This is a genomic window from Aquisphaera insulae, assembly GCF_011064615.1.
Lineage (GTDB): Bacteria > Planctomycetota > Planctomycetia > Isosphaerales > Isosphaeraceae > Aquisphaera > Aquisphaera insulae.
The window spans coordinates 1-115,343 of sequence record NZ_JAALJH010000008.1; the positions used below are offsets into that span (position 1 = coordinate 1).

The 115,343-nt window shown below is 67.7% G+C and carries 85 protein-coding genes (1 of these 85 running past the window's edge); 32 read left to right on the forward strand and 53 right to left on the reverse strand.

The features are described from left to right. Positions 1–145 precede the first annotated feature (145 nt). Together G6O54_RS06895 and G6O54_RS06900 are read left to right on the forward strand one after the other, a co-directional pair. On the forward strand, positions 146–754 hold the full coding sequence (locus G6O54_RS06895; RefSeq protein ID WP_165222156.1) for a DUF3568 family protein: 609 nt from the start codon (positions 146–148) through the stop codon (positions 752–754). A gap of 928 nt (positions 755–1,682) precedes the next feature. Further along, positions 1,683–2,774, forward strand: coding sequence for a hypothetical protein (locus tag G6O54_RS06900; RefSeq protein ID WP_165222159.1), 1,092 nt, complete (start codon positions 1,683–1,685; stop codon positions 2,772–2,774). Between the two features lie 43 nt (positions 2,775–2,817). Here G6O54_RS06900 and G6O54_RS06905 read toward each other — a convergent pair whose 3' ends face one another. From G6O54_RS06905 to G6O54_RS06930, 6 genes are all read right to left on the reverse strand, one after another. Continuing rightward, entirely contained in the window at positions 2,818–3,651 is an 834-nt protein-coding gene (locus tag G6O54_RS06905) for an energy-coupling factor ABC transporter ATP-binding protein (protein ID WP_165222162.1), read from the reverse strand. Continuing rightward, a complete protein-coding gene (cbiQ, locus tag G6O54_RS06910) occupies positions 3,648–4,373 on the reverse strand; it encodes a cobalt ECF transporter T component CbiQ (protein ID WP_165222165.1) in 726 nt (241 codons plus the stop codon). Before cbiQ ends, G6O54_RS06905 begins: the two co-directional genes overlap by 4 nt. Beyond that, the gene (locus G6O54_RS06915; RefSeq protein ID WP_165222168.1) at positions 4,363–5,388 is read right to left on the reverse strand and encodes an energy-coupling factor ABC transporter permease; all 1,026 of its coding nucleotides are present in this window, start codon (positions 5,386–5,388) and stop codon (positions 4,363–4,365) included. Before G6O54_RS06915 ends, cbiQ begins: the two co-directional genes overlap by 11 nt. 182 nt (positions 5,389–5,570) lie before the next feature. Further along, on the reverse strand, positions 5,571–6,836 hold the full coding sequence (locus tag G6O54_RS06920) for a paraquat-inducible protein A (RefSeq protein WP_165222170.1): 1,266 nt from the start codon (positions 6,834–6,836) through the stop codon (positions 5,571–5,573). Between the two features lie 120 nt (positions 6,837–6,956). Then, the gene (locus G6O54_RS06925; protein ID WP_165222173.1) at positions 6,957–7,742 is read right to left on the reverse strand and encodes an alpha/beta hydrolase; all 786 of its coding nucleotides are present in this window, start codon (positions 7,740–7,742) and stop codon (positions 6,957–6,959) included. Positions 7,743–8,124: 382 nt separating this feature from the next. Continuing rightward, positions 8,125–9,690 (reverse strand): CARDB domain-containing protein, encoded by a 1,566-nt coding sequence (locus tag G6O54_RS06930; protein WP_165222176.1) that lies wholly within the window; start codon positions 9,688–9,690, stop codon positions 8,125–8,127. Positions 9,691–10,054: 364 nt separating this feature from the next. Here G6O54_RS06930 and G6O54_RS06935 point away from each other — a divergent pair, with 364 nt between their 5' ends. Next, positions 10,055–11,137 carry an ABC transporter ATP-binding protein gene (locus G6O54_RS06935; protein WP_165222179.1) on the forward strand — a complete coding sequence of 361 codons (1,083 nt, stop codon included), beginning with the start codon at positions 10,055–10,057 and terminating at the stop codon, positions 11,135–11,137. A 21-nt stretch (positions 11,138–11,158) separates the two neighbouring features. On the opposite strand, the gene G6O54_RS06940 is transcribed toward G6O54_RS06935, so the two are convergent. From G6O54_RS06940 to G6O54_RS06950, 3 genes are all read right to left on the reverse strand, one after another. Then, entirely contained in the window at positions 11,159–12,034 is an 876-nt protein-coding gene (locus G6O54_RS06940; protein WP_165222182.1) for a hypothetical protein, read from the reverse strand. Positions 12,035–12,208: 174 nt separating this feature from the next. Beyond that, on the reverse strand, positions 12,209–12,739 hold the full coding sequence (gene rimI, locus G6O54_RS06945; protein ID WP_165222184.1) for a ribosomal protein S18-alanine N-acetyltransferase: 531 nt from the start codon (positions 12,737–12,739) through the stop codon (positions 12,209–12,211). Positions 12,740–13,122: 383 nt separating this feature from the next. Next, on the reverse strand, positions 13,123–14,154 hold the full coding sequence (locus tag G6O54_RS06950) for a DUF1571 domain-containing protein (protein WP_165222186.1): 1,032 nt from the start codon (positions 14,152–14,154) through the stop codon (positions 13,123–13,125). Between the two features lie 318 nt (positions 14,155–14,472). Between G6O54_RS06950 and G6O54_RS06955 the strand changes: the two genes are divergently transcribed. From G6O54_RS06955 to csrA, 3 genes are all read left to right on the forward strand, one after another. Further along, the gene (locus tag G6O54_RS06955; protein ID WP_165222189.1) at positions 14,473–15,144 is read left to right on the forward strand and encodes an MBL fold metallo-hydrolase; all 672 of its coding nucleotides are present in this window, start codon (positions 14,473–14,475) and stop codon (positions 15,142–15,144) included. A 22-nt stretch (positions 15,145–15,166) separates the two neighbouring features. Continuing rightward, the gene (locus G6O54_RS06960; RefSeq protein ID WP_165222192.1) at positions 15,167–15,907 is read left to right on the forward strand and encodes a metallophosphoesterase; all 741 of its coding nucleotides are present in this window, start codon (positions 15,167–15,169) and stop codon (positions 15,905–15,907) included. Between the two features lie 369 nt (positions 15,908–16,276). Beyond that, positions 16,277–16,468 (forward strand): carbon storage regulator CsrA, encoded by a 192-nt coding sequence (gene csrA / locus G6O54_RS06965; protein ID WP_165222195.1) that lies wholly within the window; start codon positions 16,277–16,279, stop codon positions 16,466–16,468. A 16-nt stretch (positions 16,469–16,484) separates the two neighbouring features. Here csrA and G6O54_RS06970 read toward each other — a convergent pair whose 3' ends face one another. Then, a complete protein-coding gene (locus G6O54_RS06970; protein WP_165222198.1) occupies positions 16,485–17,381 on the reverse strand; it encodes a sugar phosphate isomerase/epimerase family protein in 897 nt (298 codons plus the stop codon). Between the two features lie 249 nt (positions 17,382–17,630). On the opposite strand from G6O54_RS06970, the gene G6O54_RS06975 reads away from it, so the two are divergent. Further along, positions 17,631–20,381, forward strand: coding sequence for a glycoside hydrolase family 15 protein (locus G6O54_RS06975; protein WP_165222201.1), 2,751 nt, complete (start codon positions 17,631–17,633; stop codon positions 20,379–20,381). Between the two features lie 12 nt (positions 20,382–20,393). Here the strand turns inward: G6O54_RS06975 and G6O54_RS06980 are convergent, their stop codons facing one another. The 14 genes from G6O54_RS06980 to G6O54_RS07045 form a co-directional block, all read right to left on the reverse strand. Next, a complete protein-coding gene (locus G6O54_RS06980) occupies positions 20,394–21,221 on the reverse strand; it encodes a hypothetical protein (protein ID WP_165222204.1) in 828 nt (275 codons plus the stop codon). 343 nt (positions 21,222–21,564) lie between these two features. Beyond that, entirely contained in the window at positions 21,565–23,058 is a 1,494-nt protein-coding gene (locus G6O54_RS06985) for a DUF1501 domain-containing protein (protein ID WP_165222207.1), read from the reverse strand. An 8-nt stretch (positions 23,059–23,066) separates the two neighbouring features. After that, positions 23,067–26,039, reverse strand: a complete 2,973-nt coding sequence (locus G6O54_RS06990; protein WP_205678689.1) for a DUF1553 domain-containing protein — start codon at positions 26,037–26,039, stop codon at positions 23,067–23,069. A 43-nt stretch (positions 26,040–26,082) separates the two neighbouring features. Then, positions 26,083–27,150, reverse strand: coding sequence for a hypothetical protein (locus tag G6O54_RS06995; RefSeq protein WP_165222210.1), 1,068 nt, complete (start codon positions 27,148–27,150; stop codon positions 26,083–26,085). A gap of 142 nt (positions 27,151–27,292) precedes the next feature. After that, complete coding sequence (locus tag G6O54_RS07000; RefSeq protein ID WP_165222228.1) at positions 27,293–30,079, reverse strand: heparinase II/III family protein; 2,787 nt, start codon at positions 30,077–30,079, stop codon at positions 27,293–27,295. 30 nt (positions 30,080–30,109) lie between these two features. Next, positions 30,110–30,385 carry a hypothetical protein gene (locus G6O54_RS07005; RefSeq protein WP_165222231.1) on the reverse strand — a complete coding sequence of 92 codons (276 nt, stop codon included), beginning with the start codon at positions 30,383–30,385 and terminating at the stop codon, positions 30,110–30,112. A gap of 77 nt (positions 30,386–30,462) precedes the next feature. Further along, positions 30,463–31,488 (reverse strand): stage II sporulation protein M, encoded by a 1,026-nt coding sequence (locus G6O54_RS07010; RefSeq protein WP_165222234.1) that lies wholly within the window; start codon positions 31,486–31,488, stop codon positions 30,463–30,465. A 7-nt stretch (positions 31,489–31,495) separates the two neighbouring features. Further along, complete coding sequence (locus tag G6O54_RS07015) at positions 31,496–32,284, reverse strand: RDD family protein (protein ID WP_165222237.1); 789 nt, start codon at positions 32,282–32,284, stop codon at positions 31,496–31,498. A 90-nt stretch (positions 32,285–32,374) separates the two neighbouring features. Then, the gene (locus G6O54_RS07020) at positions 32,375–34,099 is read right to left on the reverse strand and encodes a peptidylprolyl isomerase (protein WP_165222240.1); all 1,725 of its coding nucleotides are present in this window, start codon (positions 34,097–34,099) and stop codon (positions 32,375–32,377) included. A gap of 325 nt (positions 34,100–34,424) precedes the next feature. Then, positions 34,425–35,858: a glycosyltransferase family protein gene (locus G6O54_RS07025; RefSeq protein WP_165222243.1), complete on the reverse strand. Its 1,434-nt coding sequence runs from the start codon at positions 35,856–35,858 to the stop codon at positions 34,425–34,427. 84 nt (positions 35,859–35,942) lie between these two features. Beyond that, entirely contained in the window at positions 35,943–36,524 is a 582-nt protein-coding gene (locus tag G6O54_RS07030; RefSeq protein WP_165222246.1) for a hypothetical protein, read from the reverse strand. A 325-nt stretch (positions 36,525–36,849) separates the two neighbouring features. After that, positions 36,850–41,649 (reverse strand): protein kinase domain-containing protein, encoded by a 4,800-nt coding sequence (locus G6O54_RS07035; RefSeq protein ID WP_165222265.1) that lies wholly within the window; start codon positions 41,647–41,649, stop codon positions 36,850–36,852. 170 nt (positions 41,650–41,819) lie between these two features. Further along, positions 41,820–45,131 carry a transcription-repair coupling factor gene (gene mfd, locus G6O54_RS07040; protein WP_165222268.1) on the reverse strand — a complete coding sequence of 1,104 codons (3,312 nt, stop codon included), beginning with the start codon at positions 45,129–45,131 and terminating at the stop codon, positions 41,820–41,822. 24 nt (positions 45,132–45,155) lie between these two features. Next, complete coding sequence (locus G6O54_RS07045) at positions 45,156–46,067, reverse strand: ANTAR domain-containing protein (RefSeq protein ID WP_165222271.1); 912 nt, start codon at positions 46,065–46,067, stop codon at positions 45,156–45,158. Between the two features lie 196 nt (positions 46,068–46,263). On the opposite strand from G6O54_RS07045, the gene G6O54_RS07050 reads away from it, so the two are divergent. The 3 genes from G6O54_RS07050 to G6O54_RS07060 all read left to right on the forward strand — a co-directional run bounded on the left by G6O54_RS07050 (position 46,264) and on the right by G6O54_RS07060 (position 50,978). Then, positions 46,264–46,788: an RNA polymerase sigma factor gene (locus tag G6O54_RS07050; protein ID WP_165222274.1), complete on the forward strand. Its 525-nt coding sequence runs from the start codon at positions 46,264–46,266 to the stop codon at positions 46,786–46,788. Positions 46,789–47,667: 879 nt separating this feature from the next. Next, on the forward strand, positions 47,668–48,834 hold the full coding sequence (locus G6O54_RS07055) for a hypothetical protein (protein ID WP_165222277.1): 1,167 nt from the start codon (positions 47,668–47,670) through the stop codon (positions 48,832–48,834). 140 nt (positions 48,835–48,974) lie between these two features. Continuing rightward, complete coding sequence (locus tag G6O54_RS07060; RefSeq protein ID WP_165222279.1) at positions 48,975–50,978, forward strand: RNA polymerase sigma factor; 2,004 nt, start codon at positions 48,975–48,977, stop codon at positions 50,976–50,978. A gap of 19 nt (positions 50,979–50,997) precedes the next feature. Here the strand turns inward: G6O54_RS07060 and G6O54_RS07065 are convergent, their stop codons facing one another. After that, the gene (locus tag G6O54_RS07065) at positions 50,998–51,939 is read right to left on the reverse strand and encodes a 1-phosphofructokinase family hexose kinase (RefSeq protein ID WP_165222281.1); all 942 of its coding nucleotides are present in this window, start codon (positions 51,937–51,939) and stop codon (positions 50,998–51,000) included. Positions 51,940–52,188: 249 nt separating this feature from the next. After that, complete coding sequence (locus G6O54_RS07070; RefSeq protein WP_250846750.1) at positions 52,189–52,641, reverse strand: acyl-CoA thioesterase; 453 nt, start codon at positions 52,639–52,641, stop codon at positions 52,189–52,191. A gap of 165 nt (positions 52,642–52,806) precedes the next feature. Here G6O54_RS07070 and G6O54_RS07075 point away from each other — a divergent pair, with 165 nt between their 5' ends. The 3 genes from G6O54_RS07075 to G6O54_RS07085 all read left to right on the forward strand — a co-directional run bounded on the left by G6O54_RS07075 (position 52,807) and on the right by G6O54_RS07085 (position 57,428). After that, the gene (locus G6O54_RS07075; RefSeq protein ID WP_165222283.1) at positions 52,807–54,828 is read left to right on the forward strand and encodes a coiled-coil domain-containing protein; all 2,022 of its coding nucleotides are present in this window, start codon (positions 52,807–52,809) and stop codon (positions 54,826–54,828) included. Between the two features lie 84 nt (positions 54,829–54,912). After that, the gene (locus G6O54_RS07080) at positions 54,913–55,839 is read left to right on the forward strand and encodes an ABC transporter ATP-binding protein (protein ID WP_165222285.1); all 927 of its coding nucleotides are present in this window, start codon (positions 54,913–54,915) and stop codon (positions 55,837–55,839) included. Then, entirely contained in the window at positions 55,839–57,428 is a 1,590-nt protein-coding gene (locus tag G6O54_RS07085) for an ABC transporter permease (protein WP_165222287.1), read from the forward strand. The genes G6O54_RS07080 and G6O54_RS07085 overlap by 1 nt, the downstream gene beginning before the upstream one ends. Here G6O54_RS07085 and G6O54_RS07090 read toward each other — a convergent pair. The 4 genes from G6O54_RS07090 to G6O54_RS07105 all read right to left on the reverse strand — a co-directional run bounded on the left by G6O54_RS07090 (position 57,409) and on the right by G6O54_RS07105 (position 61,964). Further along, positions 57,409–58,392 (reverse strand): TlpA disulfide reductase family protein, encoded by a 984-nt coding sequence (locus G6O54_RS07090; protein ID WP_165222289.1) that lies wholly within the window; start codon positions 58,390–58,392, stop codon positions 57,409–57,411. The two genes, G6O54_RS07085 and G6O54_RS07090, sit on opposite strands and share 20 nt — an antisense overlap. A gap of 40 nt (positions 58,393–58,432) precedes the next feature. Continuing rightward, the gene (locus G6O54_RS07095) at positions 58,433–59,875 is read right to left on the reverse strand and encodes a glycosyltransferase family 4 protein (protein ID WP_250846751.1); all 1,443 of its coding nucleotides are present in this window, start codon (positions 59,873–59,875) and stop codon (positions 58,433–58,435) included. Next, complete coding sequence (locus tag G6O54_RS07100) at positions 59,869–60,831, reverse strand: NAD-dependent epimerase/dehydratase family protein (protein WP_165222291.1); 963 nt, start codon at positions 60,829–60,831, stop codon at positions 59,869–59,871. Before G6O54_RS07100 ends, G6O54_RS07095 begins: the two co-directional genes overlap by 7 nt. 203 nt (positions 60,832–61,034) lie before the next feature. Then, positions 61,035–61,964 (reverse strand): NAD-dependent epimerase/dehydratase family protein, encoded by a 930-nt coding sequence (locus G6O54_RS07105; RefSeq protein ID WP_165222293.1) that lies wholly within the window; start codon positions 61,962–61,964, stop codon positions 61,035–61,037. 370 nt (positions 61,965–62,334) lie between these two features. On the opposite strand from G6O54_RS07105, the gene G6O54_RS07110 reads away from it, so the two are divergent. After that, positions 62,335–63,594 carry a hypothetical protein gene (locus G6O54_RS07110; protein WP_165222295.1) on the forward strand — a complete coding sequence of 420 codons (1,260 nt, stop codon included), beginning with the start codon at positions 62,335–62,337 and terminating at the stop codon, positions 63,592–63,594. Between the two features lie 1,140 nt (positions 63,595–64,734). Here G6O54_RS07110 and G6O54_RS07115 read toward each other — a convergent pair. Next, positions 64,735–65,136, reverse strand: a complete 402-nt coding sequence (locus G6O54_RS07115) for a DNA polymerase ligase N-terminal domain-containing protein (protein WP_165222298.1) — start codon at positions 65,134–65,136, stop codon at positions 64,735–64,737. 104 nt (positions 65,137–65,240) lie between these two features. On the opposite strand from G6O54_RS07115, the gene glnA reads away from it, so the two are divergent. Beyond that, the gene (gene glnA / locus G6O54_RS07120) at positions 65,241–66,653 is read left to right on the forward strand and encodes a type I glutamate--ammonia ligase (protein ID WP_165222301.1); all 1,413 of its coding nucleotides are present in this window, start codon (positions 65,241–65,243) and stop codon (positions 66,651–66,653) included. Between the two features lie 53 nt (positions 66,654–66,706). Beyond that, complete coding sequence (locus G6O54_RS07125) at positions 66,707–69,028, forward strand: transglutaminase domain-containing protein (protein WP_165222304.1); 2,322 nt, start codon at positions 66,707–66,709, stop codon at positions 69,026–69,028. An 18-nt stretch (positions 69,029–69,046) separates the two neighbouring features. Here the strand turns inward: G6O54_RS07125 and G6O54_RS07130 are convergent, their stop codons facing one another. The 4 genes from G6O54_RS07130 to G6O54_RS07145 all read right to left on the reverse strand — a co-directional run bounded on the left by G6O54_RS07130 (position 69,047) and on the right by G6O54_RS07145 (position 73,427). Then, positions 69,047–70,417, reverse strand: a complete 1,371-nt coding sequence (locus tag G6O54_RS07130; protein WP_165222307.1) for a TolC family protein — start codon at positions 70,415–70,417, stop codon at positions 69,047–69,049. Positions 70,418–70,809: 392 nt separating this feature from the next. Further along, positions 70,810–71,298, reverse strand: coding sequence for a TIGR03067 domain-containing protein (locus tag G6O54_RS07135; protein WP_165222310.1), 489 nt, complete (start codon positions 71,296–71,298; stop codon positions 70,810–70,812). A 111-nt stretch (positions 71,299–71,409) separates the two neighbouring features. Beyond that, entirely contained in the window at positions 71,410–72,756 is a 1,347-nt protein-coding gene (locus G6O54_RS07140) for a sulfatase-like hydrolase/transferase (RefSeq protein WP_165222313.1), read from the reverse strand. A gap of 215 nt (positions 72,757–72,971) precedes the next feature. Continuing rightward, on the reverse strand, positions 72,972–73,427 hold the full coding sequence (locus G6O54_RS07145; RefSeq protein WP_165222316.1) for a DUF1569 domain-containing protein: 456 nt from the start codon (positions 73,425–73,427) through the stop codon (positions 72,972–72,974). 283 nt (positions 73,428–73,710) lie between these two features. Between G6O54_RS07145 and G6O54_RS07150 the strand changes: the two genes are divergently transcribed. Beyond that, entirely contained in the window at positions 73,711–75,546 is a 1,836-nt protein-coding gene (locus tag G6O54_RS07150; RefSeq protein ID WP_165222319.1) for a leucine-rich repeat domain-containing protein, read from the forward strand. A 5-nt stretch (positions 75,547–75,551) separates the two neighbouring features. On the opposite strand, the gene G6O54_RS07155 is transcribed toward G6O54_RS07150, so the two are convergent. From G6O54_RS07155 to G6O54_RS07170, 4 genes are read right to left on the reverse strand one after another with little or no spacing between them, the layout of a single operon-like run. Further along, entirely contained in the window at positions 75,552–76,562 is a 1,011-nt protein-coding gene (locus G6O54_RS07155) for an ABC transporter permease (protein WP_165222322.1), read from the reverse strand. Further along, positions 76,549–78,123 carry a sugar ABC transporter ATP-binding protein gene (locus G6O54_RS07160; RefSeq protein WP_165222325.1) on the reverse strand — a complete coding sequence of 525 codons (1,575 nt, stop codon included), beginning with the start codon at positions 78,121–78,123 and terminating at the stop codon, positions 76,549–76,551. The genes G6O54_RS07155 and G6O54_RS07160 overlap by 14 nt, the downstream gene beginning before the upstream one ends. Positions 78,124–78,131: 8 nt before the next feature. Then, positions 78,132–79,148 carry a sugar ABC transporter substrate-binding protein gene (locus G6O54_RS07165; protein ID WP_205678690.1) on the reverse strand — a complete coding sequence of 339 codons (1,017 nt, stop codon included), beginning with the start codon at positions 79,146–79,148 and terminating at the stop codon, positions 78,132–78,134. Next, positions 79,145–80,191 (reverse strand): nucleoside hydrolase, encoded by a 1,047-nt coding sequence (locus G6O54_RS07170; RefSeq protein ID WP_165222328.1) that lies wholly within the window; start codon positions 80,189–80,191, stop codon positions 79,145–79,147. Before G6O54_RS07170 ends, G6O54_RS07165 begins: the two co-directional genes overlap by 4 nt. Positions 80,192–80,426: 235 nt before the next feature. Between G6O54_RS07170 and G6O54_RS07175 the strand changes: the two genes are divergently transcribed. After that, complete coding sequence (locus G6O54_RS07175; RefSeq protein ID WP_165222331.1) at positions 80,427–81,365, forward strand: hydroxypyruvate isomerase family protein; 939 nt, start codon at positions 80,427–80,429, stop codon at positions 81,363–81,365. 145 nt (positions 81,366–81,510) lie between these two features. Next, positions 81,511–83,202, forward strand: coding sequence for a DEAD/DEAH box helicase (locus G6O54_RS07180; RefSeq protein ID WP_165222334.1), 1,692 nt, complete (start codon positions 81,511–81,513; stop codon positions 83,200–83,202). A 17-nt stretch (positions 83,203–83,219) separates the two neighbouring features. Here the strand turns inward: G6O54_RS07180 and G6O54_RS07185 are convergent, their stop codons facing one another. The 4 genes from G6O54_RS07185 to G6O54_RS07200 all read right to left on the reverse strand — a co-directional run bounded on the left by G6O54_RS07185 (position 83,220) and on the right by G6O54_RS07200 (position 87,969). Beyond that, entirely contained in the window at positions 83,220–84,695 is a 1,476-nt protein-coding gene (locus G6O54_RS07185) for a DUF1501 domain-containing protein (protein ID WP_165222337.1), read from the reverse strand. Between the two features lie 14 nt (positions 84,696–84,709). Continuing rightward, positions 84,710–86,944, reverse strand: a complete 2,235-nt coding sequence (locus G6O54_RS07190) for a PSD1 and planctomycete cytochrome C domain-containing protein (RefSeq protein ID WP_165222340.1) — start codon at positions 86,942–86,944, stop codon at positions 84,710–84,712. 119 nt (positions 86,945–87,063) lie between these two features. After that, complete coding sequence (locus G6O54_RS07195; protein ID WP_165222343.1) at positions 87,064–87,504, reverse strand: hypothetical protein; 441 nt, start codon at positions 87,502–87,504, stop codon at positions 87,064–87,066. A gap of 66 nt (positions 87,505–87,570) precedes the next feature. Continuing rightward, positions 87,571–87,969: a GatB/YqeY domain-containing protein gene (locus G6O54_RS07200; protein WP_165222345.1), complete on the reverse strand. Its 399-nt coding sequence runs from the start codon at positions 87,967–87,969 to the stop codon at positions 87,571–87,573. 185 nt (positions 87,970–88,154) lie between these two features. Here G6O54_RS07200 and G6O54_RS07205 point away from each other — a divergent pair, with 185 nt between their 5' ends. The 3 genes from G6O54_RS07205 to G6O54_RS07215 all read left to right on the forward strand — a co-directional run bounded on the left by G6O54_RS07205 (position 88,155) and on the right by G6O54_RS07215 (position 90,284). Next, positions 88,155–88,457 (forward strand): hypothetical protein, encoded by a 303-nt coding sequence (locus G6O54_RS07205; protein ID WP_165222347.1) that lies wholly within the window; start codon positions 88,155–88,157, stop codon positions 88,455–88,457. Positions 88,458–88,728: 271 nt separating this feature from the next. Then, entirely contained in the window at positions 88,729–89,271 is a 543-nt protein-coding gene (locus tag G6O54_RS07210; protein WP_165222351.1) for a hypothetical protein, read from the forward strand. Continuing rightward, positions 89,268–90,284 (forward strand): HTTM domain-containing protein, encoded by a 1,017-nt coding sequence (locus G6O54_RS07215; RefSeq protein ID WP_165222369.1) that lies wholly within the window; start codon positions 89,268–89,270, stop codon positions 90,282–90,284. The genes G6O54_RS07210 and G6O54_RS07215 overlap by 4 nt, the downstream gene beginning before the upstream one ends. Before the next feature lie 9 nt (positions 90,285–90,293). Here the strand turns inward: G6O54_RS07215 and G6O54_RS07220 are convergent, their stop codons facing one another. After that, a complete protein-coding gene (locus G6O54_RS07220; protein WP_165222374.1) occupies positions 90,294–90,806 on the reverse strand; it encodes a cupin domain-containing protein in 513 nt (170 codons plus the stop codon). A 209-nt stretch (positions 90,807–91,015) separates the two neighbouring features. Here G6O54_RS07220 and G6O54_RS07225 point away from each other — a divergent pair, with 209 nt between their 5' ends. Together G6O54_RS07225 and G6O54_RS07230 are read left to right on the forward strand one after the other, a co-directional pair. After that, positions 91,016–91,813, forward strand: a complete 798-nt coding sequence (locus G6O54_RS07225) for a flagellar biosynthesis protein FlhF (RefSeq protein ID WP_165222378.1) — start codon at positions 91,016–91,018, stop codon at positions 91,811–91,813. Between the two features lie 132 nt (positions 91,814–91,945). After that, positions 91,946–92,914: an AAA family ATPase gene (locus G6O54_RS07230; RefSeq protein WP_165222382.1), complete on the forward strand. Its 969-nt coding sequence runs from the start codon at positions 91,946–91,948 to the stop codon at positions 92,912–92,914. 13 nt (positions 92,915–92,927) lie between these two features. On the opposite strand, the gene G6O54_RS07235 is transcribed toward G6O54_RS07230, so the two are convergent. Then, entirely contained in the window at positions 92,928–94,484 is a 1,557-nt protein-coding gene (locus G6O54_RS07235) for an STAS domain-containing protein (protein ID WP_165222397.1), read from the reverse strand. A gap of 509 nt (positions 94,485–94,993) precedes the next feature. On the opposite strand from G6O54_RS07235, the gene G6O54_RS07240 reads away from it, so the two are divergent. Beyond that, on the forward strand, positions 94,994–96,877 hold the full coding sequence (locus G6O54_RS07240) for a hypothetical protein (RefSeq protein ID WP_165222399.1): 1,884 nt from the start codon (positions 94,994–94,996) through the stop codon (positions 96,875–96,877). Here G6O54_RS07240 and G6O54_RS07245 read toward each other — a convergent pair. Beyond that, positions 96,859–98,067, reverse strand: a complete 1,209-nt coding sequence (locus tag G6O54_RS07245) for a Gfo/Idh/MocA family oxidoreductase (protein ID WP_165222402.1) — start codon at positions 98,065–98,067, stop codon at positions 96,859–96,861. The genes G6O54_RS07240 and G6O54_RS07245 overlap by 19 nt on opposite strands. Positions 98,068–98,191: 124 nt before the next feature. Here G6O54_RS07245 and ribF point away from each other — a divergent pair, with 124 nt between their 5' ends. Further along, the gene (gene ribF, locus G6O54_RS07250; RefSeq protein ID WP_250846752.1) at positions 98,192–99,190 is read left to right on the forward strand and encodes a riboflavin biosynthesis protein RibF; all 999 of its coding nucleotides are present in this window, start codon (positions 98,192–98,194) and stop codon (positions 99,188–99,190) included. Positions 99,191–99,192: 2 nt separating this feature from the next. Here the strand turns inward: ribF and G6O54_RS07255 are convergent, their stop codons facing one another. Together G6O54_RS07255 and G6O54_RS07260 are read right to left on the reverse strand one after the other, a co-directional pair. Next, positions 99,193–101,019, reverse strand: coding sequence for a serine/threonine-protein kinase (locus G6O54_RS07255; RefSeq protein WP_165222405.1), 1,827 nt, complete (start codon positions 101,017–101,019; stop codon positions 99,193–99,195). Further along, a complete protein-coding gene (locus tag G6O54_RS07260) occupies positions 101,016–101,657 on the reverse strand; it encodes an ECF-type sigma factor (protein WP_165222408.1) in 642 nt (213 codons plus the stop codon). The genes G6O54_RS07255 and G6O54_RS07260 overlap by 4 nt, the downstream gene beginning before the upstream one ends. Positions 101,658–101,852: 195 nt before the next feature. Here G6O54_RS07260 and G6O54_RS07265 point away from each other — a divergent pair, with 195 nt between their 5' ends. Then, on the forward strand, positions 101,853–102,890 hold the full coding sequence (locus G6O54_RS07265) for a DUF1570 domain-containing protein (RefSeq protein WP_165222411.1): 1,038 nt from the start codon (positions 101,853–101,855) through the stop codon (positions 102,888–102,890). 86 nt (positions 102,891–102,976) lie between these two features. On the opposite strand, the gene G6O54_RS07270 is transcribed toward G6O54_RS07265, so the two are convergent. After that, positions 102,977–104,173 carry a HEAT repeat domain-containing protein gene (locus G6O54_RS07270; protein ID WP_165222414.1) on the reverse strand — a complete coding sequence of 399 codons (1,197 nt, stop codon included), beginning with the start codon at positions 104,171–104,173 and terminating at the stop codon, positions 102,977–102,979. A 521-nt stretch (positions 104,174–104,694) separates the two neighbouring features. On the opposite strand from G6O54_RS07270, the gene G6O54_RS07275 reads away from it, so the two are divergent. Then, positions 104,695–105,558, forward strand: coding sequence for a hypothetical protein (locus G6O54_RS07275; RefSeq protein ID WP_165222417.1), 864 nt, complete (start codon positions 104,695–104,697; stop codon positions 105,556–105,558). Positions 105,559–105,664: 106 nt separating this feature from the next. On the opposite strand, the gene G6O54_RS07280 is transcribed toward G6O54_RS07275, so the two are convergent. From G6O54_RS07280 to G6O54_RS07290, 3 genes are read right to left on the reverse strand one after another with little or no spacing between them, the layout of a single operon-like run. After that, positions 105,665–108,829: an efflux RND transporter permease subunit gene (locus G6O54_RS07280; protein WP_165222420.1), complete on the reverse strand. Its 3,165-nt coding sequence runs from the start codon at positions 108,827–108,829 to the stop codon at positions 105,665–105,667. Between the two features lie 38 nt (positions 108,830–108,867). Beyond that, the gene (locus tag G6O54_RS07285) at positions 108,868–110,280 is read right to left on the reverse strand and encodes an efflux RND transporter periplasmic adaptor subunit (RefSeq protein WP_165222423.1); all 1,413 of its coding nucleotides are present in this window, start codon (positions 110,278–110,280) and stop codon (positions 108,868–108,870) included. A gap of 4 nt (positions 110,281–110,284) precedes the next feature. Beyond that, on the reverse strand, positions 110,285–110,932 hold the full coding sequence (locus G6O54_RS07290; RefSeq protein WP_250846753.1) for a TetR/AcrR family transcriptional regulator: 648 nt from the start codon (positions 110,930–110,932) through the stop codon (positions 110,285–110,287). A 147-nt stretch (positions 110,933–111,079) separates the two neighbouring features. Between G6O54_RS07290 and G6O54_RS07295 the strand changes: the two genes are divergently transcribed. The 3 genes from G6O54_RS07295 to G6O54_RS07305 all read left to right on the forward strand — a co-directional run bounded on the left by G6O54_RS07295 (position 111,080) and on the right by G6O54_RS07305 (position 112,838). Further along, positions 111,080–111,532, forward strand: a complete 453-nt coding sequence (locus G6O54_RS07295) for a protein tyrosine phosphatase family protein (RefSeq protein WP_165222426.1) — start codon at positions 111,080–111,082, stop codon at positions 111,530–111,532. 377 nt (positions 111,533–111,909) lie between these two features. Further along, positions 111,910–112,239, forward strand: coding sequence for a hypothetical protein (locus G6O54_RS07300; protein ID WP_165222429.1), 330 nt, complete (start codon positions 111,910–111,912; stop codon positions 112,237–112,239). A gap of 86 nt (positions 112,240–112,325) precedes the next feature. Next, a complete protein-coding gene (locus tag G6O54_RS07305; protein ID WP_165222432.1) occupies positions 112,326–112,838 on the forward strand; it encodes a hypothetical protein in 513 nt (170 codons plus the stop codon). A gap of 309 nt (positions 112,839–113,147) precedes the next feature. On the opposite strand, the gene G6O54_RS07310 is transcribed toward G6O54_RS07305, so the two are convergent. Next, positions 113,148–114,572, reverse strand: coding sequence for an oxidoreductase (locus tag G6O54_RS07310; RefSeq protein ID WP_165222435.1), 1,425 nt, complete (start codon positions 114,570–114,572; stop codon positions 113,148–113,150). 211 nt (positions 114,573–114,783) lie between these two features. Between G6O54_RS07310 and G6O54_RS07315 the strand changes: the two genes are divergently transcribed. Then, positions 114,784–115,343 carry the 5' portion of a tetratricopeptide repeat protein gene (locus G6O54_RS07315; protein WP_165222438.1) on the forward strand. Its footprint extends 2,221 nt past the window's final position, so the window shows 560 of its 2,781 coding nt (coding positions 1–560); its start codon is at positions 114,784–114,786; its stop codon lies beyond the right edge, outside the window.

Genomic DNA, 115,343 nt, shown 5'->3' on the forward strand with positions numbered 1-115,343 from the left:
CTCGAGGGCGGAGGAAACGGACGGCCTTGACCCCGCAATCCGACCCGGTTAGCTTCGCCACGCGACCCGATGGGTGAGCGTCCGCGAGCGCTCCGACGTCGAATGTCGCCCCGCGGGAGGAGCGAAGTTGCGACCAGAGGCACGGATGCGAGAGCGCCCCGAAGGCCCTGGGACCGGCGAGGAGTGCCGGCGGATAGGTCGAACCCTCGGCCTCCGACTCGATCGCTCCCCGGACCGGGGCAAGGCGCCGGCGGTCCTTTGCCTGTTGTTGCTGGTATCGGGCTGTGCGACCATCCCCAACGGGGCCGAGCTCGCGGCGACGACATCCTCGTTCGCCTACTCGACGGGCCGGGGAACCCAATCGTTCGCGTCCACCCCCTCGATGGTCATCTCCGCGCTCAACTCCGCGATGACGGACCTGGACATGTCCGAGGTCCGGGTGATCCGGGAGATCGGGATTTCCAGGGTCCAGGCTCGCACGAGCGACCGTCGCTCGATCAGCGCCACGGTCCGCTTCTTCCAGGGGGCGACGACGGTCGCCGTCCGGATCGGCTGGTTCGGCGACGAGCCCCTCTCTCGCGCGCTCCTGGATCGAGTCGGGGTCCGGCTCGGCACCAAGGAGCCGGAGGCCATCCCCGAGGTCGCCCCGAGCGAGCCGTCGGGGAACCCCTTCTTCTCCCGCAGGGCCGTATCCGACGAGGAAATGCTCCGCGACTTCGTCGAGGCGCCGTATCGGGATCGCGTCGTACCCTGACCGGCGAGCATCTCGAAACGGTCGGTCTCGATGACCTGCCCGCTGATGCACGCTCCCTCGTCGCCAAGCGCAAAGAAAAAGGGGCCGAAGCCCCTGGATCGTGACGCTTAACAAGGCTACATTCGATCCGGCTCGTCCCGACATCCATGCGGAAACGAATCACGGAACGAATGGCCGTGTCGGGGCGGCGCGACCTGAGTCACGTGCACCCATACACAGAAAGGTTGAACCGCGCGGGATCATCCATGCCGCCCGGAATCAAACCTGGTTTTTTTGGGAAGATAGAGAGAATGCCGGCCGGCACACGGCAGGCAGGGCAACACACAGAATAGTGGTCGCTGTTGGATACTTCGATACCGAGGGGACGCGTCTCGAGAAGTTGCTCCGTCGTCCGTCGTCCCACTGCCGAGGGCCAAAATACGACGAAAAGTACCCTGCGTCAACCCGTCCCCGGCCTATTTTTCTCGAATTCGATAGGACCGTCACGACCCGCCGGACTTGCCCCCACGGCCGCCGCGGGCGGTCTACCGGCTCGCGGTCGGCCCCGGCTCCCTCTCTCCGGGAGCCGGATGCCCTGGGGCCATGGCTCCTTCGACCCTCGATTGATCAGCGATGGTGCATAATCCGTTGCATCCCCGACCCCCGGCCCGAGGCGCCTTCGCGCCGGTCCGATCGCTCGAGGCGTGGCGGGCGTTCCCTCCAGTCCTTGCCATACTATACACCTAAGGCAGGGCTCGGACCGGCTCGTCCCGGTCGAGCGTCTCGGCCTTCGAGAGGGGAGGCCATCCGCTAGATCAGGATTTGATGGTGTAATGGCGCGAGGCCCTCTCCTCGCGAGCCGATCGGCCTCGATGAGGTCGCTGGCCGGGACCGCCGGGGGCAAGTAAGATCGTCGCGGCCAGCCACGAAACCCGAGCGGAGCGCCGTCGTGTCCAGCGAAGTCTCAGCCGACGTCCCTTCGAGGATACACTCCCTCGATCAATTCCGCGGGTACACGGTCGTGGGGATGCTACTCGTCAATTACATCGGGGGATTCCAGGAAGTCGGGGCCGTCTGGAAGCATCACAACACGTATTGCAGCTACGCCGACACGATCATGCCCCAGTTCTTCTTCGCCGTGGGCTTCGCCTACCGGCTGACGTTCCTGCGTCGCCTGAGGAAGTCCGGCGCCATGCCGGCGGTCCGGGCGGCGATCGCGAGATGCCTGGGCCTGATCCTGGTCGGTTTCGTGCTCTACCACCTGGATGGCCGGGTGAATTCGTGGAGCGAGCTGACCGATCTCGGGTGGCGAGGCGTCCTCGCGGGGGCCTTCCGGCGCGAGCTCTTCCAGACGCTCGTGCACATCGCCCTGACGTCGCTCTGGATCTTGCCGGTCATCGCCGCGGGGCCCGGCTGGAGGCTGGGCTTCGTGATCGCCTCGGCCGTGCTCCACCTGGTGCTCTCGCAACGCTTCTACTTCGATTACGCCTGGAAGACGCCCGTCATCGACGGCGGGCCGCTCGGATTCCTGTCCTGGTCGATCCCGACGATCGCCGGCTCCTTCGCCTACGACATCGTGAGTCGCGACGTTCGAATCCCGACCGATCCGCTGAGAGGGCTCCTCCTGGGAGCGGCGACCCTGATGACCGTCGGGTACGGCCTCTCCTGCCTCTCCGCCACGTTCCCTTCGCCGCCCTTCGTCCAGCCTCCGAAAGATACACCCGTGGACATGTGGACGATGAGCCAGCGGACCGGGAGCATTTCCTATCTCACGTTCGCCGCCGGACTTTCGATGCTCGTTTACGCCGGATTCGTCCTGGCCTGCGACCGCGGCGGGATCCGGGTCGCGCTCTTCCGGACCTTCGGTCTCAACCCCCTGGCCGCGTACATCCTGCATCCGATGGTCCAGGGCGCCGTGAATCCCTATGTCCCTCGCGACGCGCCGCTCTGGTACGTCCTGGCGGCGTTCCTCCTGTATCTCGCCATCAACTCGATCCTGATCCGTTACCTGGAGAAGCGGGGGATATTCCTCCGGCTTTGACGGGCCGGGATCGCCGCGGCCGGGACTCGCGATCGCGGCGGCTTCAGTCCGGCCGACGGCCCTCGACGAGCGACAGGCTGAGCGGGACCTCCAGTCCGTGGCGATCCACCAACGCCCGATCTCCCAGGATCGACCGGCAGTCGCCATCGGCCGCGATCAGCCCGCCGTCGAGCACGATGGACCTCGGACAGATCTCGAGGACCATCTCGAGGTCGTGGGTGGCGACGAGCCGGGTGACTTCCAGGCTCCGGATCAGCTCGATGAAACGCCGGCGGCCGCGAGGATCGAGATTCGCGGTCGGCTCGTCGAGGACGAGGATGGAGGGCCGGCAGGCGAGGATTCCGGCGAGGCAGGCCCGCTTCCGTTCCCCGAAGCTGAGGTGATGAGGCGGCCGTTCGGCCTTGTCACGGAGTCCGACGCGTTCGAGGGACTCGATCGCGAGCGTCCTGGCCTCATCCCGCGGGAGTCCCTGGTTGAGCGGGCCGAACGCGACATCCTCGATCACGGTCGGGCAGAAGAGCTGATCATCGGGGTCCTGGAACAGGAATCCGACCTTGCGTCGGATGTTCGCGGCGGTCTTCGGACTGACCTCCAGTCCCTCGATCCAGACGCGCGGCGACGTGGCCTCATCGACCGGATGCTGACCGGGTCCATGATGACCCGCGTGCGGCGAACGCCTGCGGTCGGGGAGCAGCCCATTCAGATGGAGGAGCAGGGTGCTTTTCCCCGCGCCGTTGGGACCGACCAGGGCGACGCATTCGCCGGCGAAGATATCGAAGCTGAGCCCTCGCAGGGCCTCATTCCCATCCGGGTAGCGATACGTCAGATCACGCACTCGAATGGCCGGCGGCGTGGCGTGAGGGGGATGGTCACTCATGGCAGGCCGGCTGCCTCCGGGTCCGACGGGGAATGAACCCCCCGTCGCCTTCCCGCGACGTCCGCCCGGGGGTCGTCGAGCCGGCGTAGGTTACCGTCCCAGCCCCGCGCGAGCATCGCGGAGTGGACGCGTTCGGCCCGATCGAGGGATCGAATCAGGAGGACGCCGATGAGGCCGGACAGGGTCGTCCAGGGGAGCCATCGCCGGTTCCGGAACGAGCGGGCCCGTCGAGCCGTGGCCATCCGCTCGAGCTCTTCCAACAGGACGTGGATGTAGCGCTCCATGAACTCGAGCGTCTCGATGAGAACGCGGGGAACTCCGAGGCGGCCCAGTGCCCGCAAGAGGACCGGAAACGGCGTGACCTCGGCCAGCGTGAGCATCATGAGGAGCGCAAGCCCATTTCGGGCGACGATCGAGAGCACGACCTCGCCGACGGTCTCGCCCCTTCGGGCCGCGATTCCGGGGGCGATGGTCACGGCCAGGAATCCCGAAAGGAGGAGGAGGCCCGCCCAGCGGCGCAGCAACACCTGCAAGGAGGCGCCGCTTACCCCGATGACGAAGGCCAGCACGAGCGCGAGGACCGCCAGGACCTTCCATCGGCCCGGGGGCACCGCGACCACCGCGACCACGTAGCACACGGCGAGAATGAGCTTCAGCCGGGCATCGACGCGATCGATGGGCCCACGCCCGGTGGTGCGGGCGGCTGTCGACTCAGGCCACATCCGCCCCCAGCCTTTCCGGGGGCCCGTCTCCGGACGCGAAGACGCGGGCCAGCGACCAACTCAGGGCAAAAACCGCCAGGGTCCCGATCAGGCCGGCGAGGGCCGTGGCGAACTTCAGATGATCGGGGCCGGGAAATGAGAGCGAGTAGTCGGGCATGGGGACGAGTCCGGAGAGCCAGGAAGGCTCGGCCGATGTCGAGACGAGTCCCAGCTTCTCGCCGACGTACTCCAGTCCATCCGGGAATTCCGAGGCGAGCGGCGAGAGGAAGACCGCCACGGCGAGCGCGACGGCGAGGCCGCCCAGCGCGGTCGATCCCCACGACGGCCTTTTCCCGCCGGACGGGAACCCCGTGGCGACCTCGCCTGGGGATAGGCCCGACGCGTCCGCATCCCAGATCAATTCCGGGCGGGCCTGGAGGACGAGCCGGATCACCATGCCGGTGACGACGGCCTCGCCGAGTCCGATGACGGAGTGGACCAGCGCCATCCAGCTCAGGATGCGGAGGAACTCCCTCGGGGGATGGCCGGCGGAAAGCTCGACCGCGCAGGCCCCGGCGGCCAGCAGCACGGAGAACCAGGCGGCCACCATCGAACCCATGAGGATGCCACGCCGGCCGCCGATGGCGCGGCGAATCGGCGCATAGATGGCATACCCGCACACGGAGCCGAGGACGCCCATGTTGAGGAAGTTCGCGCCCAGGGCCTCGAGCGCACCGTCGCCGAAAAGGAAGCACTGGACCAGGAGCACCGCGCCGATGGCCACCGCGCCCGCCCAGGGTCCCAGGATCACCGCGGCGAGGACTCCGCCGAGCAGATGGCCGGAAACGCCCGCCCCGACGGGGAAATTCACCATCTGGGCCGCGAAGATGAAAGCCGACGTCATCCCCATCGCGGGCGTGGTTCGCTCCCCCAGCTCCCTGCGAACGGATCGCAGGCCGTAACCCAGGGCCGCGGCTCCCAGAACGGTGGTCGCCAGGGCGATCTCCGGCTCCAGCACAGCATAAGGAATGTGCATGCGCCCCCCCCCCATCGGCAGACTTGCCGCCGTTGCGTCCCGGCCCGGCTCACGTACAGCCCATGATACTGCCGGTATGACGTCGGGTCAAAAAGTTCATACGACGATCGATCTCGCCGGCCGCCTCGACACGAAAGCCAATCCGCCCTTGCCGAATCCCTCCCCGAGGAGGAGCCCGAGGATCAGGTGCCGGAGGCCGGGGAGGCCGCGGAGGCGGACTTCTCGCACTCCGGCATCGACTGGATCGCGAAGAGGAGCCGGCCACCGATCATCCCCCGCGCATCCTCGTAGAGGAGCGACTCGAATTCGTCGATCCGATCGGGGCTGAGGGCGATCCGCGACGAGTAATAGGCCGGGAGGTTGGGCAGGGGGACCGTGGTCCGGGACGTGGGCGACGTGTGCCATGTCTCGCGACCCCGGAAGTAGAGGCGGACCTGGGCATTGATCCGGGTAAGCCGGTTCTTCGAGGAGAGGTAGTTCCCCTCGCGAGACTCCCTCAGCTCGATGTCCAGATGATACGGCGCCTCGGCCCACGGCAGGGTCCAGTGGGGAGAGCCATGTTGCGGCAGGTAACCGCGCGAACGCAGGGCCTTGTTGATCTCCGGCAGGGTCTCGGCCTGGTACTTGGCCAGCGATCCGGCCAGCAATTCTCCCCGGAGCGGTCCGACGCGTATGCCATGAAGGCGAATGAGTCCTCCGAGCAGACGCTCCGCGCGGGCCTGGTACTGCGCCTTCACGTCGGGGGGGAGATGGGACAACCATGCCCCGGTGGATTCGCCGGTGTCGAAGGCGAGGACCGGATTGCCGGACCCGGCCGCCCGCTGGGCCGCCTCGAGCTCGCCATCGATCCGCTTTCGAAGCGTCGCCTGAAAGGCATCCTCGAAGGGAGCCCGGAGCGAGCTGAGATCGCGATCGCTGGCGATCCTCGCCCTCAGGTTGAGCCATTCTCCGACCTGCAACGCCGCGGCCGGCGCCGTGCGAAGGCGATCGAGAAGGCCCGTCGCGTCGCGTCGGGCCAGTACGGAGCGACGTTCCCTGAGAGCGGCTAACTCGCCGCGCTCCTTTGCTGGCTGCTCGCCCGAGATCGAGATCGCGGAATCGAGGGCCAGGAGGGCGGCCCCCAGCTCTCCGCTTGCCTCATGAGAGGCGGATTCCTCGATCAGCCTTGAGATGGTGCGGGCGGTCCCCGCTCGTTCCTGGGACAGGACCAACCGCCAGATCCCCGCCGAAAGGACGACCACGCCCGCGAGCCCCATCGACGACCACGCCCAGGGAACCCATTTCGGCCGTCCCGACCGCCTGCGGACCCAGGACGGCTCGGACACTCTCGGTATGTAGGGGACTTCCAGGAGTTGCCGGCAGAACGGACAGCGCACCTGCCGCCCGGGTGCCAGCCCCCGCGCTTCGACGAATTGTCCGCATTCCGGGCAAGCGAACGATTCTTCCATCCCGATCCCCCACGCACCCGGATGGTTGCCTCCCTCCGCACATTGTACGAGGCGGGAGGCTCGATCTGGAAGTCGGGTGTCGTTTCCGGTTCGGGGAAGGGGGCCTTCGGAAGGCGACGTTCAGATTCCGCCCTGGCTCGTGCAGCGGTTCATCAGCCATGTATCCACGTCGCTGAGCATCTGGTTGTTCAGTCGATGCGTGCACGGGTAGGACTGGAATGCAACGCTCAATCCGCCGGAGCGAAGCGTCGAGACATCCTTGCGGACGCCCGAGAGGGGATGCCTCATGTTCCATGCACCGTGGACGACCAGGATGGGCAGCTCGCGACACGCCTTGATCCGCCCGAGAGGTCGGAATCCCGAGGGAAGCCAGCCATTGATGGCCACGATTCCGGCGAATCGCTCCGGGAAGCTCAGGCCGAGCCGGTACGCAACCGCGGCCCCCTCGCCGCAGCCGACCAGGAAGATCCGCTCCGAATGGACATGGAGGAGGCTTCGGGTGGTGCGGATGCCGTTGAAGATCCCTTCCTCGAGCCGGCCGAGCTCGTCGTGCTCCGGCTCGAACAGGGCGCGACGGACAACCTCGGCCTCGGGGCGCCGCGGCCGGGCCCGCAGGCCGGTCCGATCCTCAACCTCGAAGTCCCGGCCCCATCCGTATCCCGCGGGCCGATCGCGCCGGGTCACCGTTTCGGGCCCCCTGAGCCCGAGCCCGACATAGTTTCGCCAGCTCAGGGCCGGCATCGCCCGCACGAGCTGGTCCTCATCTCCGCCCCGGCCGTGGAGCAGGACCAGCAGCGGATAGGCGTAGTTGGGCTCGTACTGTCGCGGAATGAAGCGCGTTTCGACGAGGAGGCTGGACGCTGAGGTCGACGTGGACGGTGGAGCATTGAGCCGATCGTTGGTCATCCTGAGAAACCTCCCGTGTCGACGTCAGGTCGGGTTGGACGATTCTGAACGGCTGTGACGATCACGCGGCCTTCCCAAACCTGTCCAGCTTGCCCAGCCTACCATGCTGAGGCCAGCGAACTCGGGAAAGCATAGCCGCGATCTTGCCACCCTTCAATAAACCGCCCAGTTATTTCCAATTTTGTCTCAAGTTTCGGGGAAGGCGATCCGGGACCCGGTCAAATCCTTGAAATCTGCCATGGTTGTGTCGATTGAACGCGATCCGGGACCTGGGAATCTTGCAGAAACTCTAGGTCCCATTTCCCGATGACGGTCGAAGCGGGGAGAGGCTCTGACGTCCGCCGGCTGAGCTCGGCCGGACGACAGAGCCCGGTCGCCTCGTTCAGACGTACTTCTTGATGAAGTTGTTGACGGACTTCGGGAAGACGCTGAGAGAGTGCAGGACGCTATTGGTCTTCACGGGCTTCCGATAGAGCTTCCGATGCTGGGCGGTCGAGGCCGCCTTGGCGGCGGCGGCGGCGGCGCGGGCGTCCGCGCGGGCGGCCAGTTTCGAGTTGTTGACGGCGAGCAACTGCTTGGGGGCGGGGTAGTTGGGGACGTAGGTGCTGCCGTCCGACCCGAGCAGCTTGAGGTTCACGGGGCCGGACATCGCCGTGTTGTTATTGCTGAACGATTCGTTGATGACATGCTCCGGATCGACGATGACCGCGATCCGGCCGACCTCGCTGCTGGATAGCGTCACGCCCGCCGGGAGACGATTGGGGAGGGTGAGCGACTGGGTGAGCGTCTGGGTCGTGCCCGGGGCCAATCCCTGGATGACCGTATCCCCTAGGAACAGGCCCGCTGTGGTATCCCCATTCCCATTCACGAGGACGAATCGGACACGGAATGCACCCGGATCCGCGCTGCCCAGATTCTGGAGGACGGTCGAGACTTGGAAGGAGTTCCCCCAGCTCAGGGTGCCGGAGGAGACGGTGACGCCGCCGGGGGCCAGGTTGGGGAGAGCCGTCTCGGCCGTGGTCGTGGGTGTGGTGTCCGTCGTGTTGACGGTCACCGGGGTCTGATCCACGCCCACGCCGCCGACCGGATTCCGAGGATAGGTGGTGTTGGTCTCGTAGTCGCCGTCCGGCACGATCGTCAGCGTGTAGGAGCTCGAGCCCTCGACGATCCGGGGGACCATGGAGGGGAGCGTGACGCTGGTCTCCACATTCACGGAGGACCAGGCCGGTATGGTCGGGACAGAGATGCTCCCGATGGTCAGGTCGGAGAGGCTGCCGAACGCGGACCCGGCCGGCGTCAGGACGACCAGGGCCCGGGTCGCGGGCGCAACCCCGTAGGACTCGTTCTTGATCTGGGCGGTCACCTGCATGGTTCCGCCCCAGTCCACGGCCGTCGGGTAGACGCCGATCCCGCTGGCGGTGAGCGCCGCTTGCTGATGAGGGGCCACCTGGAGGGCGACCGAGTCGAACCCCGCGCCCACTCCCGTGTTGTTGCGACGGTTCGATTCCTTCACGACCCCTTCCGGGTCGACCTTGGTGTCGATGTAGACCACCCCGTTGGAGGAGACCCCCGGGACCTGTGTGGTGGGGAGCTTCACGGTGGTGGTGAAGGGGACGGACTGGCCGGGCTCGAGCCCCGCGGGGATGGTGACCTCGCCCAGGAGCACGGAGTACTTGCCCACCGTGCTCTTGCTGGAGGCATAGATCCCGACATTGAAGGCGGTCGTGACCGTGGACCTGCCCTGATTGGTGACCTGGCCGGTCGCCGTCACCGGGTCGCCCCAATCCGCCGACGTATCGGTCACGAGCGAGGAGGTCACCAGGTCGGGGAGGGTCGAGCCGAGGGCCGACATCACCTCGCGACGCTCGAGTGCATCGAACTTCAGGATGATGGGCCCGCGCCCCCAGGCGCGGCGGCGTCCGGCGGACCGACGGTCTTGGGACGGCATGGCGAAACTCCTCCATGAGAACGGATCACGACCCGGTGCGGCTTGGCGGCACGCCGAGGTGGTGCCAGCGGCAGAGATTCTTACCGCATCCATCACGCCCCGAGCGACTCGGAGCGGTCAGCCCCTTCCTTGGGCTCTCGCACACGCTAATGAGGATCACCGCGAGCGTCAAGGTCGACCGCTGACCGCACGAGCCGGGGATCCGCCGCGGCGACCCCGCACTCGGGAGCCGGATCTTGCCGATTGTGCGCATTCCGGACGCGGCGGTATCGTCGTATCCGCGGGCGACCTCGGAGGATCGTGACGCATCGAACCCGGGCCCGGCGGTGCGAGGATGCCCCCACACGCGATTGAATTCACCGGCGTGACGCGAAGTCATTCTCCGGGGACGCGTGCGCTCGAACGGCTGTCGTTGGCCATCAAGCCGGGCGAGCGACTGGTCGTCCTGGGGCCGTCCGGCTCCGGCAAGACGACGCTCCTGCGCCTGATCGCCGGGTTGGACGTTCCGCAGGAGGGGACGATCCGGATCGGCGACCGCGACGCGTCCGGTGTCCCACCGCATCAGCGCGACGTGGCGATGGTCTTCCAGTCGCAGCCCCTCTATCCGCATCTCAGCGTCGCCGCGAACCTCGAGTTCTCGATGAAGGCTCGCGGCATCCGGGCCCGAGAACGGCGCGAGCGGGTCCGGTCGACCGCGGAGTTGATGGGGATCGGCAGTTTGCTCGAGCGGTGGCCGAGTGAGCTCTCCGGAGGAGAACGCCAACGGGTGGCCCTGGGCCGAGCCGTGACGCGACGTCCGGGGATCCTCCTGCTCGACGAGCCGTTTTCCAGCCTCGATGAACCCCTCCGCGCCGGGCTCCTCTCTCAGTTGTTGACGCTGCATCGGCAAATCGGGTCTACCCTCGTGCTGGTCACCCACGACCAGTCCGAGGCCCTCATGGTCGGCGAACGGCTCGCGATCCTCGACCAGGGCCGCCTCCTCCAGTGCGACACCCCGGAGGCGGTCTACGACCGCCCGGTCCACCGCGGAGTCGCCGCGCTCGTCGGAAGCCCTGGGATGAACTTGCTTCCTTGCCAGATATTCGAGGATGGTTCATCGCGGCGAATCGTCCTGGCCGGTCGCGACCTGATCCGCCCTGCCGAACGATCGCGCGCCATGTTCCCCCCGCCCGGAGACTACGAACTCGGCTTTCGACCGGAGGCCGTGCGGATGATCGGGGATCTCGAGCCGGGGATCGCGGACGGGCGGATTCAATTGGAGGCCCGCGTCGTCGGCTCCCGGTATCGGGGGGCGACGCGCCTGGTCGAGCTCGAACGAGAAGGCCACAAGCTCGCGGTCCGAATCGAGTCGGCCGACCCTTGCGCCGTCGGCCGCGTCGTGACCCTCGAGGTCGGAATTGGGGAAGTCTCCTGGTTCGATCGGGCGACCGGCCATCGGCTCTCCTGAGCCGGTGTCCGCGTCGGGGAATCAGGTCGACTCTTCCTCATCGGCGAGCCGCACGGGCTGGAACGACGGGGCCAGGCACTCCGGACACGCAGCGGCCAGTCCGAGGTAAGGTTTCGCGCATCTCGGGCACAGCCCTGCACTTCGGCGGAGGGTGGGGAGCGAGGCGCGGAGGCTGGCTCCGTCGTGGGTATGGGCAAAGGCGTCGGCGATCCGGCCGGCAAGCTGAACGAGGTCCGGCTGGATCTTTCCGGATCGCAGGCGATGGTGGATCAGGCGCAGGAACCACTGAGAGAGGTCGGCATCGAGCTCGCGACGGCTCTCCTTGCCGAGGCCCGGGGACAGGGCCGCGTGCAGCTCGAGGACCCGCTCCGGATCGTTGACGTCCCGGGCGGCTGAAAGCTGCGCAAGCTGGTTCTCGATCGCCGCGCCGTCGTCCAGCTCGTGCTCGTCGTGGGCCCCATCCAGGCGAGGTTCGTCCGGCGTGTCGGGCCCGGCTTCGTCCGCCTCCGCGGCGTCGATGGACGGGGGGACGCTCGGTCTGGCCGGCTCGGTCTGGGCAGGCGTGATGACTGACGCCTGGGGGAGGGGGGCCTCCGTGACCTCTCGGGCGAGAATGTCACGTCCCGTCAACCAGATCCCCAGGGCCTTCAGAATCCGGGCCCCGACGAATCCGGTCAGTACATAGGCGACCAGCCAGTAGCAGCCCTCGGCGATCCCGAGGAGGAGGGGCAGTCCCGAACCGCCGGTGGTGGCCATCCCCCTGAGGACGCAGTGAACGGCCGTGAACAGGCCCAGGAGGATGGAGCCGCGCTCGATCGCGACGGCCGCCGGATCGAGTACCTGGGCGATCGTGAGGTTCCTGGTGCGGGGAATTCCGCCTCTTTCGGTCTCTGCCATGGGTTGCCTGACTCGGAGGAGCTCGGGGGTTTCCACGATTATCCCGGATCGATCAAGCCGGGCAATGCACCTCCCGGAGCGGAGCGATGCAAAAAGAAAAACCACCCGTGCCGGCGCCATCAAGCGGCCTCGGCGTGGGTGGTTCGATGGCAACCGTGTCGGGGACTTTGCTCGTCAGGATCCGAGCTGGCGGGCGATCCGATTCGCCGAGGCCGGCATTTCGAGCACGGATTCGTCCAGGTGGTAGAGCATGGCGTAGGCGTCTTCGCCGGTGTCCTGGTAGTGCTCTCGGAGGACCTCCACGGCGCGGAAGCCGACGACCCGGAAGAAGTACTGGGACGTCAGGTTCGTCTCGCGGACGCAGAGCGCGATCCGATTTCGCCGCTGCGAGGACAGCTTGCCGGCGAGCTTGGAGACCATCTGACGTCCGATTCCCGTGCGGCGGAATTCGGGATGGGTGGCGAAGTCGAGCACCTGGATCCGATTGCGATGCAGCTCGTAGATCATGAATCCGACGATCCGCTCGGAAAGCTCGGCCACCATGCCGATGCAATTCCGCTGGCGGAGCACGCGGAGGAACTCCTCCTCGCACCAGGGATATTCGAAGCTGGCGTGCTCGATGGCCATGACCTCGGGCATGTCGCGCCGGATCATCCAGCGGATGTGCACGCGGGTCTGAGCCTGGGAGATGGGGACCGTGCTCATCGAGCCTCCTTCCGTGGAACTCTGAAACGACCGCTCGGCGTCCATCCTGGATCGCCTGGGTCGAGCGAACGTGCGAGCCGAATCGGGCATCGAAGACCGAAGGATGTGCAGAGACGTCGCGGCCAACCTGACGCACCGAAGGGAAGACGACCCTGAAGTGAGCGTGCCAGCCGAGCGAGCGGGATTCTAGCGAAGCCCCTACCGACTGCCAAGGTCGCTTCCGAGCTGCGTGTTGGGCGACTCTCCGTCGACTCTCTATCGGCCAGGCGGGGAATCGGACGTGAGGATTCCGCGGGCGGAGCGGCGTGTGCGGGCCGGTCCGGATTGGTGCGAACCGATCCACCATTCTCGCGACGAAGTCGAGCCCGGCGGGCGGGCTCGCATCAGAACCGACCGAAGGCGTATTCCTTGTTGGCGACGTCGAAATCGAGGTCGTTCAGGCCGACGTTCAGTTTCAGGTTTCCGTAGGCGTATTCCTCGGCGAGGATCGCCGGACCTCCCGCTTCCGCCGGCCAGTCATAGCCCTCGAATCGGATCGGCAGGTTGTGCAGCGTATCGATGAAGAGGCGGATCTTGTAAAACTGGAAGTGGGGTTGCTTCTGGGGATGCAGGGCCTCGACCATGAGGCAACGGCGTCCCCCCTCGATCACGCTCGGGTCGAAGACGAGGACGGTTTCACGGGGGCTCAGCTCCAGTTCCCATCTCCGGATGACCGTGTCGATGAGGTTGCCGATGCCCGCGTCGGTGATCGGGTGCCGGTTCTCTTGCAGGGCGCGGGCGGACGTCGGCGCCACCTCCATCGTCCCGGCCAGCAATTTCACGAGCCCGGCCTCGTGGACGAGGACGTTGCCGCGATTGCGGCCGTGGACGTAGATCGCCTCGCGACCTCGATTCGGCTCCTCGAACTTGAAGTAGATGCTCCGGGGCTCTGTCCGGGCCTTCATGTTCATCACGTTGAGGGGGCTGAGTCGGCCCCTGAGGAGCTCGCGCTTGTAAAAAGTACAGGTGTAGTCTCGGACTTTCGCGAAACTATCCCGGCAGCTCCGCACGATCGCGAGGGCGCGAATCATCGGCTCGTCGTCGCGAACGATGGTGGCGATGCTCCCCTCGGGGAGGTCCGACGCAGCCTTCACCCTTCCGGCCAAGTCGTGGCTCGGTGAGCTCGTGGCCGATGCGGACGCTCGGATCGTGGCGCCGGCAGGCGTCTCGACGGCCGTGCCGGGGACCGAGGGACAGACGATGCCAGGCTCCGTCGTTGCGCCCTCGCGGCCTCCCGCGGGGACGACGGCGGGGAGGTCGGCGCGAATCCAGACGGCGGAGCAGGCCCCCGCGAAGAGCAGGAGGGAGATCCTGGCACGACGGAGGATCCCCCGGGGAGAATGCTCCGGGAAGTCACTTCGATCCTTGAATACCATGACCCCGGAACTCCCACCTGGACGGACCAACGAATCGGAACGTTCCCATATTGGCGACGAGGCGAAAGCGGGTGCTGCGGACCAACGGTCGGGTCGATCCGTGGGTGGGCTCGACGCGGGGAATCAGGTAGAGCACCACATACTCATTATTCTATCACGCAATTCATACGCCAAGTCGGAGTCTCGCGTTTTCTCGATGGCCGGGTTATCCTCGGAAGCAGACGCGCGTGAACTTGATGCCGTCGCGGGAACGGCAGCGTCCTCGAGTCCGGCTGCGAGGGTCGCGCCAGGTTCGACGTCAGCACGGAGAATGACATCGTGCCCGAGGCATCCCTCAGGATCGAGATCGTTGAATCGGAGCCTTTCAGTCAGAATGCGTATGTCGTCTGGCGAGCCGGCCGCGACGAGGCCCTCGTCTTCGACCCCGGCTTCGACTCGACGTCCATCCTGACGCTGCTCCGACGCCACGGGTTGCGTCCCGCGATGATCCTGGACACGCACGGTCACGTGGACCACATCGCCGGCAACGCGGCGCTGAAGGACGCCTTCCCGGCCGCGCCGCTGGTGATCGGGAGGAATGACGCGGCCGCGCTCCAGGATCCCGATCGGAACCTCAGCGCCACCTTCGGCATCCCGGTGATCAGCCCCCCGGCCGACCGCCTCGTCGAGGACGGCGAGTCCTTCGAATCGGCGGGCTTCGCCATCGAGGTGCGGGAGATCCCCGGCCACAGCCCGGGGTCGGTAGCCTACGTCTTCGCCGGCGAGTCGCCGCCGTTCGTGATCGGGGGGGACGTCCTGTTCGCCGGCTCGATCGGGCGGACCGACCTGGGCGGCAGCCTGGAACAGCTCATGAGCGGGATCGAGGAGAAGCTCCTGGACCTGACCGACGAGACGACGATCTACCCGGGGCACGGGCCGGCGACGACCATCGGGCGGGAGCGTCAATCCAATCCGTTCATCCGCCAGCACCTACCGTCCCGGCGACGCTGAACGACCAGGGGACGGGGCCTCCATGGACATCTGGGCGATCGCCGACCTGCACCTCTCCTTCGCGCGACCCGAGCGCCGGGAGCGGTATGCCGCGCGGTGGCGCAACCACGTCGCCCGGGTCGAGTCGAGCTGGCGAGAGAACGTCGGCCCGCGGGACATCGTCCTGCTGCCGGGCGATCTCTCGATGGCCCGCAACCATCGCGAGGTCCAGGCCGATCTCGCCTGGCTCGCTCAGCTCCCCGGCCGGAAGGTCCTCTCGGCGGGGAATCACGATACCTGGTGGAACGGGGCGGAGCAGGTCAGGCCGATCCTGAGGACGTCGATCAGGGCCGTCGGCGGAGACGCCATCGAGATCGACGGCGTGATCATCTGCGGATCCCGGGGCGCACCGGCTCCGTGGCCCGACGATCCGCCCGAGCAACGAGTCCTCGCGGACCACGAGCTCGGCGAGCTCGAGCGGGCCCTGGGTCAGGCCAGGGCACTTCGGCGCGACCCCGATCAGCCGATCTACGTCCTCTGGCATTACCCGCCGTTCGATAGCTACGGCCGCCCCGGCCCCTGGGTCGATCGCATCGAGGAGGCCGGCGTCTCGGCCTGCGTCTACGGCCACCTGCACACGCTCGGGCAATGGTCGAGGGCCATCCAGGGGAAACATCGAGGGAGCCGCTACTACTGCGTCGCCGCGGACGCGATCGGCTTTTCACCCCTCCGAATCGACCAGCATCCCGACCGTCATCGTCCCCCGGCGTCCCCTAGCCGCTAACTTCGCGACAACTCTGCACAAACCGGAAAACGCATCGATCGCTTAAGGACGCCCTCGTCCGCCAGGGATCCCAAGTCGTCATCACGGAGCGTTGTGATCCGTATTGCCGGTATTCAGAACTGTCATCTCGACTTCCCATTCTTACAAGTCAACCGAAAAAGGAGTGGTCTTGTTGACAGATTACTGTACAGGAGGGAACCGTCGCCGCGCGAATCCTGATCCTCAAGTTCCAATCAGCAAAAGGTTTAGATCATCGGATCGGGATTCTTGACATGGGTGGCACGGGAGATGCAATTTACTCCTGGCGTTCTTAGGCTAGGCCAATCGCCAACGATCCATTTCATTCACCACGACAACCGGGAGAGTTCCATGTTGGTCCTGAGCAGGAAGCTGGGTGAGAAGATCGTGATTGGAGACAATATCGTCATCACGGTCGTCAAGATTGATCGCAATCAGATCCGCATCGGAATCGAAGCCCCGCACGACGTGCCCGTCTATCGGGAAGAGATCGCACCCGCCCGCGCCGCCTCGAATCCGAGCCTCGAGCACGTTGGCGTCTGAACGGATTGCTTCGATGTCAGCTCTCGGGCCCTGGCCGAGCATGCGGCCAGACCGACGAGAGGCTGGCGGAGACGCGCGCTGCCATCTGCCGGGCGTCTAGGTCCCGTATGGCATCGCATCTCGAGAGCGGCTCGACGGTGACCGGGCCGTTGAAGCCCAGCCGATCGAGCAGGAGCAGCAGGTCCCGGCATTTTGCCGGATCGGCAGCGTTAGGTAGCGTCCTCTGCTCATCGAGCAGGCGGTGGCGATCCGGATGCAACGGCTCCGAGATATGGACCCACACCACGCGGTCAATCCCCCACGATAATCCCGCCTCGATGCCCTCCCCGGCCGCATAGAGATGGAACGCGTCGACGAGTAGGCCCACGTTCTCGTGACGCTCACGCAGTCCGGCCAGCCGGTCGCAGAGTTGCTGATAGGAGCAGACGAACTCCGGCAGGGTCCCGCTGCGCGCCGAGATCGGCCCCAAGACCTCCAGACCAAGGCGGCTGCCGTGATCCTCGAGGATCCTGGCCACCCGGCCGAGCCTGTCCAGGTGGAACTCGGTTGTTCGGCGACGCTGGTCCACGGCCGACGAGCCGCCCTCGCCGTCCGTTAGCACTTCGGGTAGGACCCAGGTGCCCGTGCAGGTCAGGCCCAGGACGGCGGCGATTCGGGCATAGCGGGGGAGCATCCTCAGATCATCGAGGAAACGCGACTCGTCCCCCTTCCACATGACGGGGAGTGGCCAGGCCCCTCCGCGCAGTCCCAGGTCGTCCATGCGTGCTCGGAGCTCGACCGGATCTTCACCACCCTGGTCGAGATCCCGGACCAGGAGATCCACCCCATCAAAGCCGCATGAAGCCGCGAGGTCGATCGCGGATCTCGCGGATTGACTCAGTCCGACGGCGCGGGCATTCCAGGAAGCGAACATCGGCGAGCTGCTCTCCTCGTCATGGATCGAGATACCGCGGGATGTCTTCTCTCCCAGACTACAGAATCCTCGAGGGTTGGGGAGACCGCCGATCGATTGCCGCTCGGGCACTACTTGGCGCGAGGATATTCAGGGAAGAGAATCAAGGCAAGGATCCGCTGCGGCGGACGGCGGCTGATTCCGAGAAGCAACCGCCCTGTAGAAACACTCGGTCGCCACGACGGGCGAGCTCGCGAGGCAGCCAGTAAGATGCTTGCAACCTGGATCGACACGGCGGCGAAGGGTCGCGGGGGTGGCCCGATCCGGGCAGGCATGTGGTCCGCGGCCGTCATCGGCACTCATCCCATCCAGGATGACCAGCGGGTCTGGCTCGAGATCCTCGCCGACGACCTGGACCTGGGTCGAATTCCGGCCTACTGGATCGAGAACAAGGGCGGGAACAGCCATTGGCAGGTGCCGATCCCCCCCCAGGCCGTCGGCGTCCGCCTCCACTATCGTTCGGTCGTGGAGCACGAGTCGGAGACGGCGTTCGGGGCGTACCAGGATTCGATCGTGCGGCCGAACCTTCCGGATCGGACCGAGTCCGCGGACCTGCTCGGCGGCACGGCGGAAGGGCTGGTCGGCAACCGGATGATGTCGGTCCGAATCGACGCCCGCGGCTCGACCTACGACATCTACTACCCCACCGTGGGGTTGCATGCCCAGGTGCGTCCCCGGGAAGGGGACCTGCCCCAGAGCCGTTCGCACTTCCGGGCGATCGTCGGCGGCCTCGCGATCGGTCGCAGGCTCGACTGGTTCACCGAGCACGCCACGTGGGAGTCCTACCAGAAGTACTCGGGGGATACGAACCTGCTCACGACGGATCTGGCCTGGAGACACGGCCCGATCCAGGTCCAGATCACCGACTTCGTCGCGGCCGGGGAGGGACTCCCTCGAAATGCCGGGCACGAGAAGTCCCCCGGGCAGTACATCAAGCGATTCCGGATCACGAATGAAGGGGCGGAGCTCCGGCAGGCCATGATCGCCGTCTATGTCCAGGCGGAGGTCAACGGCGGCGTGGGCGACACGGGCCTGAGCTGGCACGACCAGGACCGCGCCTTGCTGGCCTTCAATCGCGGCCACATGCACACCAACCGGAAGCTCGCCCGCGATTCGACGATCGCGTTCTCGCTGGCTCTCGACCCCCGGGGCGAGGTCGATTGCGAGCCGACCGGCCCGAATGAGGCCATCCTCTACCGCTGGATCGAGCTGCCCGCCGGCTCTCCGGTCACGGTCGACCTGCTGGTCAGTGGAGCATTCACGGGATGGTGCGGCGACATGGGGACCTTCGAGCACTGGCTCCGCCCCGCGCTCGCCTGGTTCCGGTCCCCCGAGGCGGATCTCGACGCGCTCGAGCAGGAGACGGCGCAGGTCTGGGCCCGTTTCGTCGAGCCGATCCCCGACATCCATTTCCCCAAGGCGTCGTACGCGGTGAGCTTCCGCCGATCCGCCCTGGCCGCCGCGCTCCACGCGGATGCGGAGACCGGCGCCGTCGCCTCGGGACTCGACCGAGGCCTGAGCGCCTACTGCTGGCCGAGGGACGCACTCTGGGTCGGCTCGGCCCTCGAGCGGGTCGGACATCCGGAGATCAACAAGGGCGTCTTCCGGTTCCTGAATCAGGTCCGGATCAAGAACCATCCCTTCCTCTACTGGTTCCAGAAATACTCGATGGACGGCATCCCCGAGTGGGAGACGCCGGCCGTGGACCAGTCGGCCCTGATCCCGTGGTCGCTGGAATGCTACTACCGGCGGACGGGGGACCTCGACTTCGTGACCTCCGTCTGGCCCATGATCGAGCAAGCGGTCGAGGTCTGTCAGGGTAACTCGGGGGGACACCCGGGGCTCTACATGGACGACTCGATGCAGCTCGTCAGCTCGGCCGGGATGGGGGACCAGATCTTCGGTTGCTTCCTCTTCTCGAATGCCGCCGTCGTGGCGGGACTTCGTTCGGCCGCCGCGCTCGCCGTCCTCCTGGGGCGGGAAGAGGTCTCGAGGAGCTGGAACGCCGCGGCCGACCGGATCTGGTACGAAGGGATCGACCGCGCCCCCTCGGCGTCCCGGAGCGAATCCCCCGGACTCATCGATCCGGAGACCGGGCGATTCTTCAGCGGACGCAAGCTGTCGACCCTGCGCGACCTCTGGACCCGCCACCCGGACTTCCTCCTCGATCGTTCGGACAAGCTGGACGTCGGGGTGCTGGCGCTGGCCGTCCCCTTCGGAATGCTGCCGGCGTCCGACGCACGCCTTCGGCGCACGTTCCAGGCCATCGAGCAGGCCAACCTCTCGTCGGGCAACGACCGGGACGTCCTGGCCCGCTTCACCTACGAGCGGTCGCTGATACATCGCCAGTCGCCGACCAGCGAGGCTCAGGAGGTCTCCAGCCTCGCGACGCTCTGGGTGGTACGCTACCTCATCCAGCTCGGGAGGGAGACCGGCCAGGCGGCACACTGGCAGCGAGCCGTCCAGATGCTCGATGCGATCCTGAGTCGACTCTGCTCCCTCGGCCTGGCGCTAAGGCCGGGCGGCCGCGGTGCGGAGTCCGCGCGGGTGGTCGCCAACCCCGGGGGCACAGCCTGGCGGCTCCATGCGATGCTCATCAATGCGACCTTGGATCTCGCGGGGCTCGACTACGATGCGGTCGATCGCAGGTTCACGCTCAGGCCCGTGCTGCCGACCGCGTGGCCGCACACCGGCATCACCCAGCGATTCGAGTGCGGCCGGCTCTCCTATCGTCTCGAGCGGCCGCTCGGCTCCAAGGCCTACCGATTGTGGATCGAGTCCGACCTGAAAGTCCCCGTCCAGTTACGCGTCGAGATGACCTGCCCGGAGCTCACCGAGCTCGGCCCCTGGCGGGCCCTGCCGTCGAAGGAAGAGCCGAAGTTCCACCGCGAAACGTCCCGGTTCTCGTGGAACGAGCGGCTCCCTTTCGGTCGCTCGGAGCGAGTCTACACCTGGGGATGAGCGGGCGACCGCCTAGATCCCGAGCGGCAGGGGCGCGTCCAGGAACCGCGAGTACGACTCGCCGAGTTGTTGCTCGACGACGTCCGCGGCCATCCAGAGGCCGCGCAGTCGACCCCGGATGACAACGCCCTTCTCCAGGTCGTGGCCCAGGAGCGCATGCCTCAACCGCCCGACGGGACCGGCCTCCTGGCCGGCCTGACTCGTCTCCACGATTCTCCGCGAGACGTCGTCGGGGTGGACGAATTCCAGGTAAGATCGTCCCGAAATCGGATCGGGGCCGGAGACGACCCGCGGCCTCGAGATCGGAACGCCGGGCGCGGGGACGGGGAGGGTCGTCGCGGCCGCGAGCAGCTCGTCATCCTCCCGGCCGTCGTAGCTGAGCCCCGCCGATCGTCGGTCTCTGGCCTCGATGACCCACGCGAGAGCGGAACGGATGGCCGCAGAGGGATCGAGGTCCGTGACGGTCTCCTCGTAGACCTCGAGGGATTTCAGGTCCCCGACCGAGGATGCCAGGACCTGGACTTCCAGGTCCATTCCGGCGTCGTCCTCGCTCGGGCACCAGCACGCGCGAACGCGCAGGTCGCCCCAACCCGCGGGGGCGTACGTCGCCTCGACGCGCGATCGAAACTGCTCGCTGCCGAGCAGAGACGCCTCGCCGAGCGCCCCGAGCCCGCGACGGCCGGTCGCCGCGATGCCGCGGAGGCAGAGGAACTCTCCCCCCGACCCGGCCCCGCAGGGACGGAGTCCGGGAGACGTGCCGTCCACCCGCAATTCCCACGGGCGACCGCCCCACTCCACGCGATAGGACGTCCCCGTTCGCTGCCAGTTCCTCTGTGCCACGTCGCTTCCTCGCCTCACGGCCCGACATCGCCCCGCTCGGTTCCGACTGCCCAATAGCATAAAACCCCGGCGACCCGTAGTGATACGGGTCGTCGGGGCCGGAACAGAGAAGAGGCCATATAATCGAAGCGGACGCTTCGGCCAGCCGACGGGCCGCGGATGGCATAACCCGTTCGGTCTGACGAGAGTTAGATTACTACCGACGACCTCATTGTCAAGACCCCGGCACAAGAAACCTCGACGGCCTCGATTCGTTCCCCAGGCCTCATCTCGGTCTGATACCGATCGACTTGGTTCGCCTGGGATGAGCACGAACGGGGACGGGATCGATCGAAGGGACGCATCAGGCGATCAGGTCCCTGAGGACGTGGCCGTGGACATCGGTCAGTCGGCGATCGATGCCGTCATGTCGGTAGGTGAGCCGCTCGTGGTCGATCCCGAGGAGGTGAAGAATGGTGGCATGGACGTCATAGACCTCGGTCCCTCGGCCTGGCTCGCGAGGCTTGTAGCCCCAGATGTCGCTCTCTCCCGCGCAGGAGCCGGGCTTGATCCCGCCTCCGCACAGCCATGTCGTGAAGGCGAACGGATTGTGGTCCCTCCCGCGGCCCGCCTGGGAGCTCGGCATGCGGCCGAATTCCGTCGTCCAGTAGACGATCGTATCGTCCAGCAGGCCGCGTTGCTTGAGGTCCCGGATCAGGGCCGAGGCGCCCCGGGCCATCCCCCGAGCGAGCGGCCCGTGGTCCCGTTCCACATCCTCGTGCGAGTCCCAGTTCCGGCGCGGGAATCCGTTGTCGTTGCCGCTCCAGACCTGGACGAAGCGGACCCCTCGCTCCAGCAACCTGCGGGCGATGAGGCATTTCAGCCCGAAATTCCAGGTCTCTTCCGGGGCATTGATCTGCGACGGCCACGACATCGGGCCGCCGTCGAGTCCGTAGAGTCTCAGGATGTGAGATGGCTCGTCGCGGATGTCGAGCGCCTCCGGCGCCGCGAGCTGCATCCGCGCGGCCAGCTCATACGATCGGATGCGGGCCTCGAGCCGGTCGTCGCCCGGTCGCACTGCCGCGTGTCGGCGATTGAGTCGTTCGAGCACGTGTCGTCCGTCGGCCTCGCCGGCCTGCGTCAGGAAGTCGGCGCGCGGATCGGGGAAGAGGTCGTGGATCGGCGTCGAGGAGGTCGGATCCAGGACAATCCCCTGGTGGCGGGCGGGCAGGAACGCGGCGTCCCAGTTCTTGGTGCCGTTCGAGGCGAGCCCGCGATGGTCGGGCAGCACGACGAAGGCCGGAAGGTCCTCGTTCAGCGACCCGAGCCCGTAGCTGACCCACGCCCCCATCCCCGGGAAACCCGGGCGATTGAAGCCGGTCGTCTGGAGGAGCGTCCCCTGGGAGTGGACGCCGGTCTTGCCGACCATGTTGTGAATCCAGGCGATCTCGTCGACGACCGATCCCAGGTCGGAGACGACGTCGCTGAGCGCCTTGCCCGTCTCCCCATACCGTCGGAACGTCCAGATCGGACGCAGCCAGGGGCCCAGTCCGTCCTGAAACGTCTCCACCGGCTCGCCGAAGTCGCTCGGCTGGCCGTGGCGCCTGATCAGCTCGGGCTTGAAGTCGAAGAGGTCCACGTGGCTGGCCGCCCCGGCCATGAACAACTGGACGACCCGTTTGGCCCGCGGAGCGTGATGGAGCGCGGCCCGCGTGACGCCCTCGGATCGCGCCTTTTCCGCATTCATCAACCAGGCCAGCGCCAGCCCGCCGAGGCCGCCGCCACTCCGACTGAGGAGCTCCCTTCGCGACAGCTCTCGACCCGCAGACGAGCACGGGGCCTGGGTCGTCGATCGCATGGATCCCCTCAGTCCACGAAGTGGAATTCGTTGAGGTTCAAGATCAGTCGGCAAGCGGCGGCAAGGCCGTGACGGCTCGCGAACTCGGCGAGCACCTTCTCCTCCTCGGCATCCGGCTCGCGCTGGAGTGCCAGGCGGAATGCGGCATCAACCTGGGCCTTCACGTCCCCCACCCCCTGGACCCGGGCCGCGAAGTGTCGCGACATGACCAGGATGAGCGCGTCATTGAGCTGAGCCAGGGCCTGCAAGGGGGTGATCGTCTGGTTCCTGCGATCGACGAGGAGCGAAGGATCGGCGCAGTCCATGGCAGCCATCCAGGGTTGTTGCTGGCTCCTCACCACGAAGCGATAGACGGAGCGTCGCCAGAGCGCGGGATCCTCGATTCCGGCGAGGTCATAACGGTAATGAGGCGAGTGATCGGGCCGCTCGATCACGAAATCCCGGAAGCTCGGCCCGCCGACCCGGCTGACGTCGAGCTTGCCAGCGACGGCGAGGATGCCGTCGCGGATGGCCTCGGCCTCGAGCTTGCGGCGATTCATCCGCCAGAGGAGACGATCCTCGGAATCGATCGCGCTCGCCTTCGGGTTGTCGATGTCCGACCGCTGGCGATAGGCCCGGCTCGTGACGATCAATCGATGCAGGGCCTTCAGCGAGCCCCCCGCGTCGTCGCGGAACCAGGCCGCGAGCCAGTCCAGCAGCTCGGGATGACTTGGGGTGCCGCCCATCCGGCCGAAGTCGTTGGCCGTGTCCACGATCCCGACGCCGAAGTGGAACTGCCAGACGCGGTTGACGATGCTCCTCCAGATGAGCGGATTTTCCTTTGCGGTCAGCCAACGCGCCAGGGCAGCCCGGCGATCGCCCTCCGGGGCATCATTCGCCAGGTCGAAGCGCGACCGAAGTCCGGCGACGGCGGAGAGCGAGCCCGGTCCGGCGGGCTTCCCGGGTTTTCGAACGTCGCCTCGGGCGAGGACGGTGATCGGTCGCGGCTTCCCCCCCGATGGGCCCGTTCCCACGAACGTCCCGGACCCGTGGTGCACCGTCCCCGCGAAGACCATCCGCGGCGGTGGGAGTCGATCGATCTCCGAGCGGATCCCGGCGAGTGCCGCCGTCGCCTCGTCACGCTCCCGGAGGAGCGTCTCGCCGACGGCCCGCCGGAGCACGAGATCTCGCTCGGCTCGAAGCGCGTCGATGTCGCCCCGCGGGCTCGACGGATAGATCCCGTCCGTCAGGTTCCCGCGCGACCAGCGGGGGGGAGCCTCGATGCTGTCGAGCGAGGTGACCGGCGCCCCGGCCGCCGCATCGCGGCCGTCCGCGTCCAGGACGAGCAGCTCGGCGAGCGCCAGGATGTAATCCCCCTGCCGGGGCGCCAACTTCGTGGCCGTGACGCGGACGAATCGGGCGCGAACGCCGGTGACTTCATACGCCCGCGAATCGCCGCGCGGATTCGGCTCGTCCCCGGCCTCGCGATCGACCAGGCGATGCGCCCCGGTTCGAAAGCTCGGGTCGTCGCCGGCTTCGACCCGATAGCGTCGGGGGAAACCAAAGCCCGCGCCGATGCCATTGAAGTCGTCCGTGCAGGGTGCCAGGACCACGCGGCGGATCTCGATCGGGCGCCCCAGGTCCACCTGGACCCACTTCGTCTCGCCTTCGGCCGCGGCGACGGCGCTGTGCCATCCGAACTCCGGCTTCCGGCCCGGACCCGAGGGCTGCTCCGCCGCGGCGAGCCTGGCCTGGACCACGGCGAGGTCCGGACCGCCGGTCCTGGCGATCTCGTCGGAGGCGCGATCCAGCCTCGCCTGGGCCGCCTTACGCCGACCTTCCAGATCGCGACGACTTCGTGCGATCGCGGGGTCCGCATCGTATGGCCTGTCGGCACGATCCAGCGCGGCGAAGACGGCCTGGAGCGAGTAGTAATCCTCCTGCGAAATCGGGTCGAACTTGTGGTCGTGGCACTGGGCGCAATGCACCGTGACCGAGCAGAAGGTGTTGATGGTGTTGCTCACCATGTCGTCGCGATCGAGGTGCCGCGCGATCTTGCCGTCGACCTTCGATTCCGCAAGCTCGGCATGGCCGATGAAGTCCCACGGGCCGGCGGCGATGAACCCGAGCGCCTCGATCCCCTCGGGCGTGTCGGGGAAGAGGACGTCCCCGGCGATCTGCTCCTGCACGAACCTCGCGTAGGGTCTGTCCGAATTGAAGGCGCGGATGACGTAGTCGCGATAGGCCCAGGCGTTCGGCCTCGGCTTGTCCTTGTCGTATCCGTGGGTCTCTCCGAAGTGCACGACGTCGAGCCAGTGACGAGCCCAGCGCTCCCCGTGGCGAGGTGACGCCAGGAACTCGTCGATCCGCCGCTCATACGCATCCGCCCTCGGATCGCGGAGGAAGTCGCGGACCTCCTCGAAGCTCGGCGGCAGTCCCGTGACGTCGAGGCTGGCGCGACGAATCAGGGTCCGAGGATCGGCCTCCGTCGCCATCGCCAGCCCTTCCCGCCGGAGCCTGGCGGACACGAACGCGTCGATCGGATTCGGAAACTCCGACGCCGGAATAGCGGGCCGAGAGATCGGTTTCCAGGCCCAGCCCTTCTCCGATCGGGCCCGCGAGGCCGGCGAGTCTTCGGGCCAGGGGGCGCCTTCCTGGATCCAGGTCCTGATGATCCTGCGTTCGTCCTCGGTGGGCCCGGACACCGAGCTGTCCCGAGGTGGCATGACGAGCTCCTCGTCCCGGCCGGAGATCGCCAGCCAGAGGAGGCTTTCGTCAGGCCGACCGGGCACGATGGCGGGCTCGCCTCGGCCTCCCCCCTTGAAGGCGGACGCCCGATCGTCCAGGCTCAGCCCGCCCTTCTGCCGGCCGGCCCCGTGGCAGCCCAGGCAGCGACGTTCGAGGATCGGCCGGACGTCGCGTGCGTAGTCGGCGGCCGGCGCCGGGATGGCACTCGTCGCGAGCACGAGCCAGAGCATGCTGACGCCGGGGATTCGGAGCAAGTGCGAGGACTCCTGCGCGGCAAGGCTCCGCGGAACGCCCCTGTCATCGGCCTCGATCGTGTGCGTCCAGGGATTTCCAGCTCATGCCGCGGAACGCCTCGGCCGCCGCGGCCTTGAGCGATTTCGCGTCCTTCGCCGGTGCGCTCGCCGGTGTGGTCCGCGAGGCGAACCCGGCATCACGGATCTCCACCAGGAGCGGGATCAGCCGACGGTACAGATCCACCTGACGCTCGTTCGTCGTCGCGCCGAATCGCAGGTTGTACGAGTTCATGAATCCGATCAGGTCCCCGACCGTCCTCGGCTTGCCATCGTCGACCTGGCTCAGGAACGCCTTCATGCTCGGGTCGCGGAGCAGGCGGCTCAGGCTGTCCAGCGTCGTCAGGTAATCCCGCGCCTCCTGATAGCCGATATCGAACTCCGAACCCTTCTTCGCGAATGCGGCCTTGAATTTCGCGACGGCCTCGCGAAGCCGAGCCAGGGTCGCGGGTGAGATCTCCCCCTTCCGGTCCTCGTCGAGGGCGGGGAGCACGGCGGCCTTGAGGGCCGATCGCTCCGTCTCGAAGGTCGGACGCATCAGAATCGAGGGCAGCGAGTCGGATCCCGACATCTCATCCAGGCAGCCCGTGATGGCCTCGCTGTCCCACTCGAAGGGGATCTCCCGAATCGCGTCGGCGCTGAGCGGGGCTCGGGAGAGTGTCGATTTCACGACCGTCGGGTCGGAATCGAGGATTTCGAGCAGGAGCCGGTTCAGCGTCGTGCCGTCCTCGACCGCTCGCTCGGCCACGCGTGCCTCTCGCTCTCTCTCCCTCCGGGCGAGCTCCTGCTCGTGGTCCTGGCGCAACTGGGCCTGACGGGCGCGGAGCGCCCGGTTCCATTTGACCATCGTCTCGACGTTGATCGCGTCGGCCTTCGCCTTCTCCAGCTCATAGGCCCCCTGGGCCCGTCCATAGGATCCGAGTGCCGCCATGTACCCGGCGCCGGGATCTGCACCCCATTTGCTGTACCCGTAGCCGCCGTAGCCGCCCGGGAACATGAACTGGGCGGAGGCGGTCGCAACGATCGGGAACACGGAAAGGCAGAAGGCGATGGCGAGGACGAAGCGACGGCACATGAGTATGACCTCGACGCGAGCCGGAATGACGCGATCAGATCATCGACGCTCTCGCCTCGATTGGAACGGAAACGCGGCCTCGCGTCCAGGGTCGGGCGACCTCGGGGATCCGAGAACGTGCGGGATCTCGTTCCCGGGGCGCTCAACGAGACATCATCGAGATCCGGAACCGATGCGGCGCCGGGGCCTGGACCTGGGGAAACTGGTAATACGCGGCCGCCTGGTCGGCCGAGCCGAGGACGAAGCCGGGCTCCTCGCGAACGTGGAGACGAGTCCCCTCGGCGGTCGGCTCGATGGCATCGAGGGTCCAGCAATGGCTCGTCCCGTCGCCGTGCTCGATGATCAGGGTTCGGCAGGCCGGCGCCGCGGTGGCCTCGAGCGACTCGGTCGTGACGAACCACCCGAGGCTGTGCGCGCTGGCCCTCCGCTCCGAGCCGACGATCGTCCCTCGGAGGCTCGGCTGGGAGACGAGCTTGCCCGCCGCCTCGGCGAATGTGCCGCCGGCCAGCACGACGGAGCCCTCGCGGATCCGGAGCGCAACCCCGTCGAAGGCGACGCGTCGCCCCGTCGACAGGACGACCTTCCGGATCTTCCCCGGCTCCAGGTTCACGATCAGATGTTCGGGCCCGTCTGCCGTCTCGATGGTGAGGACCACGGCCCCCGGCTCGGACGCGACCCGGCCGACCCGGACAAGCGCGGGGATCGTCCCCCCGATCGGCTCGAAGAGCGACACGAAGACGGAGTGGAGTTCCCCCCCATCCTCGGCTCGCCGTCGAATCAAGAGGCTGGCCCGTCCGACCGACCCGGCGGAATCGCTGGCCTTCTCGCCGGCCGTCGGGTCGGGGCTGGTCGCGGCGATGGCGATCGCGGGAAGGTCGCCCAGGATGTGCAGGCGAAGCCCGGAGGTTGGCCCCTTGCCGCTCTTGTTGTCGTCCCGGACCAGGCTCGCCACCGTGGGCTTCACGAGCCTCGCCCGAGAAGTGGGATGGAATTCACCGTAGGCCTGGACGAACCAGCGACCGTCCTCCGGGCGTGAGGAGGGGAGGAAGGTGAGGCCGGCGGGCAGGAGACTGGCCGGCGGTCGTTCCGCCGCCGCGGAGGTTGCCCATCTCGCGGCCGGCCCGGAGGCCGAATGAAAGAGCTGGTCATGCTGCGTGCCGCCGCGGACCTCGAATACCGAAACGGCGTACCGCGAGGTGCGGCCCGCGCTGGCGACGACCGCGTGCGCGTATCGGGTCGCGGAGATCGGGTATGCTCGCGAGTCGTCCGCGAAGGCGACCTGGAAATCGGGATCGGCGGCGAAGAAACGGAAGTTGCTCCCCGCCACGGCCTCCGCGGCGGCCCTCGGCTGCTCGCGCTGATTGAGGCCGTCCACCACGACCGCATTGTGGCTCGCCGTGGCGAGACGCCAGCCCCGGACATCCGCGCCCGACTCGTCGAGGTCGCCGAGCATCGGCCGCCCGGCCACGGCGAGTCGCAGGGCGAGCCGCTGAAAGTGGGGACCGCCGAAGCTGTCCTGGCCCAGGAGATCCACATCCATCGCGTTGTCGCCCTCGCCGACGGCGAGCCTGGCCAGTCCCGCGGCACCGAGCAAGATCGGGCGTCGATCCCCCTCGACCTCGCGGTCCGGCCAGCTCGCCTGCACGACTTTGCTGCCCCGCGGTCCGATCCGGAGCACCCCCTCGGCCTTCCTCGCGAGCTGGAGGATCGGCGGCCAGGCGCGACCCGCCGGCGCCGCCGTGGACGCCGGCCGCACCGCCACGTCCTTGGCCAGGACGTTCGCCATCCAGGTGTCGAGCTGCGCGAGGACTCGCGAATGGGAGCCGAGCTGGCCGTCACGCCAGAAGCCGTCGTAATAGAAGCCCCGCGAGGCGAATCCTTCGAGCCTGGCCATCGAATCGGCGATCAGCGCGTCGTTCCCGAGCAGCCGTCCCACGACCTGCATCCCGCGATAGACGTTGAGCGCATCCTCGGAGAAGTCATCCGGCTGCTGGCGTGCCATCTCGGCGGCGGAGAGGAACAGGTCCCGGTCCACCGTCTTCTCCGGCGAGGGTTCTCCCAGCAGCTCGCCCGCGCGGCCCCAAGCCGGATCGCCGCGAAGGAGGCAGCGGGCGACGACCAGGTTCGCCGGCACCTCGAGGCTGCCGTTCCATTCCCAACGGGCCATCTCGTAGTTCGGGTGCAGGGGAGGTCGCAGCCGCGAAGGCTGGAGGATCTTGGCGCGGTCCGGCTGATCGACGTGGGTCGCGTAGCGCGGATACACCTGGGCGAACCGCAGCATCAGGACGCAGGCGATCGTCGAAAGCCTCGGATCGCGCTGGGCCGGCGGCCTGGCTCGAAACTCCGCGGCACAGTAGAGGGCGGCTCGCGCCAGGAACCTTCGGGCCTCGTAGTCCCGCCGGGCCTGGAGGTAGAGCCGCTCATCCGCATAACGCGCCTCGGCCTCCACGACCTGGTGGTAGGGATAATGGTGAACGACCCCGGGCACGACCTCGACGGCCTCTTCCGGCGGCTCCTTCCGGTCCCCCTTCGCCGGGAACTTCTCGTTCGGCACGGCCGCCTTGCAGAATCGGCAGGTGACGACCTTCGGATTCCGGATCGTCCAGGAAAGGGGCTCATCACGCTCCTTCGCACCGCAGGCCGGGCATCGGCAGTACCGCAATCCGGCCTGGATCGGCACGAGCTCGGAAAGGTCGCGCGGACCGAGCTGGAGGAGGGCCTTCGCGTCCGGGCTCGCCCAGAATTCGGCCCTCCACGGCTCCGGGAGCTGGAAGTGATCGAGGATCGACGCGTCGCCGGCCGGCGGGCCCTCAGCCTTGGCGAGGGGTGCGGCGAGTAGGGCCAGGAGGGCTCCGCAGGCGAGCGCGAAGGCTTGACGCGTCGCTCGCCGCTGAATCCGTCCGATCCGACGGGCTCCATCCCTTCGCATCCGCCAGTCCTTCCGTGAGGAGAGAGGAACTCAGGCCTGGGAAAGGGCCGTGTCGCGGCGGCCTGGCTCCAGGCGATAGAGGACGACCGGTCCGGCAGACTCTCCCTCGGCGAGACGGAGCTGGTCGCGACGCTGACGAGCCCTCGCCAGCAGGGCCTCGCGATGCGCCTCGCAGGCAAGCCCGTAGTTCTTCAACTCGCGGCTGGTGCCGTCCGACCAGGTTGCACCAACCTTGTAGACTGCGGGATGGGGACACCCCGGCGTGGAGCACGTCGGCTGGTAGTGGAACGAGCTGCTCTCGGCCATGGCAAGTCTCCTCGAGACTCCGAAACGGCGGGCACGCCTCGACCGCAGCGACGAGGGCAGGCCGCCCCTGGACGATGCTAACGCTCCGACGTCTCCGAGGCAACGCCGCCGCCACCCCGGGGCGACGCGTTGGCAAGGACCGCAGGCCGGCCGCCGAGGGAGAGGTAGCTCAGGATGAGCGCCGCGGCGATCAGGGCCACGGCGAGCTTGGCCGCGTACGGCAACGCGGACGCGGAGACGAAGCCCTCGATGAAGGCGGCGGCGATGAACAGGATCACGGAGACGCCCAGCGCCGGCAGGGCAGCCGCCGCCTCGCGGCGGAGCGACTCCAGGCGAGTCTGGCCCCGAGTGTCGATCAGCCCCCAACCCATCCGCAGGCCGGCCGCACCGGCGAAGACCAGGGCGGTGAGCTCGCAACTCGAATGGGCCGTCACGAACGTGAAGAAGTTCCGCGCATGGGGGGACGTGGCCATGTGCCCGAACATCGTCCCCAGGCCGATGCCGTTGGACAGGAGCTGCGCCAGGCTTCCCAGTCCGAACAGGATCCCCCAGGCGAAGCACTGCAGGCCGATCGACGCATTGTGCTGGATGTAGAACCCGGCCATGATCGCATCGTCGCGACCCAGCGACTCCGAGCCGGGACCGGAGAGGGGCTGCGCGTACATGTGGTCGATCTGTTCGAGGGCCTGTTCCCCCGCCACCTGCCGCGCGAAGTCCGGCTGGGCCGCCGCGGCGAGCGCGGCGAACAGGAAGGACACGAGGAAGACCGCCGCCGCGATCCTAACCGCGGGATCGCCCCGGAGCTGCCTGGGGGCCTCATCGAAGAGCGCCCGGCCCAGGTCCCGTGGCGAGAACCCCCGGGTTCGATAGAGGACGTTGTGCGATCGACCGACCAGCCCGTGGAGGTAGGTCACGGTCGCTCGGGGAAGATCGTGAGCCTCGGCGAGCATCAGGTCGGTGCAGACCCCGCGGTAGAGCTGCCCCAGGCGCAGGACCTCCTCGGCGGAAGCCTTGCGCGGGCGACTCGCGCCGAGCCGCTCGACCAGGCTTTCCAGGTCCTTCCACGCGGCTTCTCGCCCCTGCAATCGTTCGCCGACTCGCATCCGAGACTTACTCCCCCAGGAAGACACGCTGGTAGACCGCGCAGAGCACGGTATCGGCGGGAAGGTTCGGAGGCAGCCCCAGGTCCCTGCACAACGGCGCGGCCAGCGGGGCGGCGATCTCTTCACGGAGCGCCCGGCCGAGGTGCCGGCGACGGCTCGCGTAATCCGAGAGGGCCAGCGCCAGCGACGATCCGACGGCGATCCGAGCGGGCAGACGCTCGACAAGCTCTCGGATCGCCGGCTCATTGATGCGAACCAGGCCGAGCCGGGGCCTGCGCTCCTCGACGATCACGATGGTACCCGCCGCCAGGTCGCCGAGTCGCTGGAATCGTCTCGTCAGGAGCATGCTCGAGAGCCCGAGCAGGTACGCGAACGGCACGGGGCCGTCCACCGAGCCGACGAGGTTCCGCAGGATCGCCTGCGGTCCGCTGATCGGGACGCCCCGCTCCGAGACGACCCTTAGTCCCAGGGCCTTCTTCCCCGGCGTCTGACCGTCGAGCACACCCTCGAAGAAGGCGCCGTATCCCCAGGTGAGGATGAAGAAGAAGACCATCACGAGGCCGACTCCCGAACTCCCGACCAGGCTGACGGAGAGGATGAGGGCCCCGATCGAAAGGGCGACGAGGATGCACGCGTCGATGAGGTAGGCGGGAAAGCGGCGGAAGGGGCCCGCCAGCGGGAAATCGAAGGAAATCCGCTCCGGTGTTTCGAGGCGGACCGACCCGTCGATCGCCGAGCCCGACGACGCGGGCACGTCGGGGGCCGTGTCGAGGCTGGGTGCGATGGGGGCGTTCATGGATGCCCATCGTAGCGTCCGCGGCGGGATACCGGCAATGGAGGCGGAGGAACCCGAGGGGCCATCGGCCCGGGCATTTCGTGGGTCGGATCACTCGGAGGCGGACGCGGACGGGTCGCTGCCGGTGTCGACGACCTTGGAGCTGATCGGGGTGTTCCGCTTCAGCTTGGCGATCAGCTCCTCCCGGCCCTTCCGGATCTTGTTCATCATGATGGTCCGGCGTAGTTGCTCCTGGATTTCCTCGAACGAGGCGGGGCCCGCGTCGCGACGGCTCTCCACCTTGACGATGTGGAGGCTGGAGGGGCCTTCAAGGATCGGGCTGATCTGGTTCAGCGGCAGCGTGGAGAGGGCCTGGTTGACGGACTCAACCGCGTAACTCCCCGGCGACGTCTGCATCAGGCCGCCCTGGGCCTTGATGGCGCTCGGGCCCTCGCTTTCCGCCTTCGCCAGCGCGGCGAAATCCTCCCCCTTGCGGAGCCGGGCGAGGAGCGATTCGGCCTTGCGACGCGCGTCGGCCGGGTCGGGATGCCCGCCGGTCTCCACGATCAGCTCACGCCAGGTCACCTGGGCGGGGCGATCAAATTCACGATCATGCATGTGTTCGCTATAGTATTTGAGCATTTCGGGGAGCTCGACCTTACGGCAGTCGATCAGCTTCTGCTCGAGGAACGCCTGGGCCAGGAACTCCTGCCGGAAGCTCTGCCGAAGCGCGTCGAGCGACTTGCCGGACTCCGCCATCTTGTCGCGAAGCTGCGTCTCCGTCTCGACGAGATACCGATGCATCATGATCGGCAGCTCCTGCTCGCGGAAGTACTGGTCGGCCGCCGCGTAGAGCCGATCGAGCTGCTTCGGGTTCTTGAGGATCCGCTTGGCCTCCTGGGTGATGAGGGTGCGCTCGATGAGTCCGGTGAGGACGACCTTGGCGACCATGGTCAGCTCGGCCGGGGTGGGACGCTGGCCGGGCGCGATCTTGCCGATCCTCTCCTGAACCGCGACCACCAGGTCGTGATAGGTGATGACCTCGTTCCCGACCCGCGCGGCCGAACCGCCGGCCTGCTTCCAATCCCGGTTGATGTCGGATTCCTTGAGGGTGTCCGGGTTGTAAGATGCCTTCACGACGCCGGCCCCGGGTTGCGCCGGGGCGGCCGGGGACGTCGTCGATGCCTGCGGTTGTGGTGTGGCGGACGGCTCGGGGGCCATCTCGAGCGGAGGCTCTCCGCCGGTTGGAGGCGCCGTGGGGGCCGAGTTCGGGTTCGGGCCGGCCGCCGGCGGCGGCTCGACGGGGGGGGCGACGTTGGGATCGGGGCCCAGGAGCGGATCGGCGGTCGCGGCGGCGACCGGTCCGTCCTTTCGATCGCCCGGCCCTGCTTCGACACCGCTTGCCGTCTCGTCGATCGGGGGCAGCTCGGCCGGCGCGGCGGCCGCCGTGCTCGCGTCGGCATTTCGCGCCGCCGACGTGCTCGCCGCGGGGGGCTGGTGCGCCGGTGCAGGCTCGGCGGGCGGAGTCCCCATGTGAGGGCTCGACGGCGAGGGCCGAACCGACTGGGTGCGGTCCGGCGCGACGCTCGCCTCCATGGGAGCGGGCGATTCCTGGGGGATGAAGTTCCCCGACCACTTGCGGTTCCTCGGGTCGCCGAGTGCCGTCCTCTGGACGGCCCGATCACCCGTTCCTCGATTGATCGTGTCGCTCAGCACCGGGACCGGCTCCAGTCCCACGGGACGGGCCGCCCCGGGCGGCTGCGGCAGGGTCGGTCGCGGCTGGGCACAACCGGCCGCGAGCAGGCTCAGTAATCCGAGGGCAATTCGTTGTTTCATCTGTCCCACATCTCCATCCTTGGAGACTTCGAGCGGCGAGCGGCGGACGGGGCACTTGAGGGACGAGCCACGGCCGCGGTCCATGCGCGGACTCGTCCCGACGACGCATTTCCGATCCCTGTCGAGTCCCGGTCCCACGGTCCTTAGAGATGTGACGGGGCCGGCGTGGATCCCGGTCCGGCGGTCCCTTCCGCGCAGGCGAGTCCCGCCGCGATCGGAGTACCGGCCCCAACATAACCGAATTGGATCCTCCGGCAAGGTCGATCGGCGCGCATTCTCTCCGCCCCCCCGCCCTCGCCCGTGGGAGTTCACGACCGGGATCCGCTCAACGCGATGCCATGGCCCGGGGGGGAGCCGGTCCGAAGCGTGCGGCCGGCCCCCACGCCGTCCGCTCCAGCCAGATGAGCGTCCCCGAGTTCCCGTGGAGGACATGCACGGGGCCGCCGTCGGCCCGCCAGCCGCGCCCGTCCTCATCGATCTGATACTGCTCGGGGGGCCGGCCCGCCAGCGCGTAGTTCCAGCCTCGATCGATGATCCTGACGGCCTCCGGATGGTCATGCCGGTACAGGTTCATCGCCGGCTGGTCGGCCCAGAAATCCATGCCCCAGAGGGCAGGGGACCGGAGCAGGTCGACGCCGGCGCGGCAATAGGCCATCAAGCTGCCCGGCGTGCCGGCCGCGAAGCCGCTGTTCAGGAAGGTCTGGGACGACATGATCCGGAAGGTCTCCTCGCGGGCGACCGGGTCGATGACATAGTCCGACCACGTCCGAATCACGGGGTTCTCGGGGTAGCTGAGCGGCTCCGGGCAGACGAGGAGTCGCTCCGGGTCCTCGGCCACGAGATCCCAGAGCGGGCCGAGCCGCGACTGGAAGAGGACGTCGCCGGCATCCCAGTACCCCACGGGCGTGTCCGCGGGCCAGTCCGCGAGCACCTTCGGGAAATCGTCGAGGCGTCGAAGCGCGGGGCAATCCCCGTTCGCCGGGATGGAGACGACCGTCAGCCCGTCCAGGGCCTCGAGCTGTTCGGTCTCCATGGGGCTCAGCCCGTAGGCAAAGGCCCAGACATGCTCCTCGTTCCCGGACTCCCTGAGCGTGGTCATGAACTGCTTGCGAAAACGACGCTGGTCGCGGCGGTCGAAGGCGGCAAGGATGCGGCCGGCGGGACGAGGCCGTCTTGCGCCCACTGGAGTCGACGCCGGCACGGTGTGGGCTGTCGCGCAGGCCGGCTGGTTGACGGCTGGATCGGCGAGGGGACGATGCCAGGCCCGCGCGGCGCGATGATAGCCGATGCCGCGTCCAGAGGTCCGCAGGTCGTGGCAGCAGCAGAGGCACTCGCAACGTCCCGGCTCCCAACGGAACGTGATGCTGTTGAGGGCCTGGCGGCGAAAGAGAATCGCGGCCATCCCGACGTGGGTGGGATAGTCCCAGTGTTCCCATTCCCTCGCCATCTCCCCGGCGCTATCGGCCGCCAGGGCCGCGAAGGAGGGTCGCCGGCGGAGCCCATCGACGAGGGCGGCGACGCAGTCGGGCTCCAGGACGACGTCGTCGTCCACGAACATGACCAGGGGCGCCGTGCCGATCGTCTTCATCTGATTGCGGGCGCGAGCGATCGTGGCGTGACGATGCGGGTCATCCGGCAGGCGCGGCCCCGTGCTGCGATGCACATTCAGCCGCACGCCCCGCTGGGATGCGATCCCGCGCCAGACATCGTCTCGCGGCGGCGAGAGATCCCGGCTGAGCAAGACCAGATCGACGATCATGGACTCTCCACCATGGGGTCCTGCGGCCGACGCGGATCAACGGGCCATCCGGGGACGTCGGCCTCGGCCGCGATGAAGCACACATCACCTCCCGTGGGGGCATGCCGAGAGGGCCTGCGCCTTCTTGATGCTGGCGCAGCCCCGGGCCGGCGAATAGCTCCCCTCCGCGCTCGCCGCCGCCGAGATCAGGCTCTCGTGGCGCGTGAGGACCGGTGCGTTCTCCGGCACATAGATGATGCCTCGCGTCCCCTGCGGGAGCCGGACCTCGTAGGCCACGTCGTCCGCCTTCGGGTCCCACTTGAGCGAGCCGATCAGGTCGCGGATCTCGCCGGGCCTCACGATCGTCGCCTCGGAGAGCCAGCACGGTTCGTCGCCGCCCCATCCCGCCTCCGCCGCCTCGTCCTCGTCCACGAAGCGGACCAGCTTGATGTCGGGGATCGAGACGAATCGGGTCACGGTGTGCGTTTGGCTGAGATGCTGGACCGACTTGAGGTAATACCTCGGGTGGCGGTCCCTGGCCTTGGGATCGGTCGGGCCCGGATACCGGATCAGGAAGATCTCGCCCGTGGCGGGATATGGACCGGGGAGGGACACCGTGCCGACGAGGTCGAAGGCGAGGGCCTGCCCCTCGCTGAACTCCAGGGAGGGGACGGGTTTCGAGGCCATGGGGCGGCTCCACAAGGGGTGATGGCGGCGTCGCGGGTGGTTCGGAACGGGCATCGGGCCGAGCACTTGGGACTCATGATCCCGGGGCGACAGGGAGGCCGACCCATCGTATGCAGACAAGATGATCCGGGCGCGGTCGGTGCCTGTCAAACCATTTCCGGCTGAAATCCCCGGGGAGATCATGAGTACGGTTGTTCGCGCCTTCGACTCCCTTTACGCAGGCGGCGGGAAGAGATTACACGGCTCGCCACGAATCGGGATCGCGGGTCCGGGGACCGCGAAAGCGGCCGAAAGAATCGACGGAGGAGGCAACGACTTGCCGTCGTCACCTCGAGACGGGCTGCGTCGTTTGGGCGGCTCGCGGCCTGGGGAGCGTGCGGACGACGCGGAAGCCGTAAGTCCCCTCGGAGTAGTTGGCGCTGGCCGCGTATCGGTGCGCGGACCTCGCCTGTCCCGGTGAGTAGCAGAAGGCTCCGCCGCGGAGGGCCCGCGCCGGACGGTCGCCGAACTCGCCGCCGCCGGGCAGGTCGAGGACGGCCTCTCCGGGACCGAGTGCCAAGGGGTAGGGGGCGGGATCGAAGCCGTCGGATACGCCGTCGTGGCACCATTCCCAGACGTTGCCCAGGGTGTCGAAGAAACCCCATGGGTTCGGCAACAGGCGGCCGACCGGCCGGGTGCGGTCGTCGGAATTCAGCCATGTCCAGCCGTATCGCGGGAAGAGTTCCGCCGAGTTCCCGAAGAATCGGGACGTCGACGTTCCGGCGCGACAGAGGAACTCCCACTCCGCCTCGGTGGGCAGACGGTAGCCGGTCCGTTCGACGGCGCCCGAGTCGAGTGCCATCCCCGGGATGATCGCGTCGGGATAGCACGCCTGGTCCCAGGGAATTGCCGGGTCCTGGGCGCTGAGCCAGTTGCAGAACTGTGCGGCCTGATACCACGACACGCCGTTGATCGGGCAGGAATCCTCGAGGCTGTACGCGCCGTCGGGCTTGCTGCCGAGATCGAAGGCGCGGAACTGCTCGATGCTGATCTCGCAGACGGTCGCCTCGAAATCCCGCCCGATCGACCGATAGTGGGGCGTCTCGAGGTCGCGCCGCCCCGCCTGGCCCAACGGAGATCCCATGAGGAAGGGGAGAGACGGACGGCAGGTTGCGAACGTCAGCCCCAGCGGGCCGATCCGCCATCCGGCCCGGGAGTCGACACGCGGCCTGTCGATCAACTCCCGCCGCGCCCGGTCCAGCCGGCCGGCGTCCATCCGCCGCAAGAGCAGCTCGGCCGCGGAATGCACGCCGGGATCCGGATCGTCGCGGTAGGACGCCGCGGCGGCCTCGAGGACGGTCGACCTCTCCTCCACGGACTTCTCCTTGGCCGCGATCTCCGCCCAGATCATCAGGACGGCCTGGCGCACGCCCGGGCGCGGATCCGCCGACCGGATGCGGTTCAGCAACCGGCCGCGAGCGAGCGTCATGGTCGACAGGCGATCGATGATCACCGAACGGACCCTCAGGTCCGCCCCGTAATCCAGGAGGGCGGAGAGCGGGCCCTCGATCTCCAGCAGATCGAGCGCGATCGACGCGATGGCCTGGCGGCCGACCAGCGGCTCGTCCACGACTCCGGCCAGCTCCGGACTCACGAGCCGGTCGGCCAGCACGGACCGGAAGGTCGGCTCGGAGGACCTCTGCCGATCGAGCTTGAGGAGCCGGCCGAGGAGGATCTCGGCCGCGTCCGGCTGGCTCTCGACGAGGATCGCGGCGAGCCGCCTCGGGTCCTCCTGCCGCTGCAAGATGTCGCCGATCATCTCCGAGGCCGAGGCCCGCTCCACCGGCGTGGCGGACGGATCGCCGCAGGTCGTTCGCAACGGATCGACGAGGTCCACTTCCGCGTGCCCGAGGAGGCGCAGCCAGCCTGGCGACTGACGGACGTCATCGAGCAGCGCCTTCGCGACGTCGCCCGAAGCATCCCCCGGGATCGATCGATCGGCGGGGAGGAGATATCGCAGCGTACACGCCGCGCGGAGGCGAACGCCGCGCGCGGCCCGCGGGTCCGCGAGGGTTTCCCGGAGCTCGGCGAGCCCCGCCGAATGGAGGTCGCTCGCCAGGATCCCTCGGATCAGCTCGACTCGATCCGGATCCTCAGCCTTGATGAGGAGCTGGCGGAGATACTCGCCCCGGTCCCGGTTCGGCCGGAACCGATAGAGCAGCATGCCGGCCACGGGCTCGTCGACCCCGTCCTCCTTGCGGCGGCGCTCCAGCCGCTCGAGCTCGCCGACGACGAGGTTCTCATAGGGGCCGAGGCTCTCCATGCGGTCGAGGAGCACCTGGTCCTTCGCGAACAGGACCGAGCTCAGGGCGGACCTCGATTCGTAGCTCTTGAGCGTCTCGAACCAGCCCACGAGGATCGCCGCGATGAGGATCGCCGCGATCGCCAGGCGTGACAGGTGATACCGGCCCGAGGCTTTCATCAGCCGGCGTTCCTCGGCCGTCCACCGGCTCCGCGGCAGGGAGGTGAGGATGCCGGCGAACTCCAGGAGCGACGGCAATCGATGGACAGCCGGCTCGCGGGTCCAGGATGCGGTCACCGCCTGCAGCCGCAAGCGCGCCCGGCCGTCGCGGGTGCCGAGCGCCCTGCGCTCCAGCCACTGACGGACCGGCCGGATGAGGTAGTCGTGGGCGAGCTGGTAGTGCGTCTCGCTTGCGCGCGGACCGGGGGCGCCCGACCGGCCGGCGGCCGCCTCGCGGCCCGGTCGGGCCTCGACGGAGGTGATCAGACGCAGGTCGGTCTCCAGCAGCCGGAGCAGCTCCGCGAACTCCTCGGGGCGATCGTCGCAGCGGGCGGCGACCCGCAGCGACTCGATCGACCGGGGGGATTCGCGGATCGCGGAGGCCGGGGCCGGCAGGAGCTGCCCGAGGATCGCCTCCGCGTCCTCGCGCCGGAATCGAGACGCGGACGCGGACGTGACCGGATCGAAGACCTGCTCCAGGAACTTGACGCCGATCCCCTCCATGCCGCCGAGCGCCTCCAGCGTCTCCGCGGTCCAGGGCCTGTGCCGGATGACCTCGACGAGGAGGCTCAGGCGGACCGGGACCACGCGGTGATCCGGCCCCAGCAGGCCGACGGCCGCCGCGTCCAGGAACCGGTCATTCGCATCCTTCGCCGGCGGAGTTCCGACCTCGAGCTGCCCCAGCGAGCGGCCGAATTCCTCGAGGACCTTGCGGGCATGCCGGGTGTCGAAGAGCTCGACCGCCGCCGCATTGACCCCCTCCATGAGGGGGATCTCCACGGCCCGCATCAGCCGCGTGGTCGCCATCCAGTATTCGTCGCGGACCAGGATCAGGGCCTGGAATCGCCTCCCGTCGCAGTGCCGGAGCGCGCGCACCAGCGTGTTCGACATCTCCAGCGGTCGGCCCTGCAGCCACTGCTCGAACTGGTCGAGGACCAGGAGGATCTTCTTCCGCAGCCGCAGCTCCGGGTCGTCGCGGATCATGCCGATGGCGTCGGCCAGGTCCAGGTCGGCCGGCAACTGGGGCGCCAGCAGCCGGATCTCGGCGAGGAGACGATCCTCGAGGCCGTCGGGCGTGGCGTCGACGACGATCGGCTCGACGAGCCGGCGATCTCGGAGCGGCAGCAGGCCCGCCCGGACGAACGAGGACTTGCCGCCGCCCGACGGGCCGTAGAGCACGCCCACGCTGAAGGGGCGGGCGGACTCTCCCCCCTCAATCCGGAGCTTCCAGAAGCGGATCGACTCCGGCAGCCCGTCGCTGCCGCGCGGACCCGGCAGGAGCGAGAGGAAGGACCCCGCATCCTCGCCGGTGAACGACCTCATGCCCCGGGGGATGGCGGGAGGACGTTCGCCGCACTCCTCATCGGGCCGGGCGCCGGTGAGCCAGCGGCGGAGCTCCGAGGCGAGGTCCGCGGCGGTCAGATAGCGATCGGTCATCGGCCTGGAAAGGCACTTCATGCAGATCCGTTCCAGCTCCCGCGGGATGAACTCGCCGAACTGCCGCGGCGGCCTCGGCTCGCGGTTGAGGATCTCCCGGAAGCACTCCGAGGTCCGCCGGCCGCGAAACGGGAGGCGGCCGGTGAGGCCCCGGTAGAGGATGACGCCGAGCGCCCAGATGTCGGTCCGGCCGTCCAGCCGGTTGGTTTCGCCCCGAACCTGCTCCGGCGCCATGTAGGGGACGGTGCCGGCGACCTCGCCGCGGAGCAGCCGGGCGATCTCCTCGTCGATCGCCAGCCCGAAGTCGCAGACTCGGGGATTGCCCAGGGCATCGAGGAGGATGTTCGAGGGCTTCAGGTCGCGGTGCGTCAAGCCGGCGTTGTGCGCGTGGTGCACGGCGGCCGCCACGTCGGCGACGAGCCTCGCCAGCCGCCCGGGCTCGATCCGACCGCGGCTCATCAGGTTCTCGAGCGTCTGCCCGGCCACGTATTCCAGGACGATGAAGCCGTCCACGACCCCGGGATCGTCGCCCGCCTCGCCGCTCGGGGGGACGAACTCGTGGAGCCGAACGATGCCGGGGTGGTCCAGGGACCGTAGCCGCCTGGCCTCATCGGCGAGCGACATCAGCCGACGCCGGCCGCGCGGGTCGCCGGGCCTCGCCGTCTTGATCGCGACGTCGCGGCCCCGCTTCTCGTCGTGAGCCAGATAGACCAGGAAGTTGCCGGTGCCGAGCAGCCGTATCGGCCTGAAGCGGCCGATCCTCTCGGGCAGATGCTCTCCCCCGCCGGGGCGGTCCCAGAAGACCGATCGGTCCCCGGTCGTCACCACGTCCGTCCGGTCCAGGACCTCCATCGAGGCGAACCCCGTCGACTGGTCCCGCCCGATCAGCGGGTGGATCGAGGTCCTGGCCATCGGCGAGACCTCGCTCAGGATCGTGCGGACGATCTGGGCGTGATCGCCGAAGCGGACCTCGTAGTCCTCCGCTTCGGGACACTGGCCGGAGAGCCGACGCAGCTCGATCTCCCGCGCCAGGAGCTCGCGGAACAGGGCCGTCCGGGCCAGGATGGTCGAACGACTCAGGTAATCCTCGATGCGCGGGCTCTCGCCGGCACGCCAGGCGTCCTCGAACGAGTCGCAGACCTCGTCGATCTTCTGGAGGAGCGTCAGGGGGAGCAAATCGGAGGACATGGGCCGATCTCCCCGGTGGCGCACTCGCGACTCGCGCAACACATGACAGCCCCGCGTCAATCGAGCGGCCAGTATTGGACCGTATCGGCGGGCTCGATGCAAGCAAATTGCCGGGTCTCACGAATGTCCGAATGTCGCGGGCGTCGATGCCGGGCCGGCCCGGGCCCGGCTCAGGCACGCGTGCTCAGCATCGAGCGGACGACGGAGGCGATCCGGGACGGCGCCAGGGGTTCGTCTCCGAGCGGGACGTAGGCACGCTTCTCATCGACGATCCGCACCCGGCCGGGATGGCGTCGGGCCAGGGCCTCGATCTTCCGCCGGTCGCGGTAGGAGAGCACGACGTACTCCCCCTCGATGTGGATCCGCTCGATCCGCCAGTTGCCGGCGAGGATCCGCAGCTCCGCCTCGGACAGGAGGTTCTCTCCGGGCCGGGGGATCGGCCCGAACCGGTCCCCCAATTCCTTGCGGAAGTCCGCGAGGTGGTCCAGGCTCCGGAGCCGCGCGAGGCGGCGATAGAGCTCGAGCTTCACCCGTGGCCCGGGGACATAGTCCCTGGGCAGATAGGCCCGCCACTTGAGCTCGACGGAGCAATCGAAGAGCGGCTTCTCCGGCTGCTTCGTCAGCGACCGGACCGCCGTCTCGAGCATCGAGCAGTAGAGCTCATAGCCGACGCTCTCGATGTGCCCGGACTGCTCCGGCCCGAGGATGTTCCCGGCCCCCCGAATTTCCAGGTCCCGGAGGGCGATCTTGAAGCCCGCCCCCAGCGACGTGAACTCCTCGATCGCCTTCAGCCGCTTCACGGCGTTGGGCGTGACCGGCCGGTCGGACTCGAGCAGGAGGTACGCATAGGCCCGGTGCTTGAACCGCCCAACCCGGCCGCGAAGCTGATGCAGGTCCGCCAGGCCGTATTTATCCGCCTCGTTGATGAAGATCGTGTTCACATTCGGAATATCGAGGCCACTTTCGATGATCGTCGTCGCCAGGAGGATGTCGAACTTGCGGCGGATGAAGTCCAGCATCGTCCGCTCCAGGGCCTCGCCCCCCATCTGGCCGTGGCCGATGGCGATCCGGGCCTCGGGGACGATCTGCTGGATCCGCTCGGCGACCTGGTGGATGTCGTGGATCCGGTTGTGGACGAAGTAGACCTGGCCGTCTCGGTTCAGCTCGCGGTGGATCGCCTTCCGGATCGTCTCGGCGTCGAACCGAAGGATCTTGGTCTCGATGGCCTTGCGATCCGGGGGCGGCGTCTCCAGGTTGGAGATGTCGCGGATCCCGAGCAGGCTCATGTGCAGCGTCCGCGGGATCGGCGTGGCCGAGAGGGTGAGGACGTCCACCGTGGAGCGGAACGTCTTCAGCCACTCCTTGTCCTCGACCCCGAACCGCTGCTCCTCGTCGATCACCACCAGGCCCAGGTCCTTGAAGGCGACGTCCTTCTGGAGGATCCGGTGCGTCCCGATCAGGATGTCCACGCCGCCGAGCGAGGCGCGCTTGAGGACCTCGCGGACCTCGGACCGCGGGCGGAACCGGTTCACGACCTCGATGTTGAACGGGAACTCGCCCATCCGGGCGGAGAAGCTGCGGTGATGCTGCTCGGCCAGGATCGTCGTCGGCACCAGGACCGCCACCTGCTTGCCCGCGTCCACGGCCTTGAACGCCGCGCGGATGGCGATCTCCGTCTTGCCGTAGCCGACGTCGCCGCAGATCAGGCGGTCCATCGGCTTCGTCTCGGCCATGTCGCGCTTGGTGGCGTCGATGGCGTGCAACTGGTCGGGCGTCTCCTCGAACGGGAAGGCGGCCTCGAACTCCGCCATCCAGTGGCTGTCTTCCTTCGGGTAGGCGAATCCCGGCTGGCTCGCCCGCTGGGCATTGATGTCCAGCAGCTCCTGGGCCAGGTCCACCACGGCGTCCGCGACCCGCTTCTTCCGCTTCTCCCAGGACGAGGCGCCGATCTTCGAAAGCGGCGGGGCCGCCTTGCCGCCGCCGACGTACTTCTGGACCAGGTCGATCTTGGCGATCGGCACGTACAGCTTCGTCCCCTCGGCGAACTCGAGGAGCAGGGTCTCCTCGGCGTGCTCGTCCGACCGATCGACGAAGTGGAGGCCCAGATAGCGGGCGATCCCGTGGTTGACGTGGACGACCAGGTCCCCTTCGTTGAGGTCGAGGAAGCTGTCGATCGCCCGGCTCTCGTACCGCCGCCGCGTCACCGGCCGGCGGACGTCCGCGCGGGCGAAAAGTTCATGGTCGGCGATGACCATCGTCGAGGCATCGATGAGATGGAAGCCGGCGCGGATGCGGCCGATCGCCCGGAGCAGGCGTCCCTGACGGGCGAGCTCGGTGTCGGCGAACACCTCGCCCAGCCGCTCGACCTCGGCGGCGTTGTGGCAGGCGATGAGGACCTTCTCGCCCGCGGCGGCCCCGTCCAGCTCCGCCTTGACCTTCGCGAGGTCGCCGGAGAACCGTTCGACGCTCTCGATCCGGAGGTGGCACGTCGCCTCCAGCGAGTCCGCCGAGAGCGCGGAGATCGCGATCGACGGGAATCGGATCAGGCGGGCCATGGTGCTTTCGACCGAGTAGAGCCCGCGGGTGTCGTCCAGGCGGCCCAGGTAGTGCTTCCCCTCGTCGCGGAGGTCGGGCAGCTCCAGGAGGGCCACCCAGGTGCCTTCCGGGAAGTAGTCGCTCGGGGGGACGAAGCCCGCCAGGGACTTCTCGTCGAAGACCGGGGGGATCGTGAGGGTCACGCTCTCCCATCGGTCGAGCGATCGCTGCGACTCGGCGTCGAAGGGACGGATGGACTCGACCTCGTCGCCGAAGAACTCGACGCGGACGGGGTCGTTCGCGTCGCTCGGGTAGACGTCCAGGATGCCGCCGCGGAGGCTGAATTCGCCGGCGACCTCCACCACCTCCGAGCGCTGCATGCCGCGATCCAGGAGCCATGAAGCCAGCTCCTCGACGGGGATCGAGTCCCCGACTGCGATCCGCCGCGACATCCCCTTCAGCGTCTCGGGACCCGGGACCGGCTGGAGCAGGGCCTGGATGGTCGTGACGACCAGACGCGGCGGCATCGCGCCCGACAGCCGGTTCAGGACGCGGAGCCGACGGCCGGAGATCTCGTCCGAGGCGTCCTGCTCGCGGGGGAGCTTCTCCCAGGCGGGGAAGGCCTCCGGCGCGACCCCCGCGAAGACGGTCATGTCGTCGCGGAAGTCATCGAGGTCGCCGTTGTGGGCAAGGACGACGACCAGCGTCGTGGGCGCGTGCAGCCCGAGGGCCGCGGCGGCGAGCCCCGCGGCCGATCCCCACGCCCCGTCGAGCGTCGCCGCCTTGCCGTTCCGGAGCGCGGCGATCATCTCCGGAAAGCCCTCGGCGAGCTGGATCTGCCGGGTCAGCTCCTTGAGGTCGCCGAGCCCGGCCGCGGGATCGGCGGCGGCGGTGGCGGGAGTGATCCGCGAGACCGAATGGGGTTTTCGGGGAGATAATCGGGGCATCGGATTCCCGGCCCTGGGGCGAAATCAGTCGGATGACGAACGCTCAGGAATTGTAGTTGCCGGCTGGTCCACGGACCACCGCGACCGGCCGGAAGGCCCGGGAGGGACGGCATGCCGGGGCTCCGCTCGGGCGACGGCGGCCGTGCGGAGACCGGCCCTCTCGGCGTGGATGCGACCGATCACGGATGCCAGATCCTCGAGGTCGAGCGGCACGTCCAGGCAGGCGTATGCTCCCGCGGCCTTCGCCTCCGTGACGAGTGCCCGATCCGCGATCCCGAGCAGCGCGATCACGGCAGACTGCCGCGCCCGCCGCTCGAGGACGGCCGTCCAGCCCGGTTCCAGTACGGGAACGTCCCAGACCATGACGTCCGCCCGACCGCTCGCCTGGGTCAGGATGACTTCATGCAGCCCCGGATCGGGCTGGCTCCTCGATCGGATTCCCAGCCCCTCGAGCCCTTCCGCCAGGGCGTCACGGAGGGCCCGATTGCTGCTCACGACATCCACCGTCAGGCCGCGCGTGCCCACTCTGCCCGAACCCCTGGGATCCATGCCCAGCCGCCTCCGGGCCTGGCCGTCGAGCGTCTCCGCCGCGACGGCCTCCGGGATCAGCAGGCAAGATAGCCGCGCGCAACGTTCCAGCTCGGCATACCGCACCAGCGGGCCGTAGCAGAGCACGATCCCGGGCGCCAACTCGGTCCTGTCATCCGGGTCGGGCGGGACCCAGGATTCGATCGAGGCGATGTCCGCGTCCGACAGCCGCGACCGGTGGACGATCAACAGACTCGGTGGATCGGCCATCCGATCGGCCGACGGCAGATCGCCCACGACGGATCGAATAGCCAGGCCGGGAAGGCCCCGGATCGAATCCGCGATACGCGCGACCCAGGGATCGTCCAGGTCGCCCAGGAACCAGACCGGCCGGCCGATCTCCTCCATCGCTTCCCCCTTCTGGGCGCAGAATCTCGCGGGCCTGTCCATATCACAAGGATGGGAACGCCACAATCGGAGTATTTCCACGATGGATGGATGACTGTAAATTCTCCGACTTCTGTCGGTATCGGCTGAAATGACACTGGAACGGCGGCATGAACTTCATGGAAGGTGAACGACGACTGGTGGAGAACGTTTAGGCATGCCGGACGCGCGGGGTGATCTGCTGGGCCGACTCTTCGATGCCCACGCGGCCGGCCTGGCCATGTATGCCCGTCAGTTCCGAGGTTGCGACGGGGCCGAGGCGGACGACCTGGTTCAGGAAGCGTTCCTGGCCCTGGCCCGCCAGTCGAGACTCCCCGACGAGCCCGTGGCCTGGCTCCATCGCGTCGTGAGGAACGCGGCCCTGATGGCGGTACGCAGCTCGCGCCGCCGGCAGGCTCGAGAGGCCCGGACGAGCCGCTCCGAGGCCGAGGCGGAGCCCTGGTTCGCGACGGTCGACGACCAGCTCGATGCGGGTCAGGCCAGCGCTCAGCTCGCCGCGCTCGATCCGGAGACCCGAGAGGCGATCGTGGCCCGGCTCTGGGGCGGCCTGACATTCGAACAGATCGCCGGCTTGCAGGAATGCTCCACGGCGACGGTCCACCGACGATACAACGCCGGGCTCTCCCGGCTCCAGGAAAGGCTGGAAACGCCATGCCATCGGACAGCTTCCACGACCCCATGACTCCGTTCGAGTCCCGGCTCCGCGGTTGGGCTCCGTCGCCGACAGGGCTCGATCGGGACGGTCTCCTGTACGAATCCGGCCGGGCCGCCGGCGCGGCTGCTCAGCGGAGAATCGCCCGAGTCGCGATGGGTACCGCGGGACTCGCGGCCGTTCTGGCGATGGGCATGGGAGTCGCGTGGCACGCCGAACATTCGCGAGCCCTTCGACTGCAAACTGACGTCCTTCTAGCCCGGCAGGAAGATCAACGCGGCGGCATGCTACCCGGGAGAGACCTGGAGCCGGTTCCGTCGCATCCCTCACCAACCTCGTCGATCCTTCGTGCCGAGCCGAACCCGCTCAGCTATCTGGCCCTCTCGCGGCGGATAACCCAGGCGTCCTTCGACCTGGAAAGCCGCACGGCCCCGCGCGTCCGGGCCGGAGTCCACGCCCCGCTTCGGCCAATTTCCCCCTTACGCCGACATATCAACGAACTGCCTGACCTGTAGTCCGTGCCCCGTCGTTTTCGCTCCGTGTCCTGGACCGCCTCGGGCGGCGTCCGCGTTCGACGTCCGCGCCTCGGTCCACTCCTCTCGTATCGAGGGAATCCTCATGCGGTCTCCACGCTGGTCCTGTTTCGTTCTCGTGTCCGCAGGTCTCGTGATGGGCTCGGTGTCTGCTCGGGCTCAGGTGATCAAGGCAGAATCCCCAGGGCCCTCTCAGTCGGCGGACCTGAAGACGCTGACGATTACCCCGGCCGCGGAGCCGACTCCGTGCTTTCGCTACCGGCTACTGCCGTCATCCGCGAGGCTTCGCCATGGAGACGCAGCGCCTATCTACCTCAGGCTACAGCACGGGCTGGAGACGTCCGAAAACTGGGGACCGTTCAAGGAGAAGCTGGCGGTGTGGCTGAACGGTCCCAAGGACGCGAGTCTCCTGTCGGACGCGAAGGCCGCCCTGGCCCCCTGGGCCGATCGGATCGATCTGCTCGAGATTGCAGCCCGGCGAGAGACCTGCGACTGGGCCTTCCCGCTTGATGAGCAGCGCACCAACGCGATCGACATCGCTCTGTACGACATCGAGTCCCTCAGGACATGGGGATCCGTGATCGCCCTGAAGGCTCACGTCGAGATCGCCGAGGGCCGATTCGTGGATGCGGAGCGGACCCTTGAGACCGGGTTCGCCTTCGGCCGTCATGTGGGGGCCGGCCCGTTCATGATCAATGCCCTGGTCGGCATGGCGATCGAGCGTTCGATGCTCGATCGGGTGGACGAATGGGTCCAGAAGCCGGGCTCCCCGAACCTCTACTGGGCGCTGACCGCACTTCCTCACCCGCTGGTGAGTGTCCGTGAGGCCATGGAGCAGGAGCGGCTCCTGCCCGAGAACATGGTCCCGGAGCTGGGGGACGCAGAGGCCCCGCGGTCCCCGGGGGCGTGGACTCTTCTCGTCGAATCGATGTACCGGCGGATGCGTCAGTTGTCGGAGCGCACGGCGCCCTCGGCCGAGCTGAAGGAAAGTCTGCCGGCCGATCTCGGCGAATACAAACGCCAGCACCTCGAGACCTTCCGCAAGCAGCTCGTCGCGTCGGGAAGTTACACCGACGAAACGGTCCGGACCATTTCCGACGACGAGGTTACGGCTCGGGCGATCGTCCTCGGTTATCGAACTCAGTGGGACACGGCTTTCAAGGCCATCTACCTCCCGTTCCCGGATGGGAACCATTTCCAGCCTGAACTGGACGGGGCCTATCAGGTGGCGAAACGCGGACCCTTTGCCGTCTTCTCCTGGTTTCTTCCCAGCCTGTGGTCGGCCCGAATCGCCGAGACCCGGCTCGATCGCCAGGTCGCTCAGTTGCGGATCGTCGAGGCCATCCGGCTCCATGCCGCGGCACACGGAGGCTCGCTGCCGAAGTCGCTGGACGAGGTCAGGGAAGTCCCCCTACCCGTCGACCCATCCACGGGCGGCTCGTTCTCTCTCAAGGAGGATGGGGACAGGCTTCTCATCGCGCCTCTAAAGGCCGGCGTGATGTTCCAGCCGGACTATGCGGTGACGCTCCGCAAGGCCCGATGATCGAAACCGTCCTCCGCTGACCTCAAAGGCCCCTCGCAGGACGCGTGGGGCCTTTTTCGCGCGCCGTTTCGATTTTCCTGTATCCAGATCGCGGTCCGCCTTCATAGAAGGGACATGAGCGTCCCCAATTGGAGCTGACCATGCAAGCCGCCCGGGATCGTACCCCTGACCTTGTCCGCCTTTTCGACGCCGGGAGCGTCGGGCTGCTTCCGGATAACGAACTCCTGAACCGGTTCGTCGTCCATCGCGATCGGCTGGCGTTCGAGTCCCTGGTGTCACGGCTCGGACCGATGGTCCTGGGCGTCTGCCGGAGACAGCTCGGCGAGTCGCCCGAGGTGGATGACTGCTTTCAGGCGACCTTCCTGGTCCTGATCCGCCGAGGGCCGACGCTCGGGCCGGACGTGCCGCTGGGCGCCTGGCTCCACGGCGTGGCCGTGCGTGTGGCGCGTCAGGCCAGGAAGCAGGCGGCCCGGCGGGTCGACCGCGAGCGGGCCGGGGTGAGGATGGACGTCGTGGAAGGGCGGGAGCCGGGTGGAGACGATCCGGAGCTCCGGCGGATCCTGGACGAGGAGATCGCCCGCCTGCCGGACCGGTATCGCCTCCCCGTGATCCTGTGCTACCTGGAGGGGATCACTCACGCCGAGGCGGCGCGGCGACTGGGCTGGCCGCTCGGAAGCGTCAAGGGGAGGCTCTCCCGGGCCCGGTCCCTGCTCCAGTCCCGGCTCACGCGCCGGGGCGTCGCGGTGGGGACGACGGCGGGTGCACTCGCGGCCGGCGGGTACGTCGAGGCATCGATCCCCGCGTTCGTCGTTCAATCGACATGCAACTCGCTCCTCCGATCCGGCTCGGGGGCCGCCTTCGCCCTGTCACGAGTTCTACCACAATCCGTTTCGAGGCTCGCAGAGGGAGTCCTTCATACCATGGTCGTCTCAAGGCTTGGACAGTTTGTCGCGATGCTCGGAGTCTCGGGGCTTTTCCTGGCGGGAGCCGGGGTGATGGCCCGCCAGGGTGCCCCATCCACCCCCAGGCAAGAGCCTCCACGCATTCCGATTCGGGCGTCGGCCACCGCGAGCTCCGACGTGAAGCAGGTCACGCCGACGAAAGTAGACGTCAAGCCGACCATCGAACCGGCCCCCGGCGTCCGGCCGCCGCTCAATCGGGCCGAGCGCGAGGCGCTGGATGCCGCTCGCGACGCCTTCCGGGTCGTCAATGAATGGTTCCGGAGCGATCCATTCGATCCATCGGCCGACTCGCCGGAGCGCGTCCAGGACGCCTCCAAACTCCTGCGGGACGTGGAACTCTCGCTTGCGAGAACCCAGGTCGAGCGGACCGCGGCCCTAGATGCCCACGCGGATCGGTTGCGCGACATGGCCCGCGTCGATGGAGAGCGAGGGCATGCGACGAACCTGTCCCGGGCCCGGACGCGAGCCTATTACGCACTCGCCGCGCTCCAGGCTGAGCAGGCGAGATCGGCGCCGGATCAGGCCGCGGCCGTCACGAAAGCCGATGACCGAAAGTCGGGCCACGAAGCGGACGGGACCAGGATTCCGGGTCGCGAGCTGGACGTGAAGTCCCGGGAAATCCTCACCAGGCTCGACGCACCCATCCCCATGAATTTCCCCAACGAAACGCCACTCGAGGAGATCATCAAGTATCTGAAACAGACCACGCAGGGTCCGAAGGACACGGGTATCCCGATCTACCTCGATCCGGTCGGACTCGAGGAGTCCGAGAAGTCGCTCACGTCTCCCGTCTCCCTCGACCTGGAGGGCGTGCCCCTGAGATACACGCTCCGTCTCCTGCTGCGTCAGCTCGGCCTGATCTACGAGGTCAAGGACGGAGTCCTGATCATCACCTCGCCCGCCTACCAGGACATCGAGACGGATCTATCACGAAAGAAGGAGCGTCTCGAACGCGGCGAGATGACGCTCGACGAGACGAAGCAGCTCGTCGAGGAGTTGAAATTACGTCGCGAGGCCCTGCGGTTGTTCGTGACGGGCGATGAGGTGGAAGCGGAGGAGAAGACGGGGCAGGCGCACGCCCGCGAGGTGGCCGAGCTCCGTCGCCAACTCAGGGAGACCCGTGAGCTCGTCGAGGCGATGCGCAAGGAGAAGGAAGCCGGCAAGAAGACCGGTGGCCCGTGAGCGACGTCGGCCAGGCACGTCAGCCGATCGGCTCGACGACGATCTCGTCCGCGAGCCGGTCGACCTCGTCGGGGTTGACGGCGCCGGCATCCCAGACCAGGGCGTTCGACACGGCGCAGGCGACGGCTCGCCGGAGCATGGCCTCGGGATCGAGCTGGTTCAGCCAACCGTCCACCAGGCCGGCCAGGAGGGAATCGCCGGAGCCGATCGGGTTGACGACCTTGATCGACGGCGGGATGACCCGGTAGCGCTTGTCGCGGATCTGGGCGAGGACCGCGCGCGGCCCGTCCGTGACCACCCCGCAGGTTACTCCGTGCCGAGACCAGTCGGCCAGGAGGCCGAGGACATCGCCGTCGGAGACCTCGGTCTTGCGGAGGCGGCCGGCCGCCTCCTTGCGGTTGAGCTGGAGCGCCATCGGCCAGAAGCCCCAGATTGCGTCCAGGGCCGGGCCGTACGTGTCGAGGAAGACCGGGATCCGCCGGGCACGGGCCAGCGAGATCAGATCGCTGAAGAGCCCGTGAGTGGCCGGCGAGGGGCTCGAGCCGGAGAGCGTGAGGGCCAGGACCTCGCGGCCGGCGAGGGCCTTCTCGATCTCGTCGGCGAACTGTTCCGCCTCCCTCGGCGTGACGGCCGGATCGGGGTCGAAGAACGCGGTCTGGTTTGGCGTACCCTCGGTCAGGACCGTGAGGATCTCGCGAGTCTCGGACTGGGTCGGGACCGCGATCGCGTCGAATCCGTCGTCCCGCCGCAACAGCTCGGCGCAGTGCCTTCCCACGGGGCCGCCGAGGAAGGTCGCCGGACGCGCCGAGCGCCCGAGCCGCTTGAGGGCGCGGGCGACGTTATTCCCCTTGCCTCCCACGACTTCCCGCACCGATTTTCCCCGGACCAGATCCCCCGGTTGCCATTCGGGGACCACGAGCGTCTTGTCCAGGCAGGAATTCAACGTGACGCATACGATCATGGCGGGATCAACCATACAGTAGATTGGATGTCGGATCGTCGTGGTGGCCGGCGCACCGTCGCTCTCGACCGCTCGCAAGTCCCGGGCCCCAGGATAACGCGCGAATCGCCATCAGTTGCGGCGTCTCACCCGTCGTCCGCGCAGGGGCTTCCGGCCGATCCATCTAGCATAAGGCAAGCCGCCTCGCGAGGCCACCATGCCGTGACCGCGGCTCAATTTCCGCCCCCACGGGCCATGACCCGCGAGGTCTCAAAACGGATGCCCCTCGAGGGCCTCGATCGCGTGCCGGATCTTCGCCGGGATCGCATGGGCCCGGTTCGCCTTGTAGTCGAAGACGACCATGGTCGACGTGCCCTCCGCGGCGAGCGCGCCGAGCTGCCGGCTGAAGATGCTGTGCTCCAGCTCCATGCTCGATCGCCCCAGGCGGACGATCTTCACGCCGATATGGACCGTGTCCGGATAGCTGAGCTGCTTGCGATAGTCGTTCGAGACCCGCGCCAGGATCGGCCCGATCCGCTCATCCCGGTACAGCTCCATCAGCCCGACCTTGTAGAAGTAGGCCAACCGCGCCGTCTCGTACCAGCGGAAATAGGTCACGTGATTGACGTGCCCCAGCGGATCCTGCTCGCCCCACTGAACCGGCTGCACCGCCACGACCGGGAATCCGGCGGTCAGCTCGTTCATCCTCGTTTCGGCGTCCATCGGCTGATGCTTTCCGTTTCCTACCGGGAACGCTCCCTCGCCTCCGGGTCTCTCGTTTTCGACGACGATCTGCCCGAAAAGTTCAGAGGTTGTTGGCGATGGGAACTGCGCTGGAGTAGAGTCAACGCCGCACTGCAACCATATCTCCTGGCTCGGAGCCCGTCCATGTCCAAGCTGCTCTGTCGGACCTGGGTCGGTATGTGCAGCGTTATCATGATCGCCGAGCCCTCGGCCCCTTCGCAGGAGCCTCCCCGCTCTATCGAGAAACGACTGGATGACGTTCGCCGTGCCTACCTGGACGTGGCCCAGTCGGTCTACGACGGCCTCAACGCCTTCCACGGTCGCGGTCCGGTATTCGACGAGCTGACGTGGAAGATCCAGCGCGCGGAGGCAGACTACACGAACGCGAAGCTCGAGAGAGAGTTCAGCGAACTCGAGCTCAGGATATACGACGAATCGACGTACCCCCTTGAGCGGGCTGTCGCGGCAGGCAGTGTCAAGCTCGCGACCGCGAACCTGGAGCGAATACGAGGCAGCATCGCGGATCAGAAGAATTACCTCGAGCGGTCTCGAAAACAAACGACCAACACTCTCACCGAGGATCTGATCCTCCAGGGAGCCGAGGTCATTCTCCGAGAGGAGGAGCGCAGGAGGCCGGTGGCCGAGGCCGAACTTGCCCGGGAGACCTCCAGGCTCGATCGTCTCGAAAAGGTTCTAGGACCGCGCCGCAGAGCCGAAGTTCTGGCGAAGAAGGACGAGGCTCTCGGCAAGGAGCTCCAGAAACAGAGCGAATGGATGGCCGCGAAGAACGATCTCCAGGCCAGGATTTCGGTGGCCCGAAGCCTTGCGACCGAGGACGAGTGGGGTTCCCGGCTCGCGAATCTTGACGGCGTGGCGATTCAGCTCGCGGAAGTGGGGAAGAAGCTCAGGAGTTTCGATGACGCCAAACGGATACCCACCGAGCAGGAAGCCCGCGATATTGAGGATCGAATCGAGACGTCGGCGTCGCGGATCCGGAACGTTCGCCGCTCCCTGGAGGTGAGCCGACTGCGACAACTCACGGCAATACTCTCGCGATTTTCTTCCGGTCCGATCGCCGCTCAGACCGCGACCTCGCCCCCCTCGCCAATCGTTGGACTTCTCGGCGATGAGGGGGCCGAGGTCCGCCTCGACGGTGCACGCCAGTCCCTGATCCGGGCTTGCGCTTCTATCCTCGATCGGCTCGAGCAGATCGAGGGTAGGGTATGGGACATCCCGTCCCAGGAACTGGCGATTCGCGCCGCGGAGGCCTGCTACAAGGCCGCCGCAAACCGACTCGCGCAGGCCAGGGAGGTCCAGAAGGAGTACGTGGAAACGTTCTTCGTGCGCGAGCGGACCGAGGCGTTGACCGCCGTGGCCATGGCGGAATCGACACTGAAAGGCAGCCAGGAAGATCTCGTCCGCGCCTCCGCGGCGATGGATCGTGCAAGACGGACGGCCACGACTTCGCTGCCGGACGCAGACGCCCTCCGGCGATTCGAGATCGCTCTGAAGTTTGCCAGGCACGGAGTACAGAAGTCGGAATTGGAGCTCGAGCACGCAAGGAACGAGCTGGATGTTCTGGACAATCAGGGGAGACCCGTCCGAGAGAAGGAACTCGCGGCCGACGTCGAGCGAGCGATCTCGAGAGAAATCTCGCAGCGTCAAACGCTCACGATCGAACGGGAGAAGCTGGCAATCTCCAAACGTCCACAGACGAGTGCCGGGTTGACGGCAATCGAGAAGGCGTCGCTCCGCGATCTCCTGGGATCGATCCGGGACGAGGCCGAAATTCGCGGCCGGATCGCGACCACCCAGTCCAATGACAAACCGCGGGACGCGAATGTCTTTCGGGAAATCGAGTCGGCGATCGCCGCGCTGGAACTCAAAGCCCGTGGAGCCGAGCGAGCGATTACCGAGCCGCAGTTCCTCGAGATGGCGCGAAAGCTAGCTGAACTCGAAAAGCCCACAAGAACCATTGCCCCCAGGCGCGGAGCTCCGCGACCCGGGCGAGAGCTCTTCGATAAACTTCGGAGCATATCTCCCGAGGATCGAGCGACCCTTAAATCGGGGACCGAGGAGAAGAAGCGGGAAATTCTGAAAAAGGCAGGGTTCACTGACGAGGAGCTGGAGGAAATGCGAGGACTGCGAGAGCAACCGAAACGGTAGGCACTCACTCCTGCGGAAGAGGGACGTCATGAACTTACGAATGACTGCTTACCTTCCAGAATGACCTCGGAGCCGTCCCAACTCATGATCTCGATTCGCGACCTCCGCGTGGATTATGACAACCTCTGTGCCGTCAACGACCTGACTCTGGAGGTCGACGCGGGGGAGGTCTGCGGGCTGATCGGGCCCAACGGCGCGGGCAAGACGACGACGATGCGGACGATGCTCGGACTGATCGAGCCGACGTATGGCTCGATCGTCCTCGACGGCGTCGACGTCCGCGAGTTCCCCCGCGAGGTCAACGCGATCGTCGGCTTCATGCCGGATTTCCCGCCGATCTATGAGGACCTGCTGGTCTGGGAGTTCGTGGACCTTTTCGCGGCCAGCTACCGGATACCACGCCGCGAGCGGAAGACCCGGGTGGACCAGTACCTCGAGCTCGTCGGCCTGATCGAGAAGCGGAACGAGGGGATTCCCGGCCTCTCCCGGGGGATGCGCCAGCGCCTGATGCTGGCCAAGACCTTGATCCCGGACCCGCGGATCCTGCTCCTGGACGAGCCGGCCAGCGGCGTCGATCCGCAGGGCCGGATCGACCTCAAGAACATCATCAAGCAGCTCGCGGGCGAGGGGAAGACGATCCTGGTCTCCTCGCACATCCTCTCCGAGATGAACGAGTTCTGCACCTCGGTCGCAATCATGGAGCGGGGGCGGCTCGTGGTGGGGGGCCGGATCGATGAGGTCAATGCCCGGATCATGGGGGCGACCTTGCTGGTCGTGGAGGTGCTGGGCGATCCGGCGAGCTTCCTCCAGGCCGTCGCGGCCGATCCTCACGCCGGCGAGCCGGTGCTGAAGGACGGGGCGTACGAGCTCCGCTACGCGGGGAAGGCCGAGGAGGCCAGCGACCTGCTCGCGCGGCTGGTCGGCGCGGGGGTCCGGGTGGCCGCCTTCTCCCGGCGGAGAGAGAATCTCGAGGAGCTCTTCCTCAAGGTCGGCGCCAAGGAGCTTGCCTGATGATCCCGGACCTTCTCCGCGAGTGGCTCGACAACCCCATGTTCCTGAGGCACGTCCGATCGCGGTGTCGCCGCCCGGCCCTGATCTCGGGGGCCATCATCACGGGTGCGATCTGCCTTTGCATCGCCTATGTGGCGTTCCAGTTCGGGACCTTCCAGACCGGCGGCGCGTTCGGGAGCGTCCTGGCCGTGCAGGGCGTGCTGCTCTGCCTGATGGGGGCCTCGCAGGTCGGGACTTCGGTGGCCTCGGCGCGGGCTTCGGGGATGCTCGACTTCCATCGCGTGTCCCCGCTGACGCCCACGGAGCTGACCCTGGGCTACTTCTTCGGGGCGCCGATCCGCGAATACCTGCTGTTCCTGATCACGATCCCGCTCAGCCTGCTCTGCGTCGCCGCGGGGACGCCGGACATCCGCGGCTTCGTCCAGGTCATGATCGCCCTGATCGCGTTCGCCTGGGTGGCCCAGGCCATCGCCCTGATCAACGGGCTGACCTCGAAGCGTCCCTCGATGGCGAAGGGGATCGTCTGGCCCATCATCGTCATCGGACTGACGAGCGGCTCGTTCTTCCCGTCGTTCGGGTTCGTGGCCAACCTGCTCGACCGGGATCCCCGGCTCGACTTCTTCGGCGTCTCGTTGCCGTGGCTGGCCGTGGTGCTCCTCTACCAGGCGCCGATCCTCCTGGTCGCGTTCCTCGCGTCGAGGAGGAAGTTCGAGTCGGAGCGACTCCATCCCCTCTCCAAGCCCCAGGCCATCGGCGCGATGGCCGTGGCCGGGACCCTTGCGGTGGGGAGCACTTGGAGTTCGACGGAGTCCGACTTCATCGGCCTCCTGATCCTGTACGTGCTCGTCGCCCTGGGCATCTTCCTGACGATCACCGTGACGCCCACCCAGGCCGATCACTACAAGGGACTGCTGAGGTGCCTGAGGAAGGGAGAGGAAAGGCCATCATGGCTGGCGGACTTCGCCCTCAATCGGCCCTTCCTCGTCGTGATCTGCGGCATCGTCCTTGGTTCGACGACGCTGGTCTGGCAGCGTAGCCTGTCGCAGACCCAGATCGCTTATTCCGGGTTGCGCGACGGGTTCCCCCTGGCGATCGCCAACGGGGTGCTCGTGATCGCGTATTTCGGCCTGGCCTACCAGTATTTCCTGGCTCGATTCGGGCGCCGAGGGATGACGTTCCTGACCCTCTTCGTCTTCATGGCCTGGCTGCTGCCCTTGTTCCTGGGCACGATCATCGTCGCCTCGGACTATCGAGCGGGCTCTCAGGCCCAGGTCGTCTATGCGCTCAGTCCGCTGGCGGGGATCGGCCTGTCGGCGGGGACCACGACGAGCTTCGGGGTCGGGCCCGCGGAGAACTTCCCGTGGGTCGCCGGCGCGGCGATCACCCCGACGCTCCTGTTCACCTTCGTCTTCAACACACTCTTGTCCACCGCCAAGAAGCGATTCCGCAAGGTCGTCGGCGACGCCGCGAAATGGTCGAACGAACGGGATGCGTCGGCAGCCCGGGAGGAGGTCCTCGGCGAATGGGAGTCGGCCGAGGATCCGAGCCCGTCGCCCGCGGGGGGACTTCCTACCTCGACTCCTTCCTGACGAGCTTCGAGAGGACCGCGTCCAGCGCCGGTCCCCGGAGATCCAGCCGGATGATGTTCCCCTCCGGATCCACGAGGTACGAGGCCGGGATCGCGCCGACGCCGAACGCCTCGACCAGGTCCGTCGCGGCCGAGCCGTTGTGAACCTGAAGCCAGGGGATCTTGCGCGTGGTCACGAAGTCGGCGACCGGCGTCCGCGTCTCGTCCAGGCTGACGGCCAGGATCTCGAGGCCCTCGGCGTGGTACTTGCGATAGGCGTCCTGGAGCCGGGGAAGCTCGGTGAGGCAGGGGGCGCACCAGGTCGCCCAGAAGTCGACCAGGACGTATTTCCCCTTGAGCGAGCCGGACTTGACCGGCTTGCCGTTGAGGTCGATCGCCTCGAACTCCGGCAGGGGCTTGCCGACGCGGCCGATCCGGCCGAGCTCCTTCCCGACCTTCTCGCGAATCGCGGTGCTCTCGGGGAAACGGTCCTGGAGCAGCGTGTAGGCCTGCCTGGCGACGGCGAATTCGCCGGCGGTCACGGCCGAGCCGGCGAAGTTCTCCGTGAAACTGGTCGCGAAATCCTCCTGGTCCGGCTTGCCCAGCCCCCCGATCAGCTCCTTGTAACGGGTCAGGGCCTCGTCGTAGCGGCCTGCCCCCGCGCGAGCCATCGTCAGGACAATCTGGGCCAGGGCCTTCACCGGGCCGTCCGGATCGTTCTTGACATAACGCTGCGCCGCGTCCTCGGTGTCGGCGAACCAGTCGTGCTCGATGGCCTTGTTGAAGAGCGCGGCGTAGCCCTGGTCGCGATCCTCGGACTTCGGATTCTGACGGAGGTACTCCCCCAGGTCGCGGACCAGGGTTCGGTCGCTGCGGTCCAGGATCGAGGCCACGCTCGTCGGCGGAGGCGCAGGGTCCTGGGACCGAGCGATGCCGGACAGGCAGAGCATGGAGACGGCGGCGATCAGGATTCGAGTGAGTCTCACGAGTCCGGTTTCCGGGACGGGGTTGGGATGGTGGCGAACCTCAACGCGACGCCGTGGGGAGCGTCCCGGCGGAAGTCATCACGCCGATCCGGCTCGAGGACCGCGGTCTGGTCGCGGCGGGGGCCGGCAGCAGTCCGCGGATGACGTCCAGCCACTGGTAGCAGCAGAGGTTCCGTTCGTGGGACGCCAGGAACGAGATTCGACCCTTCTGGCCCATCTGGTGCGCCAGGTTCAGGTCCGCGGCGAGGGTCGTCAGGGCGTCCACGACTCCCGCGGCGTCGCCCGGGGCGACGGTGAAGCCGCATCCGGCCCGGCGGATCGTGTCCGCGGTCTCGCAGTGGGCCGGGCCCACGAAGAGCGCGGGCCGGCCGGCCGCCATCACGCCGTAGAGCTTGCCGGGGACGACGATGCCGGTCATCTCCGGCCGCATCGAGATCAGGTGGACGTCGGCCAGCGAGAGCGAATGACGAAGGTCCTCACGCGGGACGTAGTCGAGGAACCGGATGTTCGGCAGGCCCTCCGCCTCGGCGGCCTCGCGCAGGCCCTTCGATCGGGGACCTCCGCCGACGAACAGGAAGACGATGTCGCTCCGGTCGCGGAGCCGGCGGGCGGCCTCGAGGAACTCGTCGTACGAGTGGGCGAGTCCCAGGTTGCCGGAGTACATCGCCACGACCTTGTCCTCGAGCCCGAGGGATCTCCGCAGCGGGTTTCGCTCCCGCTCCACGGGAGAGACCTCGTCGCGACGGCTCCAGACGGGGATCGTCGCCAGCCGATCGGCGCGGACGCCCTTCATGATCACGCGATCGGCCATGTAGGGGCCCAGGACGACCACGCGGTCGGCATGGCGATAGACGAAGTCGCTGAGCCAGGCCAGTCCGCGGACGACCGGGTTCCTTGGGTTCATCCGCCTGAGTGCGAGGCTGGCATCGGGGTGGAGATCCATGCTCCAGTACGCGTGCCGCGTCCCCTTCAGCCGCCTCAGCAGCGTGCCGATCAGGCCGATGATCGGCGGCGTCGTCAGCGTGACCACGGCGTCGAACCGGGGCATCCGCAGGGCCTGGAACACCGCCCGGCCGTAGAACGTGAGGTAGTCGGTCATCCTCGCGAGCGTGCTCCTGCGGCCCAGCGAGGTGGCCGGCACCCGGTGGATGTGCACCCCCTCGTGGACCTCGTAGGTCGGGGCCTTCGGCTGGCCGGGCTTGTACGTCCCCTGCGCGCAGAGGACGTGGCACTCGAACCCGCGGGCCGCGAGCGACTCGACCAGGTCGGCCAGGTGCTGGGCCGTGGAGGCGTGGTCCGGCCAGTAGTACTGATTGACGAAGAGGAGCCGCCGGCCGGCGCCGGGCATGCCTTGCCCCCGGCCTTCCGACGGGCCTTCGATCTCCGAACCACTCCCGGCGACCTCGGCCGCCGGTTGGGGCGGCTGGAAATGAGGCTGGGCGGCCTTCGGGAGGCTCCAGAACCAGGGTCGACGGTTCACCATTTGGCGTCCGCCTGGGCCTTGTTGGCCCGATACCAGGCGATGGTCCGTGCCAGCCCCGCGCGAAGGTCGGTCGGCGGCACCCAGCCGTCGAGCTCGCGCTTCATCCGGGTGACGTCCAGGACCTTCTTGATCGCCCCGTCCGGCTTGTCCGTGTTCCAGGCAATCTTCCCCGGATAGCCGGTCACGTCGTTGATCGTCTCCACCAGCTCGCGGACCGACGTCCCGATCCCGGTGCCGATGTTCAAGGGTAGGTTCACATCATTGTACTTCTCGGCCGCCAGGACGATGGCATCCGCGCAGTCCTCGACGTAGATGAACTCGCGGATCGGCTTGCCGGTCCCCCAGACCTCGATGCTCGGCGCCTTCGCGAGGTCGGCCTCGACCCACTTCCGGACCAGCGCGGCGACCACGTGCGAGCGATCCGGGTTGTACGAGTCTCCGGGGCCGTAGAGGTTGGTCAGGATCAGGTGGATCGAGTCCAGCCCGTACTGCCGCTTGTAGGCCACCCCCTGGACGGCCAGCATTTTCTTGGTGAGGCCGTAATTCACGACGCTGGCGTGGCAGGCCCCGCCCCAGAGGTCGTCCTCCTTGAGGTCCCCTTCGAGGTAGCCGGGGTAGCTGCACGCCGTGCCGATGTTCACGACCTTGCCGACCTTCGCCAGCCGGGCGGCCTCCATCAGGTTGGCGCCCAGGACGAGGTTGCTGTAGTAGAGCTTCGCGGGCTCGGTCTGGTTGATGCCGATGCCGCCGTAGTACGCCGCCGTGTGGACCAGGACGTCGCACGGATGCTCGAGCAGGCACTTGAGGCACGAATCGAGCGCGACGAGGTTGAAGTCCTTCTGCCGGGGGACGAAGACCGTCGCCCCGTATCCCTCCAGCCGCTTGACGATGTGCTGGCCGAGGAACCCGGCCCCGCCGGTGACCGTGACGCGCTTGCCGGACCAGAAACCTTTCATGAAGTCGCTCCGAGGAGTGCGGCGGAATTCTCGATCGATCCGAGGATGAAGGGCGGGCGAGCGGGGCAGGGGCCCGCGCTTCGCCATGGTTGTCCTGGCAGGTGTGAGCGGACTCCCCCTCTCCCCGACCCTCCTTCGCGGAGGGGGGAGAGGACGGGAGTGATCGCTTCGGTCGGCGGGCATCCTGACGCGTCTACCGGCCGTCAGACGTTCGCGAACGGGTTCTGGAACTCGATGAGCTGCGCCGCGCGGACGAGCTCGGCGATGCCGCGGTCGAGGTCCACGGTGGTCTCGAAGCCCTTCTTGCGGATCTTCTCGTAGGAGACCTCGTAGTTCCGCTGATCGGCGTCGGAGCCGACCTCGGCGAAGTGGAGGTAGAAGTTGGTGTGTTCGAGGATCTTCCGGGCCACGTCTTCCTTGGTGAAGTTCATGGACTCGTGGCCGACGTTGTAGACGTCGTCCTTGACCTCGTCCCAGCGCTCGAGGGCGAAGATGAAAGACCGCGCCATGTCGCGGACATGAACAAATGTTCGCTTGAAACCACCCTCATAAACGATGAGGTTGCGGTTCTTGACGGCCTGGTAGGTGAAGTCGTTGGGCATCAGGTCCAGCCGCATCCGGTTGCTGGCGCCGAAGGCCGTGGCGAACCGGTAGGCGACGCCGTTGCCGGAATCCAGGACCATCTGCTCGGCCTGGCCCTTGGTCTCGCCGTAGAGGGTGATCGGGGCCCGGGGCGTCTCCTCGTTGCAGACGTAGTCGGGGATCGACCCGTAGATGCTGCCGGTCGATGCGAACAGGAAGCGGGTGTCCTTGCCGCGAGCGGCCAGGAGGTTTCGCGTCCCCTCGACGTTCACGGCCTGGGCGAGCTGAGGCTCCTTCTTGCAGGCCGGGTAGCCGACGATGGCGGCGAGGTGGATGATCGCGTCCATCCCCTCGACGGCCGACTTCGCGGTGGCGATATCGCAGACGTCTCCCTTGCGGAACTCGAAGAATCGGTTCTGGCAGCAGGGCAGCAGGCCGTGGCCGCCGAACTTGAGGTTATCGAGCACGCGGACGCGGTGCCCCTGTTCCAGGAGCATCGGGACGAGCGTGGAGCCGACGTAGCCGGCTCCGCCGGTGACGAGGATCTTCATGGCGGGACCCATCCTTGGTGGCTCGACTCGAGACGCGCCTGGTCACGTCGCGGATCATCGATGACTGGAACCGGACTTCCGCGCGGCCGGCAAGTGATGACGGGCAGAGGAGTACGCCCAGGCCCCGTCCTTGCGGCCACGTCCATCCTTCGATTGCGTTGCGTTGCGTCGAGTGGCAGACCATCCTTGAAGGAAGCCGGTCCAGAAGACTCAGGCGTTGCGAAGCGTCAACCGGTAGGTTTGCTGGTGCCTGTCTGAGTCGTCTCCAATCCCGACCTGCCCCGGCCTGTCGGCGAGGAGTATCATCAAGTCCGCGAAGGCTGTCAACCGGAGTTGTCGTCGAAGAAGACGAGCGAACGGAGAATTGACGATGGAATGTCCACGAGCCGGGAGCGACCTCGGGCCGCGGTCGCGACGGGATTTCCTCGCACGCTCGGGGTTGCTGGCGTTGGCTCCTCGACTCTCGGAGCGAGCGGCGGCGGCGCCGCCCACTCCGGACTCGCCACCGCGTACGCCCGGCTTCCGCGGAGTCTTCTTCAATCCCAACGTCCGCCACGCCGCCATGGAAGGCTATCCCTTCCCGGTCTTCGATCCGTACGATCCGCCGTATCGCGAGGGCCTCCGCGCGGCGCTTCGGGATCTGGCCCGGGAGGCGGCCATCAACCTCGTCTGCCTGTTCGTCCCCATCCAGTTCACGCTCGCCCGAGCCGGAGTCGGGCCGCGGCCGGGCCAGCCGGTCGAGGGATGGGCGAACCTGACTTACCTGAAGAACCTGGCTGTCTTCGTCGACGATTGCCATGAAGCCGGCGTCTCGGTGGAACTCGATCTCGTGGACAACCGCTGGATTCCCGGGCGGCTGGATGGCGCGAACCACATCGGGAAACCGGGCTCCGGCTGGCCGGTCGCGGACGACTCCCACTGTGAATCGGCCGCGACGTGGTATGCGGGCCTGATTCGGTTCGTCGAGGAACGGGCGCGACATCCCGAGCAGATCGCGCTCTGGAGCATGATGGGTAATCATCAGCTCGGCTGTGCCGAGCCGGTCCTCTGGGGCATTGATCCCGGCGACGAGATCCTCCGGGCCACGGAACGGTTCGTGAAGAAGGTCTGGCCCGCGTTCCGTTCGGCCGGAAAGCGGCCGAAGGCGGCTCCCTACCTGCTGCCGATCTTCTCGAACAACGCCTACTGGATGGCGAAGACGCCCGAGCAACGCCTGAGCGGCTTTTCCCACCTGAAGACCTGGCTGGTGGACGACCTGGCATTGCCGCCCGACTACTGGCCGATGTCGTCGTATGCCTTCTGCGACCCGGCTCCCGACGGATACCACTATCTGCGTCGGATCGTCGAGATCCTGGGCAGGGAAAACGCCCCGCGGATCCTCCTGACGGACCTGAAAGGCCCGGGTCACGAGCACGAGATCAAGGACTCCATCCTCGCCACGGCGTGGCAGCCGGGGAATGCGTCGCTCCGCTGGCACCGCCTGAAGTGCGCCGAGTACGGGCTGGCCGGGTGGTGGATCTGGGCCTACCAGGACCACCCGGGTGCCGCCCAGCGCGCGGGAATCCGCGGGGCCGACGGTGCCTGGAAGGCCGAACTGGTTCACGCCCTCCGGGAACCACTGGCCCGCTGATGTTGGCCCTGGCCTCGGCGAGGGCCGCGCCGCTGCCCCGGAAGTGGAAGCCGCGGCTGGCGACCATCTGCTCCACCTGGCCGCTGATGGGTTATCGAGGGGCGGAAGCGAGGCCGGGACCTTGCCGTGCTCCCGGCGGACGACATCGGAAGCTCCCCCGGGCGACAGGCCGAGGTCCGGCGACGGCTCCGCGAGGGTCTTCCAGGAAGGAATGGGGTTGGGAAAATTGCTCCAAACCACGCCCATCCTCGGACCGACGGCGCGGTCATTGCCACTGGATCCTCGGGTTGACCGTTCCGGAGACGCCCCGTATGCTGCGCCCAGGTTTGGCCATGAATGACCTTCGGGTCTCCTCTCGCAGCGCGGCCGCACCTCGCGATCGCTGGCGGCGTTTCCCATCGCTCTGTCCAATCCAGGATAGATGGGCCTTCCGATGCTCAAGAAGCTGTCCAGGCGCGTCAAGGCGGCGGCCGCGGCGGTCGGGGTCGTCACCGCGATCCCGTGCGTTGCGTGGATGTCGTTAACGTACGAGCCTTCCTACTATCGCAACATGGTGAACCTCCCGCCCGAGCAGCGCGAGGGGAAGGCGCGGCATTTCGTCGCGCAGAGCTTGCAGCTCCGCAACGACATCGTCAACGAGCCCACCTGGGAGGCCGTCTTCTCCGACCAGGAGGTCAACGCCTGGCTGGCGGAGGATCTCGTCTCCTACTTCGCGGATCAACTGCCTCCGGAAGTCCACGATCCCCGCGTCCTCTTCGAAACGGACCGGGTGATCCTGGCGTTCCAGCTCGATCGCAGCGGGCTCCAGTCGGTGATCACCGTCGTCGCCCGCCCGCGCGTGCCCCAGGGAAACACGGTCGAGCTCACGCTCGAGAAGATCCGGGCCGGGATCCTCCCCGTGCCCGCGGACAACATCCTCGATCGGATCACCGACTACGCCCGGATGCGTGGGGTCGACGTTCGCTGGCAGCGGCGAGAAGGATATCCGGTCGTCGTGATGAAGTACTCGCCGAATGTCCAGCGTGAGGACATCCAGCTCCAGGAGCTAGAGATCCGCGGGGGGCAGATCCGCCTCGCCGGCCGTTCCGATCGGAGCAAGGGAGCCTTCTACCTGCCCACCCTCCCCACCCGGAAGGTCCTTCAGTCCACCTTCCCCAGCCGGAGCTTCCAGTCGAATCCGCCCGGCGAGCCGGGACCGTCGGACGGAGCGTCCATGCTCAGGACGAGCCTCCCCACGAGCTGGTCCCCCTTCAGGTCGACGATCAGCCTCGTCGCCTCCCAGACGATCGGGCTATAGGTCCCCTCGGCGACCCGCCGCACGGCCCCGCGGTCGCCGGAGATCGAACCTTCGTAACTGAGATACGCGAGTCGATGATTCGGGAGTCTGCGCGCCGGGAGCTCGCATCCCGGGGCGGGCGGGGAATCCAGCGCCCAGGTCCATAGCGTCGCGCCGTCCTCGAGCATGAAGTCCCAATGCACGCCACGCCACCGGTGCTCCAGGACGACGAACCGGCGGGGAGGCGTCGCTCCGTGCTCGCTCATGCTCGTCTCCCTCGACGCAATCTCCGATAGATCGTAAACTTGCGAGTAAGAACCCGGTGCAGGGTGGGGATGGCCGCGGAGCGTTGGCAGAGGAGCAATCGGGCGTGACTCCCAAAGAAGTACTGGCTCATATCCGGCAGCGTGAGGTGACGACGGTCGACCTGAGGTTCATGGATTTCCCGGGCGTCTGGCAACACTTCTCCATCCCCGCAGACGCCCTGACGGAAGAGACCTTCGAGGAAGGGATCGCCTTCGACGGCTCCAGCGTGGTGGGCTGGCGCGCGATCAACGAGGCGGACCTGCTGGTCGTCCCCCAGCCCGAGACGGCGCTCGTGGATCCGTTCACGTCCCAGCCCACGCTGACGATGATCTGCAACATCCACGACCCGATCACGCACCAGGATTATACGCGCGATCCCAGGAACATCGCGCGGAAGGCCGTCAGCTACATGCGGAGCCTGGGCGTCGCCGACCGCTGCCTGCTGGCGCCGGAGCTCGAGTTCTTCCTCTTCGACGACGTCCGCTACGCCCAGAATCAACACGAGGCGTATTACCACGTCGATTCGGTCGAGGGAGCCTGGAATCGAGGGCGAGCCGAGGGCCCGAATCTCGGCTACAAGCCGGGATCCGGCCTCGGCTATTTCCCCTGCCCCCCGACGGACAGCCTGGTCAACCTGCGGACCGAGATGGCCCAGAGGATGGCCGAGTGCGGTATCACGACCGCCGCCCATTTCCACGAGGTCGCCACCGGCGGCCAGTGCGAGATCGACCTCAATCCCCAGGACCTCGTCGAGAGCGCCGACCAGGTCATGATGGCCCGCTACATCATCCGCAACGTGGCCCGGAACAGCGGCAAGACCGCCACCTTCATGCCCAAGCCACTCTATGGCGACAACGGCTCCGGGATGCACACGCATCTCAGCTTCTGGAAGGGGGATGAGGCGCTCCTTCCCGGCAACGGCTACGGCACCCTGAGCGACCTGGGGCTGAGCGCGGTCGGCGGGCTCCTCAAGCACGCTCCGGCCCTTTGCGCGTTCGCGAACCCGACGACCAACAGCTACAAGCGGCTGATCGAGGGCTTCGAGGCGCCCACGAAGGTCTCTTACAGCCGGCGGAACCGCGCGGCGATCGTCCGCATCCCCGTGGGCGGGGCGAGCCCGCGGAGTCGGCGGATCGAGTATCGCTGCCCGGACAGCGCGGCCAATCCCTACCTCCTGTTCTCGGCCATGCTCATGGCCATGCTCGACGGCATCCAGAACAAGATCCGGCCCGGCGAGCCCCTCGACAAGGACATCTACGACCTCAAGCCGGAGGAGCTGGCGCGCGTGCCGACCACGCCCCAATCCCTCGAGGCTTCGCTGGAGGCCCTCCGCGTCGACAGCGAGTTCCTGCTCCGGGGCGACGTCTTCACCCCGGACGTGATCGATACCTGGATCTGGTACAAGTTCTCGAACGAGATCGACGCCCTCCGGGTCCGTCCCCACCCCTACGAGTTCGCCCTCTACTACGACATCTGAGCCCGCGAATCCTCAGCCCCGCTCGCCCCGGCCTCCAACGACGAGGATCCACCATGATCGCGCCGTTCTTGCTGCTCATCTCCGTCTCGGCGTTCGACGACGCCAGGCCGGCGGCCTGGTGGGACCGCGAGGTCGCCACATCGCTGGACCGGGCTGCCGACCGCAAGGCCGAATGGGAGGCGATGCTCGCCGCCGTTCCAGCGGACCGCCGCCCGGGGGCGGCCTACCTGATCCGGTACATGCCCCTTCGCGACCTCAAGTCGATGAAGCCGGACGAGCTGGCAAGGAACATCGAGCTGGCGTACCGGGCCAGGTCGGCGTCGGCCTGGGCGGGTGAAGTCCCGGAGGAGGTCTTCCTCGATGCCGTCCTGCCCTACGCCAGCGTGACCGAGCCGCGCGAGCCGATCCGCTCCGAGTGGCTCGAGACATACCTGCCGCGGGTCAAAGGCTGCAAGACGACGGGCGAGGCGGCCCAGGTGCTCAATCGGGCGCTCTTCAACGATACGAAGGTTCGGTACAACACGCGCCGGCTGCGTACCGACCAGAGCTCCCGGGAGTCGATCGCCCAGGGGATGGCCACCTGCACCGGGCTCTCCATCATGCTCGTGGAAGCCTGCCGGTCGGTCGGGGTTCCGGCCCGGCTGGCCGGGATCTCCGCGTGGCCGGGCAGGGGGGGGAACCACACCTGGGTCGAGGTCTGGGACCATGGCTGGCACTTCGTCGGCGCCGCCGAGCCCGACGAGAAGGGGCTCGACCACGCCTGGTTCGCCAACGAGGCCGGTGGTGCGATCCGGGAGAAGCCCGAGAACGCCATCTTCGCGGTCACCTACCGTGCCACCGGCGATCATTTTCCGCTGGTCTGGGCGCCGTTGGTGAAGATGAACGCCGAGAACGTCACCGAACGCTATCGAAAACCGGGCGTGAGCCCTCCCAAGGAGGCGGCCGGGAAGGTTGCGCTGGCGGTGGACGTGCTCGATGGGGGCCATCGCGTCCCCGCCGAGGTCTCGATCGTCGATGCCCGGACGGCCGGCTCCATGTGTCGGGGGATGAGCCTGGGAGCGGACGTGGACGTCAATCGCCGTCTCACGGCCGAGGTCGCCCCGGAAGGCTCCGTACTCGTCTCCGCGCGGTCCGGGGGCCGATCCGCCTACGCCTTCGTCGCTCCGGGCAAGGAACCGGTCGTGACGCTGCACCTCGATCGTCCGGCCTCGTCGGCCTCTCGGGAACGGGTCGAGGCCTTGCTGAAGGACCGATTCGGCACGGACGCGGACCGCAGAACGACCGCGGACACGCTGCTGGCTCACGTCCCGTTCGAGGAATCGTCCCGCGAGGCCGCCTGGCGTGCCTATCGATCCTCGCCCGTGCACGAGGCGCTGCGGAAGGAGTTCGATGTGCGCAAGGTCGTCACGCCCGACCGGACGAGCCCCTACCTCTGGCGTCACGTCGGGACGAAGCCGGAGAAGGGGTGGGCCCTGGTCATCGCGATGCACGGCGGCGGCGGCGCCCCGAAAGAGGTGAACGACAGCCAGTGGAAGAGCATGTTCGAGCGGTATTACCGCGACCATCCCGAGGCCGGAGGCTACGTCTACCTGGCCCTCCGGGCGCCGAACGACGAGTGGAACGGCTTCTACGACGACGCGATCGTCCCGCTCGTCGAGCGGCTGATCCTCCAGTTCGTCCTGTTCGGCGATGTCGACCCCGCTCGGGTCTCGATCCTCGGGGCGTCGCACGGCGGCTACGGCGCCTTCGTCATCGGCCCCAAGGCGCCCGATCGATTCGCGGCGGTCCACGCCTCCGCCTCGGCCCCGACCGACGGCGAGACGATGGGAGAGAACCTCCGGAACACGCGGTTCACGTTCATGGTCGGGTCGAAGGACACCGCCCACGGTCGAGCGGATCGATGCCAGAAATTCGAAGCCCAGCGGAGGACGTGGAAAGAGCGTCTCGGCGGCTTCGAAGGGGGCTTCGAGTGGAAGGATGGCGTCGGGCATTCCGTCCCCGACCGGGACAAGGTCGCAGAGCTCCTGAAGGCTCCGCCTCGCGATGCCCGGCCGGATCGGATGGTCTGGGTCCAGTCGGACAGCGTCATCCGGCGATTCTACTGGCTCGAATCCCCCGAGCCGAAAGACGGCACGCGGATCGAGGCGACCGCGAAGGGGAATGCGATCGACATTCATACCTCCCGCCCGACGCCGCTGTTCGTCTGGCTCGACCGCCCCACTCCGGATGCGGGCAAGCCGGTCACCGTGCGGCTCAACGACGGCCCGCCTCGAGAGCAGACGCCGGTCCCCTCTCTGGGGACTTACTGTCGGGGGATTGAGGAGCGAGGCGACCCGGAGCTCTCGGCCCCCGTCCGACTCGAAGTCAAACCGTAGGTGAGCCTGGGATTCCGCTCATGGAAGGAGCCGAACGCCGACGGCGGCGTTGAGGTCGACCATGCTCCGACGGTGGCGGATCAGCGCCTCTCGAAAGCTCCGGATGGCCTCGGTCTCGTCCTCGAGGTGGGACAGGTAATCGTCCTCGCTGAGCTTCCCCTGGGCGAAAGCCCTGGCGTTCCGGACCGTGAGCTTGTGCTGGTTGGCGAGCGTGGTCCCCTCGGTCCGGGCGAGGAGGTCGCGCGAGCTCCGGTATTCCCGCTCCGCGAGCCGGACCTCGGAGGCCACCCTCCGTTCCAATGAGGCCAGCTCGACCTGGGTCTGGTTCAGGTTGCACCGGGCCCGTGCGATGTTGCCCTGGTTTCGGTTATAGATCGGCAGCGGGACGGTGATGGCGGCCACCCAGGACGTGGTGCTCCGGAGCCCCTGGGGGCTGTTGTCCTGGAGCGTGAACGGGTCGTAGAAGAGGAAGACATCATCAAGCCGATTCGCCTTCTGGAGGGCCATCTCGGCCTGGGCGCGTCCGATCCCGCGCCTGGCGGCGACGAGGTCCGGTCGATGGTTGAGGGCCAGGCGGAGCAGCTCGTCGAGTGCGGGAGCGGGAGGTCCGTGGTCCCGAAGCGTGCCCCGCGGGATGATTCGTTCGGTTTCCTCTGTCGGAGCACCGATGAGGACGGCGACGGCCTCCTGGGCATCGTTGAGCACATCGCGCGCCTCGAGCAGGCCGTCGCGGGCCTTGTCGAGCGTGACGGCCAGCCGCTCGGCGGACTCCTCGGCCTTCCCCTTGCTCCCCTCGGCGACCCGCTTCCGGGCCTCGGCCAGGACCTTCTGCTGCTCGCGGACGGCGGTCTCCGCGGCCATGTCGTTGATCCTGGCGGCCTGAAGGTCGATGAACGCCTTGCAGAGCAGGTTGATCTGACGGCGGATCACGTCCTGGAACTGGGCCTCGAGCACGGACTTGGCCGACTTCGCGACCCGGATCCGGGCCTGCCTCTTGTGGGTCACGTCGAGGGGGTACGTGATGTTGATGTCATACTGGGTGGGACCGCCGGGCTGGGCGTTCGTGAAGCGGCTGTAGGGGATGAACTGGGTGTCGAAGTAGATCAGCGGGTTGGTTCGAAGCCCCGCCGAGAGGATGTCGGCGTCGGCCTGGGGGATCTCGTACTTCAGGGCCATGACGTCGAGATTCGAGGCCATCATCCGCTCGATGGCGGCATCCAGCGTAAGGCCGTTCGGCGGCCCCTCGTCGTCGACCATGGTCGTGAGCTCGGCCTCGGTCTGCTCGGGCGAGCTCGGCGCGATTCCGGTGCCCGGGAGGGCCGCGGGCAACTGCATCCCGCCGGGGCGGCCCAGCGATGCCGCCGAGGCGACGCGGGCCGGCTTCTTCATCCGAGGGACTCGCCCCACCCGCCGGTTGCCGCCGATAATGCCGGCCTCCGGCGCCGTGAAACCTCCGTCCATCGCTCCCGGGCTTCCCCCCATCCGATTGTCATCGGTGCCGGGGACGGGGCCAAAGCTGGGGAACTCGAGGAGCACACCCCCGGATTGACGCCCCGCAGGCTCCTGCGATTGGGCCATCGCGGTTTCGGCGCGGCCGGCCAGGGCAAGGCCGAGGATCCATGGCCGCGCCTTCCCGGCGAGGCGACCGAGCCGGGCCGACGTCATGTCGCGATGGTCTCCCACGTCCTCTGAACGGTCATCCTCGTCGCAACATCGGCTCGAACCGGGACGGAGATTCATGGTTTTCCGATCATGCCGACTGGATGGCTCGGGGCCATCGTTCAGCGGGCCGCCACGGCGGGCTTTTCCGGCGTTCGGGACGCCTGGGTCTCGTTCGTCAGGCGGCGGAAGACCACGACGTCCGCAAAGGCCCCGTTGCCGGGCTTGAATTCCCTGGGACGCTTGCCGAGGAAGCCGCCGTTGCAGACGGTGAACGTGTCCTGCTCCACCTTGTAGACGGCGGCGATTTCCGGGAGCGGCTGATCGTCCGGCCCCGCGAACTTCGTCCAGTCCAGGCTCCTCGGGGAGGTGGTCTCGTCCACCCTCAGCTCCCCCTTGACCTGGATGTTCATGCCAGTGGGCGTCTTCAGGTCCACGGTCACGACTCGATCGCGGATCGTCATCACGACCTGAACCTGCTTCTTGGCCCCGGCCATGGCCGTCCATCGCCCCTGGAGCTGGGCGAGGTCGCCCTGCACCGCCTCGCCGGAGAACGCGGTCGAGACTGCGAGGCTCGCGAACAACACGACGGTCGAAATTGCGGTCTTCATCACTCTCTCCCCGCGATCCCGGGAATTCCGTCCACCGGCCGGACCGCATTCAGTTGTGCCGGTGTCCCCCCGGCGCCGCATGAAAGGAAGATCATCTCGCCCGAGTCGGGTTCATTCCCTGCACCGAGGATCCTCGCTGGCCAGCCAGCGATCGAGCTCCCCGCGCAGGTCCTTCGCGACCTGGGGGAAGATCGCCGAGACGTCGCGGCGCTCGGAGACATCCGCCGCCACGTCGTAGAGTTCCGGCTTGCCGCCATTCTGGATCAGGAGCTTGAAGTCTCCGCGGATCGCCGCGAGCTGGTTCGCGTTCTCCTGCCGCCATTCCCAGAAGAGGGTCCGTGACGGGACGTGGCCCCCCCTGGCCAAGGCCGGCAGCAGATCCACCCCATCGAGCTTCCAGGCCGGATCGAGCGACGCGCCGGCCGCGGCCAGGAAGGTCGGCATCAGATCGACCAGGCTGACGACCTCGTCCGAGGGCTTGCCGGCCGGGATCTGCCCGGGCCAGCTCACCACGGCGGGAATCCGGATCCCTCCCTCCCAGAGCGTCCGCTTCTGGCCCCGGAGGGGCCGGTTGCTGTCGAGCGCGGCGCTCGTCCCCTGAGAGGCGAACTCGAAGGTCGCACCGTTGTCGCTGGCGAAGACGACGAGCGTGTTCGACGCCAGGCCGCGTCGCTCGAGCTCATCCAGCAGCCGGCCGATATTCCGGTCCAGGCGCGTCACCATCGCGGCGTACGTCGCACTGAGAGGGTAGGCGGAGTTCGCCTCCGGGAATTTCCCGGCATGGCGTGCCACCTCGTCCGCCGGCGCGGCGATCGTAAAGTGGGGAGCCAGGTAAGAAACGTCCAGGAAGAACGGACCGCCCTTGACCCCGTCCAGGAAGCGGATCGCGCGATCGGTGATCAGGTCGTCGATGTAACCGGAAACCTCGACATGATCCCGCCCTTCCCAGAGCGTGGTCGGGAACTTCTCCATCGCCTCGTAGGAGTTGGTATAGCCGAAGAACTCGTCGAATCCCTGGTCGAGCGGATGGACCGGCTCCTCGCGGCCGGGCCGCGGCTTGCCGTGCTGCCACTTGCCGACGAGCGCGCTGCGATAACCCCGCGCCCTCAGGGCCTCGGCAATCGTCACCTCCGCGGCGGGCAGGTCCTGATCATTCCGGATGACGCCATGGTGGATGGAGTATTTCCCGGTCAACAGGCAGGCGCGGCTCGGTCCGCAGATCGGAGCCGCGGCATAGCATCGATTCAGGATCATGCCCCGGCTGGCCAATCGGTCAAGGCTCGGAGTGGCCCACTCCTTCCGCCCGTTGAAACCGACATCACCCCAGCCCAGGTCGTCGGCGAGGATCACGAGGAGATTCGGGCGGGTTTCCTTCTCCCGGGCCTCGCTCACAAGGGGTGCGAGTCCCAGCAACAGGGCCCAGCCCGCCGCCTGCCATTTTCCCAGCAACGTTCTCATCTCGAACCTCGGCACGGACTTGCGAGGGACGATTCCCCGCGTTTCGCACGCTTCGCCCGTCCTCACAACTCTTTTTTCGTCGCTGGAGCACGGTGAACTTGAGTAAAATCACATTATCCCTACCAGGATAATAGGTTTTATGGCAAGGGGTCCAAATCGGATTGGTGAGATGAATCCACGTGCGCGTCCGAAGAAGTGGACGGAGCGGATGCACCTCAGGTCTCATCGGGGATGAGGAAGCTCAGGTGATGGGCACAGTGGATGCATTGCAATTGCACCCACTCGTCGCGAGTGAGATAGCCGAAGAAGCGATGGGGGATTTTTGGTCCATCGGAGGCCTGGAAGTGGGCGATCGCGGAGCGGAGGGACTCAACCGCATGGGGCGTGTCGACCTCGGCGCCGGGGAGGACCTCGCTCGGGGCGGGGAGTCCTTCGGGGATCTGACGCGATCGAAAGACGCTCGCCTTCTGCTCCGGCGAGACCCACAACGAGGTATCGGGCGTGGCCACGGCAGGGTGGTCGACGACCCGGCGCGCGACAGTCGCCAGGTGTTGACAGATCTGCCCCAGTGACCAGGCCCCGACGGTCGTACAGCCTTTCTGGAGCCGTTCGACTTCCGGCATGATCTCGTCCAGGCTGGTGAAGTTCAGCGTCCTGCGTCCTGGAGTCATGGCGTCCTCGCAATGGGCTTGGGATTCGATGAGAACTCGGGCCGACCACGGCCATTATGACGCGAGCCGGCGCAGGGAGGGGAGTTGGTTTGTTAAGATCCCTGCTGGCAAGGGCCGCGAACCCGGGTATCGACGACGCGTTCACGGGGCGTTGAGGATGGGATCGAGCGATCGAAGAGGGCGAGATCGGTTCCGGGCCGCTTTCCTCGGGATACTCGCCCTGTCATGCATGGCGGCAACGCCGGCCGTGCGCGGGGGCGAGCCCGGCGATGCCGCCGACCGCATGGTCGCGGAAATCGAGGAAGAGGGGGGCGTCATCGAGCGCGACGAATCGAAGCCGGGCAGGCCGGTCGTTCGAATCGAGCTCTCCAGCCCGCGCGTGAACAATGCCTTCCTGATCCGCCTCCGGCATTTCCCGGGCCTGCGCGAGGTATCGATCTCCTGCCAGGACGTCACCGATCTCGGGCTGACGGCGCTCGTCCGACTTCGGGACCTGGAATCGATCCGATTCCGGAGCGACGTGCTGATGGGCTGGGGGATCGCCAGCCTGGCCCGGCTGCCTCGGTTGAGGAAGCTGGAGATCACGGGGCCGAGGCTCGGCGCCTCCTGCTTCCGGTCACTCGGGCAGCTCCCGGAGCTTCGCGAGCTCAGCATCGAGGTGGCCGAGGGGCCGGGCGAGGCCGCCTCCCGGCTCGAGGTTCCGCCTCGCCTCGAGACGTTGACGCTCGTCAATGTCGAGGGCGCGAGCCTCGTCCTGTTCCGGAACCTCCCGCTACTTCGCGCGCTCACCATTGACTCGCACGGCGTGAAGGACGAGGATCTCGCGGCCCTCGGATCCCTGACGGGGCTTGAAACCCTGAGGATACGCAACGGCACGCTGACGGGTGCGGGGCTCGAATTCCTCAGCGGGCTGGCGAGCCTGAAGGACCTCGAGATCCCCGGCGACTCGCTCACCGATGCCGGCATCTCCCGGATGCCATCGCTCCCGAATTTGAAAAGCCTCAGGATCGCGACGCGTTCCACGATTCGGGGCCTCTCCGATCCGGGGATGGTCGCGCTGGAGAAGCTCCCGGGGCTCGAGACCCTGGATCTGGGGACCTGGCCGTGTTCGGACGCAGGGCTGGCCCATCTCCGAGAAATGCGACAGTTGCGACGCTTGACGCTCCATAGTCCGAACGCGACGGACGAGGGCATCGGCATCCTGGCCGGGCTGACGGAGCTTCGGACACTGGACCTTCGCGGGGTGCCCGTCCGGGATGGCGGCCTCGGATCGGTCGGAAAGCTCCCCCACCTCGAGGTGCTCCTGGTGGAGAGCCCGAACCTGTCCGATGACGGCCTGAGGAATCTCCGGGGCCTGAAGTCGCTGCGAACGCTGCGGATCAACGGCGTCTTCTCGGACAGGGGGCTCGAGGTGCTGGGCGGGATGCCTTCGCTCCGGGACCTGACCATCGAGGATTTCACCGCCGAGAACTCCGGCTCGGCCACGGGCGCCGGGCTCGCCGGACTCGCCGCCCATGCCGAGCTCGAATCGCTCACGCTTTCGGGGCTGAATCTGGATGACCGCGGGTTGAGCTGCCTGCGGAACCTGTCCCGCCTCCGGACCCTCTCGCTCCAGGCGCCGGGCCTTCGCGACGAGGGGCTCGCCTTCCTCGGGAGACTGACGAGCCTGCGGACGCTCACGCTGAACGCGTACAGCATCCGGGGAGCGGGGCTTTCCCACCTGGCGTCGCTGCCGGAGCTGCGGACGCTCGACCTGGAGTGCGAGGGCCTCGACGACGAGGGACTTGCCCAGTTCCATCCCCCGCCCGGCTTGACCTCGCTGCGGCTGAATGCGCCTTCGATCGCGGGGGACGGCCTGGACTCGCTGCGCGGACTGACCGCCCTCCGCAGCCTGCGGATCCTGGCGCCGAAGTCGCGCGGCTCGTGGCTCGTCCATATCCGGGGATGCGCCCAGTTGAGGGAGCTTTCCCTCACGGGCGTCCGGGTGCAGGAGGACGACCTCCGGCAGCTCGAGCTCCTGAAGGGCCTGCGACGACTCGAATTCAACGCGATGGACGTGCCGGGAGAGGGACTGGTGCGCCTCCACAAGGCGCTGCCTCGCCTGATCATCGCACTCTGACGGGCTCAGGACCGGGATGGCTCGCGGCCGTGGCCCCAGAGCCTCGAGATTCGCCTCCCCCACTCGCCGCGATGGACGTCCACGAGCACGGCGAGCACGATCACCGCCCCGGTGATCATCCGCTTGGATGGCTCCGAGGCGCCGATCTGGGCGAGCCCCTGCTGGAGCGTGGCGATGATGAGGACGCCCAGGAAGGTCCTCAGGACCGATCCCCGGCCCCCCATCAGGCTCGTGCCGCCGATCACGACGGCCGCGATCGCTCCCAACTCCATCCCCACGGCACCGTTCGGGTCGGCCGTGGTGACCTGGGCCACCTGGAAGAGCGCCCCCAGGCCGGCGAGCAGGCCCGAGAGCACGAACGGGATCAACTTGATCGGCTTCGGATCGATGCCGGAGAGCCGCACGGCCTCCTCATTCGTCCCCACCGCCACCATGTAGCGGCCAAGGACCGTCCGGGTCAGGAGCAGGTGGGCCAGCACGACGAGCACGGCCGCGGCGAGGGACGCCCGCGAGACGCCGATGACCGGGACCGCCCGCGCGATCTCGTCGAGCCGGGACCCGAAGTACTTGGTCTGCGAGTCCGTCACCAGGTACGCGGCGCCCCGGGCCACCTCGAGCATGCCCAGCGTCACGATGAACGACGGGATGGATCCGTAAACGGTGACCAGTCCATTGATCAGCCCGCAGACGCCCCCCACGCCCAGGCCGAGCAGGATGGACGCGGTTACCCCCCACTTCCAGTCCTCGAGCGCGATGCCGATCGCCACGCCGGAGAGGGCCAGTACCGAGCCGACCGAGAGGTCGATCCCGCCGATGACCAGGACCAGGGTCATCCCCACCGCGACCACGGTCAGGTCCGCCGTGTGATTCGCGATCATCCGGGCGGTCTGGGCCGTGAGGAAGTGCTTGCTGAGCAAGCCGAAGAGGAGCACGAGGGCCGCGAGCACGGCCACCATCCCCAGGACGTCTCCGAGTCCGCGAAACCGTGCCCTGAAACCCGGCTTATTCGACCTCATCGGACGCTCCTCCCGGCCTCTCCGCGCTCGCGCCGGCGTAGTGTTCGAAGGCCGCGGCCAGCAGGCTCTCCTCCGTCCATTCGCCGCGTTCGAACGTGCGGACTAGCCGACCGGCGGACATGACGGCGATGCGGTCGCAAATCAGCATCAGCTCCTCGACCTCGCTGGAGACGACGAGGATGCCCTTCCCGGCGGAGGCCAGCTCCTCGACGAGCTGATAGATCGCGAACTTGGCCGAGACGTCGATCCCGCGGGTGGGCTCATCCAGGAGGATCACGTCCGGGTCGCGGAGCAGCCACCGCCCCATCAGCACCTTCTGCTGATTGCCGCCGCTGAGCGTGCTCACGGGCTGTTCGAGCGAGTGGCAGCGGAGCTGCACCCGGCCGGCCATGGCCCCCGAGGCCTCGGCCTCGCGCCGGGCCCGGACCCAGAACCCGGCCGCGAGGAATCGCCGCATGCAGGCCAGGCTGAGGTTCGTCCGCACGGGCAACGACAGGAGCAACCCGGTGGCCTTGCGATCCTCGGGGACCATGCCGAGCCCGGCGCGCGTCGCCCGCCGGGGTGACCCGATGCGGGCCGGCTTCTTGGAGCCCCGGAGGAAGAGCCGGCCCGAATCCGGCCGATCCGCGCCGAAGATCGCGCGGAGCAGCTCCGTCCGACCCGAGCCGACCAGGCCGGAGATCCCGAGGACCTCGCCTCGATGGAGGGTCAGGCTCACGTCGCGGACGCGCTCGCCGCGGGTCAGTCCCTCGACGCGGAGGACCTCGCCCCCGATCGGCCGCGCCCGGTGCTGCACCTGCTTCGCGGGATTGGTCCCGACCATCAGCCGGACCGCCTCGTCGATGCTCAGGCTCGCCGCCGGACGCGTCGCCACGAGCCGGCCGTCGCGGAGGACCGTGATCCGATCGGAGATTCGCCGCAGCTCCTCCAGGCGATGGCTCACGTAGACGATCGCCACGCCCATTCGCCGCAGCCGTTCGATGTGGTGGAAGAGCAGCTCGACCTGGGGGGCCGAAAGCGCGGCGGTCGGCTCGTCCAGGATCAGGACGCGGCAGGGGCGCGAGAGCGCCCGCGCGATCTCGACGAGCTGCTGCTCGCCGACCCCGAGATGGTGGGTCGGGCTTTCCGGGTCCAGGCCATCCAGGCCGACGGCCTTGAGGGCCTGCTCGGCACTGTCGCGGAGCGCCCCGAATCGGACGAGCCCGAGGGTCGCGGGGAGCCGGTTGAGGTAGAGATTCTCGCCGACGCTGAGCGTGGGGATGAGGGTTAATTCCTGCTGGACGATCTGAACGCCCCGCCGCTCCGCGCCGGACTTGCTGGCGGGACGATACGGCTCCCCGGACAGCTCCATCGAGCCGGAGTCGGGCCGGACGATCCCGCTGATGATCTTCGACAGGGTGCTCTTGCCCGCACCATTGGCCCCCATCAGGGCGTGGACCTCCCCCGACAGGAGATCGAGGGAGACGTCCTGGAGCACCGGTGCCGCGTAGGTCTTGCCGACGCCGCGCAGGCGGAGGACCGGGTCGAGGGTCGTATTCGGCTCGGGGGTCGATTCCGGCATCGGGGGACTCAGGGCTTCTTCAGGGTCTCCGCCGTCACCAGGTCCACGGGCGTCGTCTTGTCGGCCGGGGGGGCTTGCCCCTCCCGGACCTGGATCGCGTACTCGATCCCGAAGACCGCGAGCTGATCGGCGTGCTGATTGATGGTCGCCAGGATCGCCCCTTCCCGGATGGCGGACTCGACGGCCGAAATGCCGTCATAGCCCACGATCTGGACCTGGCCGCCCCGGCCGGCCGCCTTGACGGCCGCGAGGGCCCCGAGCGCCATCGAGTCGTTGCAGCAGAGCAGGGCCTTGATCTCGGGATGCTCGCTGAGCATGGCGGAGGCGATCTTGTTGGCCGGCTCGATCTCCCACGAGGCACTCTGAGACGTGACGATCTCGATGCCGGCCGTCTTCATCGCCTCCTCGAAGCCGAGCTTCCGCTGCTGGCCGTTGAATGCGGTCTTGATCCCCTCGAGCATCCCGACCTTGTCGCCCTTCTGAAGCTTCGTCGCCAGGTACTCGCCGACCTTGCGGGCCCCCTCGCGATTGTCCGGGCCGACGAACGGGACCTTGACCTTCTGCTCCTCCAGGACCTGTGAATCGAGCTTGTTGTCGATGTTGATGACCGCAATCCCGGCCTCCTGCGCATGCTTGCAGGCGGCGACCAGGGCGCGGGAATCCGCCGGGGCGATGACGATGGCGTCCATCCCCTGGCCGACCATCTCCTCGATGAGGTCCACCTGACGCTTCAGGTCGCGTTCGTCCTTGATCCCGTTGACGATCAGCTCGTATTCCGACGAGTGATCGGCCTGGTGCCGCCTGGCCCCGTCGGCCATCGTCTTGAAGAACTCGTTGGCCAGCGACTTCATGATCAGGGCGATCCGCGGCCTGCCTTCCTTCTTTCCGGTCGGACTCAGCCCCGGCGGCGGATTGCCCGTGGGGGTTTCCGCCCCGCAGCCGGCGAGGGCCAGGGCCAGCGCGACGACCGGCAAGAGGCTCAAGTGCAGGCGAGTCGCCCGGTTGGTGGCTCGAGTCGCGGTCATGGCCGTGGGCCCTCGATGATGCAGGGAGGCTGGCTGGATAGCTGAACAAGGGCCTCGACGACCCGCGACCGCTGCTCCGGCTTGAGGATCAGGTAGGCATGCGGACCCGCGGGGTCGGGCGCGAAGCTCGTCACCGCCTTGTCGGAGACCGTCACCTTACCTCTGGGCGAGACGTCGAAGTAGCCCCGGTCCCCGAGAACCGCATACAGGACCGAGGTCAGGTCCCAGGTCGGTCGGTTGTGCGGCGGCGGTTCGTAGAGGATATAGGACTCGGCGGCGGGATGGTGCTTCACGTAGCCGAAGTCGCGGAGGATGCTCTCGGACGGGTAGGGGAGGGCGATACCGATCTCGAAACCGCTGAAGACCATGGGAGTCGGCCACTGGGCGACGAGCTGCTGACAGCTCGGGATGTCGCGGGCGACGTTGTACTCGCCGAAGTGGGCATTGCCGTCGATCGGCACGAACGCGCCGGCCATCAGCGAGAGGAGCTTGACCTTCTTCTTCACGAGCTCCACACCCGAGAGCGGCGAGTCGTCATCGGGACCGGACGCGAGGAGCCTCGCGAGATTCGTCGAGAACCCGACCTGCGCGATCACGACTGATTGATCGGGTTGACCGGCGAGGACCTTGCGGAGGACTTTCGTCGCGGAAGGGGCGTCCTTGCCGGATCTCAGGTCGTGCGGATAGCGGTCCTTGCCGTCCCCGTCCTTGGCGTCGACGAGCGGGAGATACTTCCCCTGCTCGACCACACCACCCTTGCCCACGACGCCGATGGGGATGTCGCCGTGACCGTAGAAGGTGTTCACCAGGTCGACAAACGGGGCGACCTTCTCATTGTCGACGGTCACCGTCACCGCCAGCAGCTTGCAGGCGCCTCGGGACTGGAGCGAGTGGATCATCGAGAGCGCCAGGACGTCGTCGCAGTCCCCGCACATATCCGTGTCGAAGATCAGGCCGGGGGGATCGGCGGCGGCGACAGGGGCCGCGGATCCCGCCATCAAGACGGCCGCGATCGACGCGGCCAGACCATGGAACCACCGCATGGGCTCGAGGACCTCGCACGAGGGTCATTCGGAGGGAAGGGCCGTTGGGAGCCGGCTTGCCGTACTATAAGGGACGCGACGAGGGGCGGGCAACCATCCGGTGCTCCGACCCGGGATCGGCCCCGCCGCGGTGGCCCCTCGCGTCGAGCCGGATCGCGTCGTATCGTGATCGGCATGCGGACGGACGCGCGGAGCCGGCCGCCAAACCGCGTCATCCCACCAGAGGGGAAAGCCGATGAGCCGCCAGGACGAGACGCCCGAATCGAACGAGGGGACCGATCGACGCAGCCTGCTGAAGGGGACCGCCGGGGCCGCGATCCTGGGCCTCTCCGGCGTCGGGGCCGCGCACGGGGCGACGGCCGCGGACGGGCCCGCGGTCAAGAACGGCCGGATCCGGCAGTCGATCGTCCACTGGTGCTACGAGCCCGCCTGGCCCTCCATCGACGTCTACATCAAGAACGTCAAGGCGCTCGGCGTGACGAGCATCGAGCTGCTCCCGGTGAAGTACTTCCCCGCGCTCAAGGAGGCCGGGCTCACCTGCGCGATCGGCCAGATCGACATGGCCCCGGATCCCCCGTTCCTCAAGGGGTTCAACAACCCCGCGAACTGGGACCGCGTGATCAAGGCGACGACCGATGCGATCGACGCCTGTGCGGAGTACGGCTACAAGAAGGTCATCTGCTTCACCGGCTACAAGGAGGGCATCCCCGACGACGTCGGCGCGAAGAACTGCGTGGAGGGCTACAAGAAGGTCATCGGCCACGCCGAGAAGAAGGGCATCACGCTCTGCCTGGAGATGCTCAACTCGCGGGTCACCAGCCACCCGATGAAGGGGCATCCCGGCTACCAGGGGGACCACTGCGACTACTGCTTCGACATCATCAAGCGGGTCGGCTCTCCCAACCTGAAGCTCCTGTTCGACGTCTACCACGTCCAGATCATGGACGGGGATATCATCACCCGGCTCCGCGAGAATCGGGAATACATCGGCCACGTCCATGTGGCGGGGAACCCCGGCCGGGGCGAGCTCGACCAGGCCCAGGAGATCTACTTTCCGCCGATCATGAGCACCCTGCTCGAGATCGGCTACGACGGATTCGTCGGCCAGGAATTCATCCCCACGCGGGACCCCTTCCAGGGCCTGCATGAGGCGATCTCGGTGTGCGACGTCTGACGCCCGAAGTCCGGCCGTTTCCCGTCGAATTCGAACGGCCTCGCCGGGCCGCCATGGGAAATCCGCGCCCTCGCGGGTAACCTGGAAGCCGTCACGAGGGGCCGCGGTGCGGCCGGTACGGTCTCGGATCGAGAGGACGGGCGGGATGGCTCAGCGGGCGACGGCGGCATCGGTTCCTGGTTTCTCATCGCTGGGCCTGGACGATCGCCTGGTGGAAGCACTCGGGACGCTCGGCTACGAGGAGCCGACTCCCATCCAGCGCGAGGCGATCCCTCCGCTCCTCCAGCGGAACGACCTGATCGGCCAGGCGGCCACCGGGACGGGGAAGACGGCGGCCTTCGCGCTGCCGCTCCTCCATCGGCTGGCGAATCGCGAGGGGAAGGGGGACGGGCCGTTCGCGATCGTGCTGGTCCCCACCCGCGAGCTGGCGATGCAGGTCGCGGAGGCCGTGCATCGCTACGGCAGGGCGCTCGGTGCGAGCGTCCTGCCGATCTACGGAGGCCAGGCTTACGGCCCGCAGCTCCGCGCCCTCCAGCGGGGGGCCGACGTGATCATCGGCACGCCCGGGCGGACCCTCGACCTGGCGAAGGGGGGCAAGCTCCGGCTCGACGCCGTCGAGATCGTCGTCCTGGACGAGGCCGACGAGATGCTCGACATGGGCTTCGCGGAGGACATCGAGTCGATCCTCCACGAGACGCCGGCGGAGCGTCAGACCGTGCTCTTCTCCGCCACGCTGCCGCCGCGGATCGCCGCCATCGCCCGCCGGCACCTGACCGACCCGGTGAAGATCAAGATCGCGGCCGAGGCCGCCGTGGCCGGTTCGGCCGCGAAGGTGCGGCAGACCGCCTACATCGTCCCGCGCGGCCACAAGCTCGCGACGCTCGCCCGTGTGCTCGACGTCGAGAACCCGTCCTCCGCCATCGTCTTCTGCCGCCGCCGCAACGAGGTGGATGAGCTCGCGGAGAGCCTCAGCGTCCGCGGCTACCGCGTGGAGGCCCTCCACGGCGGGATGACCCAGGACCAGCGCAGCCGGGTGATGAAGAAGTTCCGGGGCGAGGCCTCCGACCTGCTCATCGCCACCGACGTCGCCGCCCGCGGCCTCGACATCCAGCACCTCTCGCACGTGATCAACTTCGACGTCCCGGCCGAGCCCGAGTCGTACGTCCACCGGATCGGCCGCGTCGGCCGGGCGGGACGCGAGGGGGTCGCGATCACCCTCGCGGAGCCTCGCGAGCAGCGCCAGCTCAGGTCCCTCGAACAGGCCACCGGGCAGAAGATCGCCATCGCGAAAGTCCCCACGATCGCCGACCTGAGGGCCCGACGCCTCGAGCTCACGCGAGCCTCGCTCCGCGAGGCGATCGTCGAGGGCGAGCTGGAGAATTATCGCGTCGCCGTCGAGAACCTGGCCGGCGAGTTCGACCTGATGGACGTCGCCATGGCCGCCGTCAAGCTCCTCCACCAGGGGAACAGCAACGAGGAGCAGGACCAGGAGGAGATCCCGGACGTCGAGATCCGCGATCGGGAACGCCCCCGCGGCGACGACCGCCCCAGGCCCGGCAAGGGCCGGCCTCCCCGATCCGGGGGCTTCCGCGGCGACATGGGCAAGATCTACGTCGGCGCGGGCCGCGCCGCGGGCATCCGACCCCAGGACCTTGTCGGTGCGATCACCAACGAGGCCGGCCTCACGGGCGGGCAGGTCGGCGGCATCGACATCGCCGACCGGTTCTCCCTCGTCGAGGTCCCCGAGGACCTGGTGGACTCGGTCATCGCCGCCCTCCGGTCCACCAAGCTGAAGGGCCGAAAGGTGACCGTCCGCCGCGACCGAGAGGGTGCCTGATCGCGGACGCGCGCGGCTCAGATCAACTGCCGGATCGGCTCCGCGCCCTCCACGCCCACAAGCTTCTGGTGCAGGCCCCCGTAGAAATACGAGAGGCCGTTGGGATCGAGCCCGAGCTGGTGCAGGACCGTCGCGTGCAGGTTCTTCACGTGGCAGCGATCCTCGACCGCGGCGCCGCCGATCTCGTCCGTCGCGCCGACGCTGGTCCCCCCCTTGATGCCGCCGCCGGCCAGCCACATCGTGAAACCGAATGAGTTGTGGTCGCGGCCGGTACCCTTCTCGTATTCGGCCACCGGCTGGCGGCCGAACTCGCCGCCCCAGACGATCAGCGTCTCGTCGAGGAGCCCTCGCCGCTTCAGGTCCTTGATCAGCCCCGCGATCGGCCGGTCGGTAGCCCCGGCGTGCTTCGAATGATTCTCGACCAGATCGTTGTGGGCGTCCCAGTTGGCGTCGCCGTGCGAGCCTCCCGAGTAGATCTGGACGAACCGCACCCCGCGCTCGACCAGGCGGCGCGCGAGCAGGCACTTGCGGCCGAAGTCGGCGGTCTCGGCCCGATCGATGCCGTAGAGGGACCTCGTCTCGGCCGACTCGGAGCGGAAGTCGGCGGCCTCCGGGGCCGAACGCTGCATCTTGAAGGCCAGTTCGTAGGAGGCGATCCGCGCGGCCAGCTCGGAGTTGTCCGACCGCTCGGCGTGGTGCTCCTGGTTCTTCTCGCGGAGCCGGTCAAGGAGCCGGCGGCGGGTCGCCTCGTCCGTCCCATCGGGCAGCGCCAGGTCATGGATCGGCACGTCATGGGCTCGGAGGACGGTCCCCTGGTAGGCGGCCGGCATGTAGCCGCTCGACCAGTTCTTGGCCCCGCTGATCGGCCCTCCGGAGTGGTCGAGCATGACCACGAAGCCGGGGAGATTCTCGTTCTCGCTCCCCAGCCCGTAGGTCACCCACGAGCCGAGGCATGGGTTCCCGCTCAGGATCCGGCCGGAGTTCATCATCAGCATCGCCGAGCCATGGATCGGCGACTCGGCGTACATGGAGTGGATGAACGCCATGTCGTCGGCACAGGTCCCGAGGTTCGGGAAAAGGTCGGAGATCGGCTTGCCGCACTCGCCGTATTTCTTGAAGGACCACTTCGGGCCGACGACGCGGCCCTCATTTCGCTTGCCGCCCCGGCCGAAGGTCTTCACCTGGATCGTCTTGCCGTCGAGCCCGTAGAGCTTCGGCTTGTGGTCGAAGGTGTCGACGTGGCTGGGCCCGCCGTACATGAACAGGAAGATGACGCTCTTCGCCTTCGCCGGCCCGGGGGCGGGTTTGGCGGCCATCGGGTTGACGAACGGCGTCACGCCGTCGGCCGCGACCGCCTGCCGGGCCAGGAATCCCTCCCGGCCGAGCAGGGCCGTGAGCGCGACCGAGGCGAACCCGCCGCCGGTCTCCCAGAGCATCTCCCGGCGCGTCCGACCGCAGAAGGAACCGCCGCCGTGACCCTTCGGATCGCTCATGGACCGGGTCTCCGTCAATCGAGGTAGAGGAAGGCGTTGGCGCTCAGGGAGAGCAGCGCGTAATGCTGGAGTGCCGCCGCGTCATCAAGGCGGGCGTCCTTCTCCAGCGACCTGATCCACTCCACGTCGCGGCGGATCTCCTCCGCGGGAGGTTCCGCGCCCGTGCAGAGCCGGATGGCCCGTCGAACCTGTTCGTCGAGCGATCCCGGCCGCTCCCGGACCAGCCGCTTCGCCAGGAGGGCGGCGTGTCGGTTGGCGAACTCGCCGTTGAGGAGCCCGAGGGCCTGCGAGGGGACCGTGGTCGTGTAGCGGACGGGGCAGCTCGAGTCCGTGTCGGGGGCGTCGTGGGTGGCGAGGATCGGCAACGGGAGCGACCGCTTGACGTGGACGTACACGCTCCGCCGCGAAGCCTCTTCCGGGGGCGAGACCGTCCAGCCCAGGCCCGGGATCGACTGCCCCGCGAGCACCTCCGCCGGGATCGGCGGGCAGACGCTCGGACCGCCGGCCCGGTCATTCAGCACTCCGCTGACCGCGAGGATCGAGTCCCGGACCTCCTCGCCGGACAGCCTGCGCATCGGAAACCGCCAGTACAGTTGATTGCCCGGATCTTTCGACAGCCCGCCGTCAGAGGAACGGGAGGACATCCGATACGCCCCCGAAAGGACGATCAGCCGGTGCATCCGCTTGAGCGTCCAGCCCCCGTCCATCAGCTCGCCGGCCAGCCAGTCGAGCAACTCCGGATGGGTCGCCGGCTCGCCGAGCGCTCCGAAGTCGTTCGGGGTGGGGACGATCCCGCGGCCGAAGTGGAACTGCCAGAGACGGTTCGCCATCACCCGCGCCGTCATCGGGTTGCGGCGGTCCGTCAGCCAGTCGGCGAGCGCCCGGCGCTTGCCGGATCCTCGTGGGAACGAGGCATAGCATTCGCCCAGCATGCCCGGAGTCCCGGGCTCCACCGCCGGGCCAAGAGCGTTCGGGTTGCCCCGCAGCAGGACATGGGTCTCGGCCTGCCCCTCCTCGCGGACGCACATCACGGGGACACCCGGCGCGGGCCCGACCTCCTTCAGGTCCTTGCCGTCGGGATGCGTCACATCGTGGAAGAAGGCCAGGAGCCGGTAGTAGTCGGCCTGGGGGATCGGATCCTTCTTGTGGTCGTGGCAGCGGGCGCAGTTGATCGAGAGCCCGAGGAAGACCTGGCCGGTCGTCGACACGATGCCGTCGAGCCCGTCGTAGCGGGCCTGGGGACGGTCCACCGGCTCGTCGTCCCAGAGGCCCAGTCGATAGAATCCGGTCGCCGCCACGGAGTCGACGGAGTTCGGATCGATCTCATCCCCGGCGAGCTGTTCGTGGAGGAATCGGTCGTACGGCCGGTCGTCGTTGAACGCGCGGATGACGTAGTCGCGATATCGCCAGGCGAAGGGCTTGGCGCCGTCACGCTCGTAGCCGTTGGTCTCCGCGTAACGGACCAGGTCCAGCCAGTGCCGGCCCCAGGCCTCGCCGTAACGTGGAGAGGCGAGCAGCCGGTCCACGAGCCGGGCGTCGGCATCGGCCGAGCGATCGGCGAGATAGGCGTCGACTTCCTCGGGCGTGGGGGGCAGTCCGGTCAGGTCGTAGCTCACCCGGCGGATCCAGGCCACGCGGTCGGCCGGGCCCGCTGGCGACAGCCCTGCGGCCTCAAGCCGGGCGTTCAGGAAGGCGTCGATCGGGTTCCGCACCCGATCGGCATGGACGACGGGCGGGATTGGCGGCCGAACGACGGCATGGAATACGACCTTCGGGGCGGAATTCGCCTTCGCCTTCGTCGGCCGTGGGTTGCTGGGAGTATCGACCCTGGAGGCGGTGTCGCCTGCCGTCCAGCTCATCCCCTCGCGAATCCAGCGATCGAGCGTCGCGACCTCCTCGGCCGGCAGCTTGCCCGACGGGGGCATCTCGAGCCCCTCGAAGCGGACGGCCTGAAGGATCAGGCTTTGCTCGGGCCGATCGAGCGCGACGGCCGGTCCCTGGTCGCCTCCTTCGAGGATCGACGCGCGGGAGTCCAGCCGGAGTCCGCCGCGGATCTTCGCCTCGCCGCCGTGGCACTTGAGGCAGCGATTGCGGAGGATCGGCTCCACCCTGGAGCGAAAGAACTCGACCTTCGAAGGCCCCGGGGCGGCGTCTCCCGGCTCGCTTGCGGCCCGCAGAGAACCGGCGGTGACAGCCAGGACCAGGAAGGTGGTCAGGCCGGCCAAGAGCCGTTCATCGAAGTACGGCATGCTGGCCTCCGAGGTGAGTCCGGTGGGTTCGACGCGGCGGGATCCTGTCCTAGCAGGTTGCACACAAGTTCAACAAAGACGTGTCGCCGCGTCAAGCTCGGGGAGCGACCCTAGACCGGTCAGCGAGCGACGGAGTGGCCAACGTAGACGTCCTTCACACCCAGATCGGTCATCGCCCGGATGAAGCCATCGCGGTCGACCCGGACGACGTCGTAACCCTGGCCAGACTGGGAGCGAAACTCGAACGATCGTCCGTCATGAGAGGGGAGCATCCCGAGTACTGCGGTCTTGCCCTCGACCGTCCGGAGGACGATCTCGCCCGTCGATTCGCACTTGTGGTCCGACGATCGACGGGCGGTCCTCAGGACCCTGGCGAGCGCGGCGATCCGGGAGGCATCCCCGTTCTCGATCGTCGCGGCCCGCTGGGCGCCTGGGACGTCAATCAGTCGGATCTTCACCTCGCGGAACTCGCCATCGGGCAGGACGCGTACCACGGGATCTCCGGCCGGACCGAGGAGCAGGAAGAGGATCACGCTCCCGGCCAGGCACACGGTCATCATTCCGAGTTTCCGGACCCTGGATCGCATGGCCCCCTCGCACACCGGACTCAACCGCGACGCAAGCCATCACGCTCGCAGCATGGCGATGACCGCCTTGACGTCATCGCTCTCCACCGGCTTCCCGGCCAGGGCTTTCATGGCGATTCCCATCGCCATGCCATCCTTCGGCGCAGACTTGATCTGGTCGCGGACGGGAGCGAGGGCCTCGACGATTTGATCGGTGGACAGGGACGCGGGGACCCATTCGCGGAGAAAGTCGAGCTCTTCGGGGGTGAAGGTCGTGGGTCCGCCCTTCGCCTCCTTGAGGATCCCGCGCATCTTCTTGATCGCCTCGTCGTCGGAGACCTCCTCGCCGGTGCCGAGCGTGAGCCCGGCGATCCAGTAGCGGAGGAAGCCGGTTCGGGCGGCGTCCCTGGCCTTCATGGCGTCCTTCAGTTGCGACCGCATGCGCTGGACGATGGTCATAACCTGTTACCTTCCGGGAACTCCTGGCGACCGGAGCGACTCGAATCGTGGCCCCGTCCGATCGATTTGCGTCAGTCCCTACCAAGATGGTGGCTCGTTTTCGCACCTTTTTTCAAGGCATCTGCCGTCCGGGCCGATGGGAAAGAAGGAAGAACTGGATTCCGCGGTACAAGGAGGTTCAAACGGTGAATTCCGCTGATGGCTCGCTCTCGGTCGAGATGATTCGCTGGACGTTCACGGTGGCCCAGGAGCATCGGGTCGAGATCGAGACCCACCTCCTGGACCTTGGTCTGGAGATCCAGGCGCGGGGCGATGATGTCCTCGTCGTGACCTGGGACGAGCCCGAAGGGGGCATCGACGAGCTGATCGAGGAGCTCTGGGCGATCAACGGCGAGCCGTTCGAGATCACCCACGAAGAGTTCCATCGCGCCTCGCTCCTCGTCTACCACCCCGAGGACTCGGCCCCGTCCGAGAGCGCCGCGGCTTGACGAGGAAGTCAAGCAGGGCGGCCGCTCCCCACCGGGATAGAGACGTCCCGGTAGGCGAGGGTTCGCTCACTCGCGTTCTCCCCCTCGCGCACGCCGCTCGAAACGCTCGACTTTCACTGATCGCGAAGCGAACGGGCCGCGCCATGCGGTCCGTTTCCGCGCGCCGACCTCGCCTGAGATTGACGACCCGGGCCTTTTCCCCTACCCTGCCGCCGCATCGGTTCCGGCTCGATCTCGCACGACCTCGCTTCGACGGATGAGGGGGGCCTCCTTGAACCCGCGATGGACCGCCCGACGGCTGATCGTCTCTGCATTCCTCCTGTTCCACCTGACCGCGACGGCGGTCTGGAACGTCCCCAACTCGCCGATCGGGAAGCAACTGATCCCGGTCTTCCGGCCGTACATGCTTCCCCTGGGGCTCTGGCAGTCCTGGTGGATGTTCGCCCCCAATCCCATGGGATCGACGGCGGAGATGGAGGCCGAGGTCATCGACGCCCAGGGGATGCGGCACCTCTGGGAGTTCCCCAGAGTGGCCCAGCTCGCCTGGTGGCAGAAGGTCCCGCTCTTCCGGCATCCCAAGTACACGTGCAACATGCTGGCCCCGGAATGTGGTGCCCAGCGCGAGTTCACCGCGCGGCATGCCGTCCGTCGATTGAACCTCCAGGCCGAATCATTCCCGGTCCACGCCACGCTGATGTGTCGGTTCCGCGAGCCCCCGCCGCCCGGCCAGACGAGCCAAACGTCACCCCGGAGCCGAAGCGTCCAGGTCCTCGGCACCTATGATTTCGTGAGCTTCGAGGAGGTCCATCCGTGAATCCAATCCAGGCCTGGAATCGGTTCTGGTTCGGCCCGATCTCGGCGAAGCCGCTCGGGGCCTTCCGGATCGTCTTCGGACTGCTCGTCCTGGCCCATCTCGGATACATCTCCGTCGACCTGGACTACTGGTACACGGACGCCGGCATCCTGCGGGGGGCCGAGGCGCGGACCGTCGCCGGCGACCTCCGTTTCTCGCCTCTGCTCTACGTCCAGGATCCGGCCTCGGTACGGGTCGTGGTGGCGGTGACGGCGCTCGCCACGGCCCTGTTCATCGCCGGTTGGCGGACCCGCGTGATGGGCGTGCTCGTCTACCTGGGATTGCTGTCGCTCTATCATCGCAACATCGCGTCCAATTGCGGCCCGGACGAGCTGATGATGATCACGAGCTTCTACATGATGCTCTGCCCTTGCGGAGCCGCCTACTCCCTGGACGCCCGCCGCGAGGCCCGGCGGCGGGGCACCGATGCGGAGCCGCTGATCGTCCCGTGGGCGCAGCGGCTCTTGCAGGTTCAGCTCGCCCTGGTCTACTTCGCGACCGCGGCGTTCAAGTGCAACGGCGCCACATGGCTCGGCGGCACCGCGATCCATTTCGTGCTCTTCAATGCCGAGGTACGCCAGTTCGACCTGGAATGGCTGGCGAACTACCCCGTGCTCCTCTGCGTGCTCACCTACGCGGCGCTCCTGCTCGAGTTCGCGCTCGCGTTCCTGCTCTGGTTTCGACCGACGCGCAAGTGGGTCGCACTCCTCGGGGTTGGACTCCATGCGGGGATCGTCCCCCTGGTGAACGTCCCGCTCTTCGGCGAGCAGATGACGGCACTTTACCTGGTCTTCCTCGCCCCGGACGAGCTCAGTGCTTTATTGCGAACGATCGATCCGCGTCGCTGGCTGAGCCGGACGGGCCCGGGGTGGAACGCGCTCTCCTCGCGCCTGGACCCGGCCGGGGCCCTTCCGCTGGCCGGATGGCGACAGCTCGAGCTCCGCTTCGAGGCCGGCGAAACCGCGGCGGGATGAACCCGGCCTCTAGGTGCGGGTAAGTGGAGCAATTCGGCCTGCATGCGCGGGAAACGCGGCCGTGAGGGCGGCGCAGGATCCCTGCTCGTAGTCCGCGTAGTCGAAGCCGGGGGCCATGGTCGCCCCGAGCAGGATGAACTCGACGCCCGGCTCGAGCATGGTCCCCTGCCAGATGCCGGGCGGGACGATGACCTGCGGGGATTCGCCTGCGAGGATGTCTGATCCCAGGATCACCTCGCGGGCTTCCCCGTCCGGATGGATCTGGAGCATCCTGGCCGGTCCGCCCAGGTAGACGTGGAAGACCTCCTCGGTCGGGAGCCGGTGCATCTCGGAAAACGTCTTCGAGGTGAGCAGGTAGTAGATCGAGGTCCCGTGGCTGCGGACGGCATCAGGCGGGTATCCGGGCGGGAGCGAGGCTCCCCGGATCGTCCGCTCGGACCGATACGTCTCGCGGAAGTAGCCCCCCTCGATCGGGTGCGGCTTCAGGTCGAGCGCGGCGATGATCTCTTCGGCGGTCGGCATGATGCTCCGATTTCCTGCTGGCGGCGCGGCGGGCAACCCGATTCCTCGACGGGCGTCCGGCGACTCTATCCCGATCTTCGGGTCGGTGGCAAGCGACCACGAGTCTGTTGTCGTCGGATCGAAAGAAATCATGGATCGACGCCCGTGCAGCCGATCTCAATTCGGGATACTGTCCTTGCCAACCGGGATGCCCGGACGGAGAGGCGGCCATGGCCAGCCGAACTGGGGGTTGCGAACACGCCCGACGAGTCCGGTTCGGGCGCGTCCTGAGCCTGATGCTGGGTCTCGCGGCGGGCTCCGCCCGCGCGCAAGACGGCCCGCCGCTCGAGCCGCCGATCGCGGGCCCTGCGACCACGCCCGCACCGAAGCCGGCCGAGCCTGCGATCCCCGCCGCCCCCGCGAGCAAGCCCGAAGAGCGTCGCCCGCTCCTGGTCATCCCCGGCGTGACCGCCCCCGTCCCTCCGCGTCCCGATCGGCCATCGCCCGCTGGCACCCAGCGACCGCCGGCGGTCGAGGTGTCCTCGCCCGCGCTGACCGGACCCGCGACGGCCAGCCGGCCGCCGATTGTGCTCTCGCTCGAGCCGATCGACGAGGAAGAGGCCCGGATCGAGGAAAAGAAGACCAGGATCACGAAGCCCCGACCACCGCAGGCTGCGGACGTCCCGGCCCGCGACAGCTCGCCCGCACCGGCCCGGCCCGAGGGCTTCCTCAGCCGGTTCTTCGCCCCACCCGGCGGCCATGCCACGCCCAAGGCCGCGGGGAGCGCCATCACCGTCGAGCCGCGATCCGACCCCGCGGCCGAATCCGCGGTCAAGCGTCGCGTCGAGGGCCAGGTCCGACAGGAGCTCGGAGATCGCCTCCAGTCCGTCGAGGTCCGGGTCGTCGGCCGGACCGTGAACATCAGCGCCAAGGCATCCTACTTCTGGCAACGGCGGTCGGTCCGTCGGGCTCTCGAATCCTTGCAACTCCCCGCGGGCTATCGGGTCCGCGTTGAGCGGGTCGACTGAGCGGTCGTCGATCCGTCGCGACCGGCCTCCCCGGGACCCGATCGGGTTCCTGGTTTGACCGGGGGTGGATACACTGGTGGCTCGTTTCGGCCGGTCGGGCCGGAACCTGAGAGTCATCCGGCAGGGGCTTGAATGGACACCAACGCGCGGCTAACGGAGATCGACGGCGTCACGCTCCACCTGGGAGAGCCGGATGCGACCGATCATCAGGACTGGATCGGCCAGGATGAGGTCCTCCGCCAGCTCCTCGCCTGCTGGCTGGTGGTGGACCGTCGCGACCGGCCGCTGTCGCCGCGCCTGATCGGGCCGCCGGGCATCGGCAAGACGACCCTCGCCATGGCCGCCGCGCGGCTCCGCAAGCGGCCGCTGTTCATCACCCAGTGCACGGCGGATACCCGGCCGGAGGACCTGATCGTCACGCCGGTCCTCGCGGAGAGCGGCCGGATCGCCTACCACGCCTCGCCCCTGGTCACGGCGATGATCCGTGGCGGCGTCTGCGTCCTGGACGAGGGGAACCGGATGAACGAGAAGTCGTGGGCCAGCCTCGCCCCGCTCCTCGACCATCGCCGCTACGTCGAGAGCATCGTCGCGGGCATCACCATCCGCGCCCACGAGGATTTCCGCGTCTGCGTGACCATGAACGAAGACGAGTCCACCTACGAGGTCCCGGACTACATCCTCTCACGGCTACAGCCGACGCTCGCGCTCGGCTTCCCCGGCCGCGACGACGAGATGGCCATCCTCCAGTATCACCTCCCCTTCGCCGAGCCCGAGCTGCTGGCCATCACGGTCGAGTTCCTCCAGCAGGCCCACGCGTTGAAGCTCGATTTCTCGCCCCGCGACGGGATCAACATCATCCGGTACGCGATCAAGCGGATCGCACAGGACCCCAGCCATCCCCTGAGCCGAGATGTGGCCTGGCGGGAGGCGGTCGAACGGGTCCTCGGGGAGGAGGCGGCCGACCTGGATCGGCTCGCCCGGCGGAAGCGAAGTGCCCTGGGCGACCAGCAGGCGCCGCTGGGCCTGGGCGACCTGTTCTTCGACCCGTCCGACCCCCTCTATCCGGACTCGCGAGAGGACATGGACGCCGAGGACGACTGATCGCCGGAACGGGTCAGGAACGTGCCGTGAGCCGTTCGTCGGCCGCAGGCCAGACACAGAGGACCGCCTCGTCCAGCGTGGGGAAGCAATCGACGAGCATGGTCAGTCGGACCTGGTCGAGGAGGGCGACGATCCGGGCGTGGGCCTGGCAGATCCGCAGGCCGCCCCCCTCCCATTCCAGTCGGACGTGATGCGCCAGCAGGAACGCGATCGCCTTCCGGGACAGGTGGTTCACGAACTCGAGGTTGACGACGACCCGGCTCGACCGGCCGGCTTCGCGGAGCGACTCCAGCTTCGATCGAACGGCCTCGATGGCCTCCTCATGGTCCAGATCCGCGAACTGGGGAGTGACCACCAGGATCCCCTCCACGTCCTCGGCCCGCACCCGCAACGTGCCGTCGCCGGCGTCGTCCCCCGTGACGGCCATTTCCTCCGTTGGCATCGGCTCGGATTCCGGAGCCGCGGCCAGGGCCGGGGCCAGGGAGATCGTCTCCGTCCTGGGGACCGGGGATGGGATGCGGGCGGATCGATCGATGAGGACGGTCAGACAGGCGGGGCCGATTCGGATCTCGTCGCGGTCGTGGACCTCGGCCTCATCGTCGCGAAGCAGCTTGCCCCGGACCGTTGTGCCGTTGGTGCTGTCCAGGTCGCGGACGAAGACGCGGCCGTCTCGGATCTCCACGGCGGCGTGTTGCTTGCTGACCTGGGCCGACTTGAGGCGGAGCTTGCAGGGCTGCTCCCGCCCGATCAGGAGCCTCGATTTCGAGACGGTCACGGACCGGCCGTCGCCGGTGGACCCCTCAATCTGAAGCCGGACGGTGAACGAGTCCAGGGCCTCTCGGGCAGCCCGGCCGGGAACCTCGGCCTCGCTCGGCGCCCCGCCGCAGATGGGCGGGACGGGGGCGACGGAGCGGATCGCCGCGAGCAGGTCGATCGGCAGTTGCTTCGGGGTTGAGCAGGCCGGCCAGGGACTCGAGATCGCGGCGGCCTCGTCGGGATGAAGCTCTAGGTCTCGCGACATGCCAACGATCTCGAAGATCTCCGCGAGCCGCGGGTCCAGGCCGCAGATCTTGAGCCTGCCGCCGTCCGCCTCGGCGCAGCGGCGATGGGCGTTGCCCACCACGCCGATGATCCAGCTACCGAGCCTGGTCACGCCGCTGAAATTCAGGACGAGGCGGTGATTCCCCACGGCGATCAGGTCCATGAGATCGGTCTCGAGCTCGCGGAGGTGAGACCGCTGGACCAGGGCCTGGTCCAGGATGCGGACCATCGTGTAGCTGCGGCGATAGGCCACCTGGAACCGCGCCCAGCCTCCCTGGGACGCGACCGCCGGGCCCGCGTCCCCCCCGGACTTTCCGTCCTTCCTCGACCTTGGGCGAAACGTGGGGAGGTTCTGGATCAGGCGATTCCAGTGGTTCTCCCGGGCGGGGTCCGCCTCCTGGTCCAGGTTGCAGGCGATCCACTCTTCCAGGCGTCGATCGCGGGAGCTCGCCTGGGGCCGGGGCCGCAGGAGCGTCGCCGACGATTCCAGCCGACCGATCAGGGGGATCTCTTGTTCCTCTGCGAACATGGATCACATCTCCGAACGACCCGGGCGGCACAGGTTCAGGGGCATGCGGGCACGCCCCTCGACGGACGACGATCGAAATGGCCCGCGAGAGACGCTCGCGGCCCTTCCGTGAATCGAAACGCGATGTAGGGCCCGGTTACGTCGCGAGGAGTCGCGACGGGTTTCCGGAAATCGGCACGCGGCCGTGTGGGCCGCTGCGATGAGCGACTGGACCTGGCGTGCGGAGGATAGAGAATCGCGAGGGCGGGCAGGAGAGGGCTCCCCGATTCATCATCGGAGCACCTGCTCGCCCCGCGATTCTCATGTCTGTCTAGGCGACATCCACCACCGCTTCGTCCCAGAATCCTGAAAAAAGGAGCCCGGTCGGGCGAGTCGGCTCCGGACCTCATGCGGAACGACGGCGATGCGTCGTGACTCGAACCATTCCCCGGCCCTTGGTAGACTGAAACGCCCGCCCATCTCGTGATTCACGGGCGCAGGCTGCCTTCCCAAACTGCATCAAACGCACCATGGCCAGGCCCCCATTGAGTCCGGACGATTTCCTGACGATCGGACCGCGGATCCGCGTCCTGCCGATCATCCACGGCTCGGGCGATTGCGCGATTCGCGTCCGTGAGGAGCTGCTGGCGCGGCCCTATGATTGTCTGGCCGTGCCGCTCCCTCCCTCTTTCCAGGACGTCGTGGAACAGGCGGTCGAGGCCTTGCCCCGACCTGCGGTCGTCGTCCAGCCCGATGTCGACGGGGAGGACGAGGGGCCGGGTTTCAGCTTCGTCCCGATCGACCCCTGCCAGGGGGTGATCGCCGGGATTCGCACGGCGATCGGAGAGCGGATCGCACGCGAATTCATCGACATGGAGACCCCCCGCTTCGAGGCGTTGACGGCGGCCTTCCCGGACCCGTACGCCCTCAGGCGAATCTCCCCGGAACGATTCGCCGCGGCCATCTTGCCGGCCATCCCGCGCCCCGAATCGTCCCAGCACCGGGCACGGATCGACTGGATGGCGGCGAGGCTCCGCGAGATCGAGGCGAGCCGTCGCATGACGCTGCTGGTCTGCTCGCTCCTGGACTGGCCCTGGATTCGTGAGGCGTACCTGAGAGAGTCGGTCTCCCCGCCCCCCGACCCTTTCTTCGCACCCGTCCGAACGCACGACGTGGATCCGCGGACCCTGCTCTTCCTCTTCGGCGAGCTTCCCTTCCTGACCGCGCTCTACGAGCGAGGGCGGCGGGAGCTCACCGCGGACGACAACCTCTCGGTGGACGGGGTGAAGGAGCTCGTGATCGAGGCGCGGGAGCGGCTCCGGCGCGAGCGGCCCGACGCCGCCAGGCGGATCACGCCCCAGTTGCTGTCGATCTATTTTCGATACGTCCGCAACCTGTCCCTCATGGGACGCCGGCTCACGCCGGACCTCTACACGCTCGTGGTCGCGGCGAAGCAGACCGCCGGGGATGACCTCGCCCTGGCCATCGCCGAGACGTCGCGGGAGTATCCCGCCTGGGAAGCCGACGTCGAAACGTACGATCCCGGACTCGACGAGTCGGGACCGCTTCGCATGGGCCTGGACCGGGCCGATGTCCCGGGCCACGGGCCCGCGAAGATGACGAGCCGCCTCCCGGGCCAGGCCCTGTCGTGGCGATCCTGCGAGCTTCGGCCGCGACCGAAGCCTCCGGAGCAGAGGCGATGGCGGCAGCGATGGGATCCCTTCGGCATGTGTTCGTGGCCCCCGGAGGATGATCGGATCGAGAGCTTCCATCGACACGTCCGCGACCAGGCGAAGGCGATCCTAGGCGCCGACCTCGCCCGGGTGGAGAAGTTCACGACCAGCGTCCGGGACGGGATCGACATCCGGGAGACGCTGCGAAACTGGCACACGGGCGACCTCTACGTCCGCGTGATCCCGCCCAGCCGGGGCTCGATCGAGGCGGTCGTCTTCCTCTTCTCGACGCCCGCCGACCCCGAGGTCTTCACCCATCGGGCGACCTGGTTCGCGGAGCACTCCGAGGAATCCACGCTCGCCTTCTATGCCACGGATCCGATGAAGAACCTGGTCGGGCCCGGGATCGCCCGCGCGGAGTACGGCGGCGCCCTCTTCCTCTTCCCGCCGCGACCGATCCCCGAAATCTGGACCGATCCTCGACTCGAATTCGCCTCGACCCTGGAAGATCGGCTCCTCGCCGCCGCGTTCCTCCACAGCCGTGATCGCCACGTGGCGGTCGTTTCGGGGATGCCGCCGACGGCGTCGTGGCGTCGCCTGGCGCGGCGGTTCGGCCGCAAGATCGTCCATCTGCCACTCAAGCGGTTCGGCGGCCAGCTCCTGGAGCGATTGCGGACGTTCCACATCCTCAATGGCCGGCACGTAAGGTCCTACGCCGCGGACTATCTCCGCGATTCGTGAGGCGCCTGGCCCTCGTCGTCCTGGACCGGAGGCGAGAGGTGGCGCCCGGTCCGGATCCCGAGTCGGAGGAACTGGAAGAGCGCGAACAGGACCAGGGCCGGCAGGATGGCGTAGGCGAGATAGATGCTCCCGGGGATGCCGATCGCCGGGCCCGCCAGCGCCAGCGGCACCACCACCAGGATGCTCAGCAGCAGCATGCAGCCGGTGGACGTCATGATCGACTTGAAGACGGCCTCCTCGCTGATCTCCTCGTAGTGGAGGTCGATCGTCCGCCCTTTTCGGAGGCTCCGGACCACGGCCTCGGAGAGCTCCATGGCACGCGTGCCGTCGCGGAGGCTCGGACCGGGGGCCCGTCGCCCAGGCTCCTCGCGGAGGGCCAGGGCTTCGTGAAGCACCTGCATGATCGCGGCGCGGGGATCCCACGAGGGCAACTCGGTCACCGACTCTTCGGGGCCGGACAGGCTGCGGTGGATCAGCCGGGAAGTGCCCTGGATCATCGAGGGATACTCGAGGGTCAATGTCGCGAGCGTGCCGGCTAGAGTCAGTCGAAAAGCCTCCGACGGACCGGACATGATCCGGATCTCGGCCCGGTCGCCCCCGGTCGAGCGAAGCTGGACCAGGAGCTCCAGTTCCGGAGTCGTCCCGGGCGGATCGCCGCTGGCGGTCAACGAGTCGATCTCGCCGAGTAGTGCGCCGATCGGGTCCACGGCGACGGGGAAGATGTGTCGTGCCATGTCCTCATCGGTTTCCTCCACCGAGATCTCGTGGCGGAGGGCACGAACGGTCCCGATCTCACCGTTTTCTCGTCCGGCCCGAAGGGCGGCAACGCCCGGATGGAGGCGGAGCGGGAGATAGGGGATGATCACGGAGCCCGTCTCCTCGCGACTGAGGGCGACCTGATAATAGGCCTCGGAGTCGTCGCCGGGCGGATGCAGGCAGATCACGGCGAGGCCCTCGGCGGCGCACCGGCGGAGGGCCTCGCCGCGAGCCAGGATGGGGCCGCCGACGATCACCAGATCCAGTCTCGCGAGGGCGAGGCCCTCGTCGAGATCGGCGACGAACCTGGCGTTGACGACCCGGCTGGCGAGGTATCCCCCCAGGATGCCGAGGAGGCTGTGATCGGGGTGACTTGAAAACCAGGCTCCCCAGACGAGCTCCTCCGGTCCGTCTCCCACCACCAGTACGTTCATCGTTCCGACTTCCCCCGGGCCCTCGCCGGCCGTCGCCCGGTGCCCGGGCTCGGAGGATTGACCGGCCTCTTGCAACCTAGCGATAATGAGCGGGCCGGGCAACGGTCAGACCGGCAAGACGACCATGATGCTGCAGACCGGCCGCGCGGGGTGTGAGTTCGTGATCGCGATTGAGAACCTGCTTGACTTCCCGCCTGCGGCCCGCGGAGCGATGGTGACGGTCGGCAACTTCGACGGGGTGCATCGCGGGCACCAGCGATTGATCGGGCGGCTGCGGGCCGCGGCCGAGGCGGCCGGCGTGCCGGCCATGGCCATCACGTTCGACCCGCATCCGGCCGCGCTCCTGAGGCCCGAGGCCGCCCCGGTCCCGCTCGTCTGGCCCGAGCGAGAGGTGGAGTTGCTGCTCGCGGCGGGCGCTTCGAGCGTGGCCGTCTTCCGCACGGGGCGCTGGCTCCTGGACCTTTCCGCCCGCGATTTCTACGACCGAGTGATCCGCGGGCTGCTCCGCGCGAAGGGGATGGTGGAGGGGCCGAATTTCGCATTCGGTCACGACCGCCGGGGGACGGTCGAAATCCTCGCCGATTGGTGCGCCGAGGACGGCCTCGAATTCGAGGTGGCGGATCCCCTCCGAGACGGCGGCGTCCTGATCTCCTCGTCGCGGATCCGCGATGAGCTCCACCGCGGTCATGTCGAGGAGGCCGCACGGCTCCTCTCCCGGCCGCACCGGATACGCGGCATCGTCACTCACGGAGCCGGCCGGGGCCGCGGGATCGGGATCCCGACGATCAACATCGACGAGATCGATACCCTGATCCCCCTCGACGGCGTGTACGCGGCGCGGGTCCACATCGTGAACGACAGGGCGGATTCGCCCTCCTCCATCTGGCCGGCCGCCTGCAACATCGGACCGAATCCGACATTCGGCGAGCAGGCGCGCAAGGTCGAGGCCCATCTCATCGGCTTCACGGGAGACCTCTACGGCCGGGCCGTCGAGCTCGAATTCCTGGCGAGGCTCCGCGCCACGCGTCCGTTTTCCAGCGTGGAAGAGCTGATCGGGCAGATCCGCGAAGACATTGCGCGTGCGAGTGAGATCGCAGGGTCCTCGATCGCGAGCCCCGACTGATACTAGCCCCCCGGCTGGTGGTGTTCGTAGTATCGCCCCAGGGCCATGATCCTTCTGATCTGGCGGACGACGACATAGCCCGTCAGGCCGAGCGCGGCGACGTAGATGTTGGGGTACTGGAGATCGTCGCGGGTCCAGGTCACCAGCGGCATGGACCAGTCGATCGTAAGTGCGCAGAACAAGACGAGGTAGGCCACCGCGGACATGATGGTCGTGAACCAGACGAGTCCCGGTCGGAACCAGAGCCCCGACGCCGCGATCATCAGGGGGTAGCCGATCAGCAGGGTGCTGTCGGACTTCCCCAGCAGCAACAGGCAGGCCGTGAGGCAGATGATGTCGGCGGACGCCCAGAGTTGCCGGACACGGTCGGATCGCCAGCCCCGACGCGCCAGGAGCTGGAAGAAGACCGCGGACGCGGCCCAGGCCAGCAGGGTCGCCTGGATCTTCCAGTGGAGCGTGACGTTCGACGAGGAGGAGAGGAACTGGCGATTGAACTCGGTGAGCGCGAAGATCACCGAAAGGCCTCCGACCCTGGAGACGACCTCCGGTTCGCGGCGGGTCCATCGGCGGAGTCGATGCAGGATGCCGGTGGCCTCGCTCGCCTCGCCGTCGAGGAATCGATCCAGATCAGCGGCCAGCTCGGTGGCGGACGAATAGCGATCCTCCGGCAGCTTCTCCAGGCACTTCAGGCAGATCAGCTCGAGCTGCCGGGGCACGGCCGGGGATAGCTCGCGCGGGGGCACGGGGTCGCGCTCCAGGACCTGGACGATGGTCTCCATGACGGTCGGCGTGCGGAAGGGCGGCCGCCCGGTGAGGAGCTCGTAGAGGATCGCTCCCAGCCCGTACACGTCGGTCGCCGGCCCGATCGAGGCGCGGTGCCCCGACGCCTGCTCCGGTGCCATGTAGCTCGGTGAGCCCAGCACGGCACCGCTGGCGGTGAGGGAGCTTTCCTGGCTGGACATCCTGGCCAGGCCGAAGTCCGAGATCTGAGGCTGGCCTTCGGCGTCCAGGAGGATGTTCGACGGCTTGAGGTCGCAGTGGAAGAGTCCCCGTTCGTGGGCGTGCTGGACGGCCCTGGCCAACAGCCCGAGGAGCCGCGCCACGGCCGCCGGGTCCTGGCGGTAGTCGGCGACCCGCTGAGCCAGGCTGCCGCCCCCCATCAGCCTCATGGTGAAGTAGAGGATGCCGCCCTGATCCCGAACCTCGTAGATTGGCACGATGTGGGGATGGTCGAGATTGGCCGCCAGCTCCGCCTCCCGCCGGAATCGGGCCCGCTCCGACGGGGTCGCCATCGCCCCCGCCAGGATCATCTTGAGGGCGACGGTCCGCTTCAGGCTCTCATGCCGGGCCTTGTAGACGATCCCCATCCCGCCCCGGGCGATCTCCTCGAGGAGGATGTAATCCCCGATCCGATCCTCCCCGGGGCGGACGGACCGATCGCCGCGGCTCGATGGGGGTAGCGCGAAGGCCGGAGTCTCCGCCACGTTCACGGTCTTCATGCCCAGGGGATCGCTCGGCAGGAGCGCCGGGGAAACGCCCTGCGACAGGCGGAAGGCCTCCCGCACGGCGGATTCCCGACCCGGGAACCGCTGGAGGTAAGCCCCGAGGTCCACGGCCTGGCCGACCTCACGCCGGAGCTCGATCTCCAGCGTCAGGAGCTCGACGAGAAGGTCGCGGACATCCTCGTCCCGGGAGCGGCCGAGTTCCTGCTCGATCGAGGGCTCCTCGAGGGACCGCCAGGCGGCCTCGAACCGCTCGCAGGACTCGTGGATCCGGGTCGCGCGGGCCAGCTCCGCCGCCCGATCGACGACGGATTTCGGCCGGCTCATTCGTGCACCTCGGCATCAGCCAGCCATGTCTTCCGGATCAGGTCCAGCCGGCGGGCGACCGTGCGGCGGGCGCATCCGAGCTGGGAGGCGATCTCGTCGGATGTATAGCCTTCCATGCGACGGATGGCCACCTCGCGGAGGCCGTCATCCTCGAGCACATCGAGCAACCGCGCGCATTCCTCGGCGACCATCGCCGCCAGCTCCGGCGAGGGCCCCTCGCCCGCGAGGAGGTCCAGCCCTCCGGCCGGCAAGCCCCCCTCCGCGCCGTCGCCACCCGGACCGCGGAGTGCGGCCTCCTCCACGACCTTCCCGCCTCCTCGCTTCAGCCGCCGCTGCCTCTGGACCTGGGCGTAGGACTTGCGCACGGTGATCGTCATGAGGATCTTCCAGAGGTCCTCCCGATCGGCGAGCTGCGGGAACCGGCCGTCGGCGACTCCGGCGCAGAAGCTGTTGAACGCGCTCAGGGCCGCATCCTCCTCGTCGGCCTCCGCCCGAGGATGCCGCTGGCGGGTGAGCTTGGCCCGGGCCAGGGTGACGAGCTTCCCGAAATAGCGCTCCCAGAGCGGCTGGGCCGCGGCCAGGTCTCCCCCCCTGAGATCCCCCAACCAGTGGGTGACGGATCCAACCTGCTCGTCCATCAGCCCCGCCTCATCGAGTGACGCCACGCCGCACACGGCACCCCGGCCGCGAGCGACGGTGCGAGTACATTATCCTAGCATGTCGTCGCCACCCGGATGCAGCTTGGTAAGTCCGGTTTCCGGTCACGGCAGACGCCGCTATGCTTGAAACGGAAACCGCAGCCCGGGCACGCCGCTCGGGCGAGGAGGAAGAGAATGAGCCCGAACCGCGGCCTCGAAACGACGGGGACCGACGCGCCTTCGCGGCGCGACGTCCTGAGATGGTTGGCGCTGGGCTGCGGGACGTGCATGCCCATGGCCTCGGCGGCGGCACAGCCGCCCGCGGCGCGGCAGGACGATCGCGAGCCGGAGAAGCCCGGCGATCTCGATGAGGCCGCCATCCGCCGACGGCTCGAGAAGCTGGGCCTCGGTCCGATCGTCACGGCCCGTTCCCCCCATTATGTCGCGATCGGAGACGCCCCGCCGGCCTTCATGAAGGTGATCGTCGACGATTGCGAGCAGATCGCGGTGGACTTCATGGGCCATTTCCGCTCCCGCAAGTTCGATCTCCGCCTGCCGGAAAAGCCGCTCCTGGTCGTCGTCTATCGGGACGACCGATCCTTCGGGAAATTCTTCAACCTGCCCTCCTTGCTGGACGCGGCCGCCCAGGGGCATCCGGTCCAGCCGGCCGGCGTCTATGAGCCGTCGACGAACCTGCTTCACGTCTTCGACTGGCGGAGCGTCCCCATGATGGCCCGCTCCGGCCACCGCAACGCGGAGACGCTCTCCCACGAGGGGACCCACCAGCTCAGCTTCAACACCGGGCTCCTCCAACGCGGCAAGGACATCCCGCTGGCCATCGTCGAGGGACTCGGGGCCTACGGCGAGGCCCGCAAGACGGACGGGCCGAGCGACCTGGGACGGCTCAATCTGAAGCGGCTGGACGACCTCGCCAAGATCCAGCGGCGGATCCCCTGGATTCCGCTCCGGACCCTGCTCGCGGACGACACCGTCCTCCGCGTCGGCCGCTCAGACCGGGTCTTCCTCGGGTACGCCGAGAGCTGGCTGCTCGTCCACTACTTGCTCAAGGATCCGGCCGCCGTGCCGCGGTTCCGCAACTTCCTCCGGGCCATCGCGACGCGGGAGGATCCGAGCCGACGGCTCGACGACGCCGCCGCGACATTGGGGGACCTGGATGTCATCGATCAGGAGCTGAGGCGTTACCAGGTGAAGCTCCAGATGTCCGTCCGCTGAATCGAATTCACAAAGCAAGCGAGGCCGGATGCTCAGCATGCATCCGGCCCCGCCCGAGAATTCCGGCTTCGTTGCGTCCTCCGGCCTCAGTTCGCCTTGGGATTGAGGCTGGGCGATCCCGGCAGCGGCGGCAGGGCGGCGGTGGTCTCGTTGACGTCCGGGACGAACTTGCTGGCCGCATCCCGGACCGACTTCGATTGATCCTGCCGGGCCATCTCCGCGAGCCGACGCTTGATCGGGATGGTCGGAGGAGACTGAGCGGCCAGGGCGGACACCGATTGCACCCGGACCGATTCGTCGGCGTCGTGCGAGAGCTGCATCAGCCAGACGAGGGGGTCGATGTCGGTGCGTCCCTTGATCAGGTTGATGACCGACGCACGCTGCTGGGGCAGGGGGCTGACCATCAGGCTCCCGAGGTGGATCTGTTCCTGATTGAGGCCGCGGGCCTTGAGCATGACCATCACGGTCTCGCGGATCGTCTCGTCCTCGTCGTGGAGCCGCTTGAGGAGCAGGTCCTCGGTCAGGAGGGCGGGCCGATGCGCGAAGGAGACCAGCGTCTGACGACGAACGTCCACGCTGTCCTTGTCCTCGAGGTAGGGGATGGCCGGTGCGGCCAGGATGTCCCTGGGCAGGAGTCCCAGGCAGGCGATGGCGCCGATCCGGGATCGCAGGTCCGACCCCGCCAGGCAGCGAAGGACGGGGGCGTGCAGCCCCTGCTTCCACGCCGCCAGCTCATCCTCCTCCGCCTCCGCGAGGGAACAGCCGGGCAGCCAGACCCAGAGCTTGCTCAGCTCCCCCAGGGCGATGTACCGGACGTTGCTCTCCGGATCGGCCAGGCTGGCCGAGAGGATCTCGTGGACCGGGGGGAGCGCCTGGATCCAGGACCGGGGGGCGGTCTCGACCGCAAACTTCTCCAGGACGTTCCCGGCAACCAGGGCCGCGGTCGCCCGGGCGGGGGGCGAGAACTTGTCGAAGCCGGCGCGGAGGCCGTCCAGCACCTTCAGCCACTCCGCTGCTTCCTGGTCGCTGATGGCCTTGCGGGGCACATTCGGCCGCGGCACCGAGCGCTCCTGGACGACCCCGAGGACCGCCGGATCGCTGTTCCGCAGCCCCTCCGCCAGCGACGTCAGCGAGGCCGCATCCGTCGAGGTCCCGGCCGCGACGGCCACCGCCGGCGACGCCTCGCGGCGGGCGGTGTAAAGCCCGAAATACGCGGTCGCGGCCACCGCCGCACCGACGACGACTCCACCAATCCAAAGGCCCGCCCGACGTCGCTCTGGCATGGTTGCCTCCCTGCGAAGACCGGATCCGTGTCCTGCCGTATTCCCATCGCGCCCGCGGGGCCAATCCGACCTGATTCGTCGGCCCCATGCCCTCGGCGGTATCCAGCCACCCCGGCCGCGAGCCATCGAGGCTCGTTCGAGTCGCCTCGCCCTCGCGAACGGGTGGCGGCCCGGCGAGGAGCCGGCGCCCAGTCCATTGGCCGGCGATCTTAGTCGTTCGACCGAATCCGACAAGGGCATTTCGAGAACACATTCAAGTTTCCCGGCGGGACGGCCGACACGCCGCGGCCTCCCCGACGCGGTTGCGAGGTCGCCCGGACCTCCCTCTACCCGGATTGCCCCCATTCCGAAATTGACCTCCTTTCCCCGACGGCGAATTCCGCCCCTCCCGTCGGAAAGGGGAGTCAGGAGAAGCGGCCATTCGTCCGATCTTAAGAGGGTGGGCACGAGGAGGCCGCGGCCGCGAGAGAGGAGTCTCCGGTCGCAAGCCCTGGCGCATCTGCGCGACGACGGAGACGTCCATGATCGGAACATACGTTTGCCCGCCCGGGCGAGCAGGACGGCGGCTTGGGCTGGCGATGGGGGCGGTCGCGGTCGCGATCGCGCTGGTCGGCCCGGGCTCGACCGCGCGCGGCGGGATCGGCAGGCGGCTCGATCCCGCCCAGGTCGTCCCGCTGGACCAGTTGCCCGCCGAGTCCCGCGAGAATGTGAGCGAGGTGATCCGCGATCACACGTTCCACCGCCAGGGGGAGCCCGAGTCCTTCCCCTGCTCGTCCGGGCTCTACCTGAGCCTCGTCGATGAGCCGATGCTCACGCTGGCCCTCTGGAAGGACCTGGCCAACTCTCCCGTGCAGCTCCGGCGGATCTCCGCCGACCGATTCCAGGGCGAGGACGGCGCGGGGACCACGGCCACCTGGGACTTCCTGCTTCGCACCCCGAAGCTCCACGTGATGCTCGCCTACCTGAATTACTCCGGCCCCAAGAGCAACGCCCGGATCGACGCGCGAGTCCTCCTGATCGTCCGCACGGGCTACTACAAGGAAGTCAACAAGCAGCCGTACATCCAGCACAACGTCGAGGTCTTCGTGAAGGTCGACACCAAGGGATGGAAGACCCTGGCCCGCACCCTACGCCCCGTGGTCGAGCGGATCCTGGCCGACCAGGTGGACGAGGCGGGCCAGTTCATCTCCCTGATGAGCCGGCTGGTCGTCACCTATCCGAACTGGGCCATCGACGTGGCCTCCGCCCAGCCTTCGCTCGACGAGTCGACGCGAGGGCGATTCCGCGAGATCGTGGCCCAGGACCGACGGCCCAACGCCTCGCCGGGTAGGCCGGTCGTCATGGCCAATGCCGGCAATGCCGGGGCGGAGACGCGAAGGCGGTAGTGCGATTTGGGGCAATCGGGAATGCCTGCCCCCCGTCTCCCGGAGGACAGGCATCCTTGCCTTTCCTGTAGCCACCCCGATGATCAGGTCGTGACCGGGCGCGGCACTACGCAGGCTCCGCCACGACGCCGGGCGTCGGGACATCCCTCGACGTCCCGGCCGGGTGATGGCTCTCCACGGAGAAGCGAATCCCGAGCCGCCGCGAGAGGTTCACCACCATGTCGAGCAGCGCGTAGAAGACCGGGGTCACCAGCAGGGCCAGGATGAGCGAGAGCATCTGGCCGCCGATGATCACCTTGGCCATGCTGGCCCGGGCGCCCGAGCCGGGCCCCTGGCCGAAGGCGATCGGCACCATGGCCGCCACCAGCATGACCGTGGTCATCAGGATCGGTCGCAGCCGCGTGTGATTGGCCTCGATGATCGCCTCGTTCCGCGACTGGCCTCGGGCCCTGAGCTGATTCGTGGCGTCCACCTGGAGGATGCCGTTCTTCTTCACGATCCCCACCAGCATGAACAGGCCGAACATCGCGTAGAGGTCCATCGGCGTCCGCCAGAGGACCAGGGAGAGCATCCCGAACGGGATCGTGACCGGGAGCGCCATCAGGATCGCGATGGGCTGCATCCAGGACTCGAACTGGGCCGCCAGGATCAGGTACATGAACGTGATGGACAGCGCGAAGGCGATCATGAAGTAGTAGCCCGTCTCGCCCAGCGTCTTCGCCTGGCCCGTGAACACGTAGGAATATTGCGGCGGGAGGTTCATCCCCTTGAGGATCGCCTCGGCCCGGGAGATGGCCTCGCCGAGCGGGATGCCCTCCGGGTTGCCGAGCACCGTGACGATCCGCTCCCGGCCCAGGCGCTCGATCTCCGAGGGCCCGCGGCTCTCGTTGAGCCTGGCCAGGCTGGCGAGCTTCACGAGGCCGACCGTGGGGGAGGGGAGCGTGAGCTTGTAGAGGTCCTGGGAGCTCGCCCGTTCCTTCGCGTCGGCCCGCAGCCACACGTCGTACTGCTCGTCGCCGTCGCGGAATTTGGAGATCGGCAGGCCGCCCACCAGAACCCGCAGCGTATCGGCGACGGTGCCGACCGGGACCCCCAGGTCGCTGGCGGCCTCGCGGTCCACCAGGACCTGCACCTCGGGCTTGCGGAGCGACATGGTCGTGTCCAGGTCGAGGATGCCGCCATCCTTCCTCAGCTCGCCGATCAGGCGGTCGCCGAACGTGGCCAGCTCGTTGAGGTCCGGCCCGGCCAGGTTCACCTGGAAGGTCTGGGACCGCCTCCCCCCCTGGAACGCGGAGACGTCGTTGACGCTGACCCGCAGGTCCGGGTAATCCTCCAGCAACCGGCGAGCCTCCTGCTGGATGGCGAACTGGGAGTAGCTCCGCTCCTCCAGCTCCTCCATCCGGACGTAGATCGACCCCCGTGTGACGTCCCCCTCACCCTTGACCGTCCGGCCCCCCTCGGTCTGGCCGACGCTCGTGAAGACGTGCCGAGTCCCCTTCAGCTTCCAGATCCGCCCCTCGAGCTCCGTCAGCAGCTTCGAGGTCCGATCCAGGCTGTATCCCTCCGGCGTGGTGACCGAGATCTCGTACTCGCTCTGGTCGTCGCGGGGGATGAGCGACAGGCCCATCGCCCTGCCGATCGGGATCGTGCTGGCGATCACCCCGATGGTCATCAGGACGACCAGGAACTTGAATCGGAGCGAACCCCGGAGGACCAGCCCGTAACTCCCGTCGATGATCCGCCAGATGAATCCGGACTTGGACTTGGCCGCGTGGTGCCGGCCATCCCCGGCGTGCTCGAGCTTGAGGAACCGGCTGCAGAGCATCGGCGTGAGCGTGAACGAGACGAACAGGCTCATCGCCACCGCGAAGGCGACGGTCAGGCCGAAGCTCGAGAAGAAGCGGCCGACGATCCCCCCCATGAAGGCGATCGGCAGGAAGATGACGATCAGCGACAGGCTCGTCGCCAGCACCGCCAGGGCGATCTCTCGCGTCCCCTTGCGCGACGCCTCCATGCCATCCATGCCGTCCTCTTCCATGTGCCGGAAGATGTTCTCGTGCACGACCACCGCGTCGTCGATCACGATCCCGATGGCCAGGATCAGGCCCAGCATGGTGATGTTGTTGAGCGTGAATCCCATGTACCTCATGAACATGAAGGTGGGGATAATCGACGTCGGGATGGCCATGGTGGCGATCAGGGTGGTCCGCCAGTCGCGGATGAACAGGAGGATCGTGGCCGAGACCAGGACCGCGGCCAGCATGAGGTGGAACTTGACCTCCTCGATCGACTTCTTGATGAACCGGGACTGATCGCGGATGACCTCCGTGGAGATGTCCTGCGGCAGCGCGGCGCGGAGCTGCTCGAGCCGCTTCTTGAGGTCCTCCACCACCTTCACCGTGTTGACGCCGGACTGCTTCTGGACCACCAGGCTGACCGCGCCGTCTCCGTCGAGGCGGGCGAGGGTCCGCGGCTCCTCGTTCGAGTCCATCGCCCGGCCGATGTCGCGGACGCGGATCGGGTAGCCGTTCCGGTTGGCGATGATCAGGTCGTTGAACTCGCGCTCGGTCTTGAGCCGGCCCAGCGTCCGGAGGACGAGCTCCCGCGGCCCCTGGTCCACGCGGCCGCCCGGGACCTCCAGGTTCTGGCGGACGAGCGCCTGGCGGACGTCGTCCACGGAGAGGTTGTAGCCGGCCAGGCGGTCGGTGTCGACGACCACGTTCATGGCCCGCGTCCGGCCGCCGACGAGGGTGATGGCCCCGACTCCCGGGACGGTCTCGAGCCGCTCCTTGATCTGCTTGCGGGCGATCTCCGTCACCTCGCGGAAGTCGCGCCGGCCGGAGACGGCGATCGTCATCACGGGCATCGACCCGGTGTCGAACTTGTCGATGATCGGCGGATCCGTGCCGTCGGGCAGGTCGGCCAGGATCGTGTTGACCTTGTCCCGGACCTCCTGGGTCCCGACGTCGCCATTCTTCGAGAGCAGGAACTGCACGGTGACGATCGAGACGCCCTCCTGGGTGATCGAGCGGAGCTCGTCGATCCCGGAGACCGTGTTGATGATGTCCTCGATCGGCTTGGTCACCGTGGTCTCCATCTCCTCGACGCTGGCGCCGGGGAGCACGGTGGTGACCGTGCAGACCGGGAAGTCCACGTTCGGGAAGAGGTCCACGCCGAGCTCGTTGTAGGAGACGATCCCCATCACGACGGGGATCACCACGAGCACCCAGGTGAAGACCGGGCGATTGATGCAGAGGTCGGAGATCGACATGGTTCTCTCGATATCGAACGCGGGATCCGAAGGGGAACTCAGTGGGCCTCTGCCTTGGCGGGAGTCGGCGAGGCCCCTGTGGGGGACTTCGACTCGGCCTCCGCCGGGGGATGGCTGCCCGGCGGCGTCGGCGGCTCGGGCGTGCGGATGAGGACGGGGGTGCCGTCGGCGAGCTGCGACTGGCCGGTGACCACGACGTCGGCCTTGTCGGGCACGCCCTTGCCGGAAATCTCGACCCAGCCCTGGCCCTCCGCGCCGGTCACGATGTCGTTGATCGCCCGCGCCACGCCGTTCTCGATGACAAGGATCTTGGTCACGCCCGCGAACCGCACGATCGACTCGATTGGGACGACGGCGGCCTTCGCCTGGCTCTCGGTGATGATGGTGGCCTTGGCGAAACCGCCGGGCCTGAGCAGCCTCCGCTCGTTCGGCACCAGCGTCTCCACCTGGAAGGTGCGGCTCGTCGGGTCGACCGACGGGTTGATCCGGACGACCTTGCCGGTGAACGTCATCGACGCATTGGCGGCGACCGTCAGCCGGACCGGCTGGCCGACCCGGACCTCGTCCGCGTACCGCTCCGGGACGCTCGTCCAGAGTCGGAGGGGATCCTCGATCACCAGCTCGCAGACGGTCTCGCCCTCCTTGACCATCTGGCCCTCGGAGACCGACCGCCTGGTGATCGCGTAGACGACCTTGTCCGCCTGGCTGGAGCCCGGGGGAGGGACCTCGAGCGCCGGGACCCGGACCATCATGTCCATCAGCGTCTGCGAGGCCTGGTCGCGGGCGACCCGGTTCCCGACCGCCATGGCGATGACGTTCCTGGCGGTGAACCGGGCGTTGTCCAGCGCCGCGATCTGCGAGAGATACTCGTTCTCCGCGTCCTCCATCTCCTGGGCCGTGCTCGCCCCCTTCTTGCTCAGGTTGCGCTGGCGGTTCAGGTTATGGAGGGCCCGGTCGCGGGCGACCTGGATCTGGATCACCGCCGGGACGCGGTCGATGGCTTCCTCAGCATGCTTGCCGCGGAGCAATTCCTCCGTGACCCCGTACTGCTTGACGAACTCGTCGGCCCGGCTCTCCGTGATCCCCAGCTTCATCAGCTCGGCCAGGTACTTGGACTGGGCCAGGTCGTAGGCGAGCTTGGCGTCGACCGGATCCAGCTCGATCAGCGGCTCTCCGGGCTTGACCCGATCCCCCATGTCGTGGGCCACCTTCACGACCCGGCCGGCCCGCTTGGCCCCGACCGTGACCTGCTCCCAGCCGCGGAGCGAGCCGACCACCTCGACGGAACGCTCGACCGTCCGCCGCTCCAGGGGCGCCACGGTCACCGGGATGGTCCGGACCGCGGGCCGGACCTTCCCGGAGGCCTCCGCCCCCGCGTGCGAGCACCCGGAGCTAACCGCCAGGGCCAGCACGAGACACGGAGCAGGCGCCAGCAACAACCATCGTTTCATCGGATCATCCCGTGGGGTTGGAAGGCCGGCGCTGATCGAAGCCGGCAAGAAGCTGCCGGACCAGCGAGCCCGCGAGCTCCCGTCCGAGCGGCGTGTTCTTGTAGAGGAAGCCCAGCGTGGGGACCAGGATCATGCCATGGACCATCGCGTTCAGCGATTCAAGCCGATCCGTCGCCACGATCCCGTCGGCCACCAGGCGGCGACACGCGCTCTCCGTCAATCCGCTCAGGTCGTGCTTCTCGCATTCCATGTCGAGCGCGGGGCGCGATCCCGGAGGTCCGAAAAACTGGGCGTAGATGAACCGCGAGCGATCCGGATCCTCGCGAAAAAAGGCGTAATGGGCCTCGATCACGCGCTCCAGGCAGCGAACCGCGTCCTCCTCCGCGGACACAATCCCGCGGATCTGGTTCACGAGCTCCCCGAGCGGCTCCAGCACGATCGCCCTTGCCAGCCCCTCCTTGCTGCCGAAGTAGTAGTAGAGCATGGGCTTGGCCACGCCCGCCGCCTCGACGATCTCGCGAACCGAGGTCGCATCGAAGCCCCGGCTCGCGAACAGGCGGGCCGCCACCATGGCCAGATGCCGCGCCGCGGGGGCATTCAGCCTCCGGGTCGCGTCACCGCCTTCCGAGTCGGGTTCAAAAACATCGATCACGAATCGGCTCGCTTGAGACTCGGTGTCCTACCCTACCGACCGGTAGGTATCTTTCCGACTCGGGGAAAATCCGTCAAGATCGAGTTCGTTCGACGAGGTCCTGGCCGGGCTTTCTGGGGCACGGCCTCGGAGTTCAGGAGATCATCCATGAATGTCAAGCATCCTGTGACACCGTCCATCACGATCGCCGACCAGCCATCCGCCGAGGAGTTGCTGGATTGCAGGAACGAGGGTTTCGTCGGGGTTGTGAACCTGCGGCATGACGGCGAGCCCGAACAGCCGCTGAACACCTCGGCGGAAGGAGAGCACGTCCGCTCCTCCGGAATGGAATATCTCCATTACGGCGTGGGGGGGAGGCCGCTCGCGGACCCGGGTGTCTCCGACGTCTGCGACTTCATCGACCGGCTCACGGCGGATGGGGGCAAGGTCCTGGTGCACTGTCGCAAGGGGGCCCGCGCCGCGGCTCTGGTTCTGATCCAGCAGGCCAGGGCCAACGGGTGGTCGCCCGCCGAGGCCCTGGCGAAGGCGCCCGCCATGGGTTTGAACGTGGACGGACCGTTGCGGATCCTGGTCGCGGACTACCTCAATCCGAAGGGGTGAATCCGGATCGTCATTCCGGGCCTCGCTGCAATCCCGGTGGAGCCGCGGGCCAGAAGCAGTGTTGTTTTCCAGGATGTCGACGAATGCCTGAGGCAGCCACGGGCCATCCTCCTGCCACATCGCCAGGAGATTCTCGCCGCAGCCGAAGGCGGCGTGGCCGCCTTCACTGTCGACCGGTCCGGTCCCTTCTTTCCCTATCACTGCGATCCCAAATCGCGGCGGATTGCATCGCGGGGATCGCCGAGCTACGAGCCGAGCTCACCATCACCTGGCGTGGCCAGCAAGCTGACGCCTGACTCCGATGTTCTGGAGTTCGCGACAGTCTTCGTCCCCGTAAATTGGCCTGGGCTCGCCACGAATTGGAAGAAGCGACTTTCATGAGAGAAGACCGCAAGTACGCCTATCGCTACCTCCTCTACTGGGCGACGCTCGATGTAAGGCACGTCGCCTGGTTCTCCGCCAGCTGGTTTCCCTTCTGGAATCCGTTCGCGTGGTCCGGATCAATCCAGCGGGTTCGCCGTGCCGGGGAGATCGCCGATTGGGTCCACAACCTTGCACTCTTCTCGGCGCTGGATTTCCGCAGCTTCGATGAGGAGCGATTCTGGGCCGATTTCGATTCGCTACAGAAACGCCACTCCGAGATTGACCTCGGATACTATAATCAGATCTTCGAAAAGGCCCTCTCCGAGCCAACAACTCCTACGTAGATTCTCGAAGGTCGACAAGCGGAATGCGAAGATCAGAATCGGGGCATCGAAGCTCAGGCTCCCCTTCCTCGTGAATTACCCCCCGGATGCGCAACCCCTTCCGTCGTTTCTTCCGCAAGCCCGTCGGCTTTCCGCTCGGCCAGCACGTCCCCGCCGACCCGGCAGAGCATGCGGCGGACTTCTCGCTTCGCAATGCCGCTCAACTCGACTGGCTGGCTGCGATCCACCTGGAGGCGCTCGGAATACCCTCCGACCGAATCGGCTCGAATGATCACGATCATGGCCTGCGAGATGCGGCTTTCAACCCGTACGAGCGCGACGGCGGTGGTGTGAGCCAGGCGGGACAGATCAATCTCGATGCCGGCTCCTTCAACCCGGAGCACGTCACTGCCAGGTACGGCACTCGTGCCGGCAAGGTCTGGGCGAGGGCGCGTCTACGCGACCGCTGGGACGCCCTGATCGCCCACGAGGACATGGAGTGGCGCAGGGGTGGTGACCATGATGCTGCAGTGCTGGATGCACCGGAAACGGACCTGCCTATCAGTGATGGCGCTCGCGAGATTCTCCGGGCGATGCGGAAAGGAGCGAGGGACGGGTAGCTCCTGAAAGCTCATACCTCTGTTCCCATCCTTGATCCGTCCAGCGGAACAGGTACTCCGGTCCGCTGAGAAAGCCGGAGACCGCGTACATGATTCCAGCACGGGCCAGTTCGCGGTAGGCTTCGATATTCTCCGGTGTCACTTCGCGACTGCCGCATTCAATGCGGCTCCGCAGCACAATCTGGGCGGCTTCGGACAGGTCCGTTGTCTGCATGGTTGCCTCCTGGCGATTACCTGACGCTTCGGCCACGTTACCAGAATTTGAGTCGCCGTCACTACAGATGCACGAAGACCAACCTCGTCAGTATCTCACCCCGTCCCAGGTCCCTTCGCCTCGTCCCAGATCGGCCCGTAGACCTCCTTGTCGAACGGAGGGCAGCCGGTCGGGAACTGGCCCATCTCGTTGTGCTTGGAGCGCATCAGGGCCGTGCAGTAGCTGAACGTCCGGCAGATCTTCTTCGGCTCCAGCGGCTTCCCCTCGATGGCCTTACGGCCGAAATCCGGCTGGGAGAGGGAGCCGCGGCCAATCCCCACGAACGTCGCCATCCCGTCGCGGACGTTGGCCGCGCCGGCCTGCAAGGCGAACGACTGGAGCCAGCTATAGCCGGAACCGACGATGGGGACATCGGGATGGGCTCGCTGGAGTTCCGCGGTCAGGCGGAAATGGCGATCGACGCCGATCAACGGATGCTCCGGGGTCTCATAGCCGTCCGGAGGCGCGTACTCGAAGGGCCGGACGAGGTGCGGGCTGGCGTAGGGATTCCCGATCGAGACGTTGAGGAGATCCAGGCCCGCCCCCTTCAAGAGCCCGATCAGCGCCTTCGGCTCGCTCAGGTCGGCCTCCAGCGGATCGGTCGCGGACGTTCCCCAGCACGAGGTCATGGGCGATCCCGGGGGGACCGGGATTCCGGTCCCGTCCGGCCCCTTCTGGTAGGGGATGCCGTCGAAGATGTTCATCCGCGAGGCCAGGATGGCCCGGGGAAACTCGGCGCGGAGCCTCGATGTCAGATCGCGGATGAATCGTGTCCGGTTCTCGAAGGATCCGCCGTACTTCCCCTGACGGCTTCTGGCGGCCAGGAGCTCGTTGAGCAGGTAGCGATGGCACTGCTTGAGGTCCACGAAGTCGAACCCGATCCCGAAGGCGAGCCCGGCGGCGACCACGAAGGCGTCCTGAAGCCGATCCAGCTCGTCGTCCGAGATCAGCGGATCGGCCGTCGTGACCGTCGCACCCGTCGCCCGATCGAGGATGGTCCTCGGGTCCAGCAGCGGGTCATGCTGCGCGAGGATCGGCCGGGGGTACGAGTAACGCCCGGAGTGGGTGAGCTGGAGGCCGACCAGAAGGTCGTCGTCCTTCCCCATCGCCTCGCGGTGGGCCGATCGACAGTCGCGGAGCAGCCGTCCGAGGGCAGGGGCGGTCGCCTCGTTGATGACGAGCTGACGCGGATTGGCCCGCCCCTCGGGCACCACGGCGCAGGCCTCTCCCCAGATCAGCTTCGCCCCGCCGGCGCCGAAGCGGCGATAGCGGCGAAATGTCAGCTCGCTCGGCGCGCCGTCAGGCTCGCTATCGCAGCCTTCCATCGGCTGGATCGCCAATCGATTGCCGAGGATCCGACCGCCCACGCGGACCGGAGCCAGGAGGGGCGTCAGGTCGGAATCGAGGCGGACGTCCAGCCCGAGGGTTCGAGAATCCGCCAGCAGGTCATTCGCGTGCTTGTATTTGAAATAGCGTGACATGGCATCAGACCGTGGACTCGAGGGTAGACGATCGCCCATCCTTGCAGCCGAGGCGTGGCGACGCAAGTCCGGACCCGGTCGGGTCGAGACGAAGCGAGGGAACCTCATCGCCGCTTCCTTGACGAAGCCTTTCGGACGCTCTTAGATTGAAGAGGGGCCCGTCCGAACGCCGGTCATGCGGGTGTTGTGTCAGTCGCCGGAGGTGTCGCTGATGTCAGCTCGAGGCGGGATCCGATCCGTCGTGGCCGCGCTGGCCATCTTGACCTTGATGGCGGGTTCGGCCGGGACGAATGCCCGGGCCGGAGATGATCCGCGGACGGCCGCCGCGTTCCTCCAGGCCCTCCGCGACCACGGGATGGGCGAAATCGCCGTCGAGTACATCGACCAGCTCCGCAACGACCCGAGCTGCCCGGCCGAGCTCAGGCAGTCGCTCGACTACCTCGAGGGCCGGACCCTCATCGACGAGGCCTCCCGGACCAACGACCTGACCCGCCGCCAGGACCTCCTGGAGCAAGCCCGGGGCAAGCTCGACGGCTTCATCAAGTCCCAGCCCAAGCATGCGCTCGTCAGCGAGGCCCGCGTCCAGCTCGCCAGGCTCCTCGTGGAACGCGGCCACATGACCCTCCTGATGGCCGACGAGGTCTCCGATCCGGCCCAGAAGGCGGCGCGGATGGAGGAGGCCAGGTCGCAGTTCAGCCACGGGCGGGAGGCGTACAACCAGGCCGCGGAGGCGCTCGGGACCGCCCTCAAGGCTTACCCCGTCTCGATGCC

Coding starts and splice junctions, on each gene's coding strand:
- G6O54_RS06895 (WP_165222156.1), top strand. CDS start 146: ATGCGAGAGCGCCCCGAAGGCCCTGGGACCGGCGAGGAGTGCCGGCGG.
- G6O54_RS06905 (WP_165222162.1), bottom strand. CDS start 3,651: ATGAGTGACCATCCCCCTCACGCCACGCCGCCGGCCATTCGAGTGCGT.
- cbiQ (WP_165222165.1), bottom strand. CDS start 4,373: ATGTGGCCTGAGTCGACAGCCGCCCGCACCACCGGGCGTGGGCCCATC.
- G6O54_RS06915 (WP_165222168.1), bottom strand. CDS start 5,388: ATGCACATTCCTTATGCTGTGCTGGAGCCGGAGATCGCCCTGGCGACC.
- G6O54_RS06920 (WP_165222170.1), bottom strand. CDS start 6,836: ATGGAAGAATCGTTCGCTTGCCCGGAATGCGGACAATTCGTCGAAGCG.
- G6O54_RS06925 (WP_165222173.1), bottom strand. CDS start 7,742: ATGACCAACGATCGGCTCAATGCTCCACCGTCCACGTCGACCTCAGCG.
- G6O54_RS06930 (WP_165222176.1), bottom strand. CDS start 9,690: ATGCCGTCCCAAGACCGTCGGTCCGCCGGACGCCGCCGCGCCTGGGGG.
- G6O54_RS06940 (WP_165222182.1), bottom strand. CDS start 12,034: ATGGCAGAGACCGAAAGAGGCGGAATTCCCCGCACCAGGAACCTCACG.
- rimI (WP_165222184.1), bottom strand. CDS start 12,739: ATGAGCACGGTCCCCATCTCCCAGGCTCAGACCCGCGTGCACATCCGC.
- G6O54_RS06950 (WP_165222186.1), bottom strand. CDS start 14,154: ATGGTATTCAAGGATCGAAGTGACTTCCCGGAGCATTCTCCCCGGGGG.
- G6O54_RS06960 (WP_165222192.1), top strand. CDS start 15,167: ATGGACATCTGGGCGATCGCCGACCTGCACCTCTCCTTCGCGCGACCC.
- csrA (WP_165222195.1), top strand. CDS start 16,277: ATGTTGGTCCTGAGCAGGAAGCTGGGTGAGAAGATCGTGATTGGAGAC.
- G6O54_RS06970 (WP_165222198.1), bottom strand. CDS start 17,381: ATGTTCGCTTCCTGGAATGCCCGCGCCGTCGGACTGAGTCAATCCGCG.
- G6O54_RS06975 (WP_165222201.1), top strand. CDS start 17,631: ATGCTTGCAACCTGGATCGACACGGCGGCGAAGGGTCGCGGGGGTGGC.
- G6O54_RS06985 (WP_165222207.1), bottom strand. CDS start 23,058: ATGCGATCGACGACCCAGGCCCCGTGCTCGTCTGCGGGTCGAGAGCTG.
- G6O54_RS06995 (WP_165222210.1), bottom strand. CDS start 27,150: ATGTGCCGTCGCTTCGTCCTCGCCATCGCCTTCTGCCTTTCCGTGTTC.
- G6O54_RS07000 (WP_165222228.1), bottom strand. CDS start 30,079: ATGCGAAGGGATGGAGCCCGTCGGATCGGACGGATTCAGCGGCGAGCG.
- G6O54_RS07005 (WP_165222231.1), bottom strand. CDS start 30,385: ATGGCCGAGAGCAGCTCGTTCCACTACCAGCCGACGTGCTCCACGCCG.
- G6O54_RS07010 (WP_165222234.1), bottom strand. CDS start 31,488: ATGCGAGTCGGCGAACGATTGCAGGGGCGAGAAGCCGCGTGGAAGGAC.
- G6O54_RS07015 (WP_165222237.1), bottom strand. CDS start 32,284: ATGAACGCCCCCATCGCACCCAGCCTCGACACGGCCCCCGACGTGCCC.
- G6O54_RS07020 (WP_165222240.1), bottom strand. CDS start 34,099: ATGAAACAACGAATTGCCCTCGGATTACTGAGCCTGCTCGCGGCCGGT.
- G6O54_RS07025 (WP_165222243.1), bottom strand. CDS start 35,858: ATGATCGTCGATCTGGTCTTGCTCAGCCGGGATCTCTCGCCGCCGCGA.
- G6O54_RS07030 (WP_165222246.1), bottom strand. CDS start 36,524: ATGGCCTCGAAACCCGTCCCCTCCCTGGAGTTCAGCGAGGGGCAGGCC.
- G6O54_RS07035 (WP_165222265.1), bottom strand. CDS start 41,649: ATGTCCTCCGATTTGCTCCCCCTGACGCTCCTCCAGAAGATCGACGAG.
- mfd (WP_165222268.1), bottom strand. CDS start 45,131: ATGCCCCGATTATCTCCCCGAAAACCCCATTCGGTCTCGCGGATCACT.
- G6O54_RS07045 (WP_165222271.1), bottom strand. CDS start 46,067: ATGGAGGAGATCGGCCGGCCGGTCTGGTTCCTGGGCGACCTGGACGAT.
- G6O54_RS07050 (WP_165222274.1), top strand. CDS start 46,264: ATGCCGGACGCGCGGGGTGATCTGCTGGGCCGACTCTTCGATGCCCAC.
- G6O54_RS07060 (WP_165222279.1), top strand. CDS start 48,975: ATGCAAGCCGCCCGGGATCGTACCCCTGACCTTGTCCGCCTTTTCGAC.
- G6O54_RS07065 (WP_165222281.1), bottom strand. CDS start 51,939: ATGATCGTATGCGTCACGTTGAATTCCTGCCTGGACAAGACGCTCGTG.
- G6O54_RS07070 (WP_250846750.1), bottom strand. CDS start 52,641: ATGGACGCCGAAACGAGGATGAACGAGCTGACCGCCGGATTCCCGGTC.
- G6O54_RS07075 (WP_165222283.1), top strand. CDS start 52,807: ATGTCCAAGCTGCTCTGTCGGACCTGGGTCGGTATGTGCAGCGTTATC.
- G6O54_RS07080 (WP_165222285.1), top strand. CDS start 54,913: ATGATCTCGATTCGCGACCTCCGCGTGGATTATGACAACCTCTGTGCC.
- G6O54_RS07085 (WP_165222287.1), top strand. CDS start 55,839: ATGATCCCGGACCTTCTCCGCGAGTGGCTCGACAACCCCATGTTCCTG.
- G6O54_RS07095 (WP_250846751.1), bottom strand. CDS start 59,875: ATGGTGAACCGTCGACCCTGGTTCTGGAGCCTCCCGAAGGCCGCCCAG.
- G6O54_RS07100 (WP_165222291.1), bottom strand. CDS start 60,831: ATGAAAGGTTTCTGGTCCGGCAAGCGCGTCACGGTCACCGGCGGGGCC.
- G6O54_RS07105 (WP_165222293.1), bottom strand. CDS start 61,964: ATGAAGATCCTCGTCACCGGCGGAGCCGGCTACGTCGGCTCCACGCTC.
- G6O54_RS07110 (WP_165222295.1), top strand. CDS start 62,335: ATGGAATGTCCACGAGCCGGGAGCGACCTCGGGCCGCGGTCGCGACGG.
- G6O54_RS07115 (WP_165222298.1), bottom strand. CDS start 65,136: ATGAGCGAGCACGGAGCGACGCCTCCCCGCCGGTTCGTCGTCCTGGAG.
- G6O54_RS07125 (WP_165222304.1), top strand. CDS start 66,707: ATGATCGCGCCGTTCTTGCTGCTCATCTCCGTCTCGGCGTTCGACGAC.
- G6O54_RS07130 (WP_165222307.1), bottom strand. CDS start 70,417: ATGAAGAAGCCGGCCCGCGTCGCCTCGGCGGCATCGCTGGGCCGCCCC.
- G6O54_RS07135 (WP_165222310.1), bottom strand. CDS start 71,298: ATGAAGACCGCAATTTCGACCGTCGTGTTGTTCGCGAGCCTCGCAGTC.
- G6O54_RS07140 (WP_165222313.1), bottom strand. CDS start 72,756: ATGAGAACGTTGCTGGGAAAATGGCAGGCGGCGGGCTGGGCCCTGTTG.
- G6O54_RS07145 (WP_165222316.1), bottom strand. CDS start 73,427: ATGACTCCAGGACGCAGGACGCTGAACTTCACCAGCCTGGACGAGATC.
- G6O54_RS07150 (WP_165222319.1), top strand. CDS start 73,711: ATGGTCGCGGAAATCGAGGAAGAGGGGGGCGTCATCGAGCGCGACGAA.
- G6O54_RS07155 (WP_165222322.1), bottom strand. CDS start 76,562: ATGAGGTCGAATAAGCCGGGTTTCAGGGCACGGTTTCGCGGACTCGGA.
- G6O54_RS07160 (WP_165222325.1), bottom strand. CDS start 78,123: ATGCCGGAATCGACCCCCGAGCCGAATACGACCCTCGACCCGGTCCTC.
- G6O54_RS07165 (WP_205678690.1), bottom strand. CDS start 79,148: ATGACCGCGACTCGAGCCACCAACCGGGCGACTCGCCTGCACTTGAGC.
- G6O54_RS07170 (WP_165222328.1), bottom strand. CDS start 80,191: ATGCGGTGGTTCCATGGTCTGGCCGCGTCGATCGCGGCCGTCTTGATG.
- G6O54_RS07175 (WP_165222331.1), top strand. CDS start 80,427: ATGAGCCGCCAGGACGAGACGCCCGAATCGAACGAGGGGACCGATCGA.
- G6O54_RS07180 (WP_165222334.1), top strand. CDS start 81,511: ATGGCTCAGCGGGCGACGGCGGCATCGGTTCCTGGTTTCTCATCGCTG.
- G6O54_RS07185 (WP_165222337.1), bottom strand. CDS start 84,695: ATGAGCGATCCGAAGGGTCACGGCGGCGGTTCCTTCTGCGGTCGGACG.
- G6O54_RS07190 (WP_165222340.1), bottom strand. CDS start 86,944: ATGCCGTACTTCGATGAACGGCTCTTGGCCGGCCTGACCACCTTCCTG.
- G6O54_RS07195 (WP_165222343.1), bottom strand. CDS start 87,504: ATGATGACCGTGTGCCTGGCCGGGAGCGTGATCCTCTTCCTGCTCCTC.
- G6O54_RS07200 (WP_165222345.1), bottom strand. CDS start 87,969: ATGACCATCGTCCAGCGCATGCGGTCGCAACTGAAGGACGCCATGAAG.
- G6O54_RS07220 (WP_165222374.1), bottom strand. CDS start 90,806: ATGCCGACCGCCGAAGAGATCATCGCCGCGCTCGACCTGAAGCCGCAC.
- G6O54_RS07225 (WP_165222378.1), top strand. CDS start 91,016: ATGGCCAGCCGAACTGGGGGTTGCGAACACGCCCGACGAGTCCGGTTC.
- G6O54_RS07230 (WP_165222382.1), top strand. CDS start 91,946: ATGGACACCAACGCGCGGCTAACGGAGATCGACGGCGTCACGCTCCAC.
- G6O54_RS07235 (WP_165222397.1), bottom strand. CDS start 94,484: ATGTTCGCAGAGGAACAAGAGATCCCCCTGATCGGTCGGCTGGAATCG.
- G6O54_RS07240 (WP_165222399.1), top strand. CDS start 94,994: ATGGCCAGGCCCCCATTGAGTCCGGACGATTTCCTGACGATCGGACCG.
- G6O54_RS07245 (WP_165222402.1), bottom strand. CDS start 98,067: ATGAACGTACTGGTGGTGGGAGACGGACCGGAGGAGCTCGTCTGGGGA.
- ribF (WP_250846752.1), top strand. CDS start 98,192: ATGATGCTGCAGACCGGCCGCGCGGGGTGTGAGTTCGTGATCGCGATT.
- G6O54_RS07255 (WP_165222405.1), bottom strand. CDS start 101,019: ATGAGCCGGCCGAAATCCGTCGTCGATCGGGCGGCGGAGCTGGCCCGC.
- G6O54_RS07260 (WP_165222408.1), bottom strand. CDS start 101,657: ATGGACGAGCAGGTTGGATCCGTCACCCACTGGTTGGGGGATCTCAGG.
- G6O54_RS07265 (WP_165222411.1), top strand. CDS start 101,853: ATGAGCCCGAACCGCGGCCTCGAAACGACGGGGACCGACGCGCCTTCG.
- G6O54_RS07270 (WP_165222414.1), bottom strand. CDS start 104,173: ATGCCAGAGCGACGTCGGGCGGGCCTTTGGATTGGTGGAGTCGTCGTC.
- G6O54_RS07275 (WP_165222417.1), top strand. CDS start 104,695: ATGATCGGAACATACGTTTGCCCGCCCGGGCGAGCAGGACGGCGGCTT.
- G6O54_RS07280 (WP_165222420.1), bottom strand. CDS start 108,829: ATGTCGATCTCCGACCTCTGCATCAATCGCCCGGTCTTCACCTGGGTG.
- G6O54_RS07285 (WP_165222423.1), bottom strand. CDS start 110,280: ATGAAACGATGGTTGTTGCTGGCGCCTGCTCCGTGTCTCGTGCTGGCC.
- G6O54_RS07295 (WP_165222426.1), top strand. CDS start 111,080: ATGAATGTCAAGCATCCTGTGACACCGTCCATCACGATCGCCGACCAG.
- G6O54_RS07300 (WP_165222429.1), top strand. CDS start 111,910: ATGAGAGAAGACCGCAAGTACGCCTATCGCTACCTCCTCTACTGGGCG.
- G6O54_RS07305 (WP_165222432.1), top strand. CDS start 112,326: ATGCGCAACCCCTTCCGTCGTTTCTTCCGCAAGCCCGTCGGCTTTCCG.
- G6O54_RS07310 (WP_165222435.1), bottom strand. CDS start 114,572: ATGTCACGCTATTTCAAATACAAGCACGCGAATGACCTGCTGGCGGAT.